Genomic DNA, 113,649 nt, shown 5'->3' with positions numbered 1-113,649 from the left:
TCCGCCGGCTGGTCCGCGCCGCCGGGGTGCGCTACCCGGTCGGCCTCGCCCGTCCGCGCGTCGCCTCTCTGCGGCGGGCTGTCGTCGCACCCGCGTGCCGCCCCACCCGGTCGGGCTTTGCCTACGGCCCGCGTGTCACCTCTGTGCGGTGGCGCTGCCGCCCCCCACATACGAGCTGCCTCACCCGGATGGGCTTCACCTGCCCGCCTGCTTGTCACCTCTGCGCGGCGGCGCTACGGAACCCACCCGCGTGCCGCCCCACCCGCTCGGTTACGCCGGCCCGCCTGCCGCATGCATGGCGCCCTGTGCGATGGCGCCACCGGCCCACCCCTTATTGGCCCCTACAGCTGGCGTCGTCAGCCCACCTGCGTGCCCCGTCCGGCCGCCGTCAGGCGTCCACCGGTGGCCTCCCTCCGACCCGCTCCACCGCCATCGCCCCCGCCCCGCACCCCTCGGCCGCCGCCTCCTCGGGTTCCGCGCCCGCGAGCAGGGCGGCGAGGAACGCTCCGGTGAAAGCGTCACCGGCGCCCGTGGTGTCGCGGGGTGTGGCGGGCACGGCGGGGACATGGGCCCGGACGGTTCCCGAGCGGGCCACCAGGGCCCCGGCACCGCCCTGCTTGGCGACGACCAGGGGGACATGGCGGCTCAACTTGGCCGCCGCGTCCGTGGGGTCGGGCAGCCCGGTCAGCAGGTGCGCCTCGTCACGGCTGGGGAGCAGGATGTCGACGCCCTCGGCGAGTTCGAGGAAGCGGTCCACACCCAGCTCGCTGAGGAACCCCACCGAAGCGGGATCCAGGCTCACCTGTACGCCACGCGTGCGTGCCGACTCCAGTGCCACCGACACCAGCGCGCGGCTCGGCTCGGAGAAGAACAAGTAGCCCGACAGGTGCAACCACGCGACACCGTCGAGCAGCGCGGGCGACCAGTCGCCGGGGTCGAGCCGCAGAGAGGCTCCGCTGGCCGTGAGGAACGTGCGCTCCGCAGCAGCGCCCGTGTCCACCAGGCAGATCACCGTCCCGGTCGGCGCCTCCGGATCAACGACGAGAAGGGGGCGTACGCCGCAGGCCGCGAGCTCACGCTCGTGCCACCCGGCCGCATCCGCGCCCACCCGGCCGAGCAGTCGTACGTTCGAGCAGCCCCAGTGCGCGGCCCAGCACGCGACGTTGGCGCCCGCGCCGCCCGGCAGCGTGCGGATCGCGGCGGCCGTGTCGGTGCCTGCCGCGAGCGGTCCGCGGTGCCGGGCGACGATGTCCGTGACCACGTCCCCGACGACGAGCAGAGCGCCCGCAGGCACCCCCGTACCCCGCCCGGCACCCCCGTGATGCGTCCCGCTCACGCCCCGGCCCAGGCGGCCGCGATGCGCCCCGCGAGCCGTACGTTGCCGCGCACCGCCGCCAGGTTGGCGCTCAGCGAGGCGCCATCGGTGTGCCGGACCAGATAGTCGAGCAGAAACGGTGTCACGGCCTGTCCGGTGACGCCCTCCGCCTCACACGCGTGCAGCGCGTCGGCGAGCACGCGCGCGTGGAGCCCGGGATCGAGCTGCTCCCCCTCAGGGACGGGGTTCGCGACGATGAGCGCCGATGCGGGAGCGTTCAGCGCGTCCTGCGCCCGCATGACATCCGCCACCTGCTCGGGGGAGTCCAGCGTCCAGTCCACCGGATACCCCGAGTCCGAGAGGTAGAAGCCGGGAAAGCGTTCTGTGCCGTACCCGGCCACCGCCACGCCCAGCGTCTCCAGGCGCTGCAGCGTCGCGGGCACGTCCAGGATCGACTTCACGCCCGCGCAGACCACGGTGATCCGGGTACGCGCCAGCAGACCCAGGTCGGCCGACTCGTCCTGGGTCACCGTCCACTCCCGGTGCACCCCGCCGAGCCCGCCCGTCGCGAACACCCGTACGCCCGCGCGGGCGGCCAGCAGCGCCGTCGCGGACACGGTCGTCGCCCCGCTCGCACCCGCCGCCACCGCGAGCGGCAGATCGCGGTGACCCAGCTTGCGGATCCCGTCCTCGTTCGCGACCCGTTCCAGCTGCTCCTTGTCCAGACCTACACGGGGCTGCCCGTCGAGCACGGCGATCGTCGCGGGAACGGCGCCCTCCCGCCGTACGACATCCTCCAGCTCCCCCGCGACCTGCAGATTGCGCGGACGGGGCAGCCCGTGCGCGATGATCGTCGACTCCAGGGCCACCACCGGCCGGCGCGCGTCGAGCGCCTCCCGCACCTCTTCGGACACCACGATCACGCGTCTGCCTCCTGTCGCTCGTCTTTCCTCATCTCTGGCGGGCGGCGCGCCCGGTCAAACCCTTGCGACCTGCGGCGTACGACATCAGCCTGGGGGCATGACGGACAACTCGACACGTCTCGACCATGTCGTCCTGTGGGTGCGCGATCCGGTCGCCGCGGCCGACTTCTACGAGAAGGCGGTCGGCCTGGAGCCTCTGAGGGTCACCGAATTCGCCGCGGGGAAGACGTCGTTCCCCTCGGTACGCCTCAATGAGGAGACCATTTTCGACCTCGCGCCCCTCCCCCTGGCGGAGTACATGAACGTGGTCCCCGGAGGCGCCGAAAGTGCCGGGCACCCGGTCAATCACGTATGCCTGTCCCTCACGGGGCCCGAATTCGAAGCGCTACGAGCACGTCTGGAGGAGCGGTCCGTCCCCCTCTCGGGCTTCTCGTACGACTCCTACGGAGCCCGTGGGATGGCCAAGCGCAGCTTCTACTTCCGTGACCCGGACGGAAACGTCTTCGAGGCACGGCACTACGAGTAACCCTCGGGGCGGAGGAGGGGTGCTCCCACGCGCGGGAGCACCCGTCCGGGAGTCAGTGGCGAGGTCAGACAGGCCGCACGGAGTCTGCTACCGGCCGCGCGTTCCGGCCACCCTCCGCGTGAGGTCTTTCTCGAATGCCCTTAAGGTGACCGCTCATGACCACGAACACCCAGGCCACCCCGTCCTTCGCCGTGCACATCCCCGACGCCGACCTCGAACCGGAGCCCCTGGACCCGGCTCAGGTTGTTTCCGGTGACCCGGTGGTGACGGGCAAGGTGCTGTGGGAGTCGGCCGACGGCAAGCAACTGCGCGGCATCTGGCAGATCACGCCCGGCGTGGTGACCGACACGGAGGCGAATGAACTCTTCGTCGTCGTGAGCGGCCGCGCCACGATCGAGGTCGAGGGCGGCGACGTCATCGAGGTGGGCCCGGGTGACGCGGCGATCCTGCGTGAGGGCGACCGGACCACCTGGACCGTGCACGAGACGCTCCGCAAGGCGTACCACATCAGCCTCTGACGCGGTCGCCGGCTCAGCAGTGAGGTGCACTCACCGGCTCAGCGGTGAGACACCATCACCCGGCTCTCGGGGCAGTCGTCAGAACAGCGGCTCCGGAAGCACTCCCTCCAGCGCGAGCAGCTTCCGCTTCGTCTCCAGACCGCCCCCGAACCCGCCGATACCGCCGTCGCTCTCGACCACCCGGTGGCACGGCACGACGACCGGCAGCGGATTCGAGCCCATGGCCACGCCCACGGCCTGCGCCGCGCCCGGCTGGCCGACCCGCCCGGCCAGGTCCCCGTAGCCCACGACCGCGCCGTACGGAACGCCGGACGCCAGCTCGCGCAGCACCTGGCGGTTGAACCCGGAGATCAGCGACCAGTCCAGCGGCAGTTCGAAGGCGCGCCGCTCGCCGGCGAAGTATGCCTCGACTTGACGTATCGCCTCGGCCAGCAGCGGCGACTCGGGCGCCTCGACGGGCTCGGTGCCCAGACGGGACGCGAGCCGGTCGAGCGTTTTGTCGCGCACCTCGTCCGTGGCGTGGAAGACGACGTTCACCAGGCCGTCGCGCGTCGCTGCCAGCAGCAGTGGACCGATGTCCGTGCCGACGACGGTCCACACGACCTGCTGCTCGTACTGCCCGTGGCTGTCCATGCGATCCACCGTACGGCCCGCCACTGACAACGCCCGTGGCGCGGACGCGGGCAGCCGTCCGCACCACCGGCGAGAGCTGCGTAGCGCTACCCGAATGTCCTGCGGATGACGTCCGGGACGTTCGTGATGATGCCGTCCACGCCGAATCCGGCCAGGCGCCGGGCGGTGTTCGCGTCATTCACGGTCCAGGCGAAGACCTTCATCCGATTGCCGTGCGGTCCGCCGAATCCGTGGACCGCGGAAACATAGGCGGACGAGAGGGAGGTGTGATCCGCGTTGATCTGATCGGCGAATTGGGCGTACTGGGGGAGCTGCGCGATCGACGGCTTGCCCAGGAAGGCCGTCCTGATGCCCGGGCGCAGATCGTGGACCGTTCGCACACTGTCCGCGCTGAAGCTCTGGACGAGCAGGCTGCTCCTCAGATGCGTCTGATCGAGCCAGCCCTCGTTGCTCAGGAGCTTGAGAGTCTGTCGCTCGATGCCGGGATAGAGATCGGGATTCTTGATCTCCAGGACGAGCTTCTGGTGGTTGTGCGAGACGCGGTCCATGTACTGCTTCAGTGTCGGCACGCGCGCGCCCGCGTACCGGGGGCTGAACCAGCTCCCGGCGTCCAGGCGAGCGATCTCCGCGCCGGTGAAGTCCTTGACCTTCCAGGGAGCCCTGTTGGGATAGACCTTCTCGACGTCGGTGGTACGCGCCAGCGTGGCGTCGTGCAGGACGACGAGTTCACCGTCCCTGGTGCGCTGGACGTCGTTCTCGACCCAGCTGAATCCCATTGCGGCCGCCTTGTCGATGGCGGCCAGGGTGTTCTCGGGTGCATCCGCCGAGGCGCCGCGGTGGGAGACGATCACCGGTCCGGTGCTCTGGGACCCGGCCCGGGCGTGCGGGCTGGGGAGTATCACAACAGCGCCCCCTAGAAGCGCGGCGGTCGTGGCGGCGGCAACGCGCGCGTGCATTCCATCTCCTCGCGTCGAGTGATCACTGACAGCACAAGAGTGACAGCAGAGAGTCAATGGAGGAGGGGTGCGAGATGGCCACAGATTGAATGGAGTTGTCCAAGTCCGCTCACTGGTGGCGCACAGGTGGGGCGAGGCCGTGATTCTTTGCCGGAAAATCGTTCGACCATTCCGGTGGGAGTCATACTCTCTGCCTCGACCCTGTCCGCTCTTGCGGTCCCGAGGGTGGGGGCATTTCAGGGAATTTCAGGAGCAATAGGCGGGAAGGGCAGCCGCACATGCAGGGCACGGTCGACGGCTTCACTTACGGACTCGTCACACCGCTGGTGGCCTACGTCATGGCCTGCCTGGGTGGAGCGCTGGGTCTGCGCTGCACCACCAGATCGATGCTCGTCGCCCGTTCCTGGCGCGCCGGCTGGCTGGCGCTCGGCTCGGCCGCGATCGGCTCGGGGATATGGACCATGCACTTCATCGCGATGATGGGGTTCACGATCAAGGAAACCCCGATCCACTACGACAAGCCGACGACGTTCGCGAGCCTGGGCGTGGCCATCGTGATGGTCGGCATCGGGATCTTCATCGTCGGCTACCGCGGGGCCCGCGGAACGGCACTCTTCACCGGGGGCACCATCACCGGCCTGGGAGTCGCCTCGATGCACTACCTGGGCATGGCCGGCATGCGCCTCAACGGAAGACTCGAATACAACACCCTCACGGTCTCCGCCTCCGTCGTCATAGCCGTCGTGGCCGCCACAGCCGCCCTGTGGGCGGCGGGACAGGTGCGGGGCTTCGTCTGGAGCGTGGGCGCCAGTCTCGTCATGGGGCTCGCCGTCAGCGGCATGCACTACACGGGCATGGCCGCCCTCAGCGTCCACCTTCACGGCACGTCCAGCACCCCTGGAGGCGACTCGCCCGCCGCCCTGCTCGGGCCCATGATGATCGGCCCCCTGGTCTTCCTGTGTCTGGCGGGCGTCGTCGTGATGTTCGACCCGCTGATGGTCATGGGAAGGCCCGACTGGACCCCCACGGAGAACCGGCCCGGCATCCCGGCCCACCCCGCCGTCCCGCACCCCGGCCGCCGTCCTCCGTCCCGCACCGAGCGGAACCAGCGGCACCGCAGCTCCCGCACCCCGCAGAGCTGGTGATCCGGCCCCGTTGTCAGTGCGGGGTCGTACGGTGGATTCCATGCGGCCCGTATCCAAGATCGAACGTTCGGTGGCGCCCTTCGAGGTCGTCAGCCCCTACCAGCCGAGTGGTGACCAGCCCACGGCCATCGCCGAGCTGGAAAAGCGCATCCGCGCAGGTGAGAAGGATGTCGTGCTGCTGGGTGCGACCGGCACCGGCAAGTCCGCCACCACCGCGTGGATGATCGAGAAGCTCCAGCGCCCCACCCTGGTGATGGCCCCGAACAAGACCCTGGCCGCCCAGCTGGCCAACGAGTTCCGCGAGCTGCTGCCGAACAACGCGGTCGAGTACTTCGTCTCGTACTACGACTACTACCAGCCCGAGGCGTACGTCCCGCAGTCGGACACCTACATCGAGAAGGACTCCTCGATCAACGAGGAGGTCGAGCGGTTGCGTCACTCCGCGACCAACTCGCTGCTGACCCGCCGTGACGTCGTGGTGGTCGCCTCGGTCTCCTGCATCTACGGCCTCGGTACGCCGCAGGAGTACGTGGACCGGATGGTCTCGCTCAAGGTCGGCGACGAGATCGACCGCGACGACCTGCTGCGCCGCTTCGTCGACATCCAGTACACGCGAAACGACATGGCGTTCGCCCGAGGCACCTTCCGGGTCCGCGGCGACACCATCGAGATCTTCCCGGTCTACGAAGAGCTGGCCGTCCGTATCGAGATGTTCGGCGACGAGATCGAGGCCCTTTCCACGCTGCACCCGCTCACCGGCGAGGTCATCAGCGACGACGACCAGGTCTATGTGTTCCCGGCCTCCCACTACGTGGCGGGCCCCGAGCGCATGGAGCGCGCGGTCAACGACATCGAGAAGGAGCTGGGGGAGCGCCTCGCCGAGCTGGAGAAGCAGGGCAAGCTCCTGGAGGCCCAGCGCCTGCGCATGCGGACGACGTACGACCTCGAGATGCTCCGCCAGATCGGCTCCTGCTCCGGAGTCGAGAACTACTCGATGCACTTCGACGGCCGCGAACCCGGCTCCCCGCCGAACACGCTGATCGACTACTTCCCGGACGACTTCCTGCTCGTCATCGACGAGTCGCACGTCACCGTGCCCCAGATCGGCGCGATGTACGAGGGCGACGCGTCTCGCAAGCGCACCCTCGTGGACCACGGCTTCCGACTGCCGTCCGCGCTGGACAACCGCCCCCTGAAGTGGGAGGAGTTCCAGGAGCGCATCGGGCAGACGGTCTACCTCTCGGCGACCCCGGGGCAGTACGAGCTCTCCCGCTCCGACGGCCAGGTCGAGCAGATCATCCGCCCCACCGGCCTGATCGACCCCGAAGTCGTCGTCAAGCCCACCGAGGGCCAGATCGACGACCTGGTGCACGAGATCCGCAAGCGCACCGAGAAGGACGAGCGGGTCCTGGTCACCACACTCACCAAGAAGATGGCCGAGGACCTCACCGACTACTTCCTGGAACTCGGCATCCAGGTGCGCTACCTCCACAGCGACGTCGACACCCTGCGCCGCGTCGAACTGCTGCGCGAGCTGCGCGCCGGCGAGTACGACGTCCTGGTCGGCATCAACCTCCTGAGGGAGGGCCTCGACCTGCCCGAGGTCTCCCTGGTGGCGATTCTCGACGCCGACAAGGAGGGCTTCCTGCGTTCCGGTACGTCGCTGATCCAGACCATCGGCCGCGCGGCGCGCAATGTGTCCGGACAGGTCCACATGTACGCCGACAAGATCACCCCGGCGATGGAGAAGGCCATCGAGGAGACAAACCGCCGCCGGGAGAAGCAGGTTGCGTACAACAAGGAGAAGGGAATCGACCCGCAGCCCCTGCGCAAGAAGATCAACGACATCGTGGCGCAGATCGCCCGCGAGGACGTCGACACGGAGCAGCTGCTCGGCTCGGGTTACCGCAAGACGAAGGACGGCAAGGGCGCCAAGGCCCCCGTGCCCTCGCTCGCCGGCAAGGCGGCCAAGTCGGCCAAGGCCAAGGCCAAGGGCAAGGAGACGGTGCCGACCGACCGCCCGGCAGCCCAACTCGCCGAGCAGATCGAGGAGATGACGGAGCGGATGCGCGCCGCCGCGGCCGATCTCCAATTCGAGATCGCGGCCCGACTGCGCGACGAGGTCTCCGAGATGAAGAAGGAGCTGCGCCAGATGAAGGAGGCAGGCCTGGCCTGACGTCCTCGCGGGCCATGCCGGACCTCGGCATATGCGCGCTGTGTTGCAAGACCGACACAAAGCGCGCCCCGGGGTTCGGCACTGTCAGTGCCGCTGCGTAGGGTTCTGGTCATCCGCGGACTCCGCGGCAACAGGGGACAGTTCGAGAGGGGATCAGCGCGTGACGGTCAACATGACCAAGGGTCAGGCCATCAGTCTGCAGAAGAACGACGGGGGCACCCTGACCGCGGTGCGCATGGGGCTGGGCTGGCAGGCGGCCCCCCGGCGCGGGCTGTTCGGCTCGCGCACGCGGGAGATCGACCTCGACGCCTCGGCCGTGCTGTTCGCGGACAAGCAGCCCGTCGACGTGGTGTTCTTCCGCCACCTCGTCAGCGACGACGGCTCCGTACGGCACACGGGTGACAACCTGGTCGGCGGCGTGGGCCAGGGCGGCGACGACGAGGCGATCCTCGTCGACCTGCAGCGCATCCCGGTCCACATCGACCAGATCGTCTTCACCGTGAACTCCTTCACGGGCCAGACGTTCCAGGAAGTGCAGAACGCGTTCTGCCGTCTGGTCGACGAGACCAACGGCCAGGAGCTCGCCCGCTACACGCTCGCGGGCGGCGGGCAGTACACGGCCCAGATCATGGCGAAGGTGCACCGCGCGGGCACGGGCTGGCAGATGACGGCCCTCGGCACGCCGGCCAACGGCCGTACGTTCCAGGACCTGATGCCCGCGATCCTGCCGCACCTGTAGGCAGTCGGCGCAGCACAAGAAGCGACGTAGGGGGACAAGGCAATGACGGCCGAGCTGGTCCGGGGACAGAACCATCCGCTCTCCCAGGTCCGTCTTGAGGTCCGTGTTTCGGCCGGCAAGCCGATCGTGGCCGGGGCCACGCTCAGCGACGAGCAGGGCAAGGTCCGCGGTGTGGAGTGGGTGGCCCACCCGGGCGCGCCCACACTGCCCGGACTCGAGGTCTCCAAGCAGGCGGCGGCCGATCACCGCCTCGCGTTCGACCTGGACGCCCTGCCGGAGACCGTGCACCGGGTGAATGTGCTGCTCGCACTGCCGTCCGGGGTCGGCGGCCCGGTCCGGTTCGGCGCCGTCGCCGCCCCCTTCGTCGCGGTCACCGGCCTCGACGGCTCCGAGGTCGCCAGCTACACCATCACCGGCCTGGACGCCGAGTCGGCCGTCGTCGCCCTGGAGCTCTACCGTCGGCAGGGCGCCTGGAAGGTCCGCGCGGTCGGCCAGGGATACGCCGGCGGTCTCGCCGAACTCCTCACCGACCAGGGCCTGTCGGAGGCCCAGCAGCTCGCGGGGACTATCAACGAGGCGGTGGTCCAGGGCCTGGCCCGCTCGGTGGCGGCACCCCCGTCGCGTACTGCCGAAGGTGACCGCTCACGGCAGGCGGCCACCTCGGCGCCGGGACCGGACCAGCCGTATACCGGGCCCCAGGGCGCCGCCGGGAACATGGCGCAGGCCCCGCTGTCTTCGTCCCCGTACGACGCACCAGGTCCGCAAGGCACCACAGCGCCGCAGGGAGGTCACGCCTCGGACCCCTCCGCGGTCACCCAGCCCGCCGCGCCCACGGCAGGCGGCCCGATCAACTACAGCCACCCGGGCCGGCAGACCGCGGCCCCGCCACCGCCCCCGCCGACCGCGCCACCGGCCCCGCCCGGGCAGCCCGCACAGCCCGTCGCGGGCGATGCGACCGGCTGGTCCATGGAGGAGCGGCTCTACAACCAGGTGTGGGGCATGTTCGAGGACCTGGCCCGCACCACCTCCGCGTTTCGCAGCGCCGTCGACTTCGCCGACTCACGCATGGAGCAGGAGCTCGACAAGGTCCTGTCCGACCCGCGCAGCAGGATCGGCGGACAGGGTGACGCCGCGCGCGAGGCGGCCCAGGCCAAGCACGCCCAGCTGGTCGACCAGGCCAGGGCGGCCCTCGACCGTGACCTCGCGCAGCTCACCGCCGAGGCCGAGGTCGTCGAGCCCGCGCTGCCCGCGGCGTACGCGCGCTGGGACAACCCGGTCTGGCACGGCTACCGGGTACCGATGGAGATCCCCATGGCGCTGCGCCTCGGCGACCTCCATCTGCCCGAGAGCGAAGGCCTGAGCATCCCGATGCTGGTCCGGCTGCCGCTGGAGCGCGGCCTGTGGATAGACAGCGGCCGCGCCGGCCTGGACGACTCGCTCGTCGACTCCGACGAACTGCGCCGCCTCGCCATGGACACGGCGGTGGCACATGCCGCGCGGCTGCTCGCCGTGTATCCCGCCGGCGAGTTCACGGTGCACGTCATCGACCCGGCCGGTTCGGGTGCCTCGTCCCTCACGCCACTGGTGCAGTCCGGGGTGCTCGACGGCCCGCCCGCCGCCGGCGCCGCGGGCGTGGCCGACGTCCTGGCCCGAATCACCCAGCGCGTCGACCTGGTGCAGATGGCGATGCGCGGCGGAGCGGCCGACTCCCTGCCGCCGGGCCTCGACACCGCCGAGCAACTGCTGATCGTCAACGACTTCCCGCACGGTTTCGACGACCGCGCCGTGACCCAGCTGCGCTATCTCGCGGACGAGGGCCCGGCCGTCGGCGTGCATCTCATGATGGTGGCCGACCGGGAGGACGCCGCCGCCTACGGGCCGCTGCTCGACCCGCTCTGGCGCTCGCTGCTGCGCCTCACCCCGGTGCCTGACGACCACCTTGCCGATCCGTGGGTCGGGCACGCCTGGACGTACGAGCCAGCGCTTGTTCCACCGGGCAGCCAGGTGCTCCAGCACGTGCTCGCACAGGTGGCTGCGGCCCGCCGTCCCTGGAACCGCTGACCCGTCAGCGGTCGCCTTCTGGGTTCGTACCAAGCATCAGTAAAGTGGCCTGACCAGGGGATTTGGACCTTCTTTTACTATTTCCTTTACCTTTCCTTGGTGGTTCGGGTACTCTTTTCCGTACGGAGGGGAGTACTCCCTGCCTGCTGCGGCGTACCCGTCAATACGGATCTGGCCAGATCCCGGGGCGTCGGCCCGTGAACGTCACGGGTGGAAGAGACCTCCGGTAGCGACGACGCTGAAATCTGCCGTTACGTACTGCCGGAGGCGCAGTGGATGTTTCCGTGACCCTGTGGGTTCTGACGATCGTGGGCCTTGCCGCCCTCATCGCGGTCGACTTCTTGATCGGCCGCAAGCCGCACGACGTATCCATCAAGGAAGCCGGAATCTGGACCATCGTCTGGATCGTCCTGGCCGGCCTGTTCGGACTCGGACTGCTCATCTTCTCCGGCGGTGAGCCTGCCGGAGAGTTCTTCGCGGGCTTCATCACCGAGAAGTCGCTGAGCGTCGACAACCTCTTCGTCTTCGTCCTGATCATGGCGAAGTTCGCGGTGCCTTCGAATTATCAGCAGCGAGTGCTCCTTGTCGGTGTGCTGATAGCCCTCGTCCTGCGCACGATATTCATCGCCGCGGGTGCCGCGATCATCGCGAGCTTCGCGTGGGTCTTCTACATCTTCGGCGCGTTCCTCATCTACACCGCCTGGAAGTTGATCCAGGAGGCCCGGGCCGAGGAGGAGGACGAGGAGTTCGAGGAGAACCGGCTGCTCAAGGCCGCCGAGCGGCGCTTCGGCGTGGCCGACCGGTACCACGGCACCAAGCTGTGGATCCAGCAGAACGGCAAGCGCGTCATGACGCCGATGCTGGTCGTGATGCTGGCGATCGGCACCACCGACGTGCTCTTCGCGCTCGACTCGATTCCCGCGATCTTCGGTCTGACCCAGGACCCGTACATCGTGTTCACGGCCAACGCGTTCGCGCTGATGGGTCTGCGGCAGCTGTACTTCCTCATCGGCGGCCTGCTCAGGAAGCTGGTCCACCTCAGCTACGGCCTGTCGGTCATCCTCGGCTTCATCGGCGTCAAGCTCGTGCTGCACGCGCTCCACGAGTCGGGGGTCCATGTCCCCGAGATCTCCATCCCGGTCTCGCTCGGCGTGATCTGCGTGGTGCTGGTGGTCACCACGATCACCAGCCTGATCGCCTCCAAGAAGCAGGCGGCGCTCGACGAGGCCAAGAGCGCTCCGAAGGACAGCATCGACGTCTGACCACGTCGGACGTAGGAACAATCATCTCCGGGAGCGGTGCGCGGCGAATTGCCGACCACCGCTCCCGGTGCTTGCTTGGGTTCCGTGCGTTCCTGCTCGGGGGCGCCCAGGCCGGGTGGAGGTATCCATGAAGTTCGTGCAGATCGTCGACTTCGAGACCGAGCGCATCGATGAGATGCAGAAGCTGGCCGAGGAGGCCGACAAGCGTATGGCCGGCCGCAGCGGCGGCCCCACGCACCGCCTCATCCTGCAGGACCGCAACAAGCCCAACCGCTACCTCGTGGTGATCGAGTTCGATTCGTACGAGGACGCCATGCGCAACAGCAACGACCCCGAGACGACCAAGATGGCGGAGCAAATGGCCGCGCTGTGTACGCGGCCACCGTCCTTCACCGACTGCGACGTACGTGAGATGACCGAACTGAAGTAGCGAGCCGGTTCCCGAAACGGGTTCCTTCAGCGATGTCTCGGAGCGGGCCCCGCGCCACCGGAGTGCGGGGCCCGCGTACGGCTGCGACGATCGCCACATGATCGCTCGGCTCCGGTCACTCGTGACGCAGTGGACGGCCGTCGTGCCCGTTGTCGCGGTGGTGCTGCTGGCCTTCACCTGGGGTCGCGAGCTCCCCGGCGCGGTCGTCGCGCTGGTGACGCTGGTCCTCGCCGGGGCCGTCCTGGCCGCCGTCCACCACGCCGAGGTGGTCGCGCACCGGGTCGGCGAACCCTTCGGCTCACTCGTGCTCGCCGTCGCCGTCACGATCATCGAGGTCGCGCTGATCGTCACCTTGATGGCGGACGGCGGCGTCAAGAGCTCGACCCTGGCCCGCGACACGGTGTTCGCAGCCGTGATGATCACGTGCAACGGCATCGTCGGACTGTGCCTGCTCGTCGCCTCGCTGCGCCACGGGCTCGCCGTATTCAATGCGGAAGGCACCGGCGCCGCCCTCGCGACCGTCGCGACGCTCGCCACGCTCAGCCTGGTCTTCCCGACGTTCACGACCAGCAAGCCGGGCCCGGAGTTCTCCACGGCCCAGCTCACCTTCGCCGCGCTCGCCTCGCTGGTCCTGTACGGCCTTTCGTGACGACCCAGACCGTGCGCCACCGCGACTACTTCCTGCCGATCACCCGGCAGGGCGAGGTGATCGACGCGGATGACCACGCCGATGCGCCGTCCGCCCGTGACACCAGGGTCAGCCTGGGGCTGCTCGGCCTGGCTCTCGTCGGCGTGGTCGGCCTCTCCAAGGGCGTGTCGCCCACCATCGAGTCCGGCGTCGAGGCGGCCGGGATGCCGCACTCCGTGGTCGGTGTGATCATCGCGTTGCTCGTCCTGCTCCCCGAGAGCATCGCCGCCCTGCGGTCGGCCCGCCGCGACCGGGTGCAGACCAGCCTGAACCTCGCCCTCGGCTCCGCGATGGCCAGCATCGGACTGACGATCCCCGCCGTTGCCCTGGCGTCCGTCTGGCTCGCCGGGCCGCTCGTTCTCGGCCTCGGCGCCACCCAGATGGTGCTGCTCGCGCTGACCGTGGTGGTGAGCTCTCTGACGGTGGTGCCCGGGCGCGCGACGCCGCTCCAAGGAGGCGTCCATCTAGTGGTCTTCGCGGCCTATTTGGAACTGGCGATCAACCCCTGACGCGATCCCGCCGAGGCCCGTACGACGGCGTAGGCCGTCAATCCGTCACCTGGACGACCGCCAGCCGTGCGGCGGGGCGGGTCTCCGGCAGCAGCGCGAAGCACCCCAGGCTGAGCAGTGCGATCCCGGTCAGATACGCGGCCACGCCCCACGGGACGCGCTCTCCGCTCGCCAGCGCCGTCGCCACGATGGGCGTGAGCGCGCCTCCGAGGACCCCGCCCAGGTTGTAGCCCACCGCCGCGCCCGTGCAGCGCACCCGGGGCTCGTACAACTCCGGCAGATACGCGGCGATGACGGCGAACATCGTGATGAACGAGATCAGCGCCACCAGGAAGCCGAGGAACATCAGCAGAGGCTCGCCGGTGGACAGCAGCCCGACCATCGGGAACATCCACAGCGCGGCGGCCGCGCAGCCCGTCAGGCAGAGCGGCCGCCGTCCGTAGCGGTCGCCGAGCAGGGCCATCAGGGGCGTCAGGGAGCCCTTCACCACGACGGCGGACATGATGCAGGTCAGCATGACGGTACGGCTCACACCGAGCCGTTCGACACCGTAGGCGAGCGCCCAGGTCGTCACCGCGTAGAACACGGCGTATCCGACCGCGAGCCCGCCGGCCGTCAGCAGCACGAGCCGCCAGTGGTCGCGCACCACCTCGGCGAGCGGCACGCGCGCGTGGTCCCGCATCTCCAGGAAGCGAGGGCTTTCCGCGAGCGAGCCGCGCAGCCACAGCCCCGCGGCCGCGAGCACCCCTGCCGCCCAGAACGGCACCCGCCACCCCCACGCCGCGAACTGCGCGTCGGTCAGCGTCGCCGACAGCACCAGCATCACTCCGTTGGCCAGCACGAACCCCAGCGAAGGCCCGACCTGCGGGAAGCTCGACCACAGCCCGCGCCGCTCGGCCGGCGCGTGCTCGGCGGTCAGCAGCACAGCCCCGCCCCACTCGCCGCCAAGTCCGAGGCCCTGCAGAAAACGCAGCACAAGAAGGAGCACGGGAGCGGCCACACCGATGCTGTCGTACGTCGGTACGCAGCCGACGGCGACGGTCGCGGCGCCGGTCAGCAGCAGCGAGGCGACCAGGACGGGGCGCCGCCCGCGCCGGTCCCCGATGTGCCCGAACAGCACCGAGCCGAGAGGACGTGCGACAAACCCGACGCCGAACGTCGCGAAGGCCGCCAACGTCCCCGCCAGTGGCGAGAACGTCGGGAAGAACAGCGGCCCGAGGACCAGCGCGGCCGCTGTCCCGTAGACGAAGAAGTCATAGAACTCGATGGCCGTCCCGGCGAGCGAGGCGGCCGCGAGCCGCAGCATGGAAGGCGCCCTTACGGTGCGTACGTCGTGCATGCCGCGTCAACTACCCACGGTGACCAACGGTTACGGGGGCGCGTGGTGGTGAGGAACGCTTCAGTAGGTGACGGTAATGCGCTGGGCAGGGCCGTCGACGCGGATCGTGCCTCCGTAGGGGATGACGAGCTGCGGATCGGTGTGGCCGAGGTCTACGTCGAAGACGACCATCATGTCCGGGGCATATATGTCGACGGCCCGAAGCACCGCCTCATGCTGCTCGCGCACATAACGAGCCTTGGCCTCCGCGTCGTTGGGCTGCTCGAATGACCACGCCTTCGGGCGGCCCATCACCAGCGCCGGAAAGCGTTGCAGCAGGCCACGTTCGCCCATGCTGCGCAGGATCCAGAAGACATCGTTGGCCTTGGGCATGTCCTCCGAGGTCTCGAGGAACAGCACGAGACCGTCGTACAAGGAAGGATCACGGGCGATCTCACGGTCGGCCATCAGCAGCCAGGACAGGATCTCGATGTTGCCGCCCCAGGATGGGGCTTCGACCACGCGGTCGGGACGGTGCCAGGTCCAGCCGGCGCCCGGTTCCGTCGGGGGCTCGGAGTCGAACGTCGCCGGGTCGTCCCAGGGGCCGTTGACGTCCCCGAAGCGGTCGGCGGGGCGCAGTTCGTACGGACCGGACGTGAACAGCGCGGCCCGCAGCGACTCGGCGGTCAGCGGATCCATGGCGCCGGGGCGGCCGAACTCGCACATCACCGTTCCGCCGTGGTAGCCGACGATTCCGGCGTTCCACAGGTATGCGAGGAGGTTCGTGTTGTCGCTGTAGCCGAAGAACGGCTTCGGGTTCGCGCGGATCAACTCACGGTCCAGCAGCGGCAGCACCGTGATCTGGTCGGAGCCGCCGATCGACGGGATGACGGCCTTGATCGTCGGATCGGCGAACGCCGCGTGGATGTCGTCCGCCCGCTCCTGCGGCGTCGAGCCCATCTTCCGGGTCGCCGGGTACTCAACCGGTTCGAGGCCGTACTCCTTGCGCAGTCGCTCCAGGCCCAGCTCGTACGGGAGCGGGAGGAGTCCCGGCAGTCCACCGGACGGCGAGACCACGGCTATCCGGTCGCCGGGCGCGGGCTTGGGAGGGTAGGTGGGCGTCGTCATGACGGGAGGGTACGGGCCGTCACCTCTCCCGTGCACCGTGATAAACCGGGTCTGAGCAGCGGTCCTCAACGGACCGGCAGACCTGAAGGACCGGAGGAACCGTGCCCCGCACCCTCGCCAACGCCCCGATCATGATCCTCAACGGGCCCAATCTGAATCTCCTCGGGCAGCGCCAGCCGGAGATCTACGGCTCGGACACGCTCGCGGACGTGGAGGCGCTGTGTGCCAAGGCGGCGGCCGCGCACGGTGGCACGGTGGACTTCCGGCAGTCCAACCACGAGGGCGAACTGGTGGAGTGGATCCACGAAGCGCGCCTGAACCACGCCGGAATCGTCATCAACCCGGCCGCCTATTCGCACACTTCCGTCGCGATCCTGGATGCGCTCAACACCTGTGACGGCCTTCCTGTGGTTGAGGTCCACATCTCCAACATCCACCAGCGGGAGGAGTTCCGGCACCACTCGTACGTCTCGCTCCGCGCCGACGGGGTCATCGCGGGCTGTGGTGTGCAGGGGTACGCGTTCGCGGTGGAGCGGGTCGCGACGCTGGCGGGTGCGGGGCAGGCGGACGCCTGACGGAGGGGTAGGGGGACACTCGGACTCCGATTGTCAGTGGCGGGTGCCACGATCAATTCATGAATTTCCTCCAGGGATTGATCGCGCCCGACCCGCCGGACGAGCCGCAACCGGAGACACAGCACCGACTAGGTGCCTACCGGCCGGGCGAGAACGAGTCGTTACCGCCCGCGGACTGGTTCGTGCCTGCCCAACTGCCGCAGGTCACCGAGCTCGGAGCCGGCCCGGACACGCGCATCATGCTTACCGGCTGGCAGGTGTGGCCCGGTTCGGTGACCCTCCAACTCGGCGTTTTCCTGCGGACCATACGGCAAGGCATGCCCGCACGCCCCGTCCACTTCGGGGGCGGACGCGCGGGCCCCGGAGCCCTGCGGTTCGGCGTATTGCTCTCGGACGGACGGCGGGTCACCACCCTCGACGGACACCCGTGGCCCGCGCCGACGGGCGGTCCGTCACGGCCGACACTTCAATTGGGTGGTGGAGGCGGCGGCGGATTCCACTACCAAGTGGAGCTGCACCTCTCCCAGCTGCCCCCGGAGGGGCCCATGCAGCTGGTGGCCGAATGGCCCGATCAGGGCGTGCCCGAAACCCGTACGGAGATCGACGCCACGGCGCTGCGAGCCGCGGCCGCCGAGGCGGTGCGGATCTGGCCGGAGGACGAGCCGCCGCCCCCTGCGGAGCAGAGAGGGGAGCCGAAGAACTTTGCGATTGTCAGCGTGGGCCCCTCGGAGATCATGGCCCAGGCCGTCGTAGGACCCGCGGGGCGCCACAGCAGCCGGCTGACTGGCCCGCCTCCGCCGAATCGGGAGCGCGGGGACTGGGAGGCCATGGGTCGCGAAGGATGGCAGGACGTCGATCTCGTCAAGGCGCGCCTCGCTCACGGCGCCGACGCCGTGGCATCGATCGATTCCTGGTCCGGCGAGACCCCGCTGCATCACGCCGCCGAACACGGCGTGCCCGAGGTGGTCGCCGAACTCCTGCTACATGTCGAGGACGTGGACGTGACGGCGCGGGAGGGGAGCACCCCGCTCTGGGAGGCCGTCTGCCATGGCGCAGGAGAGGCGGCGGACCTGCTGCTGGCCGCGGGCGCGGACGCCTGGAGCCCGCGGCTGGGCGGACGATCACCTGGCCGCCTTGCCCTCACCACCAAACTGGCGTCACTGTTCGAGGGGTTGCCGAATGCCGTGCCGCTCACCGCGGAAGAGCACGCGGCGCAGGAGGACGCCGACCGGAGAGCCGCCGTCTTTCGCGACATGCACCTCGAAGGCCTGTCGGTCGCCTTTGTGGCGGGGATCGACGAGGAGACGGCGATACGACGCCTCGGCGCCGACCCGGCCGCCGCTCCCGTGCTGGACCTCGCCGCGGAGCCGGGTCCCTACGGAACCGGGCCCGACGGGTTCGACCCCTACGACTTCGATCTCGCCGAGCGCTTCGTGGGCGTGACCGGCGTGCCGGACGGATGCGTCCTGATCCAACCGATGTGTTACTACCTCACCAGGTCGAAGGTGCTCGACGCCCTCTCTGAAGGGACCACCGCCTACGCGCTCTACTTCAACCCCAAGGGAGGCACCTTCGGCGACTTCTCGCGCGACGGCCACAGCGAATTGCACGAAGAGATCGGCTTCGTGTTCGGGGACGAACCCGACGTCCACTGGCTGTACCGCTTCTGGCAGTGGGACAAGGCCGAGGGGATGTGGGGCGCCTACGAACTCGCCTACGCCTCGCACATGGGCGGCGTACGCGTCACCGACCGCCGCGCCATCGAGGGGCCGCCGCGGCGCTGGGCCGAGATACCCGAGGGCAGTGAGCTGCTGGACTGATCCGCGGCGCGACGGAGGCAGGCGTCAGAGTCGCCTCGCCTCCACGATCCGGTGCAGGAACCGCTGGGTGCGCTCCTCCCGGGGGTCTCCGAAGACCTCCTCGGCCGTGCCGCGCTCGAGGACCACACCGCCGTCCAGGAAGCAGACCTGGTCCGCGACCTCGCGGGCGAAGCCCATCTCATGCGTGGCGAGGACCATGGTCATGCCGTCGTCCTTCAAGTCCCGGACGACGTTCAGGACTTCGCCCACGAGTTCAGGGTCGAGGGCTGCGGTGATCTCGTCGAGGAGGAGCAGTCGGGGGCGTACGGCCAAGGCGCGGACGATCGCCGCCCGTTGCTGCTGGCCGCCGCTCAGCCGGTCCGGGTACTCGCCCGCCTTGGCGCCGAGCCCGAGCCGTTCGAGCAGCTCACGCGCGTGTGCCTCCGCCTCCGCGCGGTTCACGCCGTGCACGCGGCGCGGTGCGAGGGTGATGTTCTCCAGGACGGTCATGTGCGGAAAGAGGTTGTACGCCTGGAACACCACGCCGATCCGGCGGCGCACCGCGTCCTGGTCGGCCCGGGGGTCGGTGATCTCCTCGTCGTCCAGCCAGATCGCGCCGTCGTCTATCTCTTCGAGGAGGTTCGCGCAGCGCAGCAGGGTCGACTTGCCGGAGCCGGAGGCGCCGATGAGCGCGGTCACCGTGTGCGGGGCGACCTCCAGGTCGACGTCCCGCAGCACGACCGATTCACCGAAGGTCTTGCGGACGGACTCCATCCGCAGCACCGGAGCGTCGGTCATATGGTCCCTCCCTGTGCCCGCTGACGGTCCATCCGGGCCGTGACCCAGTCCGTGAAGCGGGTCATCGGGATGGTCAGGGCGACGAAGACCAGTCCCGCGACGATGTACGGCGTGTAGTTGAGGCTACGGCCCACGATGATGTCGGCGGCGCGTACCGCGTCCACCGCGCCGCCGATCGAGACGAGTCCGGTGTCCTTCTGGAGGGACACGAGGTCGTTGAGGAGGGGTGGCACCTGGCGGCGTACGGCCTGGGGGAGGACGACGTAGCGCAGGGCCTGCCGGTTGGTGAGGCCCAGTGAGCGGGCCGCCGCGCGCTGCGAGGGGTGGATGGACTCGATGCCGGCGCGGAACACCTCGGCGACATACGCCGAGTACGTCAGCGTCAGCGCCGTCCCGCCGAGGAGGACCGGGTCCACCGTGACGCCCTGCAGCCGCAGCGCGGGGACGCCCAGGACCACGATCATCAGGTTGATGATCAGCGGGAGTCCGCGGAAGAAGTCGGTGTACGCGGCGGCCAGCGCCCGGAGCGGGAAGAACACCGGGCCGCGCAGCGTGCGGGCGATGGCGATCAGCATCCCCAGGACGAGGACCGCAGCGCCGCATATCAGCAGCAGCCGGACGTTGAGCCAGAGTCCTTCCAGGACCTTGGGGAACGCCTCGCGCGCGTACTGCGCGTTGAAGAACGTCTCTTTGGTGCGCGGCCAGCCGGGCGCGTTGACGACGACGAAGTACAGCACGACGCCGGTGACCAGGGTGGAGAGCGCGGCGATCGCCGTCGCACGGCGGGCGCGGGCACGCTTGTAGCGCTCGCGCTCGAGCCGCCGCTGCGACGGCACGTAGGCGTCGCGCATGTCTCCTTCGCCGGAGTCCTCTCCCGACTCCTCTTTCAGGACTGTCACTTGAGCACCGGAGCGTCGACGGCCTCGGACAGCCACTGCTTCTCGATCTTCGCCAGCGTGCCGTCCTCGCGCAGGGTGTCCACGGCCTTCGTCACGCAGGAGGTCAGCGCGCTGCCCTTGTCGAGAACGAGCCCGAACTGCTCGGGTGTGCCGCCCTGGTTCTCGAACTGCCCGACGATCTTCGCGTCGGTCACCTCGGCCGCCGTGATGTAGAACGCGGTGGGCAGGTCGACCACGATGGCGTCCACCTGGCCGTTCTTCAGCGCGGACTTGGCCTGGTCGTTCTTCGCGTACGCGGCCGGCTCCTGGGTCGGCTTCACCACGTCGTCGATGTAGTTCAGGCTGGTGGTGCCGACCTGGGCGCCCAGCTTCAGACCCTTGAGGTCCGCGATGCTCTTCGCCTTCGCGGCCTTGGAGCTCTTCAGCGCGATGACGGCCTGGCGCACGTCGTAGTAGCCGGACGAGAAGTCCACGGCCTTCTTGCGCTCGGCGCTGATCGACACCTGGTTGATGTCGAAGTCGAAGGTCTTCTGGCCGGGCGCGAAGGCCTTGTTGAAGGGGACGCTCTGCCAGACGACATCGCCGTTGGCGTAGCCGAGCTGCTTGGCCACGGCGTACGCGACCGCAGACTCGAAGCCCTTGCCGTTGGCGGGCTTGTCGTCCTTGAACCACGGCTCGTACGCGGGCTCGTCGGTCGCGATCGTGAGCTTGCCGGAGCTCTGGGTGCTCAACTTGCCTTTGGCGCAGGTCTCCCCGGTTGCTCCGGAGGCCTTGTCGGTCGCCTTCTCCTCCGGCTGCGGAGCACAGCCCACTGCCAGAGCGAGCAGGGCGACGGTGGCGGCGGACGCGGTGCGGCGCAGGGCGCGTTGGGCGAGATGCATGGCGGGAGAGTGGCAGTGCACCCTGCAGTTTGTCGAGGTCACAAGGGCAATTGTCCGCATAGTGGGAACGTGTGTTGCAGTCCCGTGAACGCTCCACGAGAAGCCCGGCCCTGTGCTCGACGAGAAGCTCTGCCGGGGCCGCCGGCCGAGGGCGGGGATCGAAAGGCCGGCGGCCCGTTGCCGCGCAGGAGCCGTCATCCTGCGCGGGGCTGCCTCCAGTGGACTGCACCAGTGCCTGCGCCGGGAGCGCGCGCGTGACACCGGCGCGTGCGCTCGATTCACACGGGGCGCGCGCTTCACCGATCGCGCGGGGCGCGTGCACCTGAATGCGCGGGCCGCGGCCGGGAGGCGCGTAGGGGCGCCGGCGCAGTCATGCACGGCGCTCGCTCATGGGAAGGCGTGGGGCGCGCTCCCAATGAGCGAGGCGTGGGGTGCGTGCTCGATGAGCGAGGCGTAGGGCACGTGCCCAAGGAACACGCGCCCTACGCCCGGGCTCACCAGCCGCGCGCGTGCCACTCCGGCAGATGCGGTCGTTCCGCGCCCAGCGTCGTGTCGTTGCCATGCCCGGGGTAGACCCAGGTCTCGTCCGGCAGCACGTCGAAGATCTTGGTCTCGACATCGTGGATGAGGCTGGCGAACGCCTTCGGGTCCTTACGCGTGTTGCCCACACCGCCCGGGAAGCCCTAGGGTCCTCTCCCGTGAACACTAAGACGCTCCCGAGCCGTAGCCTCGTCTTCTTGTACGCGCGGATCTCCGCGGACCCCCGCGACCGCCGACGGGGCGTCAACCGGCAGATGAGCGACCTGCGCACGTTCTCCGAGGAGAGCGGCTGGGAGGTCGGCGGCGAGTACATCGAGAACGACGTCTCCGCCCACTCGGGCGAGGAACGCCCCGAGTACGACCGCCTGATGGCCGACGCCATCCAGGCCGCCCGCTAACCCGGTGTCCGGGTCATTGTCGCGGGCTACCACCCGTCGCGCGTGTGGCGGCGCCGTGTTGAGCGCGCGCAGGCGATCGAGGACTTGCGGCACGCGGGGTGCTGGGTCGCGTTCGAGTCGGGCGGCCTGTTCAACATGGTGAAGGCGTCGGACCGGTCGCAGCTCGCTAACCTCGGCGAGTCCGACACCGCCGAGTCCGAGGTGAAGAGTGAGCGGGTGGCTCGGGCCGCCCTGGAGCGCGCCCAGGAGGGCCGGGCGAACGGCGCCGTGGCGTACGGGTGGCGGCGTCAGTACGAGTACGACGCGCGAGGCCAGGTGAGCGGATTCCATGACGTCGAGGACCCGGTACAGGCCGGGATTGTCCGGGAGATCGTCACCCGCCTGCTGGCTGGCGGCAGTCTCATCGGCATCACGGCTGACCTGAACGAGCGTGGGGTGCCGTCGCCCGGTGCCGGGATGCAGCTCAAGCGGCGGGCGGTCGGGCAGAACGAGGACGGGTCGCTGTGGAACAAGACCAGCGTGAAGAAGCTCGCTCTGCGGCCGGCGAACGTAGGCCTGCGCGTGCACCAGGGTGTGGAGTACAAGGCGGCATGGCCGGCGCTCATCACGGACGAGCAGTACGCGCAGCTGCGGAACCTGTTCGCGGAGCGGGCCGTGGTGCGGGAGCTGCCGGGGGCGCGGAAGCACCTGCTGACGTGGGGCGAAGTCGCTACGTGCGGGCCGTGCGGGTCGGTGCTCCGGGTTGCGCTGAAGGGGAACGCGAACCGGGGCAAGAAGCAGCCGACGTACGTCTGCGACGCGGGAGGCTGCGTCGGCCGGAATGAGGAAGCGCTCGACCGCTACGTGGGGCGGGTCGTTGTGGGTGTGCTGTCGCAGCCCGAGGCGGCCGAGGTGTTCCGCGGGGACGACTCGGCGGCCCTGGCGGCCCTGGAGCGGGCGGAGGGGCTGAAGGCGCGCCAGGAGGCGGCGGCGGACGACTACGCGGACGGGATCATCACCCGTGAGCAGTTGCGGCGTATCACGGCGAAGCTGGCGAAGCAGATCACGGACGCGCAGAACGAGGCGCGCCGGTTGCGGCCGGCCTTCGACCTCGACGCTTTCGACGGCCTCGTGGGGCCGCGGTCGGGGGAGACGTGGGAAGCGCTCGCGGTGCCGCAGCAACGGCGCGTCCTGGACGGCCTGGGCCTGCGGTTGAGGGTGCATCCGGTAGCGCGGCGCGGCCCCGGGTTCGACCAGACCACCATTGAGCTCCACTGGGCGCGGACGAGTGACTGAGCACGCGGATGCCGCGAGGGCCCGGCAGGATCATTTACGACACTGTTGGCGAATCCGGCGGGGGATCAGGGACTGTATTAGTGCCAGGTGCTCAAGAACGGCTGCGTAGCAGTCGCAGGCGGCAATACCACCTTGTGCCGGGCAGGACGCGAACAGTGCCTCGAGGGCCGTCCAGAGCGGGAGGACCGGCCAGCCAATCCCCCGCAGCCGTCACGAACTCCTCACGGCCTGCGTCCATGGCGTTGCTCGCCTCTTGATCGCGCTGCCTCAGCTTCCCGAGCATCTCCCGGCGCTGCGCCGACCCCAATGCCACCCCCACTTGGAGCCAGTCGGGCTTTCCCAGCCCTACCAGATCGCTCTCGATCATGTGCAGTTCCTGTTCCCTGTCCGACTCCCGCTTTCCGTCCTTCACCGCCTGGTCGTCCTCAGCCCGGAGCTTCATCACCTCCTTCAGTACCCACCCCAGCGCCGGCTCGGCATCGTCACCGCGCTCTTCGATCATCGCCGTTTCGCGCTGCACGTCATCGCGCAGCTTGTGAAGCATCCGCTCCTCCTCGGACGGCTTGAGCGCGTCTTTCCCCGCCAGGTTCTCGACCGCGGCCGTGATCCGCTTCGCAATGTGGACCGGCGGGCCCCCGGGGTGGAACACGACCCGTACCCGCAGGAACTCCGACTTCACCCTGGCGCGCGTGTCCGGCGTGGGATCGTCCAGCACCGCATCCACGGAGTCCAGAAACCGGCCCACCACGTCCAACCGGTCCTTGGTGTACGACGACTGAAACGTCGTACGCGAGGACAGATCTGCCGATCGGAGGGCGACCACGGCCGCGACTAATGCGGCTAGCGCCGTGGCGGCCGCTGTGGCCAGGGGAAACCACTCAGGATTCGTCATATCGGCATGGTCGTCACCCGGGCATCAACTCATGTGCTACTTGAGGGAGTTCAGAGGAAGACCCACCCGAGAAACCGACACCCTTCCTAAAACACAACGTTGGCTTTCACGACCACAGCGGGGTCGTGAAAGCCGATGTCACGTTCAGTCCCAGGATTCGCCAACAGTGTCGGATCATTTACTGCCGGGCCCTCTGAGGTCTTCCCAGAGCCTGCCGGCATCCTCGGCGAAGTCGTACATGCGCTGCTCACGTGCTTCCCTCTGTGCGTCGGTCTCGTCGTCCGGGATATGCACTCCCACCTCGGAGGCGGCTACGCCGGAGGCGTCGTTCGCGGAGTAGGAAGGGCGAGACGGATGACTCGGTCACGGCACCAGGGCGGCCTAGATGATCAATTCCAGGGGATGCCTGCGGAGGGTGTGGGGTGGGCGGCGGCCGAAGCCACCGCGAGACGGTCAGGCGGCGGGCTGCCGGCCCTGGTTCTCGAGGTGGCAGCGGGCGGTCAGGCGTCAGGGTTGACTTCGGGGTGCGTGAACCGCACGGGCTTGCCCAGCGACCGGGCGTAGGCGATTTCGGCTCGGGTGCTGTCTCCGATGTAGTCGCCGACTACGAGCACCTCATCAGCGAGCCGGATCTTCGCCCGGTGCAGATCGTCGAGTCGGACCTTCAGCGCCTCGGCCTCGACAGGATCGGACCAGAGTTCGTGCGGCGACTTCATGTCACAGCCCGGTTTGACGACAATCTTCCCGGCTTTGGTCTCCCGCAGATCGGCCTCGTTCATCTCGATCATGAAGCGGGTGGAGCCGCAGATCACGACGATACGCGGGAGGCTCAACAGCTTCTTCGCGTCGGCGAGCTTCTCCTCGGGGGTGAGCAGTTGCGGGTATGACACTGGATCCTCCTGGTGGTGTAGTCCAAGGGCGACTCCAACTTCAGGGAGCCTGTTCAGATCCTGCAGGCGCCCCTCGTCGCCATCATGTCTCTGAGCCCTCCACGGGAGCCGGCCATATGCCGTCGATGAGCCAGGGTCGGGCAACAGGCTCCAGGTCGCGGGAGAACTGGTCCCCGCCGCCATCGGCCATCCACTGCGCCCACTGGCGCGTCGCGCCCGCAGCCCAGTCCGCCACCTGGAGCTGCGGGTGGTCCTTGCTGTCCGCGAACTCGATGCCGCCCATGAAGGGGTTCATGAACTCGCCCGGCCGTGCGGGATCGGGGAGGAAGTGCACGGTGTGCAGGCGGGTGGTGTTGCGGTCGACTACTTTCGATGCGTCGTGCACCAGGCGGAACTTGCCCAGGGCCTGACCGAACGTGGTGGCGAGGCAGTACAAGCTTGGGATCGCCGGATCCAGCTCGTCCCGATGCCCCTGGGATGCGATCTCCGCTGCGGTCTCGTCAGCGACGGGCCGGCCGTATTCCAGGACCTCCACGTACTCGGCGAACTGCTGGCTTTGCACGGAGGCCTTGAGGGCGGCTATGGCCGTGTACAGCTCGTCGGTGGTGGCCTTCTGCCGGACCCAGTTCACGAACGCCTGGAGCATCCGGTCGTAGGCGTCCGCATCCCCCATGACCGGGCCGGCCAGGTGCAGCATGTTCGCCAGGGCGAGGGTTTCCTTCCCCTCGTACAGGTTGTAGCCATCCCGGTGCGCCATGGGTTCCACGATGACGTCGACCATCTTGGTCATCACCATGAATCGCTTGTGGACCAGGTACGTCCGCACGCTCCCGTCGGGCAGGCGCGCGAAGGCGTTCATCAGCGCCTTCCGTCCGCCGCTGGAACCCGCCAACGACGTGTACTTCGGTTCGCGCAGGTTGCGCGGCAGCTGCCCACGGACCTCGTCGACGATGGAGGCGGCGAGGTCGTCAGGGAGGTGAACCCCGGCCACCGTGAAGACGGGTTGGTGCGGGTCGAGGAGGTTCTGGCCCGAGTTGGCGGACTCGTCGACGTAAACGACGGGGCGCTCCATGGGTGAAGTGGACATGCATGGAGGATGCCCGCCAGCGTCGGGGCGGGCCAGCCGCAGTCGGTGATGGCATCCGCAGCGGTCGGCTATCCCCTCAACCTCGATCGTGCCGACCGGCTGGTGAGCTGTGCGGAGGGCGTGGGACCCCCGGCCTCCGGAAGCCGCGGTTCCCACGCTTTCTGACAGGCCATCAGCTGATCTTGGGCCCGTAGATGTGCTGGCCAGAGCACCCGCCCGGCGAGGTCAGCGCGGCGCTGCCAAAGGCTGTGAGAAGGGTTCCAGCAGGTCAATGAGGTGGTGTCCCTGCCGGTAAGGGGTGAGCTACGGCCCCGCCGCCACCCGCGAGGATTCATTGCCCGCGAGAAAAAGCTACGCGCGGAAATTTTTCCGCGTACGGTGGTCTTCGCCTGACGTCCACTCACACCGAGGGAGATGCGTGTCCAGCACGCGCAAGATCATCCGGTCCAAGCCGGTCGTGAAGAAGTACTACGAGGCCATCCCGGTTTCGCAGCTGAGGGTCGACCCGAACCTCGACGCGCAGCGCATGTTCCAGCCCAAGTGGGCCAACCGCCTGGCGAAGATCTGGGACCCCGAGGTGGTCGGCCCCGCGCTGGTCTCCCGCCGCCCGGACGGCGACTACCTCCTCGACGGTCAGCACTCCACCAAGGTCGCGCGCGACATCGAGGGCCCGGACTTCCTCCGGGACTGCATGGTGTACGAGGGGCTGACCAAGAAGCAGGAGGCGAAGCTGTTCCTAGCCGCGAACCGCGACCGCCGTGCGGTGAAGCCGTATGAGAACTTCGCGGTGGCGGTCACCGCGCAGGAGGTCGAGGCGGTCACGATCAACGCGGACGTGGAGAGCTGCGGTCTGCATGTGTCGAGCGGCACGTCGAAGAACGGCATCTCGGCAATCCAGGCGCTCAAGGTGGTGCACGGGATGCGCGATCCCGCAGACGGTCTCCTGCGCAAGACGCTTACGACGGTCCTGGGCGCCTGGGGCTCGGACCCGACCAGTTGGGACGGCATGATGCTGCGGGCGGTCGCCATCGTGATCCACCGCAACTGGGACACGATCGACCTGCCCTCCCTGTCGCTGACCCTCAAGCAGGAGCCGGTCGGCGTATGGAAGGATTCCGCGATCAAGGACACGGTCAGCGGCGGCGGCTCGCAGTCCCGCTCGATCCCGCTCGCGAACAACATCGCGTACGAGTACACCGTCGCGTTCGGCCCGAAGCATGGGCCGGCCTTTGGTCCGCCGAAGCGCCGGAAGACGAAGACGGTCACCGTCGCCGCGTGAGGTGGGTTGAGCCACGGTGCGTGGCGGCCACCGGTGTACGGGTCGCACGAGTACAGCAAGACCGAGCATGAAGACGTCTTCGAAGTACCGGCCGAAGGCCTCCGCCAGGCGCTCCAGCGGACCCGGGCCGACTGGGAGGCCGCGTGCCGATGCTGGAACCGGGAGAACCCGGACTTCGCGGCAGACCTCGCCCAGGCCCGCCGCTGACGTGCCGTACATGCCTGACGGAACCCCTGGATATCTGTAAGGCACGGATCGATCAGTCCCACCTGCCTTACGTGCCTTAAGGCTTCTGAGCACCCCAGATAAGGGCCGCTCCCGGTCCTCATGTCCCCGGATGTTCTCGCATGCCCCTGTCTGACATCGGATAACCTCTCCTTATCCGACGCCAGGGAACGGAGCATGACGGCCCGTCGGCCGGGCGCGATCAAGGAGAGGTACCAGCACCATGAGTACGCACCCCGACCTGCCGGAAACCCTGGTCCACTTCACGGGCCGGCCCCGGTCGGATACCGAGGCCGCTCCGGAGTTCGCCCAGGGAAGCGCTGAGGAACGATTGGTCAGCATCCTGCACAGCGGCGTGCTGCGGGGGAACACGACCTTCGGGACCGACGCGCCGGTGATCTGCTTCAGCGAGGTCACCGAGGAGGCCCGCCGGGTGATGCTCCGCGAGGGCGTCCGCCGGGGGCCTTACCCGCCGTGGGGTCTCGTGCTCCACCGTGAACGGCTCATCGCCGAAGGCGCTCGGCCCGTGCTCTACGTCTCCCGCGCCGAGCGGGACCAGATGAAGGAAGAGCTGCCGCGGCGGACGTACAACCGCTGCGTGGCGTACGAGCCGGACCCCGGCAAGGGGTGGTCGGACTGGCTGTTCGAGCGGGAGTGGCGCCTGTGCTTCGGCCTCGCGCAGACCGCGGAGCTTGAGATCACCCGTGACCTCGTGGCCGGTGTCATCGTCGGTCGCAAGGGCTGGATGCCGCCGCCCCGGCAATCCGCAGTGAATGCCGTCTCCGAGCTCAACACCAGGCTGAAGGAGATCCCTGCCCTGGTGAAGTCCCTGAGGGAGAGCCTGCCTGACGGGGCGTCGGTCGGCAGTATCAGCGTGAGCGCGGGCTCGTGGACGACGAAGTTCGCCGGGGCCGCCGACCGTCTGGCCCGCTGGTACTGGGACGGCGACACCCTCGTCAAGGACGGCTCTTTCGACATACGGGATCAGCAGATGCGGCACTCCGCTCACGACGACCCGCCCGCGTTCGAGGTTGGCTTCAGCTTCGACGTCCCCGGGGGCGCAGAGCAGTGACCGCATGGCATCGCCTCCCGCTGATCCCACCGCAGCCACCACTAGGAGCACCATGTTGGACGGAGCGATGACGACCGCGATCGAGATGGTGCACACGGAGGCCGCCGACCCTCGCGCCGCCCTCATCGACAGGTGGGCTCAGCGTCATGGCGTGGCCGCCGCGCAGCGTCTGGCCGAAGCAGAGGACCTGGCGGACGCCGTCGCACGAGAGATCACCCCGGCCAACACCCAGGACACCTACGCGAAGTCCTGGCGGGTCTGGGAGCGATTCACAACCGCCCAGGACCTCCCGCTCACCGAGGGCACCCGCGGCTCCCTGGTGGCGTTCGTGACGTGGATGCTGCGCGAGGGCCAGCAGAACGGCAAGGGCTACGCCCCGTCGTCGGCAAGCACGATCCTTGCCGGGGTCGTCGTCGGCCTGCGTGAGCGCGGCTGCGCTGTAACCCGCGACGACCAGGCGGCCGCCCGCAAGGCGCTGGACGGCCTGGCCGTTCGGCTGCTGCAGGAGGGCGAGCGGCGCGGCCGAGGCCAGGCGGCGGCCGCCGAGGTGCCCGACCTGTACCGCGTGGTGAGGGCCTGCCCCGACACCCTCGCCGGGGCCAGGGACAAGGCGCTCATCCTGACGGGCTTCCACTACGCCTCACGCGCTCAGGACCCCGCTGGCCTCCTCGCCGGGGACGTTGCCCTGACGCCGCGAGGCATGGTCGTGTCGGTGCTCACCGGCAAGACCAAGCACTCCGCCCGTGACGCGAAGATCAACTATCAGGACGACCCGGAGGTCTGCCCCGTGGAGGCGTGGAAGGCGTACCGGGCCCGCCTCGCCGGCGAGGCCGCACCGCGTTGGTCGGAGCCCACTGCACCGGCGTTCGTCGGCATCGACCGGCACGGCAACGTCACCGGCGGTATGGTCCCCGACTCCGTCACACGGGCCGTCAAACGGATCAGCGGCCGCGCCGGGGTCCACCTTGCCTGGACCGGCCACAGCCTCCGCATCGGCCTGGCCACGACCGCCCGCAAGCGCGGAAAAGACGCCGTGACGATCGCCGACCAGGGCGGATGGGCCCGGCACTCCCGCTCTATGAACGGCTACTTCCAGCGGGTCGATGGGTGGGAGGACAACGCCACCGCCGGCCTCACCTGACCACTGCCAGCGGACCAGACAGGAGACCCCCAGTGGGGCGCACCATTCACGAGGACATCGCAGAGGACGAGTTGGCCGACATGCTGGCCGACCCCGACCAGGCGAGACACCTGCAGACCGTGGCCGCCCGGCTGCGGGAAGGACGCTTCCCCGACTGGCTTGCCGCCATGGTCGGGCAGACGCCAGCACGGTCAGGCTCCTGGCCGTCACACCAGGTCGCCGCGTTTGCGAGCGTCATGACTCGGCTCGCCTACGGCAGGATCGCCCGCCGCCGTATCCGGGTCGGTGCATCACCCGGAGCGGACGCCGACCGCGTGCGCAATGCCGCCCGCCTCCAGGGGCTCCCGGCTCCGTTCGTGGCCCACCTGGACATGACCCAGCACGGGGCCGACTGCGATGGCTCGCTGGAGTGGACGGAGCCGGTCACGGCATGGCGCAGCACCGCTGTTCCCGTCTTGGGCGCGCACGTGCTCCACGGGGCCATTCAGGCTCCGTTCGAGGTGCGCCCGTCCTCGGTACCGCTGGAGGTCGGATATACCCTGCCGAGCCGCACGTTCGCGCACTTGCTGACCGAGGGCGCCGTGGCCCGCTGGCCGTACGACGACGAGGAGGTGCACCTCCTGGTCGATCTGGAGCGGGCCGGGCTGTTCATGGGAGCGCGCCCGCTCCCGGCTGACGTGGAGCCGGTGAGGGTGCTGTGACCGGCCCGGGGGGAAGCGCGCAGCCGGGCCCTACCGGCTGGAGGCAGCCGTGAGCTTCACCGTCGTTCACCCGGACCGGGGCCGTCTGGACGCCTCTCTGCCGGATCTCGGCTGCGGCTGGCAGTGGGAGGCGGTCCACCGGGTGCGGCCGCCGGCCCCGCTGGCCTGTCCGGAGTGCGGCCACGGGATGCACGCCAAGGTGTCGAGCCTGGGTCTGCGGTTCTTCGCCCATGCGCCCGGTGCTCCGACCTGCACGCTGGCGGAGGAGTCCATGGCTCATCACCTGCTCAAGCTGGAGCTTGCCCAGGCCGCCCGCGCGGCCGGGTGGATGGCCGAACTGGAGGTGGGCGGGCCGGACGGCCGTTGGCGAGCGGACGTTCTCGTCTCCACGGCCGGCGGCCGCCGGATGGCCCTGGAGGCGCAGTTGGCGAGCATCACCGCTGCCGAGATCCGCAACCGCACGGAGCGGATGAGTGCCTACGGAGTCCGTTCCTGCTGGTTCAGCGACCGCAGGCGCATCCCCTGGCTGGGCGCCGTGCCCTCGGTACGGTTGGCCCGGCAGGGCGATGACCTGGTCGCTGTTGAACCGATGGGCCGCTTCGTCGGCGCCTCCTGGACCCCGGAGCCGTCCATACCGCTCACCGAGTTCGTGGGCAGAGTCCTCACCTCGCGGTTCGTTTCGCATGCTCCACGCACACCGCAGTGGCACGTGGTCCGGCCCGCGGCGCGGCTGTGGGCTCATCCCAAGTGCGTTCTGGCGGAGGCCAGGAAGCTGGGGGACGAGCAAAAGCAGCAGCGTGCAGAGCAGGAGGAGCAGGAGCGTGCCGAGCGGCGCGGGTACGCCCGGCAGGAGGCCGCGCTCGTCGAACGTACGGCGCGCACTGACCCCGACCGGGAGGCACTGGCCCGGCACTCCGCGCGGCTGCCCGGCATCGAGCAAGCCATCGCGCAGGTTGCCGACATGTATCTCGCCCGCGTGACCGTCGGCTGGAGCGTCGGAGACAGCCGGTACTCCTGCGGCGTCCCGCTCGTCAACGAACACGGCACCCTGCTGGCGGTCTTCGACCCGCTCCCGCAGGCGGGCGCCTGCCCCGCGTTCCTTTTGGATATAGGCCTGCCGCTGCTCTTCCCCACAGAGGAGCGGCAGGAGCGCCTCGAGCACTACCGCGCCGTCAGTGAGCGAGTGCGGGCTAGCTACTCCGCCGACCCCACCTCACCCTCGCCAGGTCATGATGGGCGGGTGAATCCGCGAAGGTCGTGACGATCCCGCCCCACGACAAGAGGCCCGCTGCATCGGCCGCGGGCTCTTCCGCGGAGCTGGCGCGCCCTCGCGTCTCTGTCACGGCGGGAACGACGACCAGGCACTGCCCGCCTGTCGCCGGAATGGGCCGGGCCAGCGCAGCTCCAGTCGCTCCTCCTGGGGCCCCGTAGATCTCTCACCACCAAGCGTGCTGTGCCATCTCTGCGTAGTAGTCGGCCTGCAGTTCGGCGTGATTGTCGAGGTAGCCTCCTACCCCGCCGTACAGCATCCAGCCTGCGTCGTGCAGGCGGCGGCAGTCGGCGTCGAAGTCGATGTTCTGCTGGTTCGGCCTGGCCCTCACCACTCCCGTGCCTTTACCGCCCTTGACGGTGCTGTATCGGAACGTTTGCCCGTTCTCGTCGAGCTGGTGTAGCCAGTCGAGGGTCTCCTGGGTCTCCTGAGGAATGCGATCGTTCGGGTCATCCAGGAGCTGGCTGAGGTACTGGTTCAGTCGATCCGCCAGGTGCCCGATCACGTGCGAGGCGTTGACGAGCTTGTCGGGCTCGCCGGGCGGGAGTTCGACGCCGTCGCGGCGCAGGCAGCCCGCCGCCACGCGGATACAGCCCTTCAGGGACAGCTCGATGCCGTGCCGGTAGTTGTAGTAGATCGGGACAGGCAGCGCATCGTTCGTGCCATTGCGGATCCAGTGACTCGCGAGGATGTCGGCCGCCTGCAAGTAACCGAGGGCTACGTCGAAGTCGTCCTCGTGGGGGCTACCGATGACGGCGATGCTGTGCCAGTCCGAGCGCCGTGGGGGCAGGCGGGTCAGGTCTTCGGGGTCGTCCAGTGCTTCGCTCACGGTCCTAGGGTGGCGGGCTCGCCGGTGGGCGCGCGCCACATTTTTTCGGCCGTGCCGCCATGACTTCCCCTGCACCAGGGCGCGAGCGGGCCCCGCCCGAACTCCGGGCTGTCGGACGTCGACCTCATGCCCCGCGTGCGGGTGTCGAACGGTTTCCTGGCCGCCATGGCTGGGGAGGCCTCCGAGTCATAGGCGCCAAGCCTCTGGCTGCGTTCAACCTGTACCTGTGCACTGTCCCGAGCGAGCTGCCCGCCGACGACGGCGAGTCCGTGTGCTCTGCAACGGGCTCGCCGGGGTCCTCGCTGGCACGATTACCCGGGGCGAGGACGCCACGGCCGCGTATAGGGCTGTGGAGGACCGTGCCGTGCACAAACCGGCCCCACCCGATCGAGTACTGAGGAGTCTTCGTGAGCGACTTACCGGCGGGCGTTACCGGCGCCATCGGCCACGCCCTGGCCTTCAACCTGCGCCACCACGGCCAGCAGTTCGGCATGGACAACCTGCGCTGGAGTGACCTCTACACCGACGTGATCACGGCACTGAAGTGGGTGCACTCTGTGGACCCGGCGACGGCCGTACGCGTCGCCCGGCGCGCCCTCCAGGACGCGGCCGACGAGGGCGACAAGCAGCCCGTGCCCCTGAGAGATGCGGGGCTGTGCCTGCGGCACTCCCTGACGCAGGCCAGCGTGCCGTACGGGAAGTGGTCGGAGGACCAGGCGGAGGCCTTCGTGACCGCCGTGCTCCTGGACGTCGACTGACGCCCGGGCAGCCTTCCTGGGCAACCGAAAGGCCCGCCCACCGTGGAGGCCTGGCGGGCCCTTCGGCGTGCTTAAAGCCTGCCGCCGGGAGTTGGCGCGTCGAACCCCCTGGTCTCGTGAGGGTGGCCGCAACCGGCGGCGGGCTCGGGCCGTCCTGTTGATGTGTGACAGCACCTGTGCCCCGGCGCCGGACGAACCAGCGTGGGTTGAGGCTCTGGCCGGTCGGAACCGTCCTCGGCCTGACCTTCATTGCCGCGATCCTGGTGGCCGCCGTCGTGTTCTATGCCGGATGGGACCTGCTCGGCGCCCGAGGCCTCAAGCCTGAGCGCCGAGTCGACTCGAAGACGCTGTTCGACTTGGTGAAGCTGTCCTTCGGAGTGGTCGCCGGGGCCGGTGCCCTGGTCGCCTTGGTCGTGGCCTACCGGCGCCAGCGCGTCGACGAGGACGGCGCCCTGCGGGATGCCACCCGCCTGCACACCGAACGCTTCACCACTGCTGTCTCCCAACTCGGAGAGGAATCCGCCGCGGTCCGTCTAGGCGGCGTCCATGCCCTGGCCGGCCTCGCCGATGACGCTCCCACCCGCGAGCTACGCCAGACCTGCATTGACGTCCTGTGCGCCTACCTCCGCCTTCCGTACACCGCTGAGACCGACCTCCCGGGCAACGCGGGGGCCCGGCACGAGTACCTGGCCTTGCGGGAGGTCCGCAACACAGTCATCCGCCTCATCCGCGACCACCTCCGCCTCGGACTCGACCACCCGCACGCCTGGCAGGACCACGACTTCGACTTCACCGGCGTCACCTTCGACGGCGGAGACTTCTCCGGCGCGGTGTTCTCCAGCGGCACGGTCGACTTCCAGGGCGCGGTGTTCTCCGGCGGCACCGTGTCGTTCGCTGATGCAGTGTTCTCCGGCGGCACCGTGTCGTTCGCTGATGCAGTGTTCTCCGGCGGCACCGTGTCCTTCGCCGATGCAGTGTTCTCCGGCGGCACCAGCCACTTCAACCGCGCGAAGTTCTCCGGCGGAACCGTCCACTTCGCTGAAGCGGAGTTCTCCAGCGGTACGGTCGACTTCGACTACGCGCAGTTCTCCGGCGGAACCGTCCATTTCAAGAACGCAAAGGTCTCCGGCGGCACGGTTAACTTCAGCCACACCCAGTTCTCCGGCGGAACCGTTCACTTCGCCCGTGCGCAGTTCTCCGGCGGCACGGTCGACTTCCTGAGCCCGGTGTTCTCCAGCGGCACCGTCGACTTCATCGGCGCAAAGTTCTCCGGCAGCACCGTGTCCATCGCCGGTGCAGCGTTCTCCGGCGGTACCGTCCTCTTCCTCCACGCGAAGTTCTCCGGTGGCACCATCGGCTTCCCCGGCTCGGAGTTCTCCGGCGGCACCATCTCCTTTAACCGCGCGGAGTTCTCCGGCGGCACCGTCGATTTCTCTGGCGCGACGGGTATAGCGCCAACCGGTCTGGTTCCAGCAAGCGGGTCGCCACTGCCCACCGGAATGATCCTGCCTCCTGGCTGGTAACGGCCTTGGGGAACGCCGCACAGGCCGGACGCCCGCCAGGGTTTTCCGCAGAACGTTCGGTCGTCAGGGTCTCCCGAAACATCCTAGTCAGCCGGCGCTGCGTGTACCGCCTTGATGAAGGCGAGCGGATCGCCCAGGCCGAAGTCGTCCGACAGTTCCTTGCGCAGCTCGGCAGCACGACGATCGCCATGCAGCCACCGTCAGCGCTCACCGTGGAGGCCGCATCCCCGGGCGGGCCAATCGCGGTAGGCCTTGTTCTCGTATAGCTACCGCCAGGCGGCGTGCAGCGCAGTGTTACTGCCGTGGTGCTCGATTCTCAACTGGCCGTCGGAGCCTGGGTTTCGGCCTGCCGGGCGCGCCGCTGCGCGCGTACGCCAGTGCCAGACCTGTCCGGGGCCGACCAGTCCGGCTCGTCCCCGGGGTCCTTCGTCGCCACCTTGGTCACCTGCAGCCCGGCGGCCCGGCCCCGGGTGTGCTGACTCGTATCGCATGTCAGCAACCGAACGTCGCGGCCGGCCAGGCCCTGGATTGCCACCGTCCGGTCGATGATCTCGACATCGGGACGGTCAAGGCGCACGTGGCCGGGGGGATCGAGGACGATCTCAACGTTGACCCTGCCGCGGGTCTCGCCGTCCTGAACGGTGTGCTCCCCTTCGTGTAGGACCCCATGCGTGCCGCCCTTGAGGACCCCGTCGAGGAGACCGAGCGTGTGGGCGGCACGCCAGCGGGCCCGCTGCTTGCTGGCGTCCTTGAGGTCGTCCAGCTCGTCGACCACCACGATCGGGAACAACAGGCGCACGAACTGCCACCGCGGCACGTCGAGCACCTTGTGCAGATCGACGTCGGCCAACTTCACCTCGTTCTGGATGTAGAAGCTGGAGTCGGCCACGACGAACACCTCCCGCTGGCTCCACCGGCCGATCCGCGCATCCAGCGCGGCCACGGCCGCCTCGAACGCCTCGATCCGTTCGGCGACCTCAAGTTGGACCAGACCGTTCACGAGGCGCTGCTGGGCGGTCCCGGCGAGCGTGCCGCAGCTGCCCAGGAGCGCCCGGTAGCGGTCGGTGAACACGAGCTGGTCGAGGTCCCGATCGCTGATCTGGGAGCGCAGCATCCGCGCGGACTCCGTGGCCCAGTCCAAATACGTCAGCAGCCCTTCGAAGGCGCTGCCGTACGGCCGCTGCAGGTTCATAGCCGTGGTGTGGACGCCGCTGAGGACCTGCCGGATGTTCTTCCGGTCTGCGCCGGGGCGCGGTGTGATGAGCATGCGGTGATCCTGCCAGCGCGGCCGGCTGGTGCGCCTTCGGTTTCTGACGTCGCGGCCCTCTCTCCGCAGACCTGCGCCATGCTCGCCGAACCGCTAGGGCGGGCCGGACACTCGCTGCGCCGTGGCTTCGCCACCGCCGCCCCAGCCGTCGGCCGGAAACGACCTGCTGGAGATCGCGCGGGGCTGGCAGCTCCTGCACGGGCGGGGATTTCGGGTTCCGCTCCGGTGCCGATGCGACAGCCAAGCGGACGTGTCCGGGGGCCGCCTGGACAGGAGGCCCCCGGATGGGAAATCAGAAGGAGAGGTGGCCCAGCAGCCAGGCGATGAAAGTTCCGGCGGCACCTGAGACGACTCCGCCCAGGACGGCGTAGACCAGGGCCAGGCGCTCGGGGCGCGTCAGGCGCTTACGGGACATGGGACCTCCATGGGTCTCGATCAGCGGGTAGGCAGCTGGCCAGCTCGCTCTCCACACTCGGCCCCGCACAAAGATCGACTCCCAATTGCGACGAGCGCCCCGCCTGCGGCGGTATTGGTGCTGTTCAGGCTGTATCCGGGAACGGAGCGGGAGATGATGGTGCGATGAGTCGCGACAAGGGGGGCGGGCCGACCAGGCGGCCGCGGAGGCTGGAGCGGCCACGGGTGCAATGGCCGCGTCCGTTACGGGAGATGAAAGATCTGCTGTACGAGGCGTACCTGGCAGCGGACGCCCCGAGCCTGGCCGACATGACTGCGGACATCGAGGCCGACGACAACCTGTCAGGGGCGCCGAGCCGGGACACCATCAGCCGCATCATCAGCTCCCCGAGCCTGCCGCCCAGCCAGGCCGATGCGGTCTCCGTCGCCATGGTGCTCGCCCGCCGCGCCGCCTGGAACGAGGGCGATCTGGCCGCGCGGGTGCGCAAGCTGTGGACCGAGGCCGGGATGTACACCCCTGCGGGTCGGCCGATCAGTGAGTTTGACGACCTGCAGGTCCTGGACCATCTGGAGGTTCACCCAGCCCTTGACGTCGGTGCTGCCATCGATACGCGCGGCGCGCTGCCTGCCTACGTCACGCGGGAGTTCGACGCGCGGCTGCGTTCGGTGGTGTCCGCCGCCGAGGGCGGGCAGAGCGGCATCGCGGTCCTGGTCGGCGGGTCCTCCACGGGCAAGACCCGTGCCTGCTGGGAGGCGGTGAAGCAACTGCCGGACGGATGGCGGCTGTGGCACCCAATCGAGCCGGACCGCCCCTCAGCGGTGATCGGGCAATTTGACCTGGTGGCGCCGCAGACCGTTGTGTGGCTCAACGAGGCCCAGTACTACCTCCTCGACCAGGAGCACAGCGCGCAGGTCGCCTCCGGCCTCCGTGAGCTCCTGAACACCCCCGAGCGCGGCCCGGTGCTGGTCTTGGGCACCATCTGGTCCGAGCAGTGGGATGCACTCACGTATGTCCCCGTTCCCGCGACGGGGTCGGACGCGTACTCGCAGGCCCGCCAACTGGTCAAGAACAAGAGCATCGCAGTCCCCGAGGTCTTCACCGTCGACGAACTGAAGACCGCAGAGGTCACCGCCACCAGCGACCCCCGCCTGGCCGAAGCCGTTCGGCACTCAGAGCAGGGGCAGGTCACCCAGTATCTGGCTGGCGTCCCCGCCCTGATCGAGCGGTACCGCACCGCGCCCCCGGCGGCGAAAGCGCTGATCGAGGCCGCCATGGACGTCCGCCGCCTCGGTCACGGCCCTGCCCTGCCCCTGGCTCTGCTGGAAGCCGCCGCCGAGGGCTACCTCACCGAAACCCAGTGGGACCTGTTGGACGACGACTGGCTCGAACAGGCCCTCGCTCATGTCGCTCGCCCGGTGCGCGGCACCCGCGGCCCGCTGACCCGCATCCGCCCCCGACGCGGCCAAGCCGCTCCTGCCCAGCCCCACTACCGCCTCGCCGACTACCTCGAACAACACGGCCGACGTTCCATCGGCACCGTTCCTCCGGCTCCCGACGCCCGCGATGCTCCCGTTGTCCCCGTTCTGCCTCACACGTGGGACGCTCTGATTGATCACGGTACTCCCGCAGCCCGCGCATCACTGGCCCGCGCAGCCCACGCCCGTGGTCTTCTCCGCATCGCCATGCTTCTCTACCAGGGCGCCGCCGAGACCGGCGACACCCGTGCGCTGAGACCGGCGGCCGACCTCCTGCGGGTGGCTGACCGGGGGGAGGAGGCGATCGCCTGGTACCAGCGCGGCGCAGAGTCCGGCGACTTTCTCGCCCTGGGATGGGCGGTCTTGCTGTTGACGAGGAACGGCATGACGGACGAAGCCATCGCGTGCCACCGGCATGCTTCCGAGGCAGGTAATCCCGCCCCCTTGGGGATGGACGCCCTGCTGGAGAAAATGGAACAAATCGAGGCCGCAGATGCCTGGGTCCAGCGCAACGTCGTCGACGGCGCGCGGGTCACCACGGAGTGGGCCCCCCTGATGTTGAAGGACGACTATGCCTGGTTGTTGCAGAAGCCCACACGCGTAGCCGAAGCCTTGGAGCGGCTGCGGCTTCACGCTGAAGCTGGCAATACCGGCGCCATGACGCTGGCGATCGAGCTGCTGCACGCAGCCGGACGGGTGGAAGAGGGCAGAAGACTGAGGCGGTACGGCTGGGAGCCGAAGGGATGGATCGCGGAGCGGTGGGAGGTTCCGCCGCCTGCCAGGTGAACCTCGTCCGGCAGACCGCAACCCATGGAACAGTCACCGCGACTCGGGCGGTCACTGCTGCCGGCGTCGGTGACCCAGCTCTGGAGGCCACCGTCCGTGGGGCATACCCCTCCCGAGCGCGGACGGGCCTGAACGCGCGACCGTCCCCGCTTCGGTTTCGAAACGGGGACGAGCACCCGTGCATGGCTACCAGCCTCGTGCGCGCCACTCCGCGAGGTGGGGCCGCTCCGTGCCGATGGTGGTGTCGTTGCCGTGGCCGGGGTAGATCCACGTCTCGTCGGGCAGGACGTCGAACAGCTTGGTCTCCAGGCCGTCCATCAGGGAGTTGAACTCTTCGGGACGTGTTGTCCGACCAGGACCGCCCGGGAAGAGGCAGTCCCCGGTGAACACATGCGGATGCCCGTGCGGGTCGTCGTAGACGAGGGCGATCGAGCCCGGCGTGTGCCCCACCAGGTGGCGCGCGGTGAGTTCCACGCGCCCCACCCGGATCGTGTCGCCGTCGTTCACGAGGACGTCGGTCGGCACCGGGATGCCGTCGGCGTCGTCCCGGCCCGCGTAGGTGCGCGCGCCGGTGGCCGCCACGACCTCCGCGAGCGCCTGCCAGTGGTCGCCGTGCTGATGGGTGGTCACGACGGACGCGATGCCGTCGTCACCGATCAGCGTGAGCAGCGTCGAGGCGTCGTTCGCCGCGTCGATCAGCAGCTGCTCGTCGGTGGCCCGGCAGCGCAGCAGATAGGCGTTGTTGTCCATCGGGCCCACGGCGACCTTGGAGATCATCAGGTTCTGCAGCTCGTGCACATCGGCAGGGCCGCCGACCTTCACCGCTCCGCTGTACGTCATGACGGCAGCCTATAGCGGGGGAAGGGCGGGAAGCAGGACACCGTCGACCGTCAGGTCGGCCCCGTTGCGGCGCCCCGCGAGCCAGCCCAGAAGCGCGGGCGCCGGCCCGGTCACGGTGACTTCCGGGGCGCCCTCCGTGTCGCGTCCCGTGCGCCACGTGCGCGTGCTGTCCGTGATCCGTGTGGGCGGCACATCGGGATGCCCGGCGAAGCGGTCGGCGAGGAACTCGATCTCCCGCTCCACGAATTCCTCCGGAAGATCTTCGAGCTCGTACCCGATCCCCAGATCCACGTGGTGCAGCTCCACCTCGACCCACCGCCGGAACGGTACCCGGGCCGCCGAGTCCGTGACCCCGTTGCGCAGCTCCACCGTGCGGGACCAGTCCGCGGGCGTGGCCGCCGCCTCCTGGAAGCGGTCGGCGCTCTCGCGCACGTCCGTGAGCTGCGCGTTCATCGGGCGCGGCGCGTCCCGCTCGATGTCGGTGTCCCGGGCGTCGCCGGAGGCATACATGGGGCGCCCTTCGAGGACGTTCACGAGAGCGTCCGCGTTGCGGGCGAGGTGGGCGAGGACGTGGCCGCGGCTCCAGCTGGGAAGCCGTGACGGCTCGGCCACGGATACGTTGTCCAGTTTGGCGGCTGCTGTGAGCAGCCGTTCGGTCGCGTCACGTACAGACGCCAGGTCGCGCACATGATCAATCATGAGGCCGACCCTAGCCCCGCCACACGTTTGGGTGAAGGCGGTCGACCACCCCCGCAAATCGAATACCCGTGCTATAAGCTCGGGCGCGGCGTCGGGCATGCTGGATGGCCCGGGATTGTTGTGAACCAGGGAAACCGACCGGCGCTGTCAGTGGCTCCCCCTAGTCTGAAAAGGACGGGGGCCCCGCCCCTGTCACTTCTCTCAAGAAAGGTGCGGACCGGCGTGGCCGACCGTCTCATCGTTCGTGGAGCGCGCGAGCACAATCTCAAGAATGTCTCGCTCGACCTCCCGCGCGACTCGCTCATCGTCTTCACGGGCCTGTCGGGGTCGGGCAAGTCCTCGCTGGCCTTCGACACGATCTTCGCCGAGGGGCAGCGGCGCTACGTGGAGTCGCTCTCCTCGTACGCCCGGCAGTTCCTCGGTCAGATGGACAAGCCGGATGTCGACTTCATCGAAGGCCTCTCCCCGGCGGTCTCCATCGACCAGAAGTCGACCTCGCGCAACCCGCGCTCGACGGTCGGCACCATCACCGAGGTCTACGACTATCTGCGTCTGCTCTTCGCGCGCATCGGCAAGCCGCACTGTCCCGAGTGCGGCCGCCCCATCACGCGCCAGTCGCCGCAGGCCATCGTCGACAAGGTCCTGGAGCTGCCGGAGGGGAGCCGCTTCCAGGTCCTGTCGCCGCTGGTGCGCGAGCGCAAGGGAGAGTTCGTCGACCTCTTCGCCGATCTCCAGACCAAGGGGTTCAGCCGGGCCAGGGTCGACGGCGAGACGATCCAGCTCACCGAGCCGCCCACGCTGAAGAAGCAGGAGAAGCACACCATCGAGGTGGTCGTCGACCGCCTCACGGTGAAGGACTCGGCCAAGCGCCGCCTGACCGACTCGGTGGAGACCGCCCTCGGCCTCTCCGGCGGCATGGTCGTGCTCGACTTCGTCGACCTCCCCGAGGACGACCCCGAGCGCGAGCGCATGTACTCGGAGCACCTGTACTGCCCGTACGACGACCTGTCCTTCGAAGAGCTGGAGCCCCGCTCCTTCTCCTTCAACTCGCCCTTCGGCGCCTGCCCCGAGTGCACCGGTATCGGTACGCGCATGGAAGTCGACCCCGAGCTGATCGTCCCGGACGAGGAGAAGTCTCTCGACGAGGGCGCCATCCACCCGTGGTCGCACGGACACACCAAGGACTACTTCGGGCGCCTCATCGGAGCCCTCGCGGATGCGTTGGGATTCCGAACCGACATTCCCTTCGCCGGTCTCCCGCAGCGCGCCAAGAAGGCCCTCCTGTATGGCCACAAGACGCAGATCGAGGTCCGCTACCGCAACCGGTACGGACGCGAGCGCGTGTACACCACGCCTTTCGAAGGGGCCGTCCCCTTCGTGAAGCGGCGGCACAGCGAGGCCGAGAGCGACGCGAGCCGTGAACGCTTCGAGGGCTATATGCGCGAGGTGCCCTGCCCCACCTGTGAGGGCACGCGCCTGAAGCCGCTCGTGCTCGCGGTCACCGTCATGGAGAAGTCGATCGCCGAGGTCTCCGCGATGTCCATCAGCGACTGCGCGGACTTCCTGGGCGAGCTGAAGCTCAACGCCCGCGACAAGAAGATCGCCGAGCGCGTGCTGAAGGAGGTCAACGAACGCCTGCGCTTCCTGGTCGACGTCGGCCTCGACTACCTGTCGCTGAACCGCGCGGCCGGCACCCTCTCCGGCGGTGAGGCCCAGCGCATCCGTCTGGCCACCCAGATCGGCTCCGGGCTCGTGGGCGTCCTGTACGTTCTCGACGAGCCCTCCATCGGTCTGCACCAGCGCGACAACCACCGGCTGATCGAGACCCTGGTCCGGCTGCGCGACATGGGCAACACGCTCATCGTCGTCGAGCACGACGAGGACACCATCAAGGTCGCCGACTGGGTCGTCGACATCGGCCCCGGCGCGGGCGAGCACGGCGGCAAGGTCGTGCACAGCGGCCCCTTGAAGGAGCTGCTCACCAACGCCGAGTCGTTGACCGGCCAGTACCTGTCGCGCAAGAAGGAGATCGCGACCCCGGACATCCGCCGCCCCGCCGACCCGAGCCGCAAGCTCACGGTGCACGGCGCCCGGGAGAACAACCTCCAGGACATCGACGTGTCCTTCCCGCTGGGCGTCCTCACGGCCGTCACCGGCGTCTCGGGCTCCGGCAAGTCGACGCTGGTCAACGACATCCTGTACACGCACTTGGCCCGCGAGTTGAACGGCGCGAGGAACGTTCCCGGGCGGCACACGCGCGTGGAGGGCGACGACCTCGTCGACAAGGTCGTGCATGTCGACCAGTCGCCCATCGGCCGTACACCCCGGTCGAACCCGGCGACGTACACCGGAGTCTTCGACCACGTCCGCAAGCTGTTCGCGGAGACGACCGAGGCTAAGGTGCGGGGCTACCAGCCCGGCCGCTTCTCCTTCAACGTCAAGGGCGGCCGCTGCGAGAACTGCTCCGGCGACGGCACCATCAAGATCGAGATGAACTTCCTGCCGGATGTGTATGTCCCCTGCGAGGTCTGCCACGGGGCGCGCTACAACCGGGAGACCCTGGAGGTCCACTACAAGGGCAAGTCCATCTCCGAGGTCCTCGACATGCCGATCGAGGAGGCGCTCGGCTTCTTCGAGGCCGTCCCGGCGATCGCCCGCCACCTGAGGACGCTCAACGACGTCGGCCTGGGCTACGTCCGGCTCGGCCAGTCCGCGCCGACGCTGTCCGGCGGTGAGGCGCAGCGCGTCAAGCTCGCGAGCGAGCTCCAGAAGCGTTCCACGGGCCGCACGGTGTACGTGCTCGACGAGCCGACCACCGGTCTGCACTTCGAGGACATCAGCAAGCTCATCACGGTGCTGTCCGGTCTGGTCGACAAGGGCAACACGGTCATCGTCATCGAGCACAACCTCGATGTCATCAAGACCGCGGACTGGGTCGTCGACATGGGTCCCGAGGGTGGCAACGGCGGCGGTCTGGTGATCGCCGAGGGCACGCCCGAGCAGGTCGCCGGTGTTCCGACCAGCCACACCGGCAAGTTCCTGCGCGAGATCCTCGGCGACCGGATCAGCGACGCGGCCCCCGTGACGGCAGCGCGCAAGACCGCCGCCAAGAAGGTGGTGGCGGCCAAGGCGACGGCGAGGAAGACGGCCACGAAGGCCGTCAACAACACGGCCACCGAGAAGGCGGCCTCGGTCACGAAGAAGACGGCCACCAAGAAGGCGACCCCCGCGAAGAAGACCACGCGGGCTCGCAAGGCCTGACTCGAACAGGCCCAAGGGCCTGAATCAGACGGTCGCACGAGGTCCGACAAGTCCCGAGAAATACGGCGCCCCACGGGAACTCCCCGTGGGGCGCCGGGCGTTGCACAGTCAGCCGCCCTGTCCCTGCGGCTCGACGAACTGCATGTCCAGCTGCACCTTGACAACATCACCGAGGAACCCGGTCCCGAAGTCCAGACCGAAGTCGCTGCGCCGGATCTCGCCCGTCGCCTCGAACCCCGCGTGCTTGCGACTGTCGACGGGGGAGTTCACCACCCCGCCGAACTCGACGGCGAGCGTCACCGTCCGCGTCACGTCACCGATGGTCAAGTCCCCTTCCATCGACCACTCCTCGCCGTCCCCGGACACCCGCGACGAGCGGAAGGTCATCGTCGGACGCTTCTCGACGTCGAGCAGTTCGGACGAGCGAGTGTGCGCGTCGCGGTCCGGGTTCCCGGTGTCAATGGAGGCAAGAGCGATCTCGGCGCTCACCCTGACGTCGTCGGCCGTCTGACCGACGTACAGTCCGGCCTTCACCTCGCCGAAGCGTCCCCGCACTTTGGCAATCCCGAGGTGGCGGATGGTGAAGTTGACGGCCGAGTGCAGGGGGTCGAGCTCCCAGGCGCCGGGGGCGAGTGGCAGTGCAGCGGCATACGTGGTCGGGGAGTTGTCGTGAGTCATGGCTCCACCCTGCGCGGCCGGGCGGGTGGGAGGGAGACCGGGCGGATGGTGGTAGTGACAGGGCCACGATCCGGCGGCGTACGGGTTGTACGTTCTACGAGTGAGCGACAACGAGTTGGGCATCTTCCTGCGCACCCGCCGCGAAGCGATCACGCCCGCCGAGGTGGGGCTGCCGACCGGCCCCCGCCGTCGTACCCCGGGGCTGCGCCGCGCCGAGCTGGCCACACTCGCCGGCATCAGCGTCGAGTACCTCACTCGGCTCGAACAGGGCCGCGACCGCAATCCGTCTCCCCAGGTCCTGGGCGTGCTCGCCGACGCGCTGGGGCTGCCCGTGACGGAGCGGATCCTGCTGCGCCGACTCGCCAAGGAGTCCGGCCACGACGCCGTGTTCTGCTCCGCGGCGGTAGAGCCCACCCGCACCGTCCGCCCGACCGTGCGGGCCATGCTGGACGGGCTGGAGCCCACACCCGCCGTGCTCATCAACTGGATCGGCGACATCCTCGCGTACACCACCGGCTATCGGCGGCTCGCCGGACCGCTCGGGATGCTCGACGGCAAGCAGCCGAACATCCTCCGGTATGTGTTCACCGACGAGCGGGCGCGCGCCGCCTACACCGACTGGGACCGGGTGGCCGACGAGCAGGTAGCTCACCTCAGGCACGAGGCGTCGCTCCACGACCCCCATGTCGCTGCCATGGCCGACGAGTTGACGGTGACCGCGGGTGCTCTCTTCGCCGACCGGCTCGCAGCCGTGCCTGCCATGCCCCGACGGGCCGGCACCGACCTTGTCGCGCACCCGGAGGCCGGCCCACTGCGCCTGTCGTACGAGACGCTCGCGCTGCCGGACGACGGCCATCGCATGGTCGTACACCTCCCCGCGGACGAAGCCACGGCGAGCGCTCTCGACCGGCTCAATGGGCGGCAGCCCGGGGCGCTGCGGGCGGTCGGCAGCTGAGCGTCCCGCTACAGGTCGCCGAGCTCGGAGGCGTACGGCGGTTCGGCTCCCGCGCGTGAGCAGGTGATCGCCGCCGCGCGGGCCGCGAAGCGCAGCAGCTGGGTCCAGCCGTCGGCGCCGAGGGCTGCCATCGCGGCTGGTGACAGTGCGTCCCGCGCGGCCAGGCCGTGCAGCAGCGCCGCGTTCACCGTGTCGCCGGCGCCTATGGTGTCCACGACGTCGACCGGTTCGCCGGCTACGGAGTGGACCGACCCGTCGCGGGTGAACGCCGTCAGGCCGTCGCCGCCCTGGGTGATCACCACGGCCGCGGGGCCGGACGCCAGCCACTCGCGTGGGGTGCCCCCGAGCCACAGGGCGTCCTCCTCCGAGAGCTTGAGGAGCGAGACCGATGGGAGCCAACTCTTGAAGCGGGCCCGGTAGGCGTCCGCGTCGGGGATCAGCCCGGCCCGGATGTTCGGGTCGAGCGCGGTGAACACGCCGCGCGCGGCAGCGGTCCGCATCAACTCCTCGTACGCGCTCGCGCCCGGCTCCAGGACGAGTGAGCAGGTGCCGAAGGACACCGCCCTTGTGGCGTCGGGGAGCTGGTCCGGTGCCGAGAAGAGACGGTCCGCCGTGCCCTCGACGTAGAAGGAGTACGCGGCCGAGCCGTCCGTGCCGATCGAGGCGACCGCGAGGGTCGTCGGCTCCGTTCCGCGCTGCACGGACGACACGTCGACGCCCGCCTCGCCGAGACCGCCGAGGAGTGCCTCGCCGAACGCGTCGTACGAGACCCGGGAGCAGAAGGCCGTGGGGGAGCCGAGGCGGCCGAGTGACACGGCCGTGTTGTAGGGGCCGCCGCCCAGGCGCGGCAGCAGGCCCACGAGGGCGCCCGCGCCCTGCGGTACCAGATCGATCAGGGCCTCACCGGCGACGACGATCACGACTCGGGTCCTTTCCTGTGGCTCTCGGGGCTTTCGGGGCTCTTGGAGCTCTCGGGACAGCCGCACGAGGTGCGGTGGACGAAAGCGGAGGGCAGTCGGACGGTACGGCCCGGACGGCCGGGCGACGTGAGCCGCTCCAGGAGCAGTTGGACAGCCTGGGCCCCGATCTCCTTGCTGGGCTGCGAGATCGCGGTCAGCCGGGGTGTGAACAGGTCAGCCCAGGAGAAGTCGTCGAAGCAGCACAGCGCCAGGTCGTCCGGCACGGCCAGGTCCCGCTCGCGCACGGCCCGGAGCGCGCCGATGGTCATGGCGTTGTTGGCGGTGACGAGCGCGGTGGGCGGCGCCGCGAGGGACAGCAGGGCGTGGGTGGCCTCCTCGGCGGCCTCGGCCTGGGAGTTGCCGTGCGCCACGAGCCGCTCGTCGTACGGGAGTCCGGCGTGCGCGAGGCCGTGACGGTAGCCGGTGATCCGCTCCGTCGTGGTGCTGAGCCCGGGCAGGCCCGCGACCAGTCCGATGCGTTGATGGCCCAGTTCGGCGAGGTGGGTGACCAGCCTTGTCATGGGCTCGGCGTTCTCGGTGCAGACCTGGTCGAAGCGGAGGGTGCCCGCGGCGGGGGAGTCCACGAGTCGGTCCAGGAACACGGTGGGCACGTCGTGCTGCCCTAGGTAGCCGAGGAGCTCGGCCGGAGCCGCGGAAGGCGCGATGATCATGCCGTCGACGCGTCGCTCGTGCAGCAGCTGGACGACCTTCCGCTCGTGCTGCGGATCGTCGTGCGGATCGGCGATCAGCAGGCTGTAACCGTTCTTCAGGGCGCCGGCCTCGACGCCCTGAAGGATCTCCGTGAAGTACGGGTTGCTGATCGCCGACACCGCGAGCCCGATGGACCGCGTGCGTGCGGTGACCAGTGAACGGGCCAGGGTGTTGGGCGTGTATCCGAGCTCGTCGATGGCGTCGAGGACGGCCTGGCGCGTCTGGGGCAGCACCGGGCGCGTGTCGTTGAGCACGTGCGAGACGGTCGCGGTGGACACGCCTGCCCGCTGGGCCACGTCGACCATTGTTGCCATGGCGCTGCCTCCCCTTGGACCCGGTTGTTAGCAGGGAAACGTATCCCATCCGGCGGCAGACGTAAACGCTTACGTCAACGTTTGCGTAAGCGTTTACGCACGCGCTTGCGCAAGCGATTGCGCATGCGTTTGCGTAAGCGATTGCGTGCGCATCGTGGGGTCGACTCCCCCGCCACGAGCGGAATGAGTCATGCCGGTATCGTCGGTGTGCACCGCCCCCTACCCGTGTCGGTGTCCACCGCCCCGACCAGTGGAGATGCCATGCCCGGCCGTCCGTCAGCGAGCCGCCGTACCGTCCTGCGGGGAGCGGCGCTCACCCCGGTCGCCGGGCTCGCCCTCACCGCGTGCTCCGGCGGCGGTGACGGCGGCGGGGCACCCGCGACGCCGACCGCGCCGGTCGAGCTGGGTGCGGAGAGCGAGATCGCCAAGGGCGGTGCCAAGCTGTATCGGGATCGGAATGTCGTGGTCAGCCGCGCCGAGAACGGCGAGCTCAAGGCGTTCAGCTCGATCTGCACGCACGCAGGGTGTGCCATCAACAAGCTTCAGGGCACGACGCTCATCTGCCCCTGCCACGGCAGTGAGTTCGACGCCGCGACGGGCAAGGTGCTGCAGGCGCCGGCCACCGTGCCGCTGCACCAGCTGTCCGTGGAGACGAAGGACGGGAAGATCGTCGCGGGCCCGGGCGCCTGAAGAGGCCCGCGCGACACCGGCCCGGGAGCGGTCACTCCCAGTCCCACCCGATCCCCAGGATCCCCGACCGCACGCGCGGCTCGACCAGATGCACCGAGCCGTGGTGACCGCTCAGCGTGAGTTCCTGGCGGCCGCTGCGCGGAGCCGCCGCCGAGTGCTGGGTGAACCGGTGGCAGCGCACGGGCAGCGCCTCCTCGGCGAACCGCACTTGGAGGGCGTACTGCCCGCCCGCGAAGCTGAAGCCGCGCACGTACTCGCTGGACGCACCGGCTGTACCGTCGTCGAAGCCGTAGCGGAACAGGAACGTATCGCCGGCGCGCAGGCGTGTGTCGAAGAGCAGCTCGGCCACGAGCACCCCGGTGTCGTGGTGCCAGCGCACCCGCCCCGTACGGCAGTTCTCCAGGGCGCGTACTGCCATCCGCTCCGGAGCGCATCCCGGGTCTCCGTGGTGGATGGCCACATAGCGGTCCACGCCGTCCCTGTGGGCGCGCACTATGTGGTGCGACTCGCGGCCCAGCAGCTCGCGGTGCGCGCCGATCCGTACGAGTTCGTGGTGGCCGAGGGTGTGCAGCCCGCCGTCGAGGGGTGACTCCAACTCGGCCAGGAGCCGCTCCAGGACGCCGGAGGCCTCCACGAGAGAGCGGTACGACCGACCCGCGGGGCGTTCCGGACCGGAGTGCTCGTCCGCCTTGGCGAGCAGCCGGATCAGTGACTCGTCGGGGAGCTGGAGGATCTCCTCCAGGGCGCGGACGGCCCGTAGCGACTCGGGGCGCTGCGGGCGGCGGGCGCCCTGCTGCCAGTAGCTCAGGCTCGTCACACCGACCTTGACCCCGTGCCGCGACAGATGGTGCTGCACGCGCTGCAGCGGCAGTCCACGGGCGGCGATCGCGGCGCGCAGCGCGACATGGAAGGGGCCGCCCCGCAGAGCCGTCTCCAGCTCCGCCGTGGCGACGTCCGCGTGCTGTGTGCCGTGCCGCATGCAGGGGGCCTTTCTGTGAATGTTCACTACGGCTGGTCAGGCCGTTCGTGCGGGTCGTCGGGGCCGCCGGGTCGGCGCGCGCGGTCCGTTCACACGCGTCTGCCGCCGTTCACGCCCCGAGTTCCCCCGCATTGAAGCGTGTTGACCAAGCCCCGACAACACCTGATGCTCAACATGCTTCACCGCAGCGTCCGGGCGCGCTCCTCCACTCCTCGAACCCCACTCTCACCCTGAGCGCCTCCCGCCTCCCGCCTCCCGCACCCTGTGCCGACGCCGACGCCGACGCCGACGCCGACGCCGACGCCGACGCCGACGCCGACGCCTCCGCGGAGCCGGGTGGAGTCGTCCCCCGGCCCCGCCCGGCCGTCGCAGTGGTGACTAGGGCCCCAGCAACTCCCGTATCGCCCGCGCCGAAAGCGCCGACTTGTGGAGAAAGCCGCGGGCCGAACTCGCCGCGACGAGTTCTTGGAAGTCCTCCAGGGAGTGCGTCGAGATGAGGATCACGGCGGGCACGCTTCCCGCGAGCCGTCCCGCCACCTCGAAGCCGTTCTCGCCGTCGAGGTCGATATCGACCAAGGCGACGTCCGGGGCCAGTTCAACGGCCCGCGCAAAGGCCTCCGCGCCCGTCGTGGCAACACCGACGACCTGTACCCCACCACGCTCAAGCAGGGTGCGCGCGGCCTCCAGGAACCGGGCGCTGTCGTCGACGAGGAGACAGCGCATGGACATGCGGACAGCTTCCCAACAGGTTGACCTTCGCGCCTTCCGGCTAGCCGGAAAGTGCTGAAGTCCTTTGCCAGAAAGGAAGGTTCGCGTTCACGGAGAGCAGCGGCGTGTCACGGGCGGTAGCATGTCGATGCCCTGGAGTGGCCGTGTCCCGTCGGTTGGATGGGGGTACACGATGACGTTGCTCCGAAGGAATCCGATACCAGGCGGGGCGTTCTTGGCAAAAGAGCGCCCGTACCCGGATCTGGTCGAACCCGCGGCCGCCGACGGCGACCTGGCCGACTTCGACGGCCCGAACCGCAATTACTCCGTTCCGGGCCAGGAAAGGAACACGTACGGCTTCGCGCCCGCGGCGGTCCGGGCGCTCACCACCGTGCAGAGGTGGGCCAAGGAGGGGCTGATCGACCCGGACCAGGACGACAGGGCCCGCACGAAGGGCCGCAGTCCCAACTCCTGGGTGGCGCACTGGATGTACCCCGACCGCACCGAGGCGTGCCCGGGCGATGTGAAGATCGTCCCGCTGCCCGACTTCGGCAAGGGCACGGTCACCGACAAGGATCTGGCCGACCACCAGGGTTGCCCGGCGGGCGGGCCATGAGGCCCGGCGGCCGGCGCCCGGCGCGCACCACCGGGGTCCGTCCGCCGCTGCTCGCGCGGCTGCGGGTGGGCACCAAACTCATGCTGCTCGCCCTGCTGCCGGTCGCCGGTCTGCTCGCCTTCACGGTCTTCTCGGCCGTGGCCCAATGGCACGAGACGCGCACCCTGCAGAACTTCAGGGCCTCCACCAAGGTGTCCTTCGCGACGGCCGGGCTCTACGAGGCCGTCGCCCGTGAGCGCCTCACGGAGGTGGTCGCCGAGGCGGCCCCGGACCCGACGGCCACGGCGGCCGAGCGGGACGTGGCCAGGGGCGCCACCAACCGCGCCCTGATTGCCGCCGAGAGCGCCGCGTCCCGGCACCGGGGCCGGGACGACGTCCTCGGCTCCCTGCGCGATCAGCTCCATGCGGTCCGACGGGAGTCGGCCGGCGGCGCGCTCACCGCGGCGGGGATCGAGCAGGGCTACGCGACCGTCGAGACGTATCTGCTCGACACCGTCCGCCGCCTCGACTCCAGCCGCCCCACACGGGCCTCGGGCCGCTCCGGTGATGCCTATCTGGCGATCCTGGGCGCCATCGAGGCCGCCGAGCGCGAACGCGTCGAGCTCGCCGTCCTGCGCGCGGCACCGCGCCGGGACGGCCGAGGTGCCCCCGCCAACCGCTGGCCCGCCCAGGAGACCGTCCAGCTCGACACCTTCCGCCAGACCGCCTCCGGGCCGCTGCGCGCCCAGCTTGCCCGGGCACTGCTGCAGCCCGCGGGGCGCACCGTGCGCGCGGCCCGCGAAGCCCTGGCAGCCGAAGGAGCGACGCCGAAACTCCCCTCCCTGGACCGTTGGCTCATGGCCTCCACCGACCGGCTCGCCGCTCTGCGCGGCATCGCGCACGAGACGGCCCGCGAACTCGCGGCCGACGCCGACCACGGCCTGAAGAGTGCCCGGGGCCGGGGTGAGCGCGAACTCGCCCTCTCCGCAGGAGTGCTTCTCGCCGTCACCGTCCTCGCCCTGACGCTGCGCCGCTCGATCACGCGCCCGCTTACCGAGGTGTCCCAGGGCGCCAAGGCCCTCGCCTCCGGCCACCTCTCGTACGACGTCCAATACAGGGGGCGCGACGAGCTCGGCGTCGTCGCCGACACCTTCCGCGAACTCCATGTCACCAGCGAGCGGCTCGCCGCCGAGATCCGCACCATGAACGCGGCGATCGACGACAACCGGCTGGGCCACCGTGCGGACGCCGCCGGGTTCGAAGGGACCTGGGCGCAACTGCTGGGCGGCATGAACGACGCCATGGAGTCCTTCGCCGCCGCGCACGGCAGGCGCCGCGAGGCCGAGCGGGAACTGGCGAGCATCTTCAACCTCTCCCTCGACCTGCTGTGCATCTGCGGGACCGACGGCTACCTCAAGCGCGTGAACCCCGCCTTCGAGCGAACCCTGGGGTACCCCGCCGAAGTGCTCCTCGCCAAGCCCTGGCTGGAGTTCGTCCACCCGGAGGATCGGGCACGCACGCGTGCCGTCTTCAACCGCCTGGCCGACGGCGTCGAGCTCGGCGAGTTCGAGAACCGCTGCCTGCGTGAGGACGGTACCGAGCGCTGGCTGCAGTGGAGCGCCCGCCCGGTGACCGGAGAAGGCCTCGTCCACGCCGCCGCGCGCGATGTCACCGAGAGCCGCCGCGCCGACCGCGAGCAGGCCGCGCTGCGCCGCGTCGCCACCCTCGTGGCGCGCGGTGAGCCGCCGCACGAGGTGTTCGCCGCGGTCGCTTGTGAGGTGGGGATGGTGCTGAGCACCGGGACCGCGGCCGTTCTGCGCTACGGGGCCGACGGTGCCGTCATGCTCCTCGGTTCGGCCCACGCGGCCGCGAGCGCGGCCGAGGAGGCGACGGCCGCCGCTGTGGCCGGGACCCGCCGGGTGACCCGCACGGGACGCTCGGTCGGAGCGCCGATCGTCGTCGACGACCGTCTGTGGGGTGTGGTCGTCGCGGCCCCGACGGGCCCGGAGCCGCTGCCCCCGGGCACCGAGTCCCGGCTCGCCGACTTCACCGAACTCGTCGCCACCGCCATCGCCAACGCCGACGGCCGGGCTCAGCTCACGGCTTCACGCGCGCGCGTGGTGGCCGCCTCGGACGCGTCGCGGCGCCGTATCGAGCGCGATCTGCACGACGGCGTCCAGCAGCGGCTGGTCTCGCTCCAGCTGGACCTGCGGATGGCCGAGTCCATGATGGACGATCAATCGGCAGAGTTCGCCGAGCAGTTGGCGCACATCGGCAAGGGCCTGGACGACGCCTTCGAGGACCTGTTGCAGGTGTCCCGCGGCATCCACCCGGCGATCCTTTCCCGGGGCGGCCTGGGCCCCGCCCTGCGCGCCCTGGCCCGCCGCTCCGCCGTACCCGTGGAACTGGATCTCCAGCTGCCCTCCGTGCGCCTTCCGGAACAGACCGAGGTCACCGCCTACTACGTGACCTCCGAATGCCTCACCAACGCCGCCAAGCACGCCCACGCCACGGTCGTACACGTCGAGGCGCGGACGTACGGCCACGTCCTGGAGGTGTCCATCGGCGACGACGGCACCGGGGGCGCCGACCCGGGCGGCGGCTCGGGTCTCGTCGGGCTCACCGACCGCGTCGAGGCGATCGGAGGCAGGCTCGCGATCCGCAGTCCGCCGGGGAGCGGGACCACCGTGACGATACGGCTGCCGCTGCGGGAACCGCCGACCAAGGAGTGACGGTCCGGGGCGTGCCGGGCGCCTGGGGACGGGACAGGTATCGGCGGGCACGGACCGACCGCCGTCGTGTCTCGATCCGTGTCCGCCGCGTCTCCCGCAGCCCTTCGACCGTCCGTCCGACCTGCCGCCCCTCGCCCGGGGCGGCCGGTCCCTTGCGTCCGCACTGGTTAGAGCATCGCGCCGGAAGGCCCCCGTGTCGTCACGGCCAGCCCCCAATTCGGCTTCCGGCTAGCCGTAACCCCGGGGGTCCGGCAGGCTGTTGGGGGCGCACCGGACGGGTCGGGCAAGGGGAGCCGGGACCATGGACGCATCGCAGCAGCCCGGGCGGGGACGGATCGTCCTCGCCGACGACGACGTCCTGCTCAGGGAGGGTCTGGCGAGCCTGTGCGAACGCATCGGCTACGAGGTGGCCGGGCAGGCCGGTGACGCCGCGCGGCTCCTGGAGCTCGTCGCCGACGAGCGCCCCGATCTGGCGGTCATCGACATAAGAATGCCGCCGACCCACTCGACCGAGGGCCTCAAGGCGGCCCGCACGATCCGCGAGCACCACCCCGCCACCGGCATCCTGGTCCTGTCGGCCTACGTGGAGGTCGAGGACGCCCTGGAACTGCTCGCCGGTGGCCGCAAGGTCGGATACCTCCTCAAGAGCCGGATCACCGTCGTGGACGATTTCATCGAGACACTCGACCGGATCCGCAGGGGCGGCGCGGTCGTCGACCCCTCCCTGGTGCAGGAGCTGGTCTCCGCCCAGCGCCGCGACGATCCGCTGTCCTTCCTCAGCTCCCGCGAGCGCGAGGTCCTCGCCCTCATGGCCGAGGGCCGCTCCAACGCGGGCATCGGCCGCCGCCTGTGGGTCACCGAGGGCACCGTCGAGAAGCACGTCCGCAGCATCCTGGGAAAACTCCGCCTCCAGGAGGAGCCCGACGACCACCGCCGTGTCCTGGCGGTCCTGACCTTCCTGGAGTCGCGCTGAGGCAGGGCCCCGGGCCTTGTCCACAGGGTCGCCGCGCTGTCAGCCCTCGCCAGTAGGGTGTGTGACATGGCCGACCCCTCCAGCTACCGCCCCAAGCCGGGACAGATCCCGGACTCTCCCGGGGTGTACAAATTCCGCGACGAGCACCGCCGGGTGATCTACGTCGGAAAGGCGAAGAGCCTGCGCCAGCGCCTGGCGAGCTACTTCCAGGACCTGGCGAACCTGCACCCCCGCACCCGCACCATGGTCACGACGGCCGCGTCGGTGGAGTGGACGGTCGTGTCCACGGAGGTCGAGGCGCTTCAGCTGGAGTACTCCTGGATCAAGGAGTTCGACCCCCGGTTCAACGTCAAGTACCGCGACGACAAGAGCTATCCGTACCTCGCGGTGACGATGAACGAGGAGTTCCCGCGCGTCCAGGTGATGCGCGGCCAGAAGCGCAAGGGCGTGCGCTACTTCGGTCCGTACGGGCACGCGTGGGCGATCCGCGACACCGTGGACCTGCTGCTGCGCGTCTTCCCGGTCCGCACCTGCTCCGCCGGCGTCTTCAAGAACGCGGCCCGCACCGGCCGCCCCTGCCTGCTCGGCTACATCGGCAAGTGCTCCGCACCCTGCGTCGAGCGCGTGTCCGCCGAGGAACACCGTGACCTGGCCGAGGAGTTCTGCGACTTCATGGCCGGGCGTACGGGGACGTACATCCGCCGACTCGAAAAGCAGATGACGGACGCGGCCGAGGAGATGGAGTACGAGCGGGCGGCCCGCCTGCGCGACGACATCGAGGCCCTGAAGAAGGCCATGGAGAAGAGCGCGGTCGTGCTCGCCGACGCGACCGACGCCGACCTGATCGCCGTCGCCGAGGACGAGCTGGAAGCGGCCGTGCAGATCTTCCACGTACGCGGCGGTCGCGTGCGCGGCCAGCGCGGCTGGGTCACGGACAAGGTGGAGGCCGTCACCACCGGTGACCTCGTCGAGCACGCGCTCCAGCAGCTCTACGGGGAGGAGACGGGCGACTCCGTCCCCAAGGAAGTGCTCGTCCCGGCGCTGCCCGACCCGCTGGAGCCCGTCCAGGAGTGGCTCACCGAGCGCCGCGGGTCGAACGTGTCGCTGCGCATCCCGCAGCGAGGCGACAAGAAGGCCCTCATGGAGACCGTGCAGCGCAACGCTCTCCAGTCACTCGCGCTGCACAAGACCAAGCGTGCCTCCGACCTGACCACCCGCTCGCGCGCCCTGGAGGAGATCGCCGGGGCACTCGACCTGGACAGCGCACCGCTGCGGATCGAGTGCTACGACATCTCGCACCTCCAGGGCGACGACGTCGTGGCGTCGATGGTCGTCTTCGAGGACGGGCTCCAGCGCAAGAACGAGTACCGGCGATTCCAGATCAAGGGCTTCGAGGGCCAGGACGACGTCCGCTCCATGCATGAGGTGATCACCCGCCGCTTCAGGCGCTACCTCGCCGAGAAGGAGAGGACGGGGGAGTGGGCCGACGGCGAGAGCGGGCTCACCGAGGAGGACGGCCGCCCAAAGCGCTTCGCCTACCCCCCGCAGCTCGTCGTGGTCGACGGCGGCCAGCCGCAGGTCGCGGCAGCCAAGAAGGCCCTCGACGAGCTCGGCATCGACGACATCGCCGTATGCGGCCTCGCCAAGCGCCTGGAGGAGGTGTGGCTGCCGGACGAGGACGACCCGGTGGTCCTGCCGCGCACCAGCGAGGGCCTGTATCTGCTTCAGCGGGTCCGTGACGAGGCCCACCGCTTCGCGATCACCTACCAGCGCACCAAGCGGGCCAAGCGCTTCAGGGCGAGCCCGCTGGACGATGTGCCGGGCCTGGGCGAGACGCGCAAGCAGGCGCTGATCAAGCACTTCGGCTCGGTGAAAAAGCTGCGATCCGCGACAATCGACCAGATCTGTGAGGTTCCCGGCATAGGCCGCAAGACGGCCGAGACGATCGCCGTGGCCCTCGCCCAGGCGGCCCCGGCCGCACCCGCCGTGAACACGGCGACTGGAGAGATCATGGGAGATGAGGAAGACAGGGAGCCCGAAACGACGGCGGGCTCCTCAGAGGAGCCCGTGACCGCGGGCGCCTCGGACGAGCGACGGGGGCAGGAGAGATGACCGAGAACGACGCGCGCGAAGAGGAACGTCCGGCGCTGGGCGAGGAAGTGCACGACGCACACGAAGCACACGAAGCACACGAAGCACACAAGGAAACAGGCGAAGATCACCTGGAGCACGAAGCGCCCCAGGAAGACGGAGCACAGGTGGGTACGGGTATCGAATCGGCCGCGGTCCCCGAGGCGGCCATCCCCGAGCTGGTGATCATCTCCGGTATGTCCGGAGCGGGTCGGTCGACGGCCGCCAAGTGTCTGGAGGACCTCGGCTGGTTCGTCGTCGACAACCTGCCGCCCGCGCTGATCCCCACCATGGTGGAGCTCGGCGCCCGCTCCCAGGGCAACGTGGCCAGGATCGCGGTCGTCGTCGACGTACGCGGCCGCCGTTTCTTCGACAACCTCCGCGAGTCCCTCGCCGACCTGGAGTCGAAGCACGTCACCCGGCGGATCGTCTTCCTGGAGTCCTCCGACGAGGCCCTGGTGCGCCGCTTCGAGTCCGTACGCCGCCCGCACCCCCTCCAGGGAGACGGCCGCATCGTGGACGGCATCGACGCCGAGCGTGAGCTGCTGCGCGAGCTGCGCGGCGACGCCGACCTGGTGATCGACACCTCCAGCCTGAACGTGCACGAGCTGCGCGCCAAGATGGACGCCCAGTTCGCCGGTGAGGAGGAGCCCGAGCTGCGGGCCACCGTCATGTCCTTCGGCTTCAAGTACGGCCTGCCGGTCGACGCCGACCTGGTCGTGGACATGCGCTTCCTGCCCAACCCGCACTGGGTCCCCGAGCTGCGCCCCTTCACCGGCCTGAACGAGGAGGTCGCGGCATACGTCTTCAACCAGCCCGGCGCCAAGGAGTTCCTCGACCGCTACGCCGAGCTGCTCCAGCTCATCGCGGCGGGGTACCGGCGTGAGGGCAAGCGCTATGTGACCATCGCGGTCGGCTGCACCGGCGGCAAGCACCGATCGGTCGCCACCTCCGAGAAGCTCGCCGCCCGTCTCGTCTCCCAGGGCGTGGAGACCGTGGTCGTGCACCGGGACATGGGGCGCGAGTGACCGGACGTGCTGCTCTGCGGCTGAGCAGGCTGCGCCGCGTCACCCCCGAGGGACGCGGTGGCAAGCCCGCCGCGGCGCGCGGCGCGAAGCCGCGCCGCCGGGGCACCCAGCCCAAGGTCGTCGCCCTCGGCGGCGGCATGGGCCTGTCCGCCTCGCTCGCCGCGCTGCGCCGGATCACCGGCGACCTCACCGCCGTCGTCACCGTGGCCGACGACGGCGGCTCCAGCGGGCGCCTGCGCGACGAGCTGGGCGTGCTCCCGCCCGGCGACCTGCGCAAGGCCCTGGCCGCGCTGTGCGGCGACGACGACTGGGGCCAGACCTGGGCCCGTGTCATCCAGCACCGCTTCCAGTCCCAGGGCGACCTGCACGAGCACGCGGTCGGCAATCTGCTGATCGTCGCCCTGTGGGAGCAGCTCGGCGACCACGTCCAGGCCCTGGACCTGGTCGGCAAGCTCCTGGGCGCGCACGGCCGCGTGCTGCCCATGTCGGCCGTACCTCTCGAGCTCCAGGCCCTGGTCAAGGGACACGACCCGAAGCGGCCGAATGACGTCGAGACGGTACGAGGCCAGGCGACGGTGGCGCTCACGCCCGGTGAGGTGCAGTCCGTGCACGTCGTGCCGCACGACCCGCCGGCCGTCCCCGAGGCCGTGGCGGCCGTCCTCGACGCGGACTGGGTGGTCCTCGGCCCCGGCTCCTGGTTCTCCTCGGTGATCCCGCACCTGCTCGTGCCCGAGTTGCTCGACGCCCTCATCCAGACGAAGGCGCGCCGGGTACTCTCGCTGAACCTCGCCCCGCAGCCCGGAGAAACCGAAGGCTTCTCCCCGCAGCGTCATTTGGAGGTTTTGGGACGACACGCCCCTAAACTCGCCCTGGACGTGGTGCTGGCCGACGTGGCCGCTGTGCCCGACCGCGACTCACTCACCGACGCCGCCAAGCGGTTCGGCGCCGCGGTCGAGCTGGCGCCGGTGGCCCGGACCGATGGATCTCCGCGGCACGACCCGGAGCTGTTGGCCGCCGCGTACGACCGTATTTTTCGGATGCATGGAAGGATCGGCCCATGGCGATGACGGCAGCGGTGAAGGACGAGATCTCCCGGCTCCCCGTCACCCGGACCTGCTGCAGAAAGGCGGAGGTCTCCGCCATTCTGCGGTTCGCGGGCGGCCTTCACCTGGTGAGCGGCAGGATCGTGATCGAGGCGGAGCTGGACACCGCGATGGCGGCCCGCCGCCTGAAGCGGGACATCCTGGAGATCTTCGGCCACAGTTCCGAGCTGATCGTGATGGCGCCCGGCGGTCTGCGCCGCGGCTCCCGCTACGTCGTACGCGTCGTCGCGGGCGGCGACCAGCTGGCCCGCCAGACCGGGCTCGTCGACGGTCGGGGCCGTCCGATCCGCGGGCTGCCTCCGCAGGTGGTCTCGGGGGCCACCTGCGACGCCGAGGCGGCCTGGCGCGGGGCGTTCCTGGCGCATGGCTCGCTGACCGAGCCCGGCCGTTCCTCCTCGCTCGAGGTGACCTGCCCGGGCCCTGAGGCCGCGCTCGCGCTGGTCGGCGCCGCCCGTCGCCTGTCGATCGCGGCGAAGGCCCGCGAGGTGCGCGGCGTGGACCGTGTCGTCGTACGCGATGGAGACGCGATCGGGGCTCTGCTCACCCGTCTCGGCGCGCACGAGTCCGTGCTGGCGTGGGAGGAGCGGCGGATGCGCCGCGAGGTCCGCGCCACGGCGAACCGGCTGGCCAACTTCGACGACGCCAACCTGCGCCGCTCGGCCCGTGCCGCCGTCGCCGCCGGGGCCCGGGTGCAGCGCGCCCTGGAGATCCTCGCCGACGAGGTGCCGGAGCACCTCGCGGCCGCCGGACGGCTGCGCATGGAGCACAAGCAGGCCTCCCTGGAGGAGCTGGGCGCGCTCGCCGACCCGCCGCTGACCAAGGACGCCGTAGCCGGCCGTATCCGTCGACTGCTCGCCATGGCCGACAAGCGGGCGCAGGACCTCGGCATCCCCGGGACCGAGTCGAACCTCACCGAGGAGATGGCGGACAACCTGGCGGGCTGATCCCCCGATCGATCCCCAGAAGCTCAACACGCCGGTGCCGACCCCCACTTGGGAAGTCGGCACCGGCGTTTGTGCGTCCTTGAGGCGCCCTTGACTTGACCATGAAGTGTCATGAGCCTGGCATCTGTTCGCTGCTGTGGCGGACCAGTGCAAGGGGGGCTCATGAGACGAAGAGCGAGAGCGATCCTCGCTACGGGCGCGCTCCTGCTGGGCGGTGCGGGCATGGCGCCCATCGCCCAGGCGCAGAGCGGCAGTTCACCCGAGCCCGACGCGAACGCCGTGAAGGTGTTCCGCGCCGAGGTCACGAAGCAGCAGATACCCCTGCTGCTCGCGGCCGGACAGGACGGCCACGAACTCGGCGACACGACCTGGAAGAACGGCAAGAGCGCCGTCGAGGTCTACGTCACCGACCAGCAGGCCAAGAAGCTGGAGAAGCAGGGCGTCGAGCTCACCGAGCACACGCTCTCCGCCAAGGCCGAGGACCGCGTCGAGGACGCGGCCCAGGGCGTCTTCCGCCCGTACAGCGGAAAGGGCAATCTGCAGGAGGAGATCGTCAGGACCGGTCAGGAGCACCCCGACCTCACCAAGGTCGTCTCCATCGGCAAGACGGTCAACGGTCAGGACATCCTGGCGCTCAAGCTGACCAAGGGCGCCAAGAAGACCAAGGACGGCGCCAAGCCGTCGGTGCTGTACATGTCCAACCAGCACGCGCGCGAGTGGATCACGCCCGAGATGACGCGGCGTCTGATGCACTACTACGTGGACAACTATGCGACGAACAAGCGCATCAAGAAGATCGTCGACTCCACCGAGCTGTGGTTCGTCCTGTCGGCCAATCCGGACGGCTACGACTACACGTTCAAGGGCACGGACGAGCGCCAGTGGCGCAAGAACCTGCGGGACGTGAACGGCGACGGCGCCATCTCCACCGGCGACGGCGTCGACCTCAACCGCAACTTCGCCTACAAGTGGGGCTACGACGACGAGGGTTCGTCCCCCAACCCCACCAGCGAGACCTACCGCGGCACGAGCCCCGGCTCCGAGCCCGAGACCAAGGCCCTCGACGCCTTCGAGAAGCGCATCGGCTTCACCTACGGCATCAACTACCACTCCGCCGCCGAACTGCTCCTCTACGGAGTGGGCTGGCAGGTGGCGACGCCGACCCCGGACGACGTGCTCTACAAGGCGCTCGCCGGAACCCCCGAGAACTCGGCGATCCCGGGTTACCACCCGCAGGTCTCCTCCGAGCTCTACACCACCAACGGTGAGGCGGACGGCCACGCGGGCAACGTCAACGGCGTGGCGATGTTCACCCCCGAGATGTCGACCTGCCAGACGGCGTCGAACCTCGACCCCAACGACGCCTGGAACGCCGCCGACTGTGCCTCGGTCTTCACCTTCCCGGACGACGAGAAGCTGATTGAGCAGGAGTTCGAGAAGAACATCCCGTTCGCGCTCTCCGTCGCCGAGACCGCGGCCCACCCCGACCAGCCGTCCTCCTCGGTCGGCATCGACGCCCCCGACTTCACCCCGGCCGCCTTCTCCACGTCGTACTCCCGCGGCGCCGACCAGGAGGTCTCCGTCGTCGTACGCAAGTCCGTACGCGACAAGGAGCTCAAGTACCGCGTCAACGGCGGCCGTACGGAGGACATGGCGCTCAATGCCTGGGGGGGCGGCGAGACCTACGGCGGCAAGGACAACCTCTACTTCGACGAGTACCGCGCCACGGTCCAGGACGGCGACCCGGGCGACAAGGTCGAGGTCTGGTTCACGGGCGAGACGAGGAGGGGGAAGCCCACCTCCAGCACGCACTTCACGTACACCGTGGCCGAACGGCCGCGCGCCGACACGCTCGTGGTCGCCGAAGAGGGCGCGACCGCCGCGCAGGCACAGGCCTACGTCGACGCGCTGAAGGCCAACGGCAAGAAGCCCCTGGTCTGGGACGTCGCGACCCTGGGCGCACCGGACGCGCTCGGCGTGCTCGACCACTTCAAGACGGTCGTCCACTACACGGGCGCCGTACGGCCGGGCAACGCCACGCAGCTCCGGCTGCGCGCCTTCCTCAATGAGGGCGGCAAGCTGATCGAGGCGGGCGAGCTGGCCGGCGGCAGCGTCGACCTCGGCGGCACCTTGTCGAACGACTTCAGCCAGTACTACCTGGGCGCCTACTCCCGTACGTCGACTCCGGGGGCCACCGGCTACACCGGCTCCGGGAAGCTCGCCGGATTCACGGGGGCGCTCGGCGAAGCGCCCGGCAACCCGCTGAACGCGGCGGGCACCTACGGCGTCACCTCGGACTCGCTGCCCGCCGCGCAGTACCCGCAGTTCGGGTCGAGCGCGGGAGCGGGGCAGTTCGCCGGGACCGTCAACCCGTACGGACCCTACGCGGGCTCCTACATGGCGGCCGCGGTCCACACCGACGACGCCTACAAGCGCCTCACCCGCACCATCGACCTCACCGGTGTCGGCGCGGCCGACAAGCCGACGCTGCGCTCCCAGCTCCTGTGGGACACCGAGCCCGGTTACGACCACGCGGTGCTCGAGGTTCACACGACCGGGGCGGACGACTGGACGACGCTTCCCGAGGCGGGCGGCGCCACCAGCAACGCGGTCCCCGCGGAGTGCGAGGCCGGATTCCTGGTCAGGGCGCACCCGTCCCTCAAGCGGTACCTGACGGTGAGCTCCGCCGGCTGCGCCAACACCGGCACCAGCGGGTCCTGGAACAGTTTCACCGGCGCCTCCAACGGCTGGCAGCAGGTCAACTTCGACCTGAGCGCCTACGCCGGCAAGTCGATCGAGGTCTCGCTCAGCTACATCACCGACCCGAACACCGGCGGCCACGGTGTCCTCGCGGACAACGCCTCGCTCGTCGTCGGCGGCGCGGCCACCGAGACCGAGGGCTTCGAGACCTCTCTCGGTCCCTGGAGCGTCCCCGGACCGCCCGCGGGCAGCCCGGCCGTCCTCAAGGACTGGGCACGCTATGGAGAGCTCTTCAAGACGTACGGAGGCGTCACCACGGATGACACCGTGCTGCTGGGCTTCGGCCTTGAGCACGTCACCGCGGCGGCCGACCGCGCGGCCCTCGTCAAGAAGGCGCTCACGGCACTGAAGCGCTGACCCTGAGTGACGAGCACGTCAACACGGAGGTGTTCCGTACCCCTACTGGTGGGTACGGAACACCGTGCCGTGTATGGGGCATCTCGATGTCACCACGGGGGCCTCAGGGAGGTAGGGTCAGAGGCGGTCGGGGACATCCCATACAACTCGCCGGCGTCTGAGTCGGCGTACCTAACGAGGAGATCGGTTCGTGACGATCCGCGTAGGCATCAACGGCTTTGGCCGCATCGGTCGTAACTACTTCCGCGCGCTGCTGGAGCAGGGTGCAGACATCGAGATCGTGGCTGTCAACGACCTGGGTGACACCGCGACCACCGCTCACCTGCTGAAGTACGACACCATCCTGGGCCGTCTCAAGGCCGAGGTGTCGCACACCGCCGACACGATCACCGTCGACGGCCACACCATCAAGGTTCTGTCCGAGCGCAACCCCGCCGACATCCCCTGGGGCGAGCTGGGCGTCGACATCGTCATCGAGTCGACCGGCATCTTCACGAAGAAGGCCGACGCCGAGAAGCACATCGCCGGCGGCGCCAAGAAGGTCCTCATCTCGGCTCCGGCCAAGGAAGAGGACATCACCATCGTGATGGGCGTCAACCAGGACAAGTACGACCCGGCGAACCACCACGTCATCTCCAACGCCTCCTGCACCACCAACTGTGTGGCGCCGATGGCCAAGGTGCTCGACGAGAACTTCGGCATCGTCAAGGGCCTGATGACGACGGTCCACGCGTACACGAACGACCAGCGCATCCTGGACTTCCCGCACTCGGACCTGCGCCGCGCCCGCGCCGCCGCCGAGAACATCATCCCGACCACCACCGGTGCCGCCAAGGCCACCGCCCTGGTCCTCCCGCAGCTCAAGGGCAAGCTGGACGGCATCGCCATGCGCGTCCCGGTCCCGACCGGTTCGGCCACCGACCTGGTCGTGACGCTGCAGCGCGAGGTCACCAAGGACGAGGTCAACGCCGCGTTCAAGAAGGCCTCCGACGACGGCGACCTCAAGGGCTACCTGTCCTACACCGAGGACCCGATCGTCTCCTCGGACATCGTCGGCGACCAGGCCTCCTGCACCTTCGACTCCTCCCTGACCATGGTCCAGGAGGGCAACTCGGTGAAGATCCTCGGCTGGTACGACAACGAGTGGGGCTACTCCAACCGCCTCGTCGACCTCACGGTCTTCGTCGGCAACCAGCTCTAAGTCCCAGAGCAGGCACCTCGATGTGAGCACAGGGCTCGGGCAGCGCAACGCCGCGCTGCCCGAGCCCTGTGCCGCGTACTGATCGATCAGCCCTCTCGGATCACAAGAGCTTTTCTAGGAGCCCACTCATGAAGACGATCGACGAACTTCTCGCCGAAGGCGTGGACGGCAAGCGGGTCTTCGTCCGCGCCGACCTGAACGTGCCACTGGCCGACGGCCTCATCACCGACGACGGCCGCATCCGCGCCGTTCTGCCCACCATCAAGGCCCTCGCGGACGCGGGCGCCAAGGTGGTCGTCGCCTCGCACCTGGGCCGCCCCAAGGGCGCCCCGGACCCGGCCTTCTCCCTGCTGCAGCCCGCCGAGCGCCTCGGTGAACTCCTCGGCGCGCCCGTCGCGTTCGCCCAGGACACCGTCGGCCCCGCCGCTCACGACGCCGTGAACGGCCTGCAGCCCGGCCAGGTCGCGGTCATCGAGAACCTGCGCTTCAACGCTGGTGAGACGTCCAAGGACGACACCGAGCGCGGCGAGTTCGCCGACCAGCTCGCCGCCCTGGCCGATGTCTACGTGGGCGACGGTTTCGGCGCCGTGCACCGCAAGCATGCCTCCGTGTACGACCTTCCGGCGCGCCTGCCGCACTACGCCGGCTACCTCATCGCCACCGAGGTCGGCGTCCTGAAGAAGCTCACCGAGGACGTCCAGCGCCCCTACGTGGTCGCGCTCGGCGGCGCCAAGGTCTCCGACAAGCTCGCCGTGATCGACCAGCTCCTCGGCAAGGCCGACCGTCTCCTCATCGGCGGCGGCATGGCGTACACCTTCCTCAAGGCCAAGGGCTACGAGGTCGGCATCTCCCTCCTGCAGGAGGACCAGGTCCCGGCCGTCAAGGAGTACATCGAGCGTGCGGAGAAGAACGGCGTCGAGCTCGTCCTCCCCGTCGACGTCCTCGTCTCCACGGAGTTCCCGGACCTGAAGACCAAGGCTCCGGCCAACCCCACCACCGTCGCCGCGGACGCCATCCCGGCCGACCAGGAGGGTCTCGACATCGGTCCTGAGACCCGCAAGCTGTACGCCTCGAAGCTCGCCGACGCGGCCACCGTCTTCTGGAACGGCCCCATGGGCGTCTTCGAGCACCCCGACTACGCCGAGGGCACCAAGGCGGTCGCCCAGGCCCTTCTCGACTCCCCGGCCTTCACGGTCGTCGGCGGTGGCGACTCCGCCGCGGCCGTCCGCATCCTGGGCTTCGACGAGACGGCATTCGGCCACATCTCGACCGGCGGTGGCGCCTCCCTCGAATACCTCGAGGGCAAGACGCTCCCCGGCCTCGCCGCACTGGAGGACTGACCTCAATGAGCACGCGCACGCCGCTGATGGCGGGCAACTGGAAGATGAACCTCAACCACCTCGAGGCCATCGCGCACGTCCAGAAGCTCGCCTTCGCCCTGGCCGACAAGGACTACGAGGCCTGCGAGGTCGCCGTCCTGCCGCCCTTCACCGACCTGCGCTCCGTGCAGACCCTGGTCGACGGCGACAAGCTCAAGATCAAGTACGGCGCCCAGGACATCTCGGCGCACGACTCCGGCGCCTACACCGGCGAGATCTCCGGCCCGATGCTGGCCAAGCTGAAGTGCACCTACGTCGCGATCGGGCACTCCGAGCGCCGGCAGTACCACCGCGAGACCGACGAGCTGGTGAACGCCAAGGTCAAGGCCGCCTACAAGCACGGTCTGACCCCGATCCTGTGCGTCGGTGAGGAGCTGGAGGTCCGCGAGGCGGGCAACCACGTCACGCACACGCTTGCGCAGGTCGAGGGCGGTCTCAAGGGCCTCCCGGCCGAGCAGGCCGAGTCGATCGTGATCGCTTACGAGCCCGTCTGGGCCATCGGCACCGGCAAGGTCTGCGGCGCCGACGACGCCCAGGAGGTCTGCGCGGCGATCCGCGGCAAGCTCGCCGAGCTGTACTCGCAGGAGCTGGCCGACCAGGTCCGTATCCAGTACGGCGGCTCGGTGAAGTCCGGGAACGTCGCCGAGATCATGGCGAAGCCCGACATCGACGGCGCCCTGGTCGGCGGTGCCTCGCTGGACGCCGACGAGTTCGTCAAGATCGTCCGGTTCCGCGACCAGTGAGCCGAGCAGTGAGTATGCGCTAGCGGCGATCCGTCGTACCCTTGCGGGGGCCAGGTGGAGTGCCACCCGGCCCCCGTCGTCCATCCAGTTCCGAGGAAGTTGGTCCAGCCGTGGTTTTGGGGTTCTCGATCGCCCTGATCGTCTTCAGCCTGCTGCTGATGCTGCTGGTGCTGATGCACAAGGGGAAGGGCGGCGGCCTCTCCGACATGTTCGGTGGTGGCATGCAGTCGTCCGTCGGCGGCTCGTCGGTCGCCGAGCGCAACCTGGACCGCATCACTGTGGTGCTCGGTCTGCTCTGGTTCGCGTGCATTGTCGTGCTCGGCATCCTGATGAAGGTCAACAACTGATTACCGGCTGACATCGGTACGGCCGCACAACTGCACATTACGCAAGCACATTCCGCACGTAAGGCCCCATGTCCGGTACGCGCCCTCGGGCGCGGCCTATCATGGGGCTTGCGTCTAGAGGCGGGGGTGTAACTCCAATCACTGGACGCGCGTTGGGCCTTACGTAGACTGAGGCGCTCGCAGCGAAGCGTCACGCCGACTCGCTTCGCGGCACCATTACGCAGGGAGTTACGACCGTGGCAAGTGGCAACGCGATCCGAGGAAGCCGGGTCGGGGCGGGGCCGATGGGCGAGGCCGAGCGCGGCGAGTCCGCGCCCCGGCTGCGCATCTCCTTCTGGTGCTCCAACGGGCACGAGACGCAGCCCAGCTTCGCCAGCGACGCGCAGGTTCCCGACACATGGGACTGCCCGCGCTGCGGCTTCCCCGCCGGACAGGACCGGGACAACCCGCCGGACCCGCCGCGCACCGAGCCGTACAAGACGCACCTCGCGTATGTACGGGAGCGACGCAGCGACGCGGACGGCGAGGCGATCCTCGCCGAGGCGCTCGCCAAACTGCGGGGCGAGATTTAGAAGTTGAGAACCGGCCGGGCACCTGCGGGTGCCTGGCCGGAACCGTTTCGTACGGTTCTCGCGGCAGGTGGCCGTCCGTGGGCGGATCCGCCGAGGCCGATTGTCAGTGGTGCCCTCTACGGTTCTTGAAGTGGCAGAACCGGAGGGGGCGTTGTGACGACGGACGTGGCGGGCGTGCGGGCGCCCGCGTGGCGCGGGGGCTTCGGGCGGTTATGGACTGCGGCCGTGGTGTCGCGGTTCGGTGACGCCCTGCGCACCGCCGCGCTGCCGCTGCTCGCCGTGCGGCTCACCGACGATCCGCTCGTCATCGCCTCCGTGACGGCCTGCGGCTATCTCCCGTGGCTCCTCTTCGGGCTGCTGGGCGGGGCGATCGCCGACCGGGTGGACCAGCGCCGGGCGATGTGGGCCGTGGACACCGTGCGCGGATCACTGGTGGCCTGCTTCGCGCTGGCCGTCGGGCTCGGGCACGCGTCGGTCGTCCTGCTGATCGCCCTCGCCTTCACGCTGACCACCCTCCAGACGCTCTTCGACAACGCCTCCACGGCCCTGTTGCCCTCCCTGGTGGCCCGCGAGGCCCTGGGCAGCGCGAATGCCCGGCTGATGACCGGCCAGCAGCTTGCCGGAGGCCTGCTCGGGGGCCCCTTCGTGCCGCTGCTGCTGACCGTCGGAGCCGCCATGCCGTTCACGGCGGACGCGGCCACCTATCTGCTCGCCGCCGCGCTCGTGGCCTCCCTGCGGATACGGGCGCCCGAGCGGGAGCCGCGTCCGGCCGGGAGCACGTTGCGCGCCGAGATCGGTGAGGGGCTGCGTGCCCTGTGGCGCGACCGGGTGCTGCGGGCGACGTGTACGGCCACCTTGCTGTGCAACATCGGCATGGGCGCGCTCATCGCCACGCTGGTGCTGCACGTGACGCGCTGGCTGCACACGGGGAACGCGGGATACGCGGCCGCGATGACGGCGTACTCCGCGGGCAGCTTCTCCGGCGGCTTCGTCGCCCAGCGTGTCGCCCACCGGATCGGACGGGCCCGCAGCCTGCTCCTGGCGGGGTGCGTCCAGACGTCGTCCCTGGTGCTCATGGGCACCGTCCGTCACCTGGGCGCACTCCTCGTGGGCATGACGCTGCTCGGCGCGATGAACATGGTGTGGAACGTCAACCAGGTCACGCTGATGCAGCAGCGCGGCCCGGAATCCATGGTGGGCCGCATCAGCTCCGCCTTCCGCACCGCCTCGACCTCCGGAGCCCCGCTCGGCGCCCTGCTGGGCGGAGCAGTGGCGGGGGCCTACGGGCTGAACGGTCCGGCCCTGTTCGCGGCCGTGCTCTTCGCCCTTGCCGTCACCTCGCTGATACCTGCGCTCAAGCCGGACGTATCTGTTGTTGAGCCGGACGACGGCGCTACGACAGCTCACGTCAAGCCCTGATCAATTAGGTTGGGACCGGCAGCGGGGCAAGGTACGCAGCACACGCAGGAAAGAGGCGGAAGTCCGAGATGAACGCAGAAAGCCGTACCAGGCTCAACCAGACGCCCGAGTGGACCGCTCTGGCCAAGCACCGCGAGGAGTTCGGGGACACCCATCTGCGGGACCTGTTCGCGAGCGATCCCGGGCGCGGCTCCGGCTACACACTCCAGGTCGGCGATCTGCACGTCGACTACTCCAAGCACCTGGTCACCGACGAGACGCTGCGGCTGCTGCGTGACCTGGCCGCGGCGACCGACATCTTCGGACTGCGGGACGCCATGTTCCGCGGCGAGAGGATCAACGTCACCGAGGACCGCGCGGTGCTGCACACCGCGCTGCGTGCCCCGCGCGACGCGGTCATCGAGGTCGACGGCGAGAACGTCGTCCCGGCGGTGCACGCGGTGCTCGACAAGATGGCCGACTTCGCCGAGCGCGTCCGCTCGGGTGAGTGGACCGGACACACCGGCAAGCGCATCAGGAACGTCGTGAACATCGGCATCGGCGGCTCCGACCTCGGTCCCGCGATGGCGTACGAGGTGCTGCGCTCCTTCACCGACCGCGATCTGACGGTCCGCTTCGTGTCGAACGTGGACGGCGCCGACCTGCACGAGGCAGTGCGGGACCTGGACGCGGCCGAGACGCTGTTCATCATCGCGTCCAAGACATTCACCACGATCGAGACCATCACCAACGCGACCTCCGCGCGCAACTGGCTGCTGACCGAGCTGAAGGCCGGTCAGGAGGCCGTCGCCAAGCACTTCGTGGCGCTGTCGACCAACGCCGAGAAGGTGTCGGACTTCGGCATCGACACGGCCAACATGTTCGAGTTCTGGGACTGGGTCGGCGGGCGCTACTCGTACGACTCGGCGATCGGCCTGTCGCTGATGATCGCCATCGGCCCGGACCGCTTCCGGGAGATGCTCGACGGGTTCCATCTCGTCGACGAGCACTTCCGCACCGCCCCCGCCGAATCCAACGTGCCGCTGCTGCTCGGCCTGTTGGGCATCTGGTACGGCAACTTCCACGACGCCCAGTCGCACGCCGTACTGCCGTACTCGCACTATCTGTCCAAGTTCACCGCGTACTTGCAGCAGTTGGACATGGAGTCCAACGGCAAGTCCGTGGACCGCGACGGGCGCGAGGTGGAGTGGCAGACGGGCCCTGTGGTGTGGGGCACGCCGGGCACCAATGGGCAGCACGCCTACTACCAACTCATCCACCAGGGTACGAAGTTGATCCCGGCCGACTTCATCGGCTTCGCCGAGCCGGTCGCCGATCTGCTGCCGGGTCTGGTCGCCCAGCACGACCTGCTGATGGCCAACTTCTTCGCCCAGACCCAGGCGCTCGCCTTCGGCAAGACGCCGGACGAGGTGCGCGCCGAGGGTGTGGCCGAGGAACTGGTGCCGCACAAGACGTTCAAGGGCAACCACCCGACGACCACCATCCTCGCGAGCGAGCTGACCCCGTCGGTGCTGGGCCAACTCATCGCCCTCTACGAGCACAAGGTGTTCGTCCAGGGCGCGATCTGGAACATCGACTCCTTCGACCAGTGGGGCGTCGAGCTCGGCAAGGTCCTCGCCAAGCGCGTCGAGCCGGCCCTGACGGACGGCGCGGAGGTGCCCGGGCTGGACGAGTCCACCAAAGCGCTGGTGGCCAAGTACCGTGAGCTGCGCGGCCGGTAGGACGGCCGTGGCTACGGAAAGCGGGCGGCGGGAGTCCGTCCGCTTCCCGTAGACTTCGCGGCGATCACGGTGCCGAGGGCTCGGGGGAGCGGGAGTTGGCGGGTTCGCGAGGAAGATGGCTGAGCGGCAGGCTGTCGGTGGCGTCGATTCTGCAGCCCAAGGCAGTAGCACAGGCGGTGTTCCACCCGGCGTGGATTCCGCCGTCCGTCGACCAGTCCGTGGAGCGGCTCAAACGCGTGCGCGTCATCGCCGGGGCTGTCGCGGCGTTCGGCGTGTACACGTTCGTGGAGGGCAAGTTCGACTTCACGGAGATTCTGGAGAACATGCTGACGGCGGCCGTCGTCCTGCTGTTCATCACACCTCTGACGGTGGGTGTGATGCTCTTCGTCTGGCGGCGCACCGGGAGGATCCGCGAGCTGCGCGGGTCCCTGTTCAACTCGCTCAAGCTGCTGCTGCTCTTCATCGGCATGGTCGTGGCGACGGTACTGCTGTGGCAGCTGTTGATTTCGCTCGGGGGCTTCGCGCTGGTGGTCCTCGGCCTGGTGGCGATGTGGCTGACCGGCTTCTTGATGTACGGAGCCGTGCAGCTGTCGGGGAACTTCTTCGGTTCCGCCGCCGTGCACCGCGGCCTGCCGCCGCTGCTCGCCATGGTGACGACCTGGCTGATGGCCATTCCCGACCTGGTCACCGGTGACCTGCACGGGCTCAGCTTCAAGCTGGGGATCGTCTTCATCCTGGGCGCGCCGGTGACGGTCACGGCCATAGCGGCCCTGGAGATGAACCGGCTCCGCCGCCGGCACGGGATCCGGCTGGGCGCGCATCCCGCGACACTGCCGACGCTGCGCCCCGCGCATCCGCCCGCGTACCCACCGCCCCATGGGTTCGTGCCGCCGCAGGGAAATCCGTACGCCGCGTACCCCCACCCACAGGCACACCCGCACGCCCCGAACCCGCAGGGCAACCCCTATGCGCCGGGGACACCGCAGAACCCGTACCCGTACCCGTACGGCCAAGGACCGTACGGGTCCTGACCGAGGTCAGGCCACCGCGCTCAGCGTGTCCGCGAGCCGTCGTCGGGCGGAGCGGGCCGCGGGGAGCGCGGCGAGGGCGGCGGCGCCCAGCACCGCGGCCAGGCCGAACAGAGACAGCAGCAGGAGGGACGGCCCTCCGGCTATACCGGCGCCGATGCCGCTCGACTTCCCCTGGACGTCGATCAGCCAGTGCGCGAGGGGCAGCCCCAGCGCCGTACCCGCGAGGACCGCGGCCAGGGCCGTGCAGGCGGTGGCCGTGACGGTGACCGCGGTGATCTGCCGGGGGGACAGCCCGATGGCCTTGAGCGCGAGCAGATCCCGCTCGCCCTCGCGCACGGTGCCGCCGATCGCGGTCAGCAGCTCGATGAGCCCGATGAGGGCCAGTACGGCGATCAGCCCGACGACGACGCCGCGCAACGGTGAGAGACCGTCGGCCGGGTTGGTCACGGCGTGCACGTCCAGGTGTCCGTGCCCCGCCGCGGTCAGCTCGGCGGCGACCTTGCCCGGGTCGGCGCCGGGGCGCAGCTGGAGCTGGTAGAGGGTCGGGCGGAGCTCGGGGTCGTTCTCGCGGAGGGTGTCGAGCGAGGTGGAGATGACGCGGCCGCCGTTCTCCGGCTCGATGCTGCGGCCGACGATGTGCAGGATCTGCGGGTGCGCGCCGACGGTCATCCGCACCCAGTCACCGACGCGCACGTCCAGCAGATCGAGCAGTCCCTGACCGGCCACCGCCTCGTCGGGCTCGTGGGCCGGGCGGCCTTCGGCCAGCGTGAACGGGTACGGGTCCTGGCGCGTGCCGAGCCCGCGCAGCGCGATCGTGGCCGTCTGGCCCGGAACCAGGGCGGCCACCTCGGCGCCCGGGTGCACAGCGGTGACCTGTGCGTTCCGGGCGAGCAGGGCGCGGGCTCCCGGATCGCCCAGGTTCTCGTCCGGGTGTGCCGTGAGCGCGGCCGCGAGGCCGATCCGCTCGGGCTCGCTGTGGAAGCGGTCGATGGTGGTCCACGCGCTCAGCGCCACCACGATCAGCAGCAGCGGCAGGGCGAGCCGGGCGACCGTGGCCAGCGAGCGCGGCCGGCGCGGGAACGCCTGGTGCCAGCCCAGCACGAGCGCCGGCGGCAGCCGCAGTCCGAGCGCCCGGCGCGCCACGCCCGACAGGCGTCCGGCCGGCGGTGCCGCCGCCCGCAGCACCGGCACGGGGGGCACCCGACCCGCCCGCCACGCCGCCACCCCGGTCGTCGCGCCGATGAAGAGCACCGCGGCGACCGGTACCGCGAACAGCGCCGCGGTATGACCGGGCAGCCCCTGCCACACGCCCACGGCGTCTCCGAGGCGGCCCGGGATCCGGCTCCCCAGCGCCTGGGTGAGCGCCGCGGCGACCAGGGCGCCCAGGGACGCGTACGCCACGTGCTGGATCAGGAAGATGCGCACCACCTGAGCGGGCGTGAAACCGATCGCCTTCAGCACTGAGATATCCCGCAGGTGGCCGCGGATACGGGTGCCGATCGCGCCGTACACGGCGAGGGCGGCGGCGACCAGCGCGCCGAGGCCGAACAGGCCCAGCACCTGCCCCAGCAGCCGGTTGTCGCCCTGGGCCTCGGCGCGGGCCTGCTGCCAGTTCGACACCTGGGTGACCGCGCCGGCGCCGAGTTCCGTCACCGCGCGCTGCACCGCGTAGTCCGTGTCGCCCGGATCGGTCAGGCGCAGGCCGATGACCTGGCCGGTGCGTGCGTCGGCGCTCTGCACTGCGGACGGCAGCGCCCAGACGAGCCCCGACCGTTCGCCGGGGCTGTAGCGGGGCTCGGCGCTGTCGGCCACGCCCAGGACGGTCAGGGTCCGGCGGGTGCCGGGCACGGTGAGGGTGTCCCCGGGCTCGGCCCACAGCGCCCGGGCGAGGCTGTCCTCCAGGACGACTCCGTCGGGCCGGGCGGGGTCGAGCCAGTGGCCGGAGGTGAGCAGCGGCCGACCGGTGGCGGGCGGCTCGACGGCACCGCGCAGCTCGACGGAGGCGCGGGTGCCGCGCGACTCGACGGTGGTGGACGCGGTGCGGTACGGGCCCGCCACCGACTCGACCCCGTCCAGCTTCGCGAGCCGCCCGGCGTCGGCGGACGCGCCGGTGTGGATCCACACATGGGCGCCGTGCGACTGCGTGAAGACACGCTGCCAGGGGTTCGTCGCGTATCCGAAGAGCGCCGCGGCCAGCAGCAGCGAGGCGACGATCCCCGCGGTGGCGAGCACGATGAACAGTGCCTCGCCCCGATGCGTCCGCAGATCGGCATGCGCCCAGCGCAGAGTGGCCCGCACGCCCGGTCAGTCCCTCGGCTCGCGTACGGCGGCCCGGCGTACGTCGCATACGACAGGCCCGCGTACGGCGGGAGAGTCGGCGTGCCCGGGTAGGGCGGGCGGGTTCGTGCGCTCGCGTACGACGGGACGGTCCATCGGCACAGGGGCCAGCAGCTGGTCGCGCACTTGGCTCAGTCCCTCAGTTCCAGCACGCCGGATATCCCGGCGCCGCGCGACGGGGTGCCGTCGAGTTCCGCGTCGTCTGCGATGCGGCCGTCGAAGAAGCTGATGACACGGTCCGCGGCGCTGGCGAGCCGTGCGTCATGGGTGACCAGCAGGATGGTCTGACCGCGCTGGTGGAAGCTGGACAGCAGCCGCATCACCTCGCGGGTGCCCTTGCTGTCCAGACTGCCCGCGGGCTCGTCGGCCAGCAGCAGGGACGGATGGTTGACCAGTGCCCGGGCCAGGGCGACGCGCTGCTGTTCGCCCCCGGACAGCTCACCCGGCATGCTGCGCCCCTTGCCCTCCAGACCCAGCTCGGACAGCAGCCGCTCGCGTTCGGCGCGGGCCTGTTTGGGGGAGACCCCGGCGAGCAGCGCGGGCAGCTCCACGTTGTCGGCGACCGACAGATTGGAGACCAGGTTGAAGAACTGGAAGACGATGCCGATGCGCCGTCGGCGCTCCACCGCCCAGCGCGCCTCGCTGTACGCGTCCGTGCACTCGCCGTCCAGCCAGACGCTGCCGGAATCGGGCCGCTGAAGCCCGCCAAGGAGGTGCAGCAGCGTCGACTTGCCGGCGCCGGACGGGCCGGTGACGGCCACGAACTCGCCCTGGCGCACGGCGAGATCCACCCCGCGCACGGCATGCGCCGGGGCGCCCTCGCCGTAGTGGGTCTTGACCAGACCCCCGGCGCGCAGCAAGGGAGCCGGACCCTCGGCGCGCGGCAAGGGAGCCGGACCCTCGGCGCGCGGCAAAGGAGCGGTGTGGCTCACTCCAGCTCCTCCAGTTCCTCCTGGCAGCGCTCCAGCCAGTCGAGATCGGCCTGCAGATGCAGCATGGCGCCCTCGATCAGCAGATGGGAGATGCGGTTGTCCCGGTTCTCGGCCGCGGCGAGCTTCGACAGGTCGCGCATGGTGTTCAGATACTGGCGCCGCTGCTTGTTGATCAGAGCGATCTGGTCGGCCAGGCCGGTCGTCGGGGCGAGCGCGAGCTTCATGAAGAACTCGTCCCGTACCCGCGGCTCGTCCGCCGTCTCCTGATACCAGGCGTGCAGCGCCTCGCGCCCGGCGTCAGTGAGGTGGTAGATCTTCTTGTTGGGCCGGCTCGACTGCTCGACTTCCTCGCCCTCGATCAGTCCCGACTTCTCGAGGCGGCCGAGCGTGACATAGATCTGGCCGACGTTGGGCTGAGGGTACGCGGAGCCCAGCAGTTGCTCAAGGTCCTGCTTGAGCTCGTACCCGTGGGCCGGGCCACGCGCCAGCAGGGCCAGGAGGGGCAGCCGCACCCGTGCTCTCCTCCCCGCTCCCTTGGTCATGTGCCGCAGACCGATGTCAGACCGATGTCAGGCCGTTGCCCGGTCGTTGCGGCCGGGGGGCCAATGTGTCGCAGGCCCTAGTATCGCCCATACCTAACAGGTATACATGGCCACTGACGCCGGGCGAAGGTGCCCGACGCCGGTGTACAGGGAGGAACCTATGCGGTGGATACGTGCCGCCGGTAGGGGCCTCCTGGTCGCCGCGGTGGTCCTGACCGGTTACGTCGCCTCCGGCAGCCCCGCCGACGGGGCGCACGGCGCCGGTCGCGGCCCGCTCACGCTGGCGACCGCGGGTGACCTCACCGGCTATCTGGGACCGCTGCTCGAAGGGTGGAACCGTACTCACCCCGGCGAGAAGGTCACCCTCGTCGAACTCCCGGACTCCGCCGACGAGACGCATGCGCAGATGACGACCGACCTGCGCGGCGGCGGCAGAAGCCGCTTCGACGTCCTCAACATCGACGTCGCCTGGACTTCGGAGTTCGCCGCCGCGGGCTGGATCTCCCCGCTGGACCGCGACCGTTTCCCACTGGGCAGTTTCCTGCCGCCGGTCGTGGACACGGCGACGTACGACGGCAGGCTGTACGCGGTCCCCTACGTCACCAACGCGGGACTCCTCCTGTACCGCAAGGACGTCCTCGCAAAGGAGGGTGTCGCGCCACCGCGGACCTGGGCCGAGCTGGAGCGGCAGGCGAGGACCATCGCCCCGAAGTACGGACTCGACGGCTACGCCGGGCAGTTCCTGCCCTACGAGGGGCTCACCGTGAACGCGGCGGAGGCGGTGTACTCGGCGGGCGGCACGATCCTCGGCGACGAGGGCGAACGCGTCACCGTGAACTCGGAGGCGGCCCGCGAGGGCATCGGATTCCTCGCCGACGGCGTGCGCGACGGCTGGATCCCGAAGAAGGCGCTGACGTACAAGGAAGAGGAGTCCAAGCAGGCCTTCCAGGACGGCCACCTCCTCTTTCTGCGCAACTGGCCCTACGCCTATGTCAGCGCCTCCGGCAAGGGATCGGCGGTCGCCGGGAAGATCGGCGCCGTACCCCTGCCCGGACCCGACGGACCGGGCGCGAGCGTGCTCGGCGGCTCCAACCTCGCCGTCAACGCCCATGCGCGGCACCCGGATTCGGCCGCGCGTCTGATCGCGTACCTCACCACCGAGCGGGCGCAGCGCCAGGTCCTCACCAAGGGCGCGCTGCCGCCCGTACGGGCCGCGCTCTACCGGGACCCGGAGCTGATCCGGGAGTTCCCCTATCTGCCCACGCTGCGCGCGAGCGTCCTCGCGGCAGCCCCGCGCCCCAAGAGCCCGCGCTACGACCAGGTCAGCCTGGCCGTGCAGGCCGTCGTGCACGACGCGATGGCGGGCTACGAGACGCCCTCCGTGGCGGTACGGCGGCTGGCCCGCGAGCTGGCGGCCATCTCGCACCGCTAGCACCCCGGTGCTGCCCTGGTAGCGCCTCAGTAGTTACTTGTTAGGTAACGGGAGCATCCCATCTCCGGGTTTTGTGTCTGAAAAGTCAGCATATAAATCCCCAACTTCCCAGTTGCTGCTGCCTACTCGTTGACACCTGTGCGACACGCCTACTTAACATGCATGCATAACCGACGGCACGCACAGACAGGTCAACGGGTGACCCTCAACACGCACCGCTGGTGGCGCGACGCAGTGATCTACCAGGTGTACGTCCGCAGCTTCCTGGACAGCACCGGGGACGGCATCGGCGATCTCGCCGGAGTCCGGGCGGGCATGCCGTACCTCAAGAAGCTCGGGGTCGACGGCATCTGGCTCAGCCCCTTCTACCCCTCGCCGCAGCACGACCACGGCTACGACGTCGCCGACTACTGTGACGTGGACCCGCTCTTCGGGGACCTCGCCGAGTTCGACCTGCTGATGACCGACGCCCGTCGCCTCGGCATCAAAGTGCTCCTGGACATCGTCCCCAACCACTGCTCCAGCGAGCACCCGTGGTTCCGCGACGCCCTCGTGGCGGAGCCCGGCAGCGCGGCCCGCGCCCGCTTCCACTTCGCCGACGGACGCGGCCCGGACGGCGCCGAGCCGCCCAACAACTGGCACGCCATGTTCGGCGGACCCGCCTGGTCCCGCGTCACCGAGGCGGACGGCCGGCCCGGCCAGTGGTACCTGCACATGTTCACCTCCGAGCAGCCCGACCTGAACTGGCGCAATCCCGAGGTCGGCGCCCATTTCGACCAGGTGCTGCGGTTCTGGCTCGACCGGGGCGTCGACGGCTTCCGCATCGACGTGGCCGCCGGTCTCTTCAAGCACCCCGACCTGCCCGACTCGCCCGACCCGGAGGTCGACGCCCGCACCCGTGACTCGGTCAACCCGCTGGCCTGGAACCGGCCCGAGGTGCACGACGTGTGGCGACACTGGCGGGCCGTCTGCGAGGAGTACACCGAGCGCGACGGCCGCGACCGGCTGCTGGTCGGCGAGGTCTCGGTGCCGACGGCCCGCGAACACGCCCAGTACGTACGCCCCGACGAGCTCCACCAGGCCTTCTTCTTCGACCTGCTCAGCGCACCCTGGAACGCCGACGCCTTCCGCAAGGTCATCTCCGAGGCCATGCAGGACATAGCCGGCACCGGATCGACGGTCACCTGGGTCCTCAACAACCACGACCAGGTCCGCACGGTCACCCGGTACGGCGAGCTCGGCACCGAGGGCAGCGGCCTCGGCGCCGCCCGCGCCCGCGCCGCCGCGCTGCTGATGCTGGCGCTGCCCGGAGCCGCGTACATCTACCAGGGCGAGGAGCTCGGACTGCCCGAGGTCGTCGACCTGCCCGACGACGTGCTGACCGACCCGATCTTCCGCCGCACGGGCAGCCGCGCCCGTATCCGCGACGGCTGCCGGGTGCCGCTGCCGTGGTCCGGGCACGCCTCGCCGTTCGGCTTCACCTCGGGCGCCGAGAGCGCCAAGCCGTGGCTGCCGCAGCCGGCCTACTTCGCCGAGTACGCCACCGACCGGGCCCTCGCCGACACCCGCTCCTTCTGGCATCTCTACCGCGACGGACTCCAACTGCGCGCCGGACTCCCGCAGTTGGGCGAGGGCGCGCTGCGCTGGCTGGAAGCGCCGCCCGGCGTCCTCGCCTTCGTCCGCGGTGACGGCCTGGTGTGCGCCGTCAACTTCGGAACGGCCCCGACCCCCGCGCCGGTCTCCGGCACCCCCTTGCTGTCCAGCGGACCCTGTCCGGCCGGCGTCCTGCCCGGCTCGACGACCGCCTGGTGGATCAGCGACTGCACGAATCCCTGAGCGTCACCTTCCTCCGATTCCCGTCAATTCCCCTGCCCTGAAAGGGACATCAACGATGATGCGACGACGTACGACCCTGCTCGCGAGCTGCACCGCCCTCGCTCTGGCCCTCGGCGCGACCGCCTGTGGAGGCGGGCCCGTCGCCGCGGGAGGCGGCGGAAAGGCGCTCAGCGGCCAGACGATCACCGTGGCCGGTGTCTGGTCCGGCAGTGAGCAGAAGAACTTCCAGAAGGTCCTGGACGCCTTCACCGAGAAGACCGGCGCCAAGACCCAGTTCATGTCCACCGGCGACAACGTCTCCACCGTCGTCGGCAGCAAGATCGAGGGCGGCAACGCCCCCGACGTGGTGATGGTCCCGCAGGTCGGCGTGCTCCAGCAGTTCGCGAAGGAGGGCTGGCTCAAGCCGCTGTCCAAGACCACCGCGCAGTCCGTCGACAGCAACTACGCGAGCGTGTGGAAGAACTACGGCAGCGTCGACGGCACGCTGTACGGCCTGTACTTCAAGGCCGCCCACAAGTCGACCGTCTGGTACAGCCCCGATGCCCTCGACCAGGCGGGCGTCAAGCCGCCGACGACGTACGACGCGATGCTGAAGGCCGGGCACACCGTCTCCGAGTCGGGCCTCTCGGCATTCTCCGTCGCCGGACAGGACGGCTGGACGCTCACCGACTGGTTCGAGAACATCTACCTCTCCCAGGCCGGACCCGAGAAGTACGACGCCCTGGCCGCCCACAAGATCAAGTGGACCGACCCGACCGTGGTGAAGGCCCTCACCACCCTCGGCAAGCTCTTCAAGGACAAGCAGCTGATGGCCGGCGGCCAGAAGGAGGCACTGAACACCGACTTCCCCGGCTCCGTAGAGAAGGTCTTCGGACCGAAGCCCGAGGCCGGCATGGTCTACGAAGGTGACTTCGTCGCCGGGGTCGCCAAGGACCAGTTCGGCAAGAAGATCGGCCAGGACGCGAACTTCTTCCCCTTCCCCGCGGTCGGCGGCGGCAAGGCGCCTGTGGTCAGCGGCGGCGACGCGGCCGTGGTCCTCAAGGACGGCAAGAACCAGAAGGCCGCCATGAAGTTCCTGGAGTACCTGGCGACCCCGGAGGCATCCGCTGTCTGGGCCGAGGCGGGCGGCTTCCTCTCCCCGAACAAGAAGCTCGACCTCGCCTCCTACGGCGACGACGTCACCCGCGAGACCGCCAAGTCCCTTGTCGCCGCCGGGGATTCGGTCCGCTTCGACATGTCCGACCAGGCCCCGGCCGCGTTCGGCGGCACCAAGGGCGCCGGCGAGTGGAAGCTCCTCCAGGACTTCCTGCGCGACCCGTCCGACCCCAAGGGGACCGCGGCCAAGCTCGAGAGCGCGGCGGCCAAGGCGTACCAGGGCTGATCTCCATGACTGCCACCCTCCTCAAAGAGGCGAGCCCGCCGCCGGTCACCATGGCCGACCGCCGGCGGCGGGCCCGGCGACGCGGCCGGGTCATCGCCCTCGCCTTCGTCTTCCCCGCCCTGCTCCTGCTCGGCGCGCTCGTCGTCTACCCGGTGCTGTTCTCGGTGGGCCGCAGTTTCTTCGACGCGTCCGGCACCCGGTTCGTGGGCGGTGACAACTACACCGAGATGTTCCGCGACCCCGCCACGCTCAAGGCCGTCCGCAACACCGCGATCTGGGTGGTCGTCGCACCGGCCCTGCTCACCGGGCTCGGCCTGATCCTCGCCGTCCTCGTCGAAAAGGTGCGCTGGGCAACGGCGTTCAAGCTGCTGCTGTTCATGCCGATGGCCGTCTCCTTCCTCGCCGCGGGCATCATCTTCCGGCTCGCCTACGACGAGGACCCCGACAAGGGCGTTCTGAACGCCGCCGTCGTCTCCGTGCACGACGCCTTCAAGGGCACGTCGTCGTATCCGACCGCCCGCGCCCGCGAGGGCCAGGGCCTGACCAAGGGCGCCGACGGCTCGTACCGTACGACCGCTGCCGCGTCCCCCGGCCACACCATCGACCTCGGTCTGGTCGGCGTCCTCCCGAAGGACCTGCCGCAGGGCACGCGGCCCGCGTACCCGGCGTCGGCGCGGAAGGCTGCCGTCGACGAGGTACGTGGCGTCGTCTATCTGGACTTCACGCGCGGCGGGGGAGGGAAGCAGGGCAAGGTCGACCGGCAGGAGAGCGGGCTGCCGGAGATGAAGGTCGAGGCGGTGCGCGACGGGAGGACGGTCGAGAGCACCACCACCGCGGCCGACGGCTCCTTCCGTTTCCAGGATCTCGGCTCGGGCTCGTACACCGTGCGGCTGCCCGCGTCGAACTTCGCCCCGCCGTACGAGGGCGTCTCCTGGCTGGGACCCGCGCTCGTCACGCCCGCCATCATCGGCGCCTATCTGTGGATCTGGACCGGCTTCGCGATGGTCCTGATCGGCGCGGGGCTCGCCGCGCTGCCGCGCGACGCCCTGGAGGCGGCCCGGATCGACGGGGCGAACGAGTGGCAGATCTTCCGCCGGATCACCGTCCCGCTGCTCGGGCCCGTCCTCACCGTGGTCTTCGTGACGCTGGTCATCAACGTGATGAAGGTCTTCGACCTCGTCTACATCATCGCGCCGGGCCCGGTGCAGGAGGACGCCACCGTACTGGCCACCCAGATGTGGCTGGTGTCCTTCGGCGGCGGCAACAACCAGGGCCTGGGCAGCGCGCTGGGTGTGCTGCTCCTGCTTCTCGTCATCCCCGCCATGGTCATCAACGTCCGCCGTTTCCGAGGGAGTCAACGATGAACGCGCTCAGGCGAGGGCTCGGCAACAGCCTGGTGCAGGCGTTTCTCGTCGTCGTGGGTCTGGTGTGGCTCACCCCGCTCGCGGGACTGTTCCTGTCCTCGCTTCGATCCGCTCAGGACACGGCGAAGGGCGGCTGGTGGACCGCTTTGCGGAGCCCCGGGCAGCTGTCCTTCGACAACTACTCGGCGCTGCTGGGCAATTCGGGAATGACGCGGGCGTTCTGGAACACCGTACTGATCTCCGTCCCGGCGACCTTCCTCGTCGTCGTCCTCGCCGCGCTCGCCGGATACGCCTTCGCGTGGCTGGACTTCCCGGGGCGCGAACCGCTCTTCCTGCTGGTGGTCGCGTTGCTGGTGGTGCCGGTGCAGATCGGTCTGCTGCCGGTGGCCAAACTCTTCGGCCAGCTGGGCCTGTTCGGCACGATTCCGGGTGTCGTCCTCTTCCACGTGTCGTACGGGCTGCCGTTCGCGATCTTCCTGCTGCGCAACTACTTCGCGGAGATGCCTCGGGAGATGCTGGAGGCGGCACGCATGGACGGCGGCACCGAGTGGCGTATCTTCACGCGGCTCGTGCTGCCGGTGGGGCGGCCGGCCATCGCCAGCCTGGCCATCTTCCAATTCCTCTGGGTCTGGAACGACATGCTGGTCGCACTGCTCTTCGCCGACAGCTCCTCCCAGCCGCTGACCGTTCAACTCCAGTCCCAGATACGACAGTTCGGGAGCAACATCGACGTGCTGGCGCCGGGGGCGTTTCTGTCCCTGGTGGTACCGGTGGTCGTGTTCTTCGCTTTCCAGCGGCACTTTGTGCAGGGGGTGATGGCGGGGTCGGTGAAGTGACGGGGTGGGCCCTACGGGGTTTTCGCCCCCTCCGCCCCTACCCGTCCCATCCTTCTGGGGCTCCGCCCCAGACCCCGTAGGCCGGTTCGTCGGCTGCGGGCCGGTGGGGGTTGCTCGCGCAGTTCCCCGCGCCCCTTCGGCGGGGCTTCGCCCCGATCCCCCGCCCGCCCCGGTTTCTTTGGCTGCGGGTGGGTGGGGGCCGTTCGCGCAGTTCCCCGCGCCCCTGAAAGGGGCGCGGGGAACTGCGCAATCCTTTAGGGGGGTCTGGGGGCAGCCCCCAGGGATGGGACGGGTAGGGGCGGCGGGGGCGACTCCATGGACACAGAAGGCCCCAGGTCGCTGACCTGGGGCCTTCTGGTGGAGCCGAGTACGGAAGCCGAGGGCTCAGGGCGAAGCCGGCGGATACAGCGAGCGAGGCAGCTGGGCGGCCGCTGCCGCGTCCAGGAGCCACAGGGTGCGGGAGCGGCCGTAGGCGCCCGCTGCCGGGGCCTGGACCTCGCCCGCGCCCGACAGGGCGATCGCTGCCGCCTGGGCCTTGTCCTCGCCCGCTGCCAGCAGCCACACCTCGCGGGCGGAGCGGATCGCGGGCAGGGTGAGGGAGATCCGGGTCGGCGGGGGCTTCGGTGCGCCGTGTACGCCGACCACCGTCCGCTCCGTCTCCCGCACCGCGGGGAGCTCCGGGAAGAGTGAGGCCACGTGGGTGTCGGGACCGACGCCCAGCATCAGGACGTCGAAGGTCGGCACGGAACCGTGGTTCTCGGGCCCGGAGGCCTTCGTGAGCTCGGCGGCGTACGCTTCCGCCGCCGCGTCCACGTCGGCGCCGTACGGACCGTCGGACGCCGGCATCGGGTGCACCCGCGCGGGGTCCAGCGGCACCGAGTCCAGCAGCGCCGCACGGGCCTGTGTGTCGTTGCGGTCCGGGTCGCCCTCGGGCAGGAACCGCTCGTCGCCCCACCACAGGTCGAGGCGGCCCCAGTCGATGGCGTCCCGCGCGGGCGCGGCGGCCAACGCGGCCAGGAGGCCGTTGCCGTTGCGGCCGCCGGTGAGCACGACCGAGGCGTAGCCGCGCGAGGCCTGCGCGTCCACGATCTTCGTGATCAGCCGGGCCGCGGCGGCCTGGGCCATCAGCTCCTTGTCGTGGTGGACGACGAGCTGCGGAGTGCTCACTTTGCGGCCGCCTTCTTCGCGGGAGCCTTCTTGGCCGCGGCCTTCTTGGCCGGAGTCTTGGCGGAGGCCTTCGTCGCGGTTCCCTCGGAGGCGGAGGCCTCCGCCTCCGGCGCGTTCAGGCGGTCCACTCCGTACCGCAGCGCCGACGCGTACGTGTCGTCCGGGTCGAGGCGGCGCAGCTCCTCCGCGATCAGCTCGGACGTCTCGCGGCGCTTGAGCGCCACCGCGCGGTCGGGCTGACCCTGGATGGACAGGGTGGCCAGGGAGCCGTCGGCGCGGTCCAGGACGATCGGGCCGCAACTCGTGTCCATCCGGACGGCGGTGAGGCCGGGACCGGAGGACAGGGAGCGCTTGACGGGCACGTCGAGGCGGTCCGCGAGCCACATGGCGAGCAGCTCGCAGCTCGGGTTGAACTCCTCGCCCTCCACCTCGACCGCGTCCACCTCGCAGGTGACCTGGTCCAGGGCCGCGGCCAGCATCGAGCGCCAGGGCGTGATGCGGGTCCAGGAGAGGTCGGTGTCGCCCGGTGTGTAGGCGTCGGCGCGGGCGCTCAGCTCCCGAACCGGCGCCTCGGCCGCGTAGGTGTCGGTCACGCGGCGCTGGCCGAGCGCGCCGAGCGGGTCCTTGGCCGGGTCGAGCGGCGCGTTCACCGGCCACCAGACGACGACGGGCGCGTCCGGCAGCAGCAGCGGCAGGACGACCGACTGGGCGTGGTTGACGACCTCGCCGTACAGGCGCAGCACCACCGTCTCGCCGGTGCCGGCCTCCGCGCCGAGCCGCACCTCGGCGTCCAGGCGCGACTTCGTGCGGTCGCGGGGCGAGCGCGAGACGCGCTTGATGACCACGAGGGTGCGCGAGGGGTGCTCGCGCGAGGCCTCGTTGGCGGCCTTCAGGGCGTCGTAGGCGTTCTCCTCGTCGGTGACGATGACGAGGGTGAGGACCATGCCGACGGCGGGCGTGCCGATGGCGCGGCGGCCCTGGACGAGCGCCTTGTTGATCTTGCTGGCCGTGGTGTCCGTGAGATCGGTCTTCATGGGCGACGCCAGCTCCGTCCGTCTCGCTCGAGCATTTCGTCCGCCTCGACGGGGCCCCAAGTGCCCGCGGGGTACTGCGCGGGCTTGCCGTGCTTGTCCCAGTACTCCTCGATCGGGTCGAGGATCTTCCAGGACAGCTCGACCTCCTCGGTGCGCGGGAAGAGGTTCGAGTCGCCCAGCAGGACGTCCAGGATCAGGCGCTCGTAGGCCTCCGGGCTCGACTCGGTGAAGGACTCGCCGTACGCGAAGTCCATCGAGACGTCCCGGATCTCCATCGAGGTGCCTGGCACCTTGGAGCCGAAGCGGACCGTGACGCCCTCGTCGGGCTGGACGCGGAAGACGATCGCGTTCTGGCCCAGCTCCTCCGTCGCCGTGTGGTCGAAGGGGGAGTGCGGGGCGCGCTGGAAGACGACCGCGATCTCGGTGACGCGGCGTCCGAGGCGCTTGCCGGTGCGCAGGTAGAAGGGGACGCCCGCCCAGCGGCGGTTGTCGATCTCCACCTTGATCGCGGCGTACGTGTCGGTCTTCGACTTGGGGTCGATGCCGTCTTCCTGGAGGTAGCCGACGACCTTCTCGCCGCCCTGCCAGCCCGCCGCGTACTGCCCCCGGACGCTGTTCTTGCCCAGGTCCTTCGGCAGCTTGGCGGCGCCGAGCACCTTGGTCTTCTCGGCGGCGAGCGCGTCCGCGCCGAAGGAGGCGGGCTCCTCCATGGCCGTGAGGGCCATCAGCTGGAGCAGGTGGTTCTGGATGACGTCCCGCGCGGCGCCGATGCCGTCGTAGTAGCCGGCGCGGCCGCCGATGCCGATGTCCTCGGCCATCGTGATCTGCACGTGGTCGACGAAGGACCGGTTCCAGATCGGCTCGAACATCGTGTTGGCGAAGCGGAGCGCCAGGATGTTCTGGACGGTCTCCTTGCCCAGGTAGTGGTCGATGCGGAAGACCTGGTCGGGCGCGAAGACCTCGTGGACGACCGCGTTGAGCTCCTCGGCCGACTTGAGGTCGTGGCCGAAGGGCTTCTCGATGACCGCGCGGCGCCAGGAGCCGTTCGACTGCTCGGCCAGGCGGTGCTTCTTCAGCTGCTTGATGACCACCGGGAAGGCGGACGGCGGCACGGAGAGGTAGAAGGCGAAGTTGCCGCCCGTGCCCTGCGCCTTGTCCAGCTCGTCGATGGTGGAGCGCAGCCGTTCGAAGGCGTCGTCGTCGTCGAAGGTGCCCTGCACGAAGCGCATGCCCTGGACGAGCTGCTGCCAGACCTCCTCGCGGAAGGGTGTCCGGGCGTGCTCCTTGACCGCGTCGTGGACCTCCTGGGCGAAGTCCTCGTTGGCCCACTCACGGCGTGCGAAGCCGACGAGCGAGAAGCCCGGCGGCAGCAGACCCCGGTTGGCGAGGTCGTACACGGCAGGCATCAGCTTTTTACGTGACAAATCGCCCGTGACGCCGAAGATGACCAGGCCCGACGGCCCCGCGATACGCGGGAGCCGTCGGTCTGCGGGGTCACGCAGCGGGTTGCTGCTTGACAAGGTTTCAGCCCTCCGAGGGGGCGAGGCGTTCGAGCTCTGCCTCTGTGGACTTGAGCAGGTCGTTCCAGGACGCCTCGAACTTGTCGACGCCCTCGTCCTCCAGGAGCTGGACCACGTCGTTGTACGAGATCCCGAGCTTCTCGACCGCGTCGAGCTCGGCGCGGGACTGCTCGTACGTACCGGCGATGGTGTTGCCGGTGATCTGCCCGTGGTCCTCGGTGGCCTCAAGAGTGGCCTCCGGCATGGTGTTCACCGTGTTCGGCGCCACCAGCTCGTCGACGTACAGGGTGTCCTTGTACGCCTTGTCCTTGACGCCGGTCGAGGCCCACAGCGGACGCTGCTTGTTGGCCTGCGCCTTGTCGAGGGCGGCCCAGCGGTCGGAGGAGAAGACCTCCTCGTACGCCTGGTAGGCGAGGCGCGCGTTGGCGACACCGGCCTTGCCGCGGGCGGCCTTGGCCTCGTCGGTGCCCAGCGCGTCGATCCGCTTGTCGATCTCGGTGTCCACGCGGGACACGAAGAAGGACGCCACGGAGTGGATCTTCGACAGGTCCAGGCCGCGCTCCTTGGCCTTCTCCAGGCCGGAGATGTACGCGTCCATGACCTCGCCGTAGCGCTCCAGCGAGAAGATCAGCGTGACGTTGACGCTGATGCCGAGGCCGATGGTCTCGGTGATCGCCGGGAGACCCGCCTTGGTGGCCGGGATCTTGATCAGGGTGTTGGGACGGTCCACCAGCCAGGCCAGCTGCCTGGCCTCGGCGATGGTCGCCTTGGTGTTGTGCGCCAGACGCGGGTCGACCTCGATCGATACGCGCCCGTCCTGGCCGCCGGTCGCGTCGAAGACCGGACGCAGGATGTCGGCGGCGTCACGGACGTCCGCCGTCGTGATCATGCGGATCGCTTCTTCGACGGTGACCTTGCGGGCGGCGAGGTCCGCGAGCTGCTGCTCGTAACCGTCGCCGCTGCTGATCGCCTTCTGGAAGATCGACGGGTTGGTGGTGACGCCCACGACGTGCTGCTGGTCGATCAGTTCGGCGAGATTGCCGGACGTGATCCGCTTGCGCGACAGGTCGTCCAGCCAGATCGCGACGCCTTCTTCGGAGAGGCGCTTGAGTGCGTCTGTCATGGAAATTGCATCTCCTACGTGTCGTATATCAGCGTCAGCGCTGGGCTGCGGCGATCGATTCCCGGGCGGCATTGGCGACGTTCTCGGCAGTGAAACCGAATTCACGGAAGAGCACCTTGCCGTCGGCCGAAGCACCGAAGTGCTCCAGCGAAACAATGCGTCCCGCGTCCCCGACGAACCGGTGCCAGGTCAGACCGATACCGGCCTCGACCGAGACGCGCGCCTTCACCGACGGCGGCAGGACGCTGTCCCGGTACCCCTGGTCCTGCTCCTCGAACCACTCCACGCACGGCATGGACACGACCCGCGTCGGCACACCGTCGGCCTGGAGCTGCTCGCGCGCCTCGACGGCCACGTGCACCTCGGAACCCGTGGCGATGAGGATGACCTGCGGCTCGCCGCCCTCGGCCTCGAAGAGCACGTAACCGCCCTTCGCCGTATCCTCGTTGAGCTCGTACGTCGGCACGCCCTGGCGGGTCAGCGCGAGGCCGTGCGGGGCGCCCTTGCCGAACACCTTCGTGTAGCGCTTGAGGATCTCGCGCCAGGCGATCGCGGTCTCGTTCGCGTCCGCGGGACGGACGACGTTGAGGCCGGGGATGGCGCGCAGCGAGGCGAGGTGCTCGACCGGCTGGTGGGTGGGACCGTCCTCGCCGAGGCCGATGGAGTCGTGCGTCCACACGTACGTCACCGGCACGTGCATCAGCGCGGACAGGCGCACGGCGTTGCGCATGTAGTCGGAGAACACCAGGAAGGTGCCGCCGTAGATGCGGGTGTTGCCGTGCAGCGCGATGCCGTTCATCTCCGCGGCCATGGAGTGCTCGCGGATACCGAAGTGAATCGTGCGGCCGTACGGGTTGGCGCCCGGCAGCGGATTGTCGGCCGGCAGGAACGAGGAGTTCTTGTCGATCGTGGTGTTGTTCGAGCCCGCCAGGTCGGCGGAGCCGCCCCACAGCTCGGGGATGACCGCGCCGAGCGCCTGGAGCACCTTGCCGGACGCGGCACGCGTGGCGACGCCCTTGCCCGCCTCGAAGACCGGGAGCTTCTCCTCCCAGCCGGCCGGCAGCTCGGTCGCGGCGATGCGGTCGTACTCGGCGGCGCGCTCCGGGCTGGCGGTGCGCCAGGCGGCGTAGCCCTTCTCCCACTCGGCCTTGGCCTCGCGGCCGCGGTCGAGGGCCTGGCGGGTGTGCGAGAGGACCTCGTCGGCGACCTCGAAGGACTTCTCCGGGTCGAAGCCGAGGACGCGCTTGGTGGCCGCGACCTCGTCGTCGCCGAGCGCCGAGCCGTGCGCGGCCTCGGTGTTCTGCGCGTTCGGGGCGGGCCAGGCGATGATCGAGCGCATCGCGATGAAGGACGGCTTGTCCGTCACCTTCTTCGCGGCCTCGATCGCGTTGTAGATGGCGTGCGGGTCCAGGTCGCCGTCCGGTTTCGGGGCGACGCGCTGCACGTGCCAGCCGTACGCCTCGTACCGCTTGACGGTGTCCTCGGAGACGGCCGTCTCGGTGTCGCCCTCGATCGAGATGTGGTTGTCGTCCCACAGCAGGACCAGGTTGCCGAGCTTCTGGTGCCCGGCCAGCGAGGACGCCTCCGCGGAGATGCCCTCCTGGAGGCAGCCGTCACCGGCGATGCAGTAGATGAAGTGGTCGAACGGAGACTCGCCCTGAGGGGCGTCCGGGTCGAACAGACCGCGCTCGTAGCGGGAGGCCATCGCCATGCCCACGGCGTTGGCGACACCCTGGCCGAGCGGACCGGTCGTGGTCTCCACTCCGGTGGTGTGCCCGTACTCGGGGTGACCCGGCGTCTTGGAGCCCCACGTACGGAAGGCCTTCAGATCGTCCAGCTCCAGGCCGAAGCCGGCCAGGTAGAGCTGGGTGTAGAGGGTCAGGGACGAGTGGCCCGCGGACAGCACGAAGCGGTCGCGTCCAACCCAGTCGGCGTCCGCCGGGTCATGCCGCATCACCTTCTGGAAGAGGGTGTACGCGGCGGGCGCCAGGCTCATCGCCGTACCGGGATGGCCGTTGCCGACCTTCTGTACGGCATCGGCGGCCAGGACGCGGGCGGTGTCGACGGCCCGCTGGTCCAACTCGGTCCACTCGAGGTCTGTGGTGGTCGGCTTGGTGCTCACCCTGGGTCAGGGCTCCTCTCCACATGTCACGCATGTCGAATGCCGGTGCACTGGGCGCCCACCGGCGGTGTTGAGCCTACCCCCGTAAGTACGTGCGTTTTTTCGACTCATTCCAGACTGCCGGGACTCTTCGGGATCCGCCTCCCGACTGGCCCGTTCCGTGTTCGGCAAGTGAATACGGAGCCGCTCGTACGAGTGCTCAATCGAGTGACGCCCGGCTCTTCCAGCCGGGCTGCTCAACACGACCCCACCCCCGCGAATGTCGGGGTCTGGGCAACGTCTACAGTGGCGTGGTACGCGCAAGCCTTTACGGGGAGTTCACACCTGGGGGCTTGCTGGGATGTCTCTGTCAGGGGTGTGCGTGACGGCCGTCGAATCCCGTCCAGCGGGTGGGGGCACCTCCCACGCCTTTCGGGCTGTGGGGGAGCTCGAGTCGAGCAGCAGCCGGGGCCGGCGGCCGCTCGGGGCCCGTGTCAAAGCGTTTGTGGCGCTGACCAAGCCGCGCATCATCGAACTGCTGCTGATCACCACCGTTCCGGTGATGTTCTTGGCCCAGCAGGGTGTGCCCGACCTGAAGCTGGTGCTCCTCACTTGCCTCGGCGGCTATCTGTCGGCGGGCGGCGCCAACGCGCTGAACATGTACATCGACCGTGACATCGACGCCCTGATGGAGCGCACCTCGCAGCGCCCGCTGGTCACCGGCATGGTCAGCCCCCGCGAGTGTCTGGCCTTCGGCATCACGCTGGCGGTCGTCTCGACGCTCCTGTTCGGCCTGACGGTCAACTGGCTGTCGGCGTGGCTGTCGCTCGGAGCGCTCCTCTTCTACGTCGTCGTCTACACGATGATCCTCAAGCGCCGTACGTCGCAGAACATCGTGTGGGGCGGCATCGCGGGCTGCCTCCCGGTGCTCATCGGCTGGTCATCCGTCACGAACTCCATGTCGTGGGCGCCGGTCATCCTCTTCCTCGTCATGTTCTTCTGGACGCCGCCGCACTACTGGCCGCTGTCCATGAAGGTCAGGGAGGACTACGCGCGCGTGGGCGTGCCGATGCTGCCGGTCGTCGCCAGCAACAAGGTGGTCGCCCGCCAGATCGTCATCTACAGCTGGGTGATGGTCGCGGTCTCGCTGCTGCTCACCCCCCTCGGCTACACGGGCTGGTTCTACACGCTGGTCGCGCTCGCCGCCGGCGGGTTCTGGCTGTGGGAGGCGCACGGTCTGCAGAACCGCGCCAAGGCCGAGGTGACGGGCGGCAAGCTCAAGGAGATGCGGCTGTTCCACTGGTCGATCACCTATGTGTCGATCCTCTTCGTGGCTGTCGCGGTGGACCCCTTCCTGCGCTAGTTCCCGGTGACGGGCGGGGTGCGTGGTCAAGGCCACGCACCCCGCCCGTCGCCGTTTGATCTACTCGTCGGTAGCATCCTGACCATGGCAGACACCCAGCAGGATGACGAGACGACCGGCGCCACCCAGGACGCCAAGGCCGAACGCAAGGCCGCCAAGCTCGCCCAGCAGATCTCCGCCTTCTCCAAGGCGCACGGCGGGGCCGAGGGGCAGGTCGCGTACATCGGACAGAAGGGCGCCCGGATCGTGCTCGTCGGCGAGGACGGCGGCTGGGGCGACCTCGTGGCGCCCACCTACGCGATCGCCGAGGAGGCCGTGAAGCGGTCCGGCATCACTGTTCACGAAGAGTTCGACGGCGAGTTCGCGGCGAAGGTGAAGACGGGCCCGTACGAGTGGACGCGCATGGCGGGAATCCAGCTGGGCGGCCCGCGAAACGCCTGAACCCGGCGTCGGCTGGAGCGCCTCGTCAGGAGCGCGTGCTGTATCGATATGCGGCTCCGCCGCGTGGGCGCGCCCAGCCATGGGCGGCCTGCTGACCACGAACTGCCGCACCTTCCAACCCGCTCATCCCGAAGAGCGCTTCGCACGGGGTGCGTACGGCCATCACCTGACCCCCGGTCAACCCGTTAGGACCTGTAAGCAGCGCAGCGTCTACGCGGGGAGTCCGGATGATCGAAACGCCGTCCCTGGTGGACCAGTACTGCCACGGCGTACTGAGGACGGAGCTGGGCCTCGGCACCTTCGAGGCCCAGCTCGCCAGAACCGAGGGCCCACCGGCCCCCGGCACCACCTTCTTCGACACACAGACCGGTTTCGCGGTACGCCGCTGGTGTCCGCCGCTGCTCGGTCTGGAGCCGCATTGCCCGCCCGCCCGTTATCTGGCCCGGCGTCGTGAACTCGGCGTACTGGAATCGGGCCGTCGGCTGTTGCGCGGCAGCGGCATCACGACGTATCTCGTCGACACCGGACTGCCCGGCGATCTGACGGGGCCAGGCGAGATGGCCTCCACGGGAGCCGCCGAGGCGCACGAGATCGTCCGCCTGGAACTGCTCGCCGAGCAGGTCGCCGACACCTCCGGCACCGTCGAGTCCTTTCTCGCCAATCTCGCCGAGTCCGTCCACGGTGCCGCCGCGAACGCCGTCGCCTTCACCTCCGTGGCGGGCATACGGCATGGTCTGGCGCTCGCGCCCGAGCCGCCCGGACCGGGCGAGGTGCGGGGTGCGGCGGGCCGCTGGCTGGCGGGCCGCCGGGTGGGCGGGCCGCTCAGCGACCCCGTCCTCCTGCGCCATCTGCTGTGGATCGCGGTGGCTTCGGGGCTGCCTCTCCAACTCCACGCGGGACTCGGCGAGCCCGGACTGCGCATCGACCGGACCGACCCCGTCCTGCTCACGGACTTCGCCCGCGCCACGGCCGGCCTCGGCACCGATCTCGTCCTCCTGCACGGCTACCCGTACCACCGGCACGCGGCTCACCTCGCCGGGGTCTTCCCGCATGTGTACGCCGACCTGGGCGCGGCCCTGGTCCGTACGGGAGCGCGCGCGGCCGCGGTCCTCGCCGAGATCCTGGAGCTGGCGCCCTTCGGCAAGCTCCTGTTCTCCAGCGGGGCACATGGCCTGCCCGAACTTCATGTAGTCGGGGCACGCCTCTTCCGCGAGGCGCTGGCACGGGTGCTCGGCACCTGGGTCGCCGAGGGGGCCTGGTCGTTGGCCGACGCGCAGCGGGTGGCGGGACTGATCGCGGCGGGGAACGCGCGACGGGTGTACGGGGTGGAGTGAGGACCGCCAGACTCCGACCCCATGACCGATGACGCCACGGCTCGTCTCCTCGACCGCTTCCTCGCCGATCTGAGGGCTCTTGCCCCGGTCGCCTTGTGGGCGCACGGCTCGCTCGCCGGGGGCGACTACCAGGAGGGGCGCAGCGATCTCGACCTGATCGCGGTCCTGGAGGGCCCGATCTCGCTCGGCACCGTGCGCAAGGTGGTGCGGCTGCACCGCCGGCTGCGCGCCGACGAGCCGCTCGCCGACAAGCTGCACTGCAGCTATGCGACGCCGGACACCGTGGCCGGCGCGGAGCGGTCGTACCTCACCTGGGCGCACAACCATCTGCTGAAGCGCCCGGTTACCCCGGTCACCCGGCGGGAACTGCACGCCTTCGGACTCGTGCTGCACGGCAGACCGCCGGAGGACCTGCTCCCACCCACCCCGGACCGCGAACTGAAGGCCTTCGTCGTACGGGACCAGAAGGACTTCTGGCGACCCGCGGTGCGCAAGGCCCGGCTCTGGAAGCAGAACGTCTGGGTCGACCTGGGGATGGTCACCTTCGCCCGCGCGACCGTCACCCTGCGCGAGGGCCGCCTGATCTCGAAACGGGAGGCCTTGGAGGCGCTCCCCGGACTGGGTGCGCCCGTCGACGTGGTCGCGGACATCAGGCGGCGGAGATACGAGGACCCCGCACCGCCCACGGAGGAGTGGACGGCGCGCCGGGCGGAGCTGACGAGGGCGTATCTGGGTCCCGCCATCGACGGCCTTGTCGCCGACTACGACGGACTCACGCGCGCGTGAGCGTCGATCGGACTCACGCGCGCGTGAGCGTCGATTCCGTCGAAGGACCCGGCAGGTCCGCCACGATGTCCGGGCGTTCGCGCAGCGCCAGCAGCACGCGCAGCACCGCGATCCACACCAGGCAGGAGCCGAGCATGTGGAGGCCGACCAGGGCCTCGGGGAGGTCCGTGAAGTACTGGACGTAGCCGATGACGCCCTGGGAGAGGAGGACGAGGAACAGGTCGCGGGTGCGGTCCAGCGGGCCCTTGGGGGCGTCGACCGCCTTGAGGACGAACCACAGGGCGAAGGTCAGCGTGACCACGATCCAGGCCAGCACGGCGTGCAGCTTGGCGACGTTCTCCCAGTTCACGTGCATGCGGTCGACCTCGCTTGAGTCGCCCGCGTGCGGTCCCGCACCGGTGACGACCGTGCCGACCGCGATCAGCAGCACGGCGGCGGCGACCAGGAACCAGACCAGTTGCTGCACCGACTTGCCGACGAGCGGACGCGTTTCGGCGTCGCCCTCGCGGGTGCGCTGCCACATGAGCGTCGCGACGGTGATGAGCGCCGTGGAGAGCAGGAAGTGGGCGGCGACCGTGTAGGGGTTGAGGCCGACCAGGACGACGATGCCGCCGAGGATGGCGTTGCTCATGACGATCCAGAACTGGGCCCAGCCCAGCCGGGTCAGGCCCCGCCGCCACGGCTTCTGCGAGCGTGCGGCGATGATCGCCCAGCCGACCGCCGCGCACAGCACGTACGTCAGCATGCGGTTGCCGAACTCGATGGCGCCGTGGAAGTCCATCGCGCTGGTGGGGGTGAGCGAGCCGTCGGTGCACTCGGGCCAGGTCGGGCAGCCCAGACCCGAGCCGGTCAGCCGCACGGCGCCGCCGGTGACCACGATGACCACCGACATGACGAGCGCGGCGAGGGCCGCGCGCTGGACCGTCCGGGGTGTCGGGGTCCAGCGTTCGGCGATGAAGACGAGCGGGTTGCGCACCGCGCGGAAGGCGTCGGCTCGGGTCACGTTTGGCACGTGCCCCATCGTAGGGGGCCGCTTGTGCACGCCTTCACGAGGGGGAGGTCTCTACTCCCACCGGAAGAATCGGGCGGCGGCTGCGAGACCCACGACCGCCCACACGGCCAGGATCCCCAGGTCCCCCCACGGCATCCCGGCACCGTGCTGGAGCACATCCCGCAACCCGTCGGAGAGCGCCGAGATCGGCAGCAGGCCGAGGACGTCCTGGGCGCCGGCGGGGAACTTGTCCATCGGGACGATCACGCCGCCGCCGACCAGGAGCAGCAGGAACACCAGGTTGGCGGCGGCCAGCGTCGCCTCCGCCTTCAGCGTGCCCGCCATCAGCAGGCCGAGGCCCGAGAACGCGGCCGTCCCCAGAACCAGCAACAGCAGCACAGCCAGCGGGTTGCCGTGCGGCGACCAGCCCAGAGCGAAGGCGATCACCGTCAGCAGGATCACCTGGAGAGCCTCCGTGACCAGCACGGACGCCGTCTTCGCGGTCATCAGGCCCCAGCGGGGGAGCGGGGAGGCGGCCAGCCGCTTGAGGACGCCGTAGCGGCGCTCGAAGCCCGTCGCGATCGCCTGGCCGGTGAACGCCGTCGACATCACGGCGAGCGCGAGGATGCCCGGGGCCAGGAAGTCGACCGCCTTGCCCTTGCCCGTGTCGACGATGTCGACCGAGCCGAACAGCACCAGCAGCAGGGTGGGGATGACGACCGTCAGGAGGAGCTGCTCGCCGTTGCGGAGCAGCATTTTCGTCTCGAGGGCGGCCTGCGCGCCGATCATGCGGGGCAGCGGCGCCGCGCTCGGCTTCGGGGTGTACGTACCGGCGATGGTCACGAACGCAGCTCCTTGCCGGTCAGTTCCAAGAACACGTCTTCGAGAGTGTGGCGCTCGACCGAGATCTTCTCCGGCATCACCCCGTGCTGCGCGCACCAGGACGTGACCGTCGCCAGCAGCTGCGGATCGACCTTGCCGCCCACCCGGTAGGCGCCCGGCGTCAGCTCGGCCGCCGTGCAGTCGGCCGGGAGGGCCTTCAGCAGGGACCCCACGTCGAGCCCCGGGCGGCCGGTGAACCGCAGGGTGTTCTCGGCGCCGCCGCGGCACAGCTCCTCGGGGGAGCCCTGGGCGATGACCCTGCCCGCGTCGATGATCGCGACGTCGTCGGCGAGCTGCTCGGCCTCGTCCATGTAGTGCGTGGTGAGGATGACGGAGACGCCGTCGGCGCGCAGATCGCGGACCAGGTCCCAGGTGGCGTGCCGGGCCTGCGGGTCGAGTCCGGCGGTCGGCTCGTCGAGGAAGACCAGTTCGGGGCGGCCGACCACGGCCATCGCCAGGGCGAGGCGCTGCTGCTGGCCGCCCGAGAGCCGCCGGTACGTCGTACGGCCGCAGCTGTCGAGGCCGAGCCGCTCGATGAGCGCGTCCACGTCCAGCGGGTGGGCGTGGAGCTTGGCGACATGGCGGAGCATCTCGTCCGCCCGGGCGCCCGAGTAGACGCCCCCGGACTGGAGCATCACGCCGATGCGGGGGCGCAGCGCCGAGGCCTCCCGGACCGGGTCGAGGCCCAGGACGCGCACCGAGCCCGAGTCCGGTCTCCGGTACCCCTCGCAGGTCTCGACCGTGGTCGTCTTGCCGGCGCCATTGGGCCCGAGTACGGCGGTGATGCCCGCCTTGGCCACCAGGTCGAGGCCGTCCACCGCGGTCTTCGTGCCGTACCGCTTCACCAGGGCCTGGACCTGGACCACGGGCTCGCTTCGCATGAGGCGCAAGTCTAAGGACGCCGTCGCGGCTCGGGGGCGCCGGGTCCCGCATCCACGTACAGGTGCCGTGGCCGGTGCAGCGCCAGCCACTGCTCCGCGTAGGCCACCGCGTCGGCCACCGGGAACAGCCTGGCGTCGGCCGCGCCCACCTTGCCCCGCACGACGGGACGGTCCCGTTCGAAGTCGGAGCCCAGCTCCTCGAACATCTCGGAGGTGATCGACACCTCCCGGACCACCTCCCAGCCCGTCGGGGAGGGGCGTCCCACCTCCACGACGGGCGACGGGATGCGGTACTCGGCCAGATGGAAACTCGTACAGGCGGCGTAGCCCGCGCCGAGCAGCAGGACCCGGGCACCGTCGGCCTCCAGGCGGGCCAGTGGGCTGCGCTCGCCGAGGCGGCAGTCGGGCGCGTGCGCCTCGGTGATCGCCGCCGCGCGCGGGCCGAGCGCCGCGAACGAGGTCTCCGGATGCGCGCTGCGCAGGGCGCCGGGCCAATTTCGTACGGTCTCCGGGATCACGCCGACCCCGCGGGAGGGCGTCACGCGCGGGTCGTATGCGGGCATCGTCGCCCGAATGGTCGACCACCACTCCTCGGGTACGGGCGGGCTGCTCCACAGGGCCGGGTCGGAGAGGTCGCCGGACTGGGTGGGGACCACCAGGGTGCCCTCGGGGCCGAGTGCGTCGAGCAGTCCCTGGACGACGGCGACCGGGCCGCCGTTGACCCAGCCGAGGGCGCTGAGGGAGGAGTGCACGAGAAGCGTTTCTCCCGGGCGTATGCCCAGCGAGAGAAGGTGTGCGGCGATCATGTCCCGAGTGACGAGTGGGCCGGTCGGAGGGGGTGTCGGCATGGTTCGGCAGTTTCCCCGAGAGCCCGGCCGGCCGCCACCGAATTGATCGATCAAAGATCGTTTCCGCAGGTCACCTTAGGTATACCTAAGTGATGCAGCGCACCGTCCACCCCTCAGGACGCGGCTTGTCAGGTTCTGAGGAATTACGCAACAATGGCGTTGTGAAAAACGTTGGCGAGGCTCCGCAGGAGGAACTCGCGACCGGGGAGCGGTCCACCCGCAACCGAGTCGCGCGGTCCATCCTGGACCACGGCCCGTCGACCGTGGCCGACCTCGCGGGACGCCTGGGACTCACCCAGGCCGCCGTGCGCCGTCATCTGGACGCACTCGTCGCCGACGACGTCGTGGAATCGCGTGAGCAGCGGGTCTACGGAGCGCGTACGCGCGGCCGCCCCGCCAAGGTGTTCGCCCTGACCGACTGCGGCCGGGACGCCTTCGACCAGTCCTACGACAAGCTGGCCGCGGACGCCCTGCGCTGGATCGCCGAGCGTGAGGGCGGGGAAGAGGCAGTCGTCGCCTTCGCCCGCGCCAGGATCGCCGCGCAGGCCCGTGCGTACCGCGAGGCCATCGAGGCCGCCGCCCCCGAGGAGCGCACCGAAGCGCTGGCCAAGGCCCTGAGCGTGGACGGGTACGCTGCCACGGCGCGTAGCGCACCGGTCGGCGAGCAGCTCTGCCAGCACCACTGCCCGGTCGCCCATGTCGCCGAGCAGTTCCCGCAGCTGTGCGAGGCGGAGACCGAGATCTTCTCCCAGCTCCTCGGCACGCATGTCCAGCGGCTGGCCACCATCGCCCACGGCGACGGTGTCTGCACCACGTTCATCCCAAAGATTTCCCATACCGCCCATAACGCATCTGCAAGCACCGCCGGGAGGAACCCCGCATGACGCTCCCCATCGAGGAGACTGCCCACCCTGAGCTCGAGGGTCTGGGTACGTACGAATACGGCTGGGCCGACTCCGACGTGGCCGGTGCTTCTGCCAAGCGCGGCATCAACGAGGACGTCGTCCGCGACATCTCGTCGAAGAAGAGCGAGCCGGAGTGGATGACCAAGCTCCGCCTCAAGGGCCTGCGCCTCTTCGAGAAGAAGCCCATGCCGAACTGGGGCTCGGACCTGTCCGGGATCGACTTCGACAACATCAAGTACTTCGTGCGCTCCACGGAGAAGCAGGCGGAGTCCTGGGAGGACCTGCCCGAGGACATCAAGAACACGTACGACAAGCTCGGCATCCCGGAGGCGGAGAAGCAGCGCCTCGTCGCCGGTGTCGCGGCCCAGTACGAGTCCGAGGTCGTCTACCACCAGATCCGCGAGGACCTGGAGGAGCAGGGCGTCATCTTCCTGGACACCGACACCGCTCTGAAGGAGCACCCGGAGCTCTTCAAGGAGTACTTCGGCACGGTCATCCCGGTCGGCGACAACAAGTTCGCGTCGCTGAACACCGCGGTGTGGTCCGGCGGCTCCTTCATCTACGTGCCGAAGGGCGTGCACGTCGAGATCCCGCTCCAGGCCTACTTCCGTATCAACACGGAGAACATGGGCCAGTTCGAGCGGACGCTGATCATCGTCGACGAGGACGCCTACGTCCACTACGTCGAGGGTTGTACGGCCCCGATCTACAAGTCGGACTCCCTGCACTCCGCGGTGGTCGAGATCATCGTGAAGAAGGGCGCCCGCTGCCGCTACACGACCATCCAGAACTGGTCGAACAACGTCTACAACCTGGTCACCAAGCGCGCCGTGGCGTACGAGGGCGCGACCATGGAGTGGATCGACGGCAACATCGGCTCCAAGGTCACCATGAAGTACCCGGCCGTCTACCTGATGGGCGAGCACGCCAAGGGCGAGACCCTGTCCATCGCCTTCGCGGGCGAGGGCCAGCACCAGGACGCGGGCTCCAAGATGGTCCACATGGCGCCGAATACGTCGTCGAACATCGTGTCGAAGTCCGTGGCGCGCGGTGGCGGTCGTACGTCCTACCGCGGTCTGGTCGAGATCGGTGAGGGCGCGGCCGGATCGAAGTCGAACGTGCTGTGCGACGCGCTGCTCGTCGACACCATCTCCCGCTCCGACACGTACCCGTACGTCGACGTCCGCGAGGACGACGTGTCCATGGGCCACGAGGCGACCGTCTCCAAGGTCAGCGACGACCAGCTCTTCTACCTGATGAGCCGGGGCATGACCGAGTTCGAGGCGATGGCGATGATCGTGCGCGGCTTCGTCGAGCCGATCGCCAAGGAGCTGCCCATGGAGTACGCCCTTGAGCTCAACCGGCTGATCGAGCTGCAGATGGAAGGCGCGGTCGGCTAACCCCGCCCCATCGGTCAGCACACGTCTTGACTTCAGAAAGCGAGCACTACGACAGCCATGGCTGAGGCTCAGAACATCCCGGTGGGTTCCACCACCGCCGGTCAGATCGCGGTGGCCGCCGAGTCGACCGTCGCCACGCGCATGAGCGCGCCCCCGTCCTTCGACGTGGCGGACTTCCCGGTCCCCCACGGCCGCGAAGAGGAGTGGCGGTTCACCCCGCTGGAGCGCCTGCGCGGGCTGCACGACGGCACCGCGGTCGCGACCGGCGACGGCGTGAAGGTCGACATCGAGGCGCCCGAGGGCGTCATCGTCGAGACCGTCGGCCGCGACGACGTCCGGCTGGGCAAGGCCGGCACCCCGGTGGACCGCATCGCCGCCCAGGCGTACTCGGCGTTCGAGAAGGCCGGTGTCGTCACCGTCCCCAAGGAGGCGGTGCTCACCGAGCCGATCCGCATCGCCGTGCACGGCGAGGGCGGGGTCGCCTACGGCCACCAGGTCGTGGAGCTCGGAGCCTTCGCCGAGGCCGTCGTCGTCATCGACCACACCGGTGACGCCGTGCTCGCCGCCAACGTCGACTACATCCTGGGCGACGGCGCCAAGCTCACCGTCGTCTCCGTCCAGGACTGGGACGACAAGTCCGTGCACGTGGGCCAGCACAACGCGCTGATCGGCCGGGACGCCACCTTCAAGTCCTTCGTGGTCACCTTCGGCGGCGACGTCGTACGCCTCCACCCGCGCGTCGCGTACACCGGCACCGGTGGCGAGGCCGAGCTCTTCGGCCTGTACTTCACGGACGCGGGCCAGCACCAGGAGCACCGCCTCCTCGTCGACCACAACACCCCGCACTGCAAGTCGAACGTCGCCTACAAGGGCGCGCTGCAGGGCGACGGCGCGCACGCGGTGTGGATCGGCGACGTCCTCATCGAGGCCAAGGCCGAGGGCACGGACACGTACGAGATGAACCGCAACCTGGTTCTGACCGACGGCGCCCGCGTCGACTCGGTGCCGAACCTGGAGATCGAGACCGGCGAGATCGTCGGCGCCGGACACGCCTCCGCGACCGGCCGCTTCGACGACGAGCAGCTCTTCTACCTGATGGCCCGTGGCATTCCGGAGCACGACGCCCGCCGTCTGGTGGTCCGCGGCTTCTTCGCCGAGCTGGTCCAGCAGATCGGCGTCGAGGACATCGAGGAGCGCCTCATCGCCAAGATCGAAGAGGAGCTGGAGGCGTCGGTCGCATGACGTCGTTCGTACGCGCCTGTGGGCTGAGCGAGCTTGAGGAGGACACCCCGAAGCGGGTGGAACTCGACGGCACGCCCGTCTCGGTAGTGAAGACCGAGGGGGAGGTGTTCGCGATCTACGACGTCTGCTCGCACGCGAACGTCTCGCTCTCCGAGGGCGAGGTGGAGGACTGCCAGATCGAGTGCTGGCTGCACGGCTCCAGCTTCGACCTCCGCACCGGCAAGCCGTCCGGCCTTCCCGCGACGCGCCCCGTCCCCGTATACCCCGTACAGATCGAAGGGGACGACGTACTCGTCTCCCTCACCCAGGAGTCCTGAGGAACCCATGGCAACGCTTGAAATCCACGACCTGCACGTCACCGTCGAGGCCGACAACGCCACGAAGGAGATCCTCAAGGGCGTCGACCTGACCGTGAAGCAGGGCGAGACGCACGCCATCATGGGCCCCAACGGCTCCGGCAAGTCGACCCTCGCCTACTCGCTCGCGGGCCACCCGAAGTACACGATCACCCAGGGCACCGTCACCCTCGACGGTGAGGACGTCCTGGAGATGTCCGTCGACGAGCGCGCCCGCGCGGGCCTGTTCCTGGCGATGCAGTACCCGGTCGAGGTCCCCGGCGTCTCGGTCTCCAACTTCCTGCGTACGTCCGCCACGGCGATCCGCGGCGAGGCCCCCAAGCTGCGTACCTGGGTCAAGGAGGTCAAGGAGACCATGGAGCGCCTCTCCATGGACCCCGCCTTCGCCGAGCGCAACGTGAACGAGGGCTTCTCCGGCGGTGAGAAGAAGCGCCACGAGATCCTTCAGCTGGAGCTCCTCAAGCCGAAGATCGCGATCCTCGACGAGACCGACTCCGGCCTGGACGTCGACGCCCTGCGCATCGTCTCCGAGGGCGTCAACCGTGTCCGCGAGACCGGCGAGGTCGGCACCATGCTGATCACCCACTACACGCGCATCCTGCGCTACATCAAGCCCGACTTCGTCCACGTCTTCTCCGCCGGCAGGATCGTCGAGTCCGGCGGCGCCGAGCTCGCCGACAAGCTGGAGAACGAGGGCTACGAGGCTTATGCGAAGCTCGACGAAGTCGACACGAAGGGTGGCGTATCCGCGTGACGCAGCTGCCGGGCCTCCTCGACACCGAGGCGATCCGCAAGGACTTCCCCATCCTGGACCGTCAGGTCCACGACGGTAAGAAGCTTGTGTACCTGGACAACGCGGCAACCTCGCAGAAGCCGCGCCAGGTACTGGACGCACTCAGTGGCTACTACGAGCGCTACAACGCCAACGTCCACCGCGGTGTGCATGTGCTCGCCGAGGAGGCCACGGCGCTGTACGAGGGCGCGCGCGACAAGGTCGCCGCGTTCATCAACGCGCCGAGCCGCGACGAGGTGATCTTCACCAAGAACGCCTCCGAGTCGCTCAACCTCGTGGCGAACATGCTCGGCTGGGCCGACGAGCCCTACCGGGTCGACCACGAGACCGAGATCGTCATCACGGAGATGGAGCACCACTCCAACATCGTTCCGTGGCAGCTGCTGTCGCAGCGCACCGGCGCGAAGCTGAAGTGGTTCGGCCTGACCGACGACGGCCGTCTCGACCTCTCGAACATCGACGAGATCATCACGGAGAAGACGAAGATCGTCTCCTTCGTCCTGGTGTCGAACATCCTGGGCACCGTGAACCCGGTCGAGGCGATAGTGCGCCGCGCCCAGGAGGTCGGCGCGCTGGTCTGCATCGACGCCTCGCAGGCCGCCCCGCACATGCCGCTGGACGTGCAGGCCCTCCAGGCCGACTTCGTGGCCTTCACCGGCCACAAGATGTGCGGTCCGACGGGCATCGGCGTCCTCTGGGGCCGCCAGGAGCTGCTCGAGGACCTGCCGCCGTTCCTCGGTGGCGGCGAGATGATCGAGACCGTGTCGATGCACTCGTCGACGTACGCCCCGGCGCCCCACAAGTTCGAGGCGGGCACCCCGCCGATCGCGCAGGCGGTCGGCCTCGGCGCGGCGATCGACTACCTGAACTCGATCGGCATGGACAAGATCCTCGCCCACGAGCACGCGCTCACCGAATACGCGGTGAAGCGGCTCGCCGAGGTCCCCGACCTGCGGATCATCGGCCCGACCACGGCCGAGGACCGCGGCGCGGCGATCTCGTTCACCCTGGGTGACATCCATCCGCACGACGTGGGCCAGGTCCTCGACGAGCAGGGCATCGCGGTCCGGGTCGGCCATCACTGCGCCCGCCCGGTCTGCCTGCGGTACGGAATTCCTGCGACCACGCGAGCGTCGTTCTATCTGTACTCCACGCCGGCCGAGATCGACGCACTGGTCGACGGCCTGGAGCACGTCCGGAATTTCTTCGGCTGAGGAGCGGCTGAGACGTGAAGCTTGATTCGATGTACCAGGAAGTCATCCTGGACCACTACAAGCACCCGCACGGGCGGGGCTTGCGGGATGGCGATGCCGAGGTGCACCACGTCAACCCGACGTGCGGCGATGAGATCACGCTGCGCGTGAAGTACGACGGCGAGCGGATCGCGGACATCTCGTACGAGGGCCAGGGCTGCTCGATCAGCCAGGCCTCGGCGTCCGTGCTGAACGAGCTCCTGGTCGGCAAGGACGTGTCCGAGGCGCAGAAGATTCAGGAGTCCTTCCTGGAGCTGATGCAGTCCAAGGGCCGGATCGAGCCGGACGACGCGATGGAGGAGGTGCTGGAGGACGCGGTCGCGTTCGCCGGTGTCTCCAAGTACCCGGCCCGGGTCAAGTGCGCCCTCCTGAGCTGGATGGCGTGGAAGGACGCGACTGCCCAGGCCCTGGGTGAGAGCGCCGAGAGGAAGACGGCATGAGCGAGAACGAGACCTTGACGATGAAGCCGGCCTCCGAGGAGGAGATCCGCGAGGCGCTGTACGACGTCGTCGACCCCGAGCTGGGCATCGACGTCGTCAACCTCGGCCTGATCTACGGCATCCACATCGACGACGCGAACATCGCGACGATCGACATGACCCTGACGTCCGCGGCCTGCCCGCTCACCGACGTCATCGAGGACCAGGCCAAGTCCGCCACGGACGGCCTCGTCAACGAGCTGCGCATCAACTGGGTCTGGATGCCGCCGTGGGGCCCGGACAAGATCACGGACGACGGGCGCGAGCAGCTTCGGGCGCTCGGGTTCAACGTCTGAGTAATCTCCGTACGTCTTGGCGTTCTGCGCTTGGCGATGGGCGACACCCGCAGTCGGGGGTGTCGCCCATCGCTTTGTGCGGTCATGCGCCGTCATGCGCCGTCAGGCGCCGTCACGCGTAGTCCACGGAGACCTGGAGACAGGCCAGAACGGCCAGGACACGGCGGTGGTCGTCCGGGGAGTCGAGGAGGCCGAGCTTGCCGAAGATGCTGCGGACATGGCCTTCCAGGGTCTTCGGGCTCATGTGGAGCCGCGCGCAGATACCTCGGTTGGAGCGGCCCTCGGCCATCAGTCGCAGGACCTCGCTCTCCCGTTCCGCCGGCTTCGGCAGGAGTGAGCGGGGGCGGGGGCGGCCCAACAGGCGGGTGACGATGGCCGGGTCGACCACGCACTCCCCGTCGGCGATCCGGTGCAGGGCGTCCACCAGGACGATCACATCGAGGATGCGGTCCTTGAGGAGATAGCCCGCGCCGCCGGGGTGCTGTTCCAACAGGCGTACCGCATACGTGGACTTGAGGTGGTGGGAGAGGAGCAGGACTCCGACGCGGCACCGGCGCAAGAGCCGCTGCCGTGCCGCCGCCGGCGGCGGCGATCTCCGCCAGCAGCCGCCGGCACCAGTCGGCGGGTGCTTGTGGCCCAACTCCCTTGCCGCCACGAGGCCTTCGTCCGTGTGGGTCGGCGGCATTCTGATGTCCACGATCGTCACGTCCGGGTCGGTGGCCGCCACGGCGTCGAGCAGCTCGGGTACTCGCTCGTGGACTGACCCCTACGATTCGGACACCCGCAGCAGCACGTCCGCGAGCCCCTCCTTGCGGATGCGCTGGTCGATGTAGAGCAGGGTCGTGATCAGCGGCAGGAACACCATGGCGAACAGCTGGGCGACGAGGCTTCCGGCCAATGAGAGCGCCGTGTAGATCCCCAGGTAGGGCAGGGTCTGTGCGAAGGCGTCCGCCATGTCCGTGGGGGGCGGCGCCGACGCGTCGTACGGCTGCGGACCGGGCATGGCGAACGTGAGCGGCAGCCGGACCGCGAGGGACACGATCAGCACGGTCAGACCGCCGAGCAGCGTGATGCCGAACGTGCGCCACCACGCGCCCCGGACCAGCCGCACCGAACGCCGCATCGCCTGGACGGGCCGTGCGGCCTCCAGTACGGCGGCGGCCGGGGCGAAGCCGAACAGGACGTACAGCCACACCGTCAGCGGCACCATGAGCAGCCCGAGCAGAAAGAACAGCCCGACGGGCAGCGACGTCCTGAAGGCGACCGCCAGGAACAGCCCGAAGAACGTCAGGGCGAGCAGCAGCATCGGGACCAGCACGATCAGGCCCAACAGCAGGTTCACCCCGAGCACCGACGGGGTGCGCGGCCAGGTGCGCCGCCAGATCTGGGCGAGCGTGGCCCGTCGGCCGAGCACCGCGTCGTGCAGCGTCGCCACGCACGAGGTCTGGATGAGGGCGTTGGCCACCAGCATGGCCACGAGGCCGAAGGCCCACACGCCGAGGAACGCGACCACGACGGGCCGGACGTCGGTCCAGCGCACGTCACGGGGGGTGTCGTAGAGGATCCGCAGATGGTCGCCCACGGCGGCGTACGCGATGGCCGCAGCGCCCGCGATCAGGACGGCCAGCCCGACGTAGATGAGGGTGGCGAGCCCGAACAACGGCCGCCCGTACCGCCGCATCGTCGCGAAGGCGCCGCCGAAGACCGTGTCCACGCCGAGCGGGGCCAGGGGTATGACACCCGGCTTGGGCGGAGGAGGCGCCGGCACCCAGCCCCAGCCGCCCGGAGGGCCGCCGTACGGCCCCGATGGTCCCCACCCCGATGTGTCCGACATTCCTCTTGCGCTCCGATGCTCCGGGAGTCTTCGACTCCAGCCCCCACTGTGATCGCGAACGATATCCGGTGCGGCTGGTGGTGCCTATGGGGTGTGCGGGATGGCTATGTGTACGGGTGTACGCATCGATGTGTACACTCGTACGCATGGGATACGTGCTGCTCGCCGGGGCCATCGCCGCGGAGGTGGCGGCCACCACCGCCATGAAGTACAGCGACGGCTTCAGCAAGCTGTGGCCGTCGATGGTGACCCTCCTCGGTTACGTCATCGCCTTCGCGCTGCTCGCGCAGACCCTCAAGACGGTCTCCGTCGGCACGGCGTACGCCATATGGGCCGGGGTCGGCACCGCCGTCATCGCCGCGATCGGCATGGTGTTCCTCGGGGAGGGGCTCAACGCCGCGAAGGTCGCCGGGATCGCGCTGATCATCGGCGGGGTCGTGCTGCTGAACCTGGGCGGTGCGCACTGATGGCATCGCGCACCTGGCCTGGCGGTGAGTCCTGATGGCCCGCCGGTACGATCCCGAGCGACGCCAGCGGATCATCGACGCGGCGATCCGGGTCGTGGGCGCCAAGGGACTCGCCGGGCTGAGCCACCGCTCCGTCGCCGCGGAGGCCGATGTGCCGCTCGGCTCCACCACGTACCACTTCAAGACCCTCGACGAGCTGATGGTCGCCGCCCTGCGGCAGGCCAACGAGGGCTTCGCCAAGGTGATCGCCGCGCGCGGCGGCCTGGAGGATCCGCGGACCGATCTGGCCGCGGAGCTCGCCGGCTGGATGGGCGAGTGGCTCGCCGGCGACCGCACCGGTGTCGAGCTGGAGTGCGAGCTCTACCTCGCCGCCCTGCGCCGCCCCGCCCTGCGGCCCGTCGCCGCCGAGTGGGCCCAGGACCTCGCCGAGCTGCTGTCCCGCCGCACGGATCCGGTCACCGCACGGGCGCTGGTCGCGCTCATGGACGGCATCTGTCTGCAGGTGCTGCTCACCGACGCTTCGTACGACGAGGAGTACGCGCGGGACATGCTGAGGCGGATCATCGGCTGATCACGGCGGCTCGGCGGGGGCCGTGAACCTCCGCGCCCCCATCGGGGAACAGCGGGTGACATGCTCACCCCGACCACGCCACTGCGGGAGGCCGCGCAGCCGCCCCGGCCGACTGCGCGCTCGGCCCGGCCGACTGCGCGCCGACTGGCGGCTCACCGCGATGGGGGCCGCGGCCGCGATCGCCGCGGCGGCGGTGCTCGGCGCCCAGGTCTTCGGTGGCGACCACGGGGTCGCGGGCGCCGGTGCGCGGCCCCCGTACACCTACGAACTCGGCAGCGCCAAGGACATCCTCGACGAGGCCGCCGACGCGGTGGCCGACGACCCGGGGCCGAGCGCCCGCGCGGACCAGTGGGCGTACGAGAAGCTCCTGCGGATCTACGAGCAGGTGGACGGTCCGGGGGAGCAGAAGGGCGGGCCCCGCGTGGTGGAGCACTGGGCCAAATACGTCGACCCGCTGTTCGAGAACGGCCGGTCCGGGGACGACCGCTCGCCCCGCGAGACCTTCACCTTCCTCGCCCACCTGCCCGACGCACCGGAGCAGGTGAAGAAGAAGGTCGACGCCTTCTTCGAGGAGGACAAGGGCGCCGAGCCGGGCGACGCGCACGACTACACGGGGCTGAGCAGCCTCGTCTCCCGTGCCACCGTGATCGAGCCCACCGGCCTCGCCAAGGTGTACCGGGCCATGGCCACCATTCCCGGGCTGCGCCGTCGAGACGAGGGACGCGGCAGGCCGGGAGGCCATCGGCATCTATCTGCCCGGTCAGGTGCGGTCCGGGCTGCCGAACCTGCTGCTCCTCGACCCGCGGACGTACCACTTCAGCGGCTGGGGGACCATGCGCCGCAGCGGCGGTACCTGCAAGTCGGTCGCCGTCGTGAACAAAGGCCGTCCTTGAGACCGCGCTCGTCGACAAGGAGGGCCGGCGGCCCTGAGGCGCGAGGGCGGGAGAGCTTGAGCCGCGCCCTCGCGTTGGGCGTCGCCGCCCGGAGCCGTACCGGGCGCCCGGCACGTGAGATGCCGGGCGCACCGGTTCGCCCGGGCGGCCCCCGCCAAGTTAGGTTTCACCCATGACCGACACGACTGCTTCTCGTACCACCGGCGCCGTCGCCGCCGGGCTCGCCACCCTCACCGCCGACGGCACCGTTCTCGACACCTGGTTCCCCGCTCCCGAGCTGTCCGCCGAGCCCGGCCCGGCCGGTACCGAGCGGCTGTCCGCCGAGCAGGCCGTGGAGCTGCTCGGCGAGGGCGCGGCGAAGGCCATCGGCCCGGACGCCCGTCGTGGCGTCGAGGTGGTCGCGGTCCGTACGGTCATCGCCTCGCTGGACGACAAGCCGCTCGACGCGCACGACACCTACCTGCGGCTGCACCTGCTCTCGCACCGTCTGGTCAAGCCGCACGGCCAGAGCCTGGACGGCATCTTCGGCCACCTCGCCAACGTCGCCTGGACCTCGCTCGGCCCGGTCGCCGTCGACGATGTCGAGAAGGTCCGGCTGAACGCCCGCGCCGAGGGCCTGCACCTCCAGGTGACGTCCATCGACAAGTTCCCGCGCATGACGGACTACGTCGCCCCGAAGGGCGTCCGGGTCGCCGACGCCGACCGGGTACGACTGGGCGCGCACCTCGCCGAGGGCACCACAGTGATGCACGAGGGCTTCGTCAACTTCAACGCGGGCACGCTCGGCACGTCGATGGTCGAGGGCCGTATCTCCGCCGGTGTCGTGGTCGGCGACGGATCCGACATCGGCGGCGGCGCCTCCACCATGGGCACCCTCTCCGGCGGCGGCAACGTCCGCATCACCATCGGCGAGCGCTGCCTCATCGGCGCCGAGGCGGGCGTCGGCATCGCGCTCGGCGACGAGTGCGTGGTGGAAGCCGGTCTGTACGTCACCGCCGGCACGCGGGTGACCATGCCCGACGGGCAGATCGTCAAGGCGCGCGAACTTTCCGGCGCCTCGAACATCCTCTTCCGCCGCAACTCGGTCACCGGCGCCGTCGAGGCCCGCCCGAACAACGCGGTCTGGGGCGGCCTCAACGACGTCCTGCACAGCCACAACTAGGCGGTCGGTCGGCCACGGAGGGTTCGTGGCCGCTCGCGCATTCGCCGACGCCCGCGCTCCGCACGGAGCGCGGGCGTTCGGCTTGGCGGGTGCTTCAACTGCCGGTGGAATGACGTCGCGAGCCGTGGCGGAGCGGCAGCGGCCGGAAGAGATCGTCGGCCGTCAGGCGGCGCGGCTCGCAGTGGACGTCCCGCGGGAGCGGGTCGTCGACGAGGCCGCGCCGAACGCCTTCACGGTCGGCCACTGCCGGCGTGCCACGGCCGTGTTCACCTCGGAGTGCTACCGCTCCGCCACCTGAGCCGCGGCGAACTCCGCCAGTCGCACGAAGTCGTCCGCGCGCAGGCCGAGTCGGGGACTGACGTGATGGAGCAGCGCGGGCCCGGGATGGTGAGCGGCCACGTACGCGTCGTCGGCCGGGCTCTGTTCGTCGTCCACCCATGCGAAAGGGCGGCCCTGCGCGTAGGCCACGATCCGTTCCGTCTTCCAGTGCACCCCGTCGGGCCGGTCGGCGAACAGGGCGCCCGTGAAGTCGACGTACGGGAGCTCGGGGAGACCGATGACGGGGGCGATCCAGCGGTTCGCGGCGTCCATCCACGTGCTCGCCCAGCACAGGTCGTAGCCGAGGCCGAGGAGGGCCCGGCCGTGGTCGGGATGGAGCCAGACGCGCAGGGGTCTGCCGGGGGTCAGGGCCACCCGGATCGTCGTATAGCCCTCGGGCCGGCGCTCCGGCTGGGCGGCCCACGGGTTGAGGGGGCCGTCGACGTCGAGGAACAGCAGCGGTCGGCTCACGAGGCCACCGTAAGCGAGACCGAGCGGGGGAGGCCGGGAAATTGTTTCCGGCTCGAAGGCATAGCGGCGGGCGGGCGCGCGCGTCACAAGGGGCACAGGGGCGGGCCACAGGGGGCGCCGGGGAAGAGAAGGTGACGATGGATGCCGAAGCGCAGGAGAGTTTCCGTGAGTTCGTGGCGAACCGGTCGTCCGCGCTGCTGAAGACGGCCGCGCTGCTCAGCGGCGGCGACCGGCACGCCGCCGAGGACCTGCTGCAGAACGCCCTGATCAAGGCCGCGGGGCGGTGGCACCGCATCGACGAGCCCGAGGCATACGTACGGCAGATCCTGTACCGGCAGCAGGTGAGCCGCTGGCGGCTGAAGTGGCCGAGGCGGGAGCTGAGCGTCGCCGAGCCGCCCGAGGCGTCGCTCGGCGCGGACGCACTGTCCGCCGCCGAACTGCGCGTCGTGATGCGCGGGGCGCTCGCCCGGCTGACGGCGCGCCAGCGCACCGTGCTCGTGCTGCGCTACTTCGAGGACCTGCCGGAGGCCGATGTGGCCCGGCTCCTCGGCTGCTCCGTCGGGACCGTACGGTCCACGACGCACCGCTCGCTCGCCCGGCTGCGGGCGCTCGCCCCCGAACTGGCCGCGCTCGGCCAGGAAGGCGGCGCGCAGCCTCGGTCCCGTGACTTCTCGCCCGTGGAGGTACGCCCGTGAACGTCGAGGAACTCGTGCGCGAATCCCTGCGGCAGCAGGCCGCCGAACAGCCGTCGGCGGGACCGGGGTTCGCCGACCGGGTACTGGCGGCCCGCCGGCGCCGTCGCACACGCAGGCTCGCGTCCGTCGCCACCGCCACGGCCGCCGTGGTCGCGATGGCGGTGGCGGTGCCGCTGCTGGACTCCGGTAAGGACGACGCGCGCCCGTCGGGCGTACTGGACTCCAAGGAGGTCCACGCGCACCCGGACCAGTCGCCGCCGCGCGACCTGATCTCGGCCGGGAACGTGGCACTGGCCGCGTACTACACGGCGAAGACCGTCAAGAAGACGGACGACGTCGGCGTCGCCGTCCGCACCTACTGGCTGCTCGACCCCGAGACGGGCAGGTACCGGAAGACCACCAAGTGGTCCTACGTGGCCGTCGCCCCCGGCATGCGGACCGCCGCGGTCCTGGAACAGCGCCTGCCCGCCCACCGGATCGGACTGCTCGATCTCGCCACCGGGAAGGTCGAGCGGTGGATCCCGGTCGACCACGGGGTCGGAGGGCTCGCCTTCTCTCGCGACGGGAGAAAGCTCGTCGCGACGACATACGGCGACAACCCCGATCTGCGTGACAAGCAGGAGATGGCGCCCTCTGGCGACGTCTGGATGCCGCGCTTCGGCAAGTCGAGCAGGACGGGCTTCCTCGTCCTCGACGTGGCCTCCGGCAAGGGTTCCTGGGGCAGTGTCCCGGCCGACCGCAACATCAACGCGCGCCAGGACTTCGCCTTCAGCCGCGACGGCAGGCTGGTGTACGCGGCCGTCGTCGGAGGCCACGACGGTCTGCAGCAGTTCTACGACCTCGCCGGCCACAAGGTCGCCGCGCCCACGAACGAGAAGTACCTGCGCTCGGACGTCGCGGCACGGCTGTCCCCGGACGGCAGGCTCGCCGCGGTCGGCCTGACCAAGGAGCGCCCCGACACGTCGTACTCCGAGATCGTCGATCCCCGTACCGGCAAGCGGATCACCCTGGTGCGCGGCGCGGAGCTGCTCGCCTGGGTGGACGACAAGCGGCTCATCGCCTACGAGCGGGCTCCGGGCCAGGGGGAGTACCGGCCCATGCTCGTCCTGGTCACGATCGGCAGCGACACATACGTCCAGCTGAGCGGTCCCCACGCGCCCCACACGGACTTCTCCCGGCAGGACTGGCAGCCGGTGTTCGCCGAGCGCTGACCGCGCCGGAGGGCCCTGACGTCAGGCGGCCACGAGCCGCTCGTACGCCGCCAGCAGCCCGTCGACCCTCGCCGGGTCGGCGGGCCGCAGCGGTGACCGGACCGGCCCCGCGGGCAGCCCCAGCACATCCAGCACCGCCTTCGCCGTGACGGTGCCGGGCAGACCGGAGGACATCATCAACTCGATGAGCGGGACGGCCCGTTGCTGACAGCGGGCCGCCTCGGCCGTGTCGCCCGCGTCGAACGTGTCCAGGATCGCGAGGAACTGACGGGGCACCACATTCGCGACGGTGCTGATGAATCCGCTCGCGCCGATCGCGTACAGCGCGAGGACGTACTCGTCGCAGCCCGCGTAGTACGCCAACTCCGTGCGGGCCAGCACCTTCTGGGTGCCCAGGAGGTCGTACGCGCAGTCCTTGACCGCCACGATCCTCGGATGCTCGGCGAGCCTGATCATCGTGTCCGGCTCGATGCGCGTGCCGGTGCGGCCGGGGATGTCGTACAGCGCGAGCGGCAGCCCCGAGGCGTCCGCGACCTCGCGGAAGTGCGCCTCGACCGCGTCCTGCGGGGGCCTGCTGTAGTACGGCGCGACCACCAACAGCCCGTCCGCGCCCGCCTTTTCGGCCTCCAGGGCAAGGTCCACCGTGTGCCGGGTGTCGGCCGTGCCGACCCCCGCCACGATCGACGCCCGGTCACCGACCGCCTCCCGCACCGCCCGCACCAGCGCGGCCTTCTCCGCGTCCGTCGTGGTCGGCGACTCGCCCGTGGTGCCGGAGAGGACCAGCCCGTCACAGCCCTCGGAGACGAGCCGGTCGGCCAGGCGCTGGGCACCGTCGAGGTCGAGAGCGCCCGCCTCGGTGAAGGGGGTGATCATCGCGCAGAGGGCGCGTCCGAAGGGGGCGGCGGCAGGAGCCGGGCTCGTGGTGGTCATGGGAGCAGTGTCGGCATCCGCACTGTGGAGCTCCACTTAATTCTTCTACGAGGTATCGGCAACGGATGCTACGACGTGAGGACTTACGGGCGGCGAGGTAGGCCTTCCGGGAGGCCGAGGCCCTGGTGTCAAATCAGGCCCTTATGGGTCACCATGGCGAGGACGGAAGTCGGCGGCAGACCGCGGGAGGCGTCATGAGGCTCGGCAAGGCACTCGCCACCGGAGTTGCGGAAGAGCAGGTTCACACGGAGGAAGAAGAACTCCCGGAGATGGTGGAGGAGTTGGAAGCGTCCGTGTCCGAAGAGGTTCCGGTCGGCCGATGAGGCTGCGGCTCCCCGAGGAACGACCGACGGAGCCGCCGACCGGATACAAGATCGCCCACCCGGTGCTGTCCCAGGACGGCACCAGGGCCGGGTTCACCGGCGTATCGCTGGGCGGCGCGCTGCCGTACGGAGTGCTGGACGACGCGCGCTGTGTCTACGGGCGACGGCACCGGGCGCCGCACCGCCGCTGCGACTGCGGCTTCCACTGTGTGCACGACTCCGCCACCGCCGAGGCGGTGCTCTGCACCGCCGAGCACCGCGCGGCCGTCCTCCTCGAAGTCTCCGTCCTCGGCGCCTACATCCGCTTCGAGCAGGGGTTCCGGTATGCCCGGCAGCGGGTGCGCACGGCGACAGTCCAGCCGTGCGCGTGCGGCGCCGTGGCCGGCGCGCTGGCCGACGCGGGCTGGGGCAGGCCGGGTTGGCGCGCGCTGGCGGCAGCGTGCGCGGGATGCGTACGCGGCCGTACATCCGTGTCGCTCGCCTCCTTCGCGCGGCTGGCGGGGGAGGGGCTGCGGGTCCGGGCGGCGAGCGGTGCCGTGGCCGCGCCCGCCGATCTCGGTGTGTCCGAACTCGTCGCCGAGGCGGCCCTGTTGCAGGCTCGACTCGACTGGTTCCAGAGCCAGTTGGCCCGCCTCGACGAGGGTGGGACGCAGGCCCGGTGAGGGGCCGGGGGGGCAGGAGGCGGCGCGTCCTTGACCACCCGGGCGGCATCTCCGCCCATTTCCATCTGAGCACCGACGGCACGAAGGTCCTCGATTGCGCGGAGTGGGAGAGCGGGCAGGCCCACATCGAGGCGATGGCCGCCCCGGGCGAGGGCATCGGATCGCCCACGCCGCAGTGGGAGCGCGTTCTGACGTACCCCGGGGGCAAGCGGTCCACGGCCGGCCGGTTCTCGTATGCGCTGGGGCTCGTGCCCGGGTGAGGTTCGGCCTGCTGGGGCGGGCGGGGTGCGCAGACGGGGCCTCGTCGGTCGCGGTGTGGAGACCGGCCATTGCCGGTCGGATCGCCGAGACCGATCTTCGTCCGTCGGGACGCGGTTCCTCCCGCTCCGACAACTCTGACCGTCTGGACAAAAAAAGTTTTCGGTGAGACGGTGGAGTCATGTTGGACGTGACCGTGATCGAGGACGCAGAGGCCGCCGCCGTCTCGCTGGACCCCATACGGGCCCGGCTGCTGGCCGAGCTGGCCGCCGGGCCGGCGTCGGCCGCCATGCTGGCCGGCAAGGTCGGGCTGCCCCGGCAGAAGGTGAACTACCACCTGAAGGCGCTGGAGCGGCACGGCCTGGTCGAGCTCGCGGGCGAGCGCCGCAAGGGCAACGTCACCGAGCGGCTGATGCGCGCGACCGCCGCGTCGTACGTGATCTCTCCGCTCGCGCTGGCCGCCGTGCAGCCCGACCCGGACCGCTTCCGGGACCAGCTGTCCGCGCGCTGGCTGCTCGCGCTCGGCGCCCGGCTCGTCCGGGACGTCGGTTCGCTGATCACCGGCGCCGCGAAGGCCCGCAAGCGGCTCGCGACCTACGCGCTCGACGGCGAGGTGACCTTCGCCTCAGCCGCCGACCGGGCCGCGTTCATCGAGGAGCTGACGGTCGGCGTCGGCGCGCTGATCCGCAAGTACCACGACGGGGACGCGGCGGGCGGCCGCCCGCACCGGATCGTCGTCGCCGTCCACCCCACGGTCAAACCCGAAGCCGCGGACGCCGCCGCGGCCGTCGAAGCCGCCCACTGATCACTCAGGAGCCACCACCATGTCCAAGGAATTCGAGATCGCCCGTGAATTCGAGGTCGATGCCACGCCGGAGCAGGTGTGGGAGGCCATCACCAGCGGCACGGGCGGCTGGCTGTGGCCGATGGAGTTCGAGCCGCGCCAGGGCGGCGCCGGGCCCTTCGGCTCCACGCTCACCAACTGGGACCCGCCGCACCGGCTGACCAGCCTGGTCGAGAACGTCGAGGGCATCCCCCAGCAGACTCTCAACCAGATCGACGAGACCA

Annotated in this window: 107 protein-coding genes and 3 pseudogenes (1 of these 110 running past the window's edge); 70 read left to right on the top strand and 40 right to left on the bottom strand. The window is 69.7% G+C overall.

Going from position 1 to position 113,649, the window contains the following annotated elements:
* Positions 1-388: 388 nt before the first annotated feature.
* Together ACZ4RZ_RS09120 and ACZ4RZ_RS09115 are read right to left on the bottom strand one after the other, a co-directional pair.
* Entirely contained in the window at positions 389-1,294 is a 906-nt protein-coding gene (locus ACZ4RZ_RS09120) for a carbohydrate kinase family protein (RefSeq protein ID WP_467743333.1), read from the bottom strand.
* Positions 1,295-1,332: 38 nt separating this feature from the next.
* Positions 1,333-2,238: a pseudouridine-5'-phosphate glycosidase gene (locus tag ACZ4RZ_RS09115; protein ID WP_467743332.1), complete on the bottom strand. Its 906-nt coding sequence runs from the start codon at positions 2,236-2,238 to the stop codon at positions 1,333-1,335.
* A 97-nt stretch (positions 2,239-2,335) separates the two neighbouring features.
* On the opposite strand from ACZ4RZ_RS09115, the gene ACZ4RZ_RS09110 reads away from it, so the two are divergent.
* Positions 2,336-2,764 carry a VOC family protein gene (locus ACZ4RZ_RS09110; RefSeq protein WP_467743331.1) on the top strand — a complete coding sequence of 143 codons (429 nt, stop codon included), beginning with the start codon at positions 2,336-2,338 and terminating at the stop codon, positions 2,762-2,764.
* A 155-nt stretch (positions 2,765-2,919) separates the two neighbouring features.
* Positions 2,920-3,282, top strand: coding sequence for a cupin domain-containing protein (locus tag ACZ4RZ_RS09105; protein ID WP_467743330.1), 363 nt, complete (start codon positions 2,920-2,922; stop codon positions 3,280-3,282).
* A gap of 78 nt (positions 3,283-3,360) precedes the next feature.
* Here ACZ4RZ_RS09105 and ACZ4RZ_RS09100 read toward each other — a convergent pair whose 3' ends face one another.
* Together ACZ4RZ_RS09100 and ACZ4RZ_RS09095 are read right to left on the bottom strand one after the other, a co-directional pair.
* Positions 3,361-3,915: a methylated-DNA--[protein]-cysteine S-methyltransferase gene (locus ACZ4RZ_RS09100; protein ID WP_467743329.1), complete on the bottom strand. Its 555-nt coding sequence runs from the start codon at positions 3,913-3,915 to the stop codon at positions 3,361-3,363.
* Positions 3,916-4,001: 86 nt separating this feature from the next.
* Entirely contained in the window at positions 4,002-4,871 is an 870-nt protein-coding gene (locus tag ACZ4RZ_RS09095; RefSeq protein ID WP_467743328.1) for a glycerophosphodiester phosphodiesterase, read from the bottom strand.
* 278 nt (positions 4,872-5,149) lie between these two features.
* On the opposite strand from ACZ4RZ_RS09095, the gene ACZ4RZ_RS09090 reads away from it, so the two are divergent.
* From ACZ4RZ_RS09090 to ACZ4RZ_RS09060, 7 genes and pseudogenes are all read left to right on the top strand, one after another.
* Positions 5,150-6,016 (top strand): MHYT domain-containing protein, encoded by an 867-nt coding sequence (locus ACZ4RZ_RS09090; RefSeq protein WP_467743327.1) that lies wholly within the window; start codon positions 5,150-5,152, stop codon positions 6,014-6,016.
* Positions 6,017-6,056: 40 nt separating this feature from the next.
* Positions 6,057-8,192 carry an excinuclease ABC subunit UvrB gene (uvrB, locus tag ACZ4RZ_RS09085; RefSeq protein WP_467743326.1) on the top strand — a complete coding sequence of 712 codons (2,136 nt, stop codon included), beginning with the start codon at positions 6,057-6,059 and terminating at the stop codon, positions 8,190-8,192.
* A 160-nt stretch (positions 8,193-8,352) separates the two neighbouring features.
* Positions 8,353-8,931: a TerD family protein gene (locus tag ACZ4RZ_RS09080; protein ID WP_351131810.1), complete on the top strand. Its 579-nt coding sequence runs from the start codon at positions 8,353-8,355 to the stop codon at positions 8,929-8,931.
* A gap of 42 nt (positions 8,932-8,973) precedes the next feature.
* Positions 8,974-10,992 (top strand): TerD family protein, encoded by a 2,019-nt coding sequence (locus ACZ4RZ_RS09075; protein WP_467743325.1) that lies wholly within the window; start codon positions 8,974-8,976, stop codon positions 10,990-10,992.
* Positions 10,993-11,264: 272 nt separating this feature from the next.
* Positions 11,265-12,254: a TerC/Alx family metal homeostasis membrane protein gene (locus ACZ4RZ_RS09070; RefSeq protein ID WP_467743324.1), complete on the top strand. Its 990-nt coding sequence runs from the start codon at positions 11,265-11,267 to the stop codon at positions 12,252-12,254.
* A gap of 127 nt (positions 12,255-12,381) precedes the next feature.
* The gene (locus tag ACZ4RZ_RS09065; protein WP_467743323.1) at positions 12,382-12,684 is read left to right on the top strand and encodes a DUF1330 domain-containing protein; all 303 of its coding nucleotides are present in this window, start codon (positions 12,382-12,384) and stop codon (positions 12,682-12,684) included.
* A 97-nt stretch (positions 12,685-12,781) separates the two neighbouring features.
* Positions 12,782-13,881 (top strand): annotated as a pseudogene (locus tag ACZ4RZ_RS09060) (calcium:cation antiporter).
* A gap of 37 nt (positions 13,882-13,918) precedes the next feature.
* On the opposite strand, the gene ACZ4RZ_RS09055 reads toward ACZ4RZ_RS09060, so the two are convergent.
* Positions 13,919-15,220 (bottom strand): MFS transporter, encoded by a 1,302-nt coding sequence (locus tag ACZ4RZ_RS09055; protein WP_467743322.1) that lies wholly within the window; start codon positions 15,218-15,220, stop codon positions 13,919-13,921.
* Between the two features lie 60 nt (positions 15,221-15,280).
* A complete protein-coding gene (locus ACZ4RZ_RS09050) occupies positions 15,281-16,327 on the bottom strand; it encodes a S66 family peptidase (RefSeq protein WP_467743321.1) in 1,047 nt (348 codons plus the stop codon).
* Positions 16,328-16,428: 101 nt separating this feature from the next.
* On the opposite strand from ACZ4RZ_RS09050, the gene aroQ reads away from it, so the two are divergent.
* Together aroQ and ACZ4RZ_RS09040 are read left to right on the top strand one after the other, a co-directional pair.
* Positions 16,429-16,902: a type II 3-dehydroquinate dehydratase gene (aroQ, locus tag ACZ4RZ_RS09045; protein ID WP_467743320.1), complete on the top strand. Its 474-nt coding sequence runs from the start codon at positions 16,429-16,431 to the stop codon at positions 16,900-16,902.
* A 59-nt stretch (positions 16,903-16,961) separates the two neighbouring features.
* Complete coding sequence (locus ACZ4RZ_RS09040; RefSeq protein WP_467743319.1) at positions 16,962-18,722, top strand: ankyrin repeat domain-containing protein; 1,761 nt, start codon at positions 16,962-16,964, stop codon at positions 18,720-18,722.
* A gap of 24 nt (positions 18,723-18,746) precedes the next feature.
* Here the strand turns inward: ACZ4RZ_RS09040 and ACZ4RZ_RS09035 are convergent, their stop codons facing one another.
* The 4 genes and pseudogenes from ACZ4RZ_RS09035 to ACZ4RZ_RS09020 form a co-directional block, all read right to left on the bottom strand.
* Entirely contained in the window at positions 18,747-19,499 is a 753-nt protein-coding gene (locus tag ACZ4RZ_RS09035) for an amino acid ABC transporter ATP-binding protein (protein ID WP_467743318.1), read from the bottom strand.
* Positions 19,496-20,398: an amino acid ABC transporter permease gene (locus ACZ4RZ_RS09030; protein WP_467743317.1), complete on the bottom strand. Its 903-nt coding sequence runs from the start codon at positions 20,396-20,398 to the stop codon at positions 19,496-19,498. The genes ACZ4RZ_RS09035 and ACZ4RZ_RS09030 overlap by 4 nt, the downstream gene beginning before the upstream one ends.
* Positions 20,395-21,279 (bottom strand): ABC transporter substrate-binding protein, encoded by an 885-nt coding sequence (locus ACZ4RZ_RS09025; protein ID WP_467743316.1) that lies wholly within the window; start codon positions 21,277-21,279, stop codon positions 20,395-20,397. Before ACZ4RZ_RS09025 ends, ACZ4RZ_RS09030 begins: the two co-directional genes overlap by 4 nt.
* A gap of 494 nt (positions 21,280-21,773) precedes the next feature.
* Positions 21,774-21,959 (bottom strand): annotated as a pseudogene (locus ACZ4RZ_RS09020) (MBL fold metallo-hydrolase); the annotation flags it as partial.
* Between the two features lie 18 nt (positions 21,960-21,977).
* Between ACZ4RZ_RS09020 and ACZ4RZ_RS09015 the strand changes: the two are divergent.
* Positions 21,978-22,217: a recombinase family protein gene (locus ACZ4RZ_RS09015; RefSeq protein ID WP_467743315.1), complete on the top strand. Its 240-nt coding sequence runs from the start codon at positions 21,978-21,980 to the stop codon at positions 22,215-22,217.
* A gap of 42 nt (positions 22,218-22,259) precedes the next feature.
* On the top strand, positions 22,260-23,492 hold the full coding sequence (locus ACZ4RZ_RS09010) for a recombinase family protein (protein WP_467743314.1): 1,233 nt from the start codon (positions 22,260-22,262) through the stop codon (positions 23,490-23,492).
* A 91-nt stretch (positions 23,493-23,583) separates the two neighbouring features.
* Here ACZ4RZ_RS09010 and ACZ4RZ_RS09005 read toward each other — a convergent pair whose 3' ends face one another.
* From ACZ4RZ_RS09005 to ACZ4RZ_RS08995, 3 genes are all read right to left on the bottom strand, one after another.
* Positions 23,584-24,384 carry a hypothetical protein gene (locus ACZ4RZ_RS09005; RefSeq protein WP_467743313.1) on the bottom strand — a complete coding sequence of 267 codons (801 nt, stop codon included), beginning with the start codon at positions 24,382-24,384 and terminating at the stop codon, positions 23,584-23,586.
* A 500-nt stretch (positions 24,385-24,884) separates the two neighbouring features.
* A complete protein-coding gene (locus ACZ4RZ_RS09000) occupies positions 24,885-25,274 on the bottom strand; it encodes a hypothetical protein (protein ID WP_467743312.1) in 390 nt (129 codons plus the stop codon).
* Positions 25,275-25,356: 82 nt separating this feature from the next.
* Entirely contained in the window at positions 25,357-26,361 is a 1,005-nt protein-coding gene (locus tag ACZ4RZ_RS08995; RefSeq protein ID WP_467743311.1) for a DUF3800 domain-containing protein, read from the bottom strand.
* A 418-nt stretch (positions 26,362-26,779) separates the two neighbouring features.
* On the opposite strand from ACZ4RZ_RS08995, the gene ACZ4RZ_RS08990 reads away from it, so the two are divergent.
* The 6 genes from ACZ4RZ_RS08990 to ACZ4RZ_RS08965 all read left to right on the top strand — a co-directional run bounded on the left by ACZ4RZ_RS08990 (position 26,780) and on the right by ACZ4RZ_RS08965 (position 32,040).
* Positions 26,780-27,640 (top strand): DUF6551 family protein, encoded by an 861-nt coding sequence (locus ACZ4RZ_RS08990; RefSeq protein ID WP_467743310.1) that lies wholly within the window; start codon positions 26,780-26,782, stop codon positions 27,638-27,640.
* A 6-nt stretch (positions 27,641-27,646) separates the two neighbouring features.
* A complete protein-coding gene (locus ACZ4RZ_RS08985) occupies positions 27,647-27,847 on the top strand; it encodes a hypothetical protein (protein ID WP_467743309.1) in 201 nt (66 codons plus the stop codon).
* Between the two features lie 241 nt (positions 27,848-28,088).
* The gene (locus ACZ4RZ_RS08980) at positions 28,089-28,937 is read left to right on the top strand and encodes a hypothetical protein (protein WP_467743308.1); all 849 of its coding nucleotides are present in this window, start codon (positions 28,089-28,091) and stop codon (positions 28,935-28,937) included.
* 52 nt (positions 28,938-28,989) lie between these two features.
* Positions 28,990-30,078, top strand: coding sequence for a site-specific integrase (locus ACZ4RZ_RS08975; RefSeq protein WP_467743307.1), 1,089 nt, complete (start codon positions 28,990-28,992; stop codon positions 30,076-30,078).
* A gap of 32 nt (positions 30,079-30,110) precedes the next feature.
* Positions 30,111-30,779: a hypothetical protein gene (locus ACZ4RZ_RS08970; RefSeq protein WP_467743306.1), complete on the top strand. Its 669-nt coding sequence runs from the start codon at positions 30,111-30,113 to the stop codon at positions 30,777-30,779.
* Positions 30,780-30,828: 49 nt separating this feature from the next.
* On the top strand, positions 30,829-32,040 hold the full coding sequence (locus tag ACZ4RZ_RS08965; RefSeq protein ID WP_467743305.1) for a competence protein CoiA family protein: 1,212 nt from the start codon (positions 30,829-30,831) through the stop codon (positions 32,038-32,040).
* Positions 32,041-32,215: 175 nt separating this feature from the next.
* On the opposite strand, the gene ACZ4RZ_RS08960 is transcribed toward ACZ4RZ_RS08965, so the two are convergent.
* Entirely contained in the window at positions 32,216-32,878 is a 663-nt protein-coding gene (locus tag ACZ4RZ_RS08960) for a hypothetical protein (protein WP_467743304.1), read from the bottom strand.
* 407 nt (positions 32,879-33,285) lie between these two features.
* Between ACZ4RZ_RS08960 and ACZ4RZ_RS08955 the strand changes: the two genes are divergently transcribed.
* Positions 33,286-33,636: a hypothetical protein gene (locus tag ACZ4RZ_RS08955; protein WP_467743303.1), complete on the top strand. Its 351-nt coding sequence runs from the start codon at positions 33,286-33,288 to the stop codon at positions 33,634-33,636.
* A gap of 206 nt (positions 33,637-33,842) precedes the next feature.
* The gene (locus ACZ4RZ_RS08950; protein ID WP_467743302.1) at positions 33,843-35,159 is read left to right on the top strand and encodes a pentapeptide repeat-containing protein; all 1,317 of its coding nucleotides are present in this window, start codon (positions 33,843-33,845) and stop codon (positions 35,157-35,159) included.
* A gap of 316 nt (positions 35,160-35,475) precedes the next feature.
* On the opposite strand, the gene ACZ4RZ_RS08945 is transcribed toward ACZ4RZ_RS08950, so the two are convergent.
* Both ACZ4RZ_RS08945 and ACZ4RZ_RS08940 read right to left on the bottom strand, forming a co-directional pair.
* Positions 35,476-36,426 (bottom strand): PIN domain-containing protein, encoded by a 951-nt coding sequence (locus tag ACZ4RZ_RS08945; protein ID WP_467743301.1) that lies wholly within the window; start codon positions 36,424-36,426, stop codon positions 35,476-35,478.
* A 292-nt stretch (positions 36,427-36,718) separates the two neighbouring features.
* Positions 36,719-36,841 carry a hypothetical protein gene (locus ACZ4RZ_RS08940; RefSeq protein ID WP_467743300.1) on the bottom strand — a complete coding sequence of 41 codons (123 nt, stop codon included), beginning with the start codon at positions 36,839-36,841 and terminating at the stop codon, positions 36,719-36,721.
* 251 nt (positions 36,842-37,092) lie between these two features.
* Between ACZ4RZ_RS08940 and ACZ4RZ_RS08935 the strand changes: the two genes are divergently transcribed.
* Positions 37,093-39,102: a hypothetical protein gene (locus ACZ4RZ_RS08935; protein ID WP_467743299.1), complete on the top strand. Its 2,010-nt coding sequence runs from the start codon at positions 37,093-37,095 to the stop codon at positions 39,100-39,102.
* Between the two features lie 186 nt (positions 39,103-39,288).
* Here ACZ4RZ_RS08935 and ACZ4RZ_RS08930 read toward each other — a convergent pair whose 3' ends face one another.
* Together ACZ4RZ_RS08930 and ACZ4RZ_RS08925 are read right to left on the bottom strand one after the other, a co-directional pair.
* Positions 39,289-39,942 (bottom strand): MBL fold metallo-hydrolase, encoded by a 654-nt coding sequence (locus ACZ4RZ_RS08930; RefSeq protein WP_467743298.1) that lies wholly within the window; start codon positions 39,940-39,942, stop codon positions 39,289-39,291.
* Positions 39,943-39,951: 9 nt separating this feature from the next.
* The gene (locus tag ACZ4RZ_RS08925; protein ID WP_467743297.1) at positions 39,952-40,641 is read right to left on the bottom strand and encodes a maleylpyruvate isomerase family mycothiol-dependent enzyme; all 690 of its coding nucleotides are present in this window, start codon (positions 40,639-40,641) and stop codon (positions 39,952-39,954) included.
* Between the two features lie 222 nt (positions 40,642-40,863).
* Between ACZ4RZ_RS08925 and uvrA the strand changes: the two genes are divergently transcribed.
* A complete protein-coding gene (gene uvrA, locus ACZ4RZ_RS08920) occupies positions 40,864-43,902 on the top strand; it encodes an excinuclease ABC subunit UvrA (protein WP_467743296.1) in 3,039 nt (1,012 codons plus the stop codon).
* Positions 43,903-44,010: 108 nt separating this feature from the next.
* Here the strand turns inward: uvrA and ACZ4RZ_RS08915 are convergent, their stop codons facing one another.
* Positions 44,011-44,580, bottom strand: a complete 570-nt coding sequence (locus tag ACZ4RZ_RS08915; protein ID WP_467743295.1) for a YceI family protein — start codon at positions 44,578-44,580, stop codon at positions 44,011-44,013.
* Positions 44,581-44,680: 100 nt separating this feature from the next.
* Between ACZ4RZ_RS08915 and ACZ4RZ_RS08910 the strand changes: the two genes are divergently transcribed.
* On the top strand, positions 44,681-45,535 hold the full coding sequence (locus ACZ4RZ_RS08910) for a helix-turn-helix domain-containing protein (protein ID WP_467743294.1): 855 nt from the start codon (positions 44,681-44,683) through the stop codon (positions 45,533-45,535).
* Between the two features lie 8 nt (positions 45,536-45,543).
* On the opposite strand, the gene ACZ4RZ_RS08905 is transcribed toward ACZ4RZ_RS08910, so the two are convergent.
* Positions 45,544-46,455 (bottom strand): carbohydrate kinase family protein, encoded by a 912-nt coding sequence (locus ACZ4RZ_RS08905; protein ID WP_467743293.1) that lies wholly within the window; start codon positions 46,453-46,455, stop codon positions 45,544-45,546.
* A complete protein-coding gene (locus tag ACZ4RZ_RS08900) occupies positions 46,452-47,519 on the bottom strand; it encodes a LacI family DNA-binding transcriptional regulator (RefSeq protein ID WP_467743292.1) in 1,068 nt (355 codons plus the stop codon). The genes ACZ4RZ_RS08905 and ACZ4RZ_RS08900 overlap by 4 nt, the downstream gene beginning before the upstream one ends.
* A gap of 261 nt (positions 47,520-47,780) precedes the next feature.
* Between ACZ4RZ_RS08900 and ACZ4RZ_RS08895 the strand changes: the two genes are divergently transcribed.
* Complete coding sequence (locus ACZ4RZ_RS08895; RefSeq protein ID WP_467743291.1) at positions 47,781-48,209, top strand: Rieske (2Fe-2S) protein; 429 nt, start codon at positions 47,781-47,783, stop codon at positions 48,207-48,209.
* Positions 48,210-48,240: 31 nt separating this feature from the next.
* On the opposite strand, the gene ACZ4RZ_RS08890 is transcribed toward ACZ4RZ_RS08895, so the two are convergent.
* Positions 48,241-49,188 carry a hypothetical protein gene (locus ACZ4RZ_RS08890; RefSeq protein WP_467743290.1) on the bottom strand — a complete coding sequence of 316 codons (948 nt, stop codon included), beginning with the start codon at positions 49,186-49,188 and terminating at the stop codon, positions 48,241-48,243.
* Between the two features lie 378 nt (positions 49,189-49,566).
* Entirely contained in the window at positions 49,567-49,917 is a 351-nt protein-coding gene (locus ACZ4RZ_RS08885) for a response regulator (protein ID WP_467743289.1), read from the bottom strand.
* Between the two features lie 214 nt (positions 49,918-50,131).
* On the opposite strand from ACZ4RZ_RS08885, the gene ACZ4RZ_RS08880 reads away from it, so the two are divergent.
* From ACZ4RZ_RS08880 to ACZ4RZ_RS08805, 16 genes are all read left to right on the top strand, one after another.
* A complete protein-coding gene (locus ACZ4RZ_RS08880) occupies positions 50,132-50,512 on the top strand; it encodes a hypothetical protein (protein ID WP_467743288.1) in 381 nt (126 codons plus the stop codon).
* Positions 50,509-53,223, top strand: a complete 2,715-nt coding sequence (locus ACZ4RZ_RS08875) for a PAS domain S-box protein (protein ID WP_467743287.1) — start codon at positions 50,509-50,511, stop codon at positions 53,221-53,223. The genes ACZ4RZ_RS08880 and ACZ4RZ_RS08875 overlap by 4 nt, the downstream gene beginning before the upstream one ends.
* A 301-nt stretch (positions 53,224-53,524) precedes the next feature.
* Positions 53,525-54,196, top strand: a complete 672-nt coding sequence (locus tag ACZ4RZ_RS08870; RefSeq protein WP_467743286.1) for a response regulator transcription factor — start codon at positions 53,525-53,527, stop codon at positions 54,194-54,196.
* 66 nt (positions 54,197-54,262) lie between these two features.
* Positions 54,263-56,308, top strand: a complete 2,046-nt coding sequence (uvrC, locus tag ACZ4RZ_RS08865) for an excinuclease ABC subunit UvrC (protein ID WP_467743285.1) — start codon at positions 54,263-54,265, stop codon at positions 56,306-56,308.
* Entirely contained in the window at positions 56,305-57,354 is a 1,050-nt protein-coding gene (rapZ, locus tag ACZ4RZ_RS08860; RefSeq protein ID WP_467743284.1) for an RNase adapter RapZ, read from the top strand. Before uvrC ends, rapZ begins: the two co-directional genes overlap by 4 nt.
* Positions 57,351-58,421: a gluconeogenesis factor YvcK family protein gene (locus tag ACZ4RZ_RS08855; RefSeq protein WP_467743283.1), complete on the top strand. Its 1,071-nt coding sequence runs from the start codon at positions 57,351-57,353 to the stop codon at positions 58,419-58,421. Before rapZ ends, ACZ4RZ_RS08855 begins: the two co-directional genes overlap by 4 nt.
* Positions 58,412-59,401 carry a DNA-binding protein WhiA gene (gene whiA, locus ACZ4RZ_RS08850; protein ID WP_010987695.1) on the top strand — a complete coding sequence of 330 codons (990 nt, stop codon included), beginning with the start codon at positions 58,412-58,414 and terminating at the stop codon, positions 59,399-59,401. The genes ACZ4RZ_RS08855 and whiA overlap by 10 nt, the downstream gene beginning before the upstream one ends.
* 162 nt (positions 59,402-59,563) lie before the next feature.
* Positions 59,564-62,518 (top strand): M14 family metallopeptidase, encoded by a 2,955-nt coding sequence (locus ACZ4RZ_RS08845; RefSeq protein WP_467743282.1) that lies wholly within the window; start codon positions 59,564-59,566, stop codon positions 62,516-62,518.
* A 190-nt stretch (positions 62,519-62,708) separates the two neighbouring features.
* Complete coding sequence (gene gap / locus ACZ4RZ_RS08840; protein WP_467743281.1) at positions 62,709-63,719, top strand: type I glyceraldehyde-3-phosphate dehydrogenase; 1,011 nt, start codon at positions 62,709-62,711, stop codon at positions 63,717-63,719.
* Between the two features lie 128 nt (positions 63,720-63,847).
* Positions 63,848-65,059 carry a phosphoglycerate kinase gene (locus ACZ4RZ_RS08835; protein ID WP_467743280.1) on the top strand — a complete coding sequence of 404 codons (1,212 nt, stop codon included), beginning with the start codon at positions 63,848-63,850 and terminating at the stop codon, positions 65,057-65,059.
* A 5-nt stretch (positions 65,060-65,064) separates the two neighbouring features.
* On the top strand, positions 65,065-65,841 hold the full coding sequence (gene tpiA, locus ACZ4RZ_RS08830) for a triose-phosphate isomerase (protein ID WP_467743279.1): 777 nt from the start codon (positions 65,065-65,067) through the stop codon (positions 65,839-65,841).
* Positions 65,842-65,951: 110 nt separating this feature from the next.
* A complete protein-coding gene (gene secG, locus ACZ4RZ_RS08825) occupies positions 65,952-66,188 on the top strand; it encodes a preprotein translocase subunit SecG (protein ID WP_079054207.1) in 237 nt (78 codons plus the stop codon).
* A 236-nt stretch (positions 66,189-66,424) separates the two neighbouring features.
* On the top strand, positions 66,425-66,760 hold the full coding sequence (locus ACZ4RZ_RS08820; protein WP_003957010.1) for an RNA polymerase-binding protein RbpA: 336 nt from the start codon (positions 66,425-66,427) through the stop codon (positions 66,758-66,760).
* Positions 66,761-66,985: 225 nt separating this feature from the next.
* A complete protein-coding gene (locus tag ACZ4RZ_RS08815; protein WP_467743671.1) occupies positions 66,986-68,179 on the top strand; it encodes an MFS transporter in 1,194 nt (397 codons plus the stop codon).
* Between the two features lie 68 nt (positions 68,180-68,247).
* Positions 68,248-69,900 (top strand): glucose-6-phosphate isomerase, encoded by a 1,653-nt coding sequence (gene pgi, locus ACZ4RZ_RS08810; protein ID WP_467743278.1) that lies wholly within the window; start codon positions 68,248-68,250, stop codon positions 69,898-69,900.
* Positions 69,901-69,995: 95 nt separating this feature from the next.
* Complete coding sequence (locus ACZ4RZ_RS08805) at positions 69,996-70,931, top strand: DUF3824 domain-containing protein (protein WP_467743277.1); 936 nt, start codon at positions 69,996-69,998, stop codon at positions 70,929-70,931.
* 6 nt (positions 70,932-70,937) lie between these two features.
* Here ACZ4RZ_RS08805 and ACZ4RZ_RS08800 read toward each other — a convergent pair whose 3' ends face one another.
* From ACZ4RZ_RS08800 to ACZ4RZ_RS08785, 4 genes and pseudogenes are all read right to left on the bottom strand, one after another.
* Positions 70,938-73,229: an ABC transporter permease gene (locus ACZ4RZ_RS08800; RefSeq protein WP_467743276.1), complete on the bottom strand. Its 2,292-nt coding sequence runs from the start codon at positions 73,227-73,229 to the stop codon at positions 70,938-70,940.
* Between the two features lie 6 nt (positions 73,230-73,235).
* Positions 73,236-73,394: a hypothetical protein gene (locus tag ACZ4RZ_RS08795; protein WP_467743275.1), complete on the bottom strand. Its 159-nt coding sequence runs from the start codon at positions 73,392-73,394 to the stop codon at positions 73,236-73,238.
* Positions 73,395-73,399: 5 nt separating this feature from the next.
* Positions 73,400-74,053, bottom strand: a pseudogene (locus tag ACZ4RZ_RS08790) (ABC transporter ATP-binding protein); the annotation flags it as partial.
* 143 nt (positions 74,054-74,196) lie between these two features.
* Complete coding sequence (locus tag ACZ4RZ_RS08785) at positions 74,197-74,712, bottom strand: PadR family transcriptional regulator (RefSeq protein ID WP_467743274.1); 516 nt, start codon at positions 74,710-74,712, stop codon at positions 74,197-74,199.
* A 190-nt stretch (positions 74,713-74,902) separates the two neighbouring features.
* Here ACZ4RZ_RS08785 and ACZ4RZ_RS08780 point away from each other — a divergent pair, with 190 nt between their 5' ends.
* From ACZ4RZ_RS08780 to ACZ4RZ_RS08760, 5 genes are all read left to right on the top strand, one after another.
* Complete coding sequence (locus ACZ4RZ_RS08780; RefSeq protein WP_467743273.1) at positions 74,903-76,174, top strand: ABC transporter substrate-binding protein; 1,272 nt, start codon at positions 74,903-74,905, stop codon at positions 76,172-76,174.
* Between the two features lie 162 nt (positions 76,175-76,336).
* Complete coding sequence (locus ACZ4RZ_RS08775) at positions 76,337-78,010, top strand: glycoside hydrolase family 13 protein (RefSeq protein ID WP_467743272.1); 1,674 nt, start codon at positions 76,337-76,339, stop codon at positions 78,008-78,010.
* Between the two features lie 55 nt (positions 78,011-78,065).
* Positions 78,066-79,391, top strand: a complete 1,326-nt coding sequence (locus tag ACZ4RZ_RS08770; RefSeq protein WP_467743271.1) for an ABC transporter substrate-binding protein — start codon at positions 78,066-78,068, stop codon at positions 79,389-79,391.
* A 5-nt stretch (positions 79,392-79,396) separates the two neighbouring features.
* Positions 79,397-80,755: an ABC transporter permease gene (locus ACZ4RZ_RS08765; protein ID WP_467743270.1), complete on the top strand. Its 1,359-nt coding sequence runs from the start codon at positions 79,397-79,399 to the stop codon at positions 80,753-80,755.
* Complete coding sequence (locus ACZ4RZ_RS08760; protein ID WP_467743269.1) at positions 80,752-81,591, top strand: carbohydrate ABC transporter permease; 840 nt, start codon at positions 80,752-80,754, stop codon at positions 81,589-81,591. Before ACZ4RZ_RS08765 ends, ACZ4RZ_RS08760 begins: the two co-directional genes overlap by 4 nt.
* A gap of 384 nt (positions 81,592-81,975) precedes the next feature.
* Here ACZ4RZ_RS08760 and pgl read toward each other — a convergent pair whose 3' ends face one another.
* The 5 genes from pgl to tkt are packed head-to-tail and all read right to left on the bottom strand — an operon-like array spanning position 81,976 to position 88,557.
* Positions 81,976-82,758 (bottom strand): 6-phosphogluconolactonase, encoded by a 783-nt coding sequence (pgl, locus tag ACZ4RZ_RS08755; protein ID WP_467743268.1) that lies wholly within the window; start codon positions 82,756-82,758, stop codon positions 81,976-81,978.
* Positions 82,755-83,792 carry a glucose-6-phosphate dehydrogenase assembly protein OpcA gene (gene opcA / locus ACZ4RZ_RS08750; RefSeq protein WP_467743267.1) on the bottom strand — a complete coding sequence of 346 codons (1,038 nt, stop codon included), beginning with the start codon at positions 83,790-83,792 and terminating at the stop codon, positions 82,755-82,757. Before opcA ends, pgl begins: the two co-directional genes overlap by 4 nt.
* The gene (gene zwf, locus ACZ4RZ_RS08745) at positions 83,789-85,312 is read right to left on the bottom strand and encodes a glucose-6-phosphate dehydrogenase (protein ID WP_467743266.1); all 1,524 of its coding nucleotides are present in this window, start codon (positions 85,310-85,312) and stop codon (positions 83,789-83,791) included. Before zwf ends, opcA begins: the two co-directional genes overlap by 4 nt.
* Positions 85,313-85,316: 4 nt before the next feature.
* Positions 85,317-86,435, bottom strand: coding sequence for a transaldolase (tal, locus tag ACZ4RZ_RS08740; protein ID WP_467743265.1), 1,119 nt, complete (start codon positions 86,433-86,435; stop codon positions 85,317-85,319).
* A gap of 34 nt (positions 86,436-86,469) precedes the next feature.
* A complete protein-coding gene (gene tkt / locus ACZ4RZ_RS08735; RefSeq protein WP_467743264.1) occupies positions 86,470-88,557 on the bottom strand; it encodes a transketolase in 2,088 nt (695 codons plus the stop codon).
* Positions 88,558-88,912: 355 nt separating this feature from the next.
* Here tkt and ACZ4RZ_RS08730 point away from each other — a divergent pair, with 355 nt between their 5' ends.
* The 4 genes from ACZ4RZ_RS08730 (at position 88,913) to ACZ4RZ_RS08715 (ending at position 92,460) form a co-directional block, all read left to right on the top strand.
* Positions 88,913-89,899, top strand: coding sequence for a heme o synthase (locus ACZ4RZ_RS08730; RefSeq protein ID WP_467743670.1), 987 nt, complete (start codon positions 88,913-88,915; stop codon positions 89,897-89,899).
* Positions 89,900-89,983: 84 nt separating this feature from the next.
* Positions 89,984-90,340 (top strand): hypothetical protein, encoded by a 357-nt coding sequence (locus ACZ4RZ_RS08725; protein WP_467743263.1) that lies wholly within the window; start codon positions 89,984-89,986, stop codon positions 90,338-90,340.
* A 227-nt stretch (positions 90,341-90,567) separates the two neighbouring features.
* On the top strand, positions 90,568-91,674 hold the full coding sequence (locus ACZ4RZ_RS08720) for an amidohydrolase family protein (protein ID WP_467743262.1): 1,107 nt from the start codon (positions 90,568-90,570) through the stop codon (positions 91,672-91,674).
* Between the two features lie 21 nt (positions 91,675-91,695).
* The gene (locus tag ACZ4RZ_RS08715; protein WP_467743261.1) at positions 91,696-92,460 is read left to right on the top strand and encodes a nucleotidyltransferase; all 765 of its coding nucleotides are present in this window, start codon (positions 91,696-91,698) and stop codon (positions 92,458-92,460) included.
* Between the two features lie 13 nt (positions 92,461-92,473).
* Here ACZ4RZ_RS08715 and ACZ4RZ_RS08710 read toward each other — a convergent pair whose 3' ends face one another.
* The 4 genes from ACZ4RZ_RS08710 to ACZ4RZ_RS08695 are packed head-to-tail and all read right to left on the bottom strand — an operon-like array spanning position 92,474 to position 96,062.
* Complete coding sequence (locus tag ACZ4RZ_RS08710; protein WP_467743260.1) at positions 92,474-93,481, bottom strand: COX15/CtaA family protein; 1,008 nt, start codon at positions 93,479-93,481, stop codon at positions 92,474-92,476.
* Between the two features lie 42 nt (positions 93,482-93,523).
* Positions 93,524-94,240: an ABC transporter permease gene (locus ACZ4RZ_RS08705; RefSeq protein WP_467743669.1), complete on the bottom strand. Its 717-nt coding sequence runs from the start codon at positions 94,238-94,240 to the stop codon at positions 93,524-93,526.
* 50 nt (positions 94,241-94,290) lie between these two features.
* On the bottom strand, positions 94,291-95,214 hold the full coding sequence (locus tag ACZ4RZ_RS08700) for an ABC transporter ATP-binding protein (RefSeq protein WP_467743259.1): 924 nt from the start codon (positions 95,212-95,214) through the stop codon (positions 94,291-94,293).
* Between the two features lie 11 nt (positions 95,215-95,225).
* Complete coding sequence (locus tag ACZ4RZ_RS08695; RefSeq protein ID WP_467743258.1) at positions 95,226-96,062, bottom strand: AAC(3) family N-acetyltransferase; 837 nt, start codon at positions 96,060-96,062, stop codon at positions 95,226-95,228.
* Between the two features lie 161 nt (positions 96,063-96,223).
* Here ACZ4RZ_RS08695 and ACZ4RZ_RS08690 point away from each other — a divergent pair, with 161 nt between their 5' ends.
* The 8 genes from ACZ4RZ_RS08690 to ACZ4RZ_RS08655 are packed head-to-tail and all read left to right on the top strand — an operon-like array spanning position 96,224 to position 102,786.
* Positions 96,224-96,946 carry a helix-turn-helix transcriptional regulator gene (locus ACZ4RZ_RS08690; RefSeq protein WP_467743257.1) on the top strand — a complete coding sequence of 241 codons (723 nt, stop codon included), beginning with the start codon at positions 96,224-96,226 and terminating at the stop codon, positions 96,944-96,946.
* The gene (sufB, locus tag ACZ4RZ_RS08685) at positions 96,943-98,367 is read left to right on the top strand and encodes a Fe-S cluster assembly protein SufB (RefSeq protein WP_467743256.1); all 1,425 of its coding nucleotides are present in this window, start codon (positions 96,943-96,945) and stop codon (positions 98,365-98,367) included. Before ACZ4RZ_RS08690 ends, sufB begins: the two co-directional genes overlap by 4 nt.
* A gap of 57 nt (positions 98,368-98,424) precedes the next feature.
* Complete coding sequence (sufD, locus tag ACZ4RZ_RS08680; protein ID WP_467743255.1) at positions 98,425-99,609, top strand: Fe-S cluster assembly protein SufD; 1,185 nt, start codon at positions 98,425-98,427, stop codon at positions 99,607-99,609.
* Positions 99,606-99,926, top strand: a complete 321-nt coding sequence (locus ACZ4RZ_RS08675; protein ID WP_467743254.1) for a non-heme iron oxygenase ferredoxin subunit — start codon at positions 99,606-99,608, stop codon at positions 99,924-99,926. The genes sufD and ACZ4RZ_RS08675 overlap by 4 nt, the downstream gene beginning before the upstream one ends.
* A gap of 7 nt (positions 99,927-99,933) precedes the next feature.
* Positions 99,934-100,719 carry a Fe-S cluster assembly ATPase SufC gene (gene sufC, locus ACZ4RZ_RS08670; RefSeq protein WP_467743253.1) on the top strand — a complete coding sequence of 262 codons (786 nt, stop codon included), beginning with the start codon at positions 99,934-99,936 and terminating at the stop codon, positions 100,717-100,719.
* Complete coding sequence (locus ACZ4RZ_RS08665; RefSeq protein WP_467743252.1) at positions 100,716-101,972, top strand: cysteine desulfurase; 1,257 nt, start codon at positions 100,716-100,718, stop codon at positions 101,970-101,972. The genes sufC and ACZ4RZ_RS08665 overlap by 4 nt, the downstream gene beginning before the upstream one ends.
* Before the next feature lie 14 nt (positions 101,973-101,986).
* On the top strand, positions 101,987-102,451 hold the full coding sequence (gene sufU / locus ACZ4RZ_RS08660) for a Fe-S cluster assembly sulfur transfer protein SufU (RefSeq protein WP_467743251.1): 465 nt from the start codon (positions 101,987-101,989) through the stop codon (positions 102,449-102,451).
* Positions 102,448-102,786, top strand: coding sequence for a metal-sulfur cluster assembly factor (locus ACZ4RZ_RS08655; RefSeq protein ID WP_467743250.1), 339 nt, complete (start codon positions 102,448-102,450; stop codon positions 102,784-102,786). The genes sufU and ACZ4RZ_RS08655 overlap by 4 nt, the downstream gene beginning before the upstream one ends.
* A 112-nt stretch (positions 102,787-102,898) precedes the next feature.
* On the opposite strand, the gene ACZ4RZ_RS08650 is transcribed toward ACZ4RZ_RS08655, so the two are convergent.
* Entirely contained in the window at positions 102,899-103,513 is a 615-nt protein-coding gene (locus ACZ4RZ_RS08650; RefSeq protein ID WP_467743249.1) for a response regulator transcription factor, read from the bottom strand.
* 39 nt (positions 103,514-103,552) lie between these two features.
* Positions 103,553-104,620 carry a DUF7847 domain-containing protein gene (locus ACZ4RZ_RS08645; protein ID WP_467743248.1) on the bottom strand — a complete coding sequence of 356 codons (1,068 nt, stop codon included), beginning with the start codon at positions 104,618-104,620 and terminating at the stop codon, positions 103,553-103,555.
* A 146-nt stretch (positions 104,621-104,766) separates the two neighbouring features.
* Between ACZ4RZ_RS08645 and ACZ4RZ_RS08640 the strand changes: the two genes are divergently transcribed.
* From ACZ4RZ_RS08640 to ACZ4RZ_RS08620, 5 genes are read left to right on the top strand one after another with little or no spacing between them, the layout of a single operon-like run.
* On the top strand, positions 104,767-105,087 hold the full coding sequence (locus tag ACZ4RZ_RS08640; protein ID WP_467743247.1) for a DMT family transporter: 321 nt from the start codon (positions 104,767-104,769) through the stop codon (positions 105,085-105,087).
* Positions 105,088-105,121: 34 nt separating this feature from the next.
* On the top strand, positions 105,122-105,658 hold the full coding sequence (locus ACZ4RZ_RS08635) for a TetR/AcrR family transcriptional regulator (RefSeq protein WP_467743246.1): 537 nt from the start codon (positions 105,122-105,124) through the stop codon (positions 105,656-105,658).
* Positions 105,659-105,713: 55 nt separating this feature from the next.
* Complete coding sequence (locus ACZ4RZ_RS08630) at positions 105,714-106,727, top strand: hypothetical protein (RefSeq protein WP_467743245.1); 1,014 nt, start codon at positions 105,714-105,716, stop codon at positions 106,725-106,727.
* Entirely contained in the window at positions 106,724-107,713 is a 990-nt protein-coding gene (dapD, locus tag ACZ4RZ_RS08625; protein WP_467743244.1) for a 2,3,4,5-tetrahydropyridine-2,6-dicarboxylate N-succinyltransferase, read from the top strand. The genes ACZ4RZ_RS08630 and dapD overlap by 4 nt, the downstream gene beginning before the upstream one ends.
* 25 nt (positions 107,714-107,738) lie before the next feature.
* Positions 107,739-108,011 carry a hypothetical protein gene (locus ACZ4RZ_RS08620; RefSeq protein WP_467743243.1) on the top strand — a complete coding sequence of 91 codons (273 nt, stop codon included), beginning with the start codon at positions 107,739-107,741 and terminating at the stop codon, positions 108,009-108,011.
* Here the strand turns inward: ACZ4RZ_RS08620 and ACZ4RZ_RS08615 are convergent.
* Entirely contained in the window at positions 107,993-108,502 is a 510-nt protein-coding gene (locus ACZ4RZ_RS08615) for a hypothetical protein (protein ID WP_467743242.1), read from the bottom strand. The two genes, ACZ4RZ_RS08620 and ACZ4RZ_RS08615, sit on opposite strands and share 19 nt — an antisense overlap.
* A 137-nt stretch (positions 108,503-108,639) precedes the next feature.
* Between ACZ4RZ_RS08615 and ACZ4RZ_RS08610 the strand changes: the two genes are divergently transcribed.
* Positions 108,640-109,197 (top strand): SigE family RNA polymerase sigma factor, encoded by a 558-nt coding sequence (locus tag ACZ4RZ_RS08610; protein WP_467743241.1) that lies wholly within the window; start codon positions 108,640-108,642, stop codon positions 109,195-109,197.
* Positions 109,194-110,408 carry a WD40 repeat domain-containing protein gene (locus ACZ4RZ_RS08605; protein ID WP_467743240.1) on the top strand — a complete coding sequence of 405 codons (1,215 nt, stop codon included), beginning with the start codon at positions 109,194-109,196 and terminating at the stop codon, positions 110,406-110,408. Before ACZ4RZ_RS08610 ends, ACZ4RZ_RS08605 begins: the two co-directional genes overlap by 4 nt.
* A 21-nt stretch (positions 110,409-110,429) precedes the next feature.
* Here the strand turns inward: ACZ4RZ_RS08605 and dapA are convergent, their stop codons facing one another.
* Entirely contained in the window at positions 110,430-111,338 is a 909-nt protein-coding gene (gene dapA / locus ACZ4RZ_RS08600; RefSeq protein ID WP_467743239.1) for a 4-hydroxy-tetrahydrodipicolinate synthase, read from the bottom strand.
* Positions 111,339-111,532: 194 nt separating this feature from the next.
* Here dapA and ACZ4RZ_RS08595 point away from each other — a divergent pair, with 194 nt between their 5' ends.
* The 5 genes from ACZ4RZ_RS08595 to ACZ4RZ_RS08575 all read left to right on the top strand — a co-directional run.
* Positions 111,533-111,661 (top strand): hypothetical protein, encoded by a 129-nt coding sequence (locus tag ACZ4RZ_RS08595; RefSeq protein WP_467743238.1) that lies wholly within the window; start codon positions 111,533-111,535, stop codon positions 111,659-111,661.
* Entirely contained in the window at positions 111,658-112,323 is a 666-nt protein-coding gene (locus ACZ4RZ_RS08590) for a hypothetical protein (RefSeq protein ID WP_467743237.1), read from the top strand. The genes ACZ4RZ_RS08595 and ACZ4RZ_RS08590 overlap by 4 nt, the downstream gene beginning before the upstream one ends.
* Complete coding sequence (locus ACZ4RZ_RS08585; protein ID WP_467743236.1) at positions 112,320-112,583, top strand: hypothetical protein; 264 nt, start codon at positions 112,320-112,322, stop codon at positions 112,581-112,583. Before ACZ4RZ_RS08590 ends, ACZ4RZ_RS08585 begins: the two co-directional genes overlap by 4 nt.
* 179 nt (positions 112,584-112,762) lie before the next feature.
* Entirely contained in the window at positions 112,763-113,386 is a 624-nt protein-coding gene (locus ACZ4RZ_RS08580) for an ArsR/SmtB family transcription factor (RefSeq protein ID WP_467743235.1), read from the top strand.
* Positions 113,387-113,405: 19 nt separating this feature from the next.
* Positions 113,406-113,649: the 5' portion of an SRPBCC family protein gene (locus ACZ4RZ_RS08575; protein WP_467743234.1), read on the top strand. 491 nt of this gene lie beyond the right edge of the window; 244 of the gene's 735 nt are visible here — the first part of the coding sequence; it begins with the start codon at positions 113,406-113,408; the stop codon falls past the right edge of the window.

The sequence above is a fragment of the Streptomyces sp. NPDC027189 genome, from assembly GCF_055566975.1.
Note: the sequence above shows the minus strand (reverse complement) of the source record. Positions and strands in the feature narration are given on the sequence as shown.

Excerpts from the sequence above, each read along its gene's own strand:
- ACZ4RZ_RS09110 (WP_467743331.1), top strand. The coding sequence starts at position 2,336 with ATGACGGACAACTCGACACGTCTCGACCATGTCGTCCTGTGGGTGCGC.
- ACZ4RZ_RS09105 (WP_467743330.1), top strand. The coding sequence starts at position 2,920 with ATGACCACGAACACCCAGGCCACCCCGTCCTTCGCCGTGCACATCCCC.
- ACZ4RZ_RS09100 (WP_467743329.1), bottom strand. The coding sequence starts at position 3,915 with ATGGACAGCCACGGGCAGTACGAGCAGCAGGTCGTGTGGACCGTCGTC.
- ACZ4RZ_RS09095 (WP_467743328.1), bottom strand. The coding sequence starts at position 4,871 with ATGCACGCGCGCGTTGCCGCCGCCACGACCGCCGCGCTTCTAGGGGGC.
- ACZ4RZ_RS09090 (WP_467743327.1), top strand. The coding sequence starts at position 5,150 with ATGCAGGGCACGGTCGACGGCTTCACTTACGGACTCGTCACACCGCTG.
- uvrB (WP_467743326.1), top strand. The coding sequence starts at position 6,057 with ATGCGGCCCGTATCCAAGATCGAACGTTCGGTGGCGCCCTTCGAGGTC.
- ACZ4RZ_RS09075 (WP_467743325.1), top strand. The coding sequence starts at position 8,974 with ATGACGGCCGAGCTGGTCCGGGGACAGAACCATCCGCTCTCCCAGGTC.
- ACZ4RZ_RS09065 (WP_467743323.1), top strand. The coding sequence starts at position 12,382 with ATGAAGTTCGTGCAGATCGTCGACTTCGAGACCGAGCGCATCGATGAG.
- ACZ4RZ_RS09055 (WP_467743322.1), bottom strand. The coding sequence starts at position 15,220 with ATGCACGACGTACGCACCGTAAGGGCGCCTTCCATGCTGCGGCTCGCG.
- ACZ4RZ_RS09050 (WP_467743321.1), bottom strand. The coding sequence starts at position 16,327 with ATGACGACGCCCACCTACCCTCCCAAGCCCGCGCCCGGCGACCGGATA.
- ACZ4RZ_RS09040 (WP_467743319.1), top strand. The coding sequence starts at position 16,962 with ATGAATTTCCTCCAGGGATTGATCGCGCCCGACCCGCCGGACGAGCCG.
- ACZ4RZ_RS09035 (WP_467743318.1), bottom strand. The coding sequence starts at position 19,499 with ATGACCGACGCTCCGGTGCTGCGGATGGAGTCCGTCCGCAAGACCTTC.
- ACZ4RZ_RS09025 (WP_467743316.1), bottom strand. The coding sequence starts at position 21,279 with ATGCATCTCGCCCAACGCGCCCTGCGCCGCACCGCGTCCGCCGCCACC.
- ACZ4RZ_RS09005 (WP_467743313.1), bottom strand. The coding sequence starts at position 24,384 with ATGACGAATCCTGAGTGGTTTCCCCTGGCCACAGCGGCCGCCACGGCG.
- ACZ4RZ_RS08995 (WP_467743311.1), bottom strand. The coding sequence starts at position 26,361 with ATGTCCACTTCACCCATGGAGCGCCCCGTCGTTTACGTCGACGAGTCC.
- ACZ4RZ_RS08980 (WP_467743308.1), top strand. The coding sequence starts at position 28,089 with ATGAGTACGCACCCCGACCTGCCGGAAACCCTGGTCCACTTCACGGGC.
- ACZ4RZ_RS08975 (WP_467743307.1), top strand. The coding sequence starts at position 28,990 with ATGTTGGACGGAGCGATGACGACCGCGATCGAGATGGTGCACACGGAG.
- ACZ4RZ_RS08945 (WP_467743301.1), bottom strand. The coding sequence starts at position 36,426 with ATGCTCATCACACCGCGCCCCGGCGCAGACCGGAAGAACATCCGGCAG.
- ACZ4RZ_RS08940 (WP_467743300.1), bottom strand. The coding sequence starts at position 36,841 with ATGTCCCGTAAGCGCCTGACGCGCCCCGAGCGCCTGGCCCTGGTCTAC.
- ACZ4RZ_RS08935 (WP_467743299.1), top strand. The coding sequence starts at position 37,093 with ATGAAAGATCTGCTGTACGAGGCGTACCTGGCAGCGGACGCCCCGAGC.
- ACZ4RZ_RS08930 (WP_467743298.1), bottom strand. The coding sequence starts at position 39,942 with ATGACGTACAGCGGAGCGGTGAAGGTCGGCGGCCCTGCCGATGTGCAC.
- ACZ4RZ_RS08925 (WP_467743297.1), bottom strand. The coding sequence starts at position 40,641 with ATGATTGATCATGTGCGCGACCTGGCGTCTGTACGTGACGCGACCGAA.
- ACZ4RZ_RS08915 (WP_467743295.1), bottom strand. The coding sequence starts at position 44,580 with ATGACTCACGACAACTCCCCGACCACGTATGCCGCTGCACTGCCACTC.
- ACZ4RZ_RS08900 (WP_467743292.1), bottom strand. The coding sequence starts at position 47,519 with ATGGCAACAATGGTCGACGTGGCCCAGCGGGCAGGCGTGTCCACCGCG.
- ACZ4RZ_RS08895 (WP_467743291.1), top strand. The coding sequence starts at position 47,781 with ATGCCCGGCCGTCCGTCAGCGAGCCGCCGTACCGTCCTGCGGGGAGCG.
- ACZ4RZ_RS08890 (WP_467743290.1), bottom strand. The coding sequence starts at position 49,188 with ATGCGGCACGGCACACAGCACGCGGACGTCGCCACGGCGGAGCTGGAG.
- ACZ4RZ_RS08885 (WP_467743289.1), bottom strand. The coding sequence starts at position 49,917 with ATGTCCATGCGCTGTCTCCTCGTCGACGACAGCGCCCGGTTCCTGGAG.
- ACZ4RZ_RS08875 (WP_467743287.1), top strand. The coding sequence starts at position 50,509 with ATGAGGCCCGGCGGCCGGCGCCCGGCGCGCACCACCGGGGTCCGTCCG.
- ACZ4RZ_RS08870 (WP_467743286.1), top strand. The coding sequence starts at position 53,525 with ATGGACGCATCGCAGCAGCCCGGGCGGGGACGGATCGTCCTCGCCGAC.
- uvrC (WP_467743285.1), top strand. The coding sequence starts at position 54,263 with ATGGCCGACCCCTCCAGCTACCGCCCCAAGCCGGGACAGATCCCGGAC.
- rapZ (WP_467743284.1), top strand. The coding sequence starts at position 56,305 with ATGACCGAGAACGACGCGCGCGAAGAGGAACGTCCGGCGCTGGGCGAG.
- whiA (WP_010987695.1), top strand. The coding sequence starts at position 58,412 with ATGGCGATGACGGCAGCGGTGAAGGACGAGATCTCCCGGCTCCCCGTC.
- ACZ4RZ_RS08845 (WP_467743282.1), top strand. The coding sequence starts at position 59,564 with ATGAGACGAAGAGCGAGAGCGATCCTCGCTACGGGCGCGCTCCTGCTG.
- ACZ4RZ_RS08835 (WP_467743280.1), top strand. The coding sequence starts at position 63,848 with ATGAAGACGATCGACGAACTTCTCGCCGAAGGCGTGGACGGCAAGCGG.
- tpiA (WP_467743279.1), top strand. The coding sequence starts at position 65,065 with ATGAGCACGCGCACGCCGCTGATGGCGGGCAACTGGAAGATGAACCTC.
- pgi (WP_467743278.1), top strand. The coding sequence starts at position 68,248 with ATGAACGCAGAAAGCCGTACCAGGCTCAACCAGACGCCCGAGTGGACC.
- ACZ4RZ_RS08780 (WP_467743273.1), top strand. The coding sequence starts at position 74,903 with ATGCGGTGGATACGTGCCGCCGGTAGGGGCCTCCTGGTCGCCGCGGTG.
- ACZ4RZ_RS08775 (WP_467743272.1), top strand. The coding sequence starts at position 76,337 with ATGCATAACCGACGGCACGCACAGACAGGTCAACGGGTGACCCTCAAC.
- ACZ4RZ_RS08770 (WP_467743271.1), top strand. The coding sequence starts at position 78,066 with ATGATGCGACGACGTACGACCCTGCTCGCGAGCTGCACCGCCCTCGCT.
- ACZ4RZ_RS08765 (WP_467743270.1), top strand. The coding sequence starts at position 79,397 with ATGACTGCCACCCTCCTCAAAGAGGCGAGCCCGCCGCCGGTCACCATG.
- ACZ4RZ_RS08760 (WP_467743269.1), top strand. The coding sequence starts at position 80,752 with ATGAACGCGCTCAGGCGAGGGCTCGGCAACAGCCTGGTGCAGGCGTTT.
- opcA (WP_467743267.1), bottom strand. The coding sequence starts at position 83,792 with ATGAAGACCGATCTCACGGACACCACGGCCAGCAAGATCAACAAGGCG.
- tal (WP_467743265.1), bottom strand. The coding sequence starts at position 86,435 with ATGACAGACGCACTCAAGCGCCTCTCCGAAGAAGGCGTCGCGATCTGG.
- ACZ4RZ_RS08725 (WP_467743263.1), top strand. The coding sequence starts at position 89,984 with ATGGCAGACACCCAGCAGGATGACGAGACGACCGGCGCCACCCAGGAC.
- ACZ4RZ_RS08720 (WP_467743262.1), top strand. The coding sequence starts at position 90,568 with ATGATCGAAACGCCGTCCCTGGTGGACCAGTACTGCCACGGCGTACTG.
- ACZ4RZ_RS08715 (WP_467743261.1), top strand. The coding sequence starts at position 91,696 with ATGACCGATGACGCCACGGCTCGTCTCCTCGACCGCTTCCTCGCCGAT.
- ACZ4RZ_RS08710 (WP_467743260.1), bottom strand. The coding sequence starts at position 93,481 with ATGGGGCACGTGCCAAACGTGACCCGAGCCGACGCCTTCCGCGCGGTG.
- ACZ4RZ_RS08705 (WP_467743669.1), bottom strand. The coding sequence starts at position 94,240 with ATGATCGGCGCGCAGGCCGCCCTCGAGACGAAAATGCTGCTCCGCAAC.
- ACZ4RZ_RS08700 (WP_467743259.1), bottom strand. The coding sequence starts at position 95,214 with ATGCGAAGCGAGCCCGTGGTCCAGGTCCAGGCCCTGGTGAAGCGGTAC.
- ACZ4RZ_RS08695 (WP_467743258.1), bottom strand. The coding sequence starts at position 96,062 with ATGCCGACACCCCCTCCGACCGGCCCACTCGTCACTCGGGACATGATC.
- sufB (WP_467743256.1), top strand. The coding sequence starts at position 96,943 with ATGACGCTCCCCATCGAGGAGACTGCCCACCCTGAGCTCGAGGGTCTG.
- sufD (WP_467743255.1), top strand. The coding sequence starts at position 98,425 with ATGGCTGAGGCTCAGAACATCCCGGTGGGTTCCACCACCGCCGGTCAG.
- ACZ4RZ_RS08675 (WP_467743254.1), top strand. The coding sequence starts at position 99,606 with ATGACGTCGTTCGTACGCGCCTGTGGGCTGAGCGAGCTTGAGGAGGAC.
- sufC (WP_467743253.1), top strand. The coding sequence starts at position 99,934 with ATGGCAACGCTTGAAATCCACGACCTGCACGTCACCGTCGAGGCCGAC.
- ACZ4RZ_RS08655 (WP_467743250.1), top strand. The coding sequence starts at position 102,448 with ATGAGCGAGAACGAGACCTTGACGATGAAGCCGGCCTCCGAGGAGGAG.
- ACZ4RZ_RS08645 (WP_467743248.1), bottom strand. The coding sequence starts at position 104,620 with ATGTCGGACACATCGGGGTGGGGACCATCGGGGCCGTACGGCGGCCCT.
- ACZ4RZ_RS08640 (WP_467743247.1), top strand. The coding sequence starts at position 104,767 with ATGGGATACGTGCTGCTCGCCGGGGCCATCGCCGCGGAGGTGGCGGCC.
- ACZ4RZ_RS08635 (WP_467743246.1), top strand. The coding sequence starts at position 105,122 with ATGGCCCGCCGGTACGATCCCGAGCGACGCCAGCGGATCATCGACGCG.
- dapD (WP_467743244.1), top strand. The coding sequence starts at position 106,724 with ATGACCGACACGACTGCTTCTCGTACCACCGGCGCCGTCGCCGCCGGG.
- ACZ4RZ_RS08610 (WP_467743241.1), top strand. The coding sequence starts at position 108,640 with ATGGATGCCGAAGCGCAGGAGAGTTTCCGTGAGTTCGTGGCGAACCGG.
- dapA (WP_467743239.1), bottom strand. The coding sequence starts at position 111,338 with ATGACCACCACGAGCCCGGCTCCTGCCGCCGCCCCCTTCGGACGCGCC.
- ACZ4RZ_RS08595 (WP_467743238.1), top strand. The coding sequence starts at position 111,533 with ATGAGGCTCGGCAAGGCACTCGCCACCGGAGTTGCGGAAGAGCAGGTT.
- ACZ4RZ_RS08590 (WP_467743237.1), top strand. The coding sequence starts at position 111,658 with ATGAGGCTGCGGCTCCCCGAGGAACGACCGACGGAGCCGCCGACCGGA.
- ACZ4RZ_RS08580 (WP_467743235.1), top strand. The coding sequence starts at position 112,763 with ATGTTGGACGTGACCGTGATCGAGGACGCAGAGGCCGCCGCCGTCTCG.